Annotated in this window: 108 protein-coding genes (2 of these 108 only partly in view); 57 read left to right on the top strand and 51 right to left on the bottom strand. The window is 63.7% G+C overall.

All coding sequences use genetic code 11. The annotated features are described in order from the left end of the window. From RTP54_RS01385 to RTP54_RS01400, 4 genes are all read left to right on the top strand, one after another. Positions 1–412, top strand: partial view of a sn-glycerol-3-phosphate import ATP-binding protein UgpC gene (locus tag RTP54_RS01385; protein ID WP_312360330.1) — the final stretch only. The gene continues 704 nt to the left of window position 1, outside the view; 412 of the gene's 1,116 nt are visible here — the last part of the coding sequence; its start codon lies beyond the left edge, outside the window; its stop codon occupies positions 410–412. After that, on the top strand, positions 409–1,401 hold the full coding sequence (locus RTP54_RS01390; RefSeq protein WP_312360331.1) for an endonuclease/exonuclease/phosphatase family protein: 993 nt from the start codon (positions 409–411) through the stop codon (positions 1,399–1,401). Before RTP54_RS01385 ends, RTP54_RS01390 begins: the two co-directional genes overlap by 4 nt. 166 nt (positions 1,402–1,567) lie before the next feature. Continuing rightward, positions 1,568–2,515 (top strand): glutathione synthase, encoded by a 948-nt coding sequence (gene gshB / locus RTP54_RS01395; protein ID WP_112809161.1) that lies wholly within the window; start codon positions 1,568–1,570, stop codon positions 2,513–2,515. Positions 2,516–2,689: 174 nt separating this feature from the next. Continuing rightward, positions 2,690–4,222 carry a YifB family Mg chelatase-like AAA ATPase gene (locus RTP54_RS01400; RefSeq protein WP_312360333.1) on the top strand — a complete coding sequence of 511 codons (1,533 nt, stop codon included), beginning with the start codon at positions 2,690–2,692 and terminating at the stop codon, positions 4,220–4,222. A 235-nt stretch (positions 4,223–4,457) separates the two neighbouring features. Here RTP54_RS01400 and cysK read toward each other — a convergent pair whose 3' ends face one another. Together cysK and RTP54_RS01410 are read right to left on the bottom strand one after the other, a co-directional pair. Next, positions 4,458–5,426, bottom strand: a complete 969-nt coding sequence (cysK, locus tag RTP54_RS01405; protein ID WP_112816470.1) for a cysteine synthase A — start codon at positions 5,424–5,426, stop codon at positions 4,458–4,460. 137 nt (positions 5,427–5,563) lie between these two features. Further along, positions 5,564–6,181, bottom strand: coding sequence for a LysE family translocator (locus RTP54_RS01410; RefSeq protein ID WP_312360336.1), 618 nt, complete (start codon positions 6,179–6,181; stop codon positions 5,564–5,566). 164 nt (positions 6,182–6,345) lie between these two features. On the opposite strand from RTP54_RS01410, the gene RTP54_RS01415 reads away from it, so the two are divergent. Then, entirely contained in the window at positions 6,346–6,978 is a 633-nt protein-coding gene (locus RTP54_RS01415) for a LysE family translocator (RefSeq protein WP_112816472.1), read from the top strand. Positions 6,979–7,002: 24 nt separating this feature from the next. On the opposite strand, the gene RTP54_RS01420 is transcribed toward RTP54_RS01415, so the two are convergent. Beyond that, positions 7,003–7,308: an NIPSNAP family protein gene (locus RTP54_RS01420; protein ID WP_112809156.1), complete on the bottom strand. Its 306-nt coding sequence runs from the start codon at positions 7,306–7,308 to the stop codon at positions 7,003–7,005. Then, a complete protein-coding gene (locus tag RTP54_RS01425; RefSeq protein ID WP_312360340.1) occupies positions 7,305–8,219 on the bottom strand; it encodes a DMT family transporter in 915 nt (304 codons plus the stop codon). The genes RTP54_RS01420 and RTP54_RS01425 overlap by 4 nt, the downstream gene beginning before the upstream one ends. Before the next feature lie 133 nt (positions 8,220–8,352). Here RTP54_RS01425 and RTP54_RS01430 point away from each other — a divergent pair, with 133 nt between their 5' ends. Then, positions 8,353–8,790, top strand: a complete 438-nt coding sequence (locus RTP54_RS01430; RefSeq protein ID WP_112816623.1) for an Lrp/AsnC family transcriptional regulator — start codon at positions 8,353–8,355, stop codon at positions 8,788–8,790. Between the two features lie 36 nt (positions 8,791–8,826). Here RTP54_RS01430 and dut read toward each other — a convergent pair whose 3' ends face one another. Then, complete coding sequence (dut, locus tag RTP54_RS01435) at positions 8,827–9,300, bottom strand: dUTP diphosphatase (RefSeq protein ID WP_112809154.1); 474 nt, start codon at positions 9,298–9,300, stop codon at positions 8,827–8,829. Between the two features lie 90 nt (positions 9,301–9,390). Here dut and RTP54_RS01440 point away from each other — a divergent pair, with 90 nt between their 5' ends. Then, positions 9,391–10,974 (top strand): peptide chain release factor 3, encoded by a 1,584-nt coding sequence (locus RTP54_RS01440; protein WP_112809153.1) that lies wholly within the window; start codon positions 9,391–9,393, stop codon positions 10,972–10,974. A 61-nt stretch (positions 10,975–11,035) separates the two neighbouring features. Here RTP54_RS01440 and RTP54_RS01445 read toward each other — a convergent pair whose 3' ends face one another. The 4 genes from RTP54_RS01445 to RTP54_RS01460 all read right to left on the bottom strand — a co-directional run bounded on the left by RTP54_RS01445 (position 11,036) and on the right by RTP54_RS01460 (position 14,049). Beyond that, entirely contained in the window at positions 11,036–11,392 is a 357-nt protein-coding gene (locus RTP54_RS01445) for a hypothetical protein (protein WP_312360346.1), read from the bottom strand. Between the two features lie 126 nt (positions 11,393–11,518). Then, entirely contained in the window at positions 11,519–12,247 is a 729-nt protein-coding gene (locus RTP54_RS01450; RefSeq protein WP_312360347.1) for a B3/4 domain-containing protein, read from the bottom strand. 36 nt (positions 12,248–12,283) lie between these two features. Next, positions 12,284–13,186 (bottom strand): DMT family transporter, encoded by a 903-nt coding sequence (locus RTP54_RS01455; protein WP_112809150.1) that lies wholly within the window; start codon positions 13,184–13,186, stop codon positions 12,284–12,286. A gap of 83 nt (positions 13,187–13,269) precedes the next feature. Further along, on the bottom strand, positions 13,270–14,049 hold the full coding sequence (locus tag RTP54_RS01460; RefSeq protein ID WP_312363123.1) for an AraC family transcriptional regulator: 780 nt from the start codon (positions 14,047–14,049) through the stop codon (positions 13,270–13,272). Between the two features lie 242 nt (positions 14,050–14,291). Here RTP54_RS01460 and RTP54_RS01465 point away from each other — a divergent pair, with 242 nt between their 5' ends. Then, on the top strand, positions 14,292–14,996 hold the full coding sequence (locus RTP54_RS01465) for a DUF2268 domain-containing putative Zn-dependent protease (protein ID WP_312360348.1): 705 nt from the start codon (positions 14,292–14,294) through the stop codon (positions 14,994–14,996). 6 nt (positions 14,997–15,002) lie between these two features. Here the strand turns inward: RTP54_RS01465 and RTP54_RS01470 are convergent, their stop codons facing one another. The 7 genes from RTP54_RS01470 to RTP54_RS01500 all read right to left on the bottom strand — a co-directional run bounded on the left by RTP54_RS01470 (position 15,003) and on the right by RTP54_RS01500 (position 23,622). Beyond that, complete coding sequence (locus RTP54_RS01470) at positions 15,003–15,407, bottom strand: GFA family protein (RefSeq protein ID WP_112809147.1); 405 nt, start codon at positions 15,405–15,407, stop codon at positions 15,003–15,005. 80 nt (positions 15,408–15,487) lie between these two features. Next, positions 15,488–16,288, bottom strand: coding sequence for a 5-deoxy-glucuronate isomerase (gene iolB, locus RTP54_RS01475; RefSeq protein WP_312360351.1), 801 nt, complete (start codon positions 16,286–16,288; stop codon positions 15,488–15,490). A 232-nt stretch (positions 16,289–16,520) separates the two neighbouring features. After that, positions 16,521–17,423, bottom strand: a complete 903-nt coding sequence (gene iolE / locus RTP54_RS01480; RefSeq protein ID WP_312360353.1) for a myo-inosose-2 dehydratase — start codon at positions 17,421–17,423, stop codon at positions 16,521–16,523. Positions 17,424–17,516: 93 nt separating this feature from the next. Beyond that, entirely contained in the window at positions 17,517–19,370 is a 1,854-nt protein-coding gene (gene iolD, locus RTP54_RS01485) for a 3D-(3,5/4)-trihydroxycyclohexane-1,2-dione acylhydrolase (decyclizing) (protein WP_312360356.1), read from the bottom strand. Positions 19,371–19,460: 90 nt separating this feature from the next. Further along, complete coding sequence (gene iolC / locus RTP54_RS01490) at positions 19,461–21,398, bottom strand: bifunctional 5-dehydro-2-deoxygluconokinase/5-dehydro-2-deoxyphosphogluconate aldolase (protein WP_312360359.1); 1,938 nt, start codon at positions 21,396–21,398, stop codon at positions 19,461–19,463. Positions 21,399–21,513: 115 nt separating this feature from the next. Further along, positions 21,514–22,377: a MurR/RpiR family transcriptional regulator gene (locus RTP54_RS01495; RefSeq protein ID WP_112809142.1), complete on the bottom strand. Its 864-nt coding sequence runs from the start codon at positions 22,375–22,377 to the stop codon at positions 21,514–21,516. A 114-nt stretch (positions 22,378–22,491) separates the two neighbouring features. Continuing rightward, complete coding sequence (locus tag RTP54_RS01500) at positions 22,492–23,622, bottom strand: Gfo/Idh/MocA family oxidoreductase (RefSeq protein ID WP_312360365.1); 1,131 nt, start codon at positions 23,620–23,622, stop codon at positions 22,492–22,494. A gap of 280 nt (positions 23,623–23,902) precedes the next feature. Here RTP54_RS01500 and RTP54_RS01505 point away from each other — a divergent pair, with 280 nt between their 5' ends. After that, positions 23,903–24,709, top strand: coding sequence for a class II glutamine amidotransferase (locus tag RTP54_RS01505; protein WP_312360368.1), 807 nt, complete (start codon positions 23,903–23,905; stop codon positions 24,707–24,709). 246 nt (positions 24,710–24,955) lie between these two features. Here the strand turns inward: RTP54_RS01505 and coaBC are convergent, their stop codons facing one another. Continuing rightward, the gene (coaBC, locus tag RTP54_RS01510) at positions 24,956–26,176 is read right to left on the bottom strand and encodes a bifunctional phosphopantothenoylcysteine decarboxylase/phosphopantothenate--cysteine ligase CoaBC (RefSeq protein ID WP_312363125.1); all 1,221 of its coding nucleotides are present in this window, start codon (positions 26,174–26,176) and stop codon (positions 24,956–24,958) included. 390 nt (positions 26,177–26,566) lie between these two features. On the opposite strand from coaBC, the gene RTP54_RS01515 reads away from it, so the two are divergent. The 3 genes from RTP54_RS01515 to RTP54_RS01525 all read left to right on the top strand — a co-directional run bounded on the left by RTP54_RS01515 (position 26,567) and on the right by RTP54_RS01525 (position 28,869). Then, positions 26,567–26,761, top strand: coding sequence for a hypothetical protein (locus RTP54_RS01515; protein WP_162704279.1), 195 nt, complete (start codon positions 26,567–26,569; stop codon positions 26,759–26,761). A 160-nt stretch (positions 26,762–26,921) separates the two neighbouring features. Beyond that, positions 26,922–27,044, top strand: a complete 123-nt coding sequence (locus RTP54_RS01520; RefSeq protein WP_312360371.1) for a hypothetical protein — start codon at positions 26,922–26,924, stop codon at positions 27,042–27,044. 220 nt (positions 27,045–27,264) lie between these two features. After that, positions 27,265–28,869, top strand: coding sequence for an ABC-F family ATP-binding cassette domain-containing protein (locus tag RTP54_RS01525; RefSeq protein ID WP_312360373.1), 1,605 nt, complete (start codon positions 27,265–27,267; stop codon positions 28,867–28,869). Positions 28,870–28,884: 15 nt separating this feature from the next. On the opposite strand, the gene RTP54_RS01530 is transcribed toward RTP54_RS01525, so the two are convergent. The 9 genes from RTP54_RS01530 to ubiE form a co-directional block, all read right to left on the bottom strand. Then, positions 28,885–29,787, bottom strand: coding sequence for a cation diffusion facilitator family transporter (locus RTP54_RS01530; protein ID WP_112816485.1), 903 nt, complete (start codon positions 29,785–29,787; stop codon positions 28,885–28,887). A 200-nt stretch (positions 29,788–29,987) separates the two neighbouring features. After that, complete coding sequence (locus RTP54_RS01535) at positions 29,988–31,256, bottom strand: MFS transporter (protein ID WP_312360377.1); 1,269 nt, start codon at positions 31,254–31,256, stop codon at positions 29,988–29,990. 162 nt (positions 31,257–31,418) lie between these two features. Further along, positions 31,419–31,889, bottom strand: coding sequence for a nucleoside deaminase (locus RTP54_RS01540; protein ID WP_112809135.1), 471 nt, complete (start codon positions 31,887–31,889; stop codon positions 31,419–31,421). Positions 31,890–31,903: 14 nt separating this feature from the next. Continuing rightward, positions 31,904–32,497: an ankyrin repeat domain-containing protein gene (locus tag RTP54_RS01545; protein WP_312363127.1), complete on the bottom strand. Its 594-nt coding sequence runs from the start codon at positions 32,495–32,497 to the stop codon at positions 31,904–31,906. Between the two features lie 253 nt (positions 32,498–32,750). Beyond that, positions 32,751–33,530, bottom strand: a complete 780-nt coding sequence (locus RTP54_RS01550; RefSeq protein ID WP_112809134.1) for an SDR family oxidoreductase — start codon at positions 33,528–33,530, stop codon at positions 32,751–32,753. 176 nt (positions 33,531–33,706) lie between these two features. Beyond that, the gene (locus RTP54_RS01555) at positions 33,707–33,964 is read right to left on the bottom strand and encodes a hypothetical protein (RefSeq protein WP_112816489.1); all 258 of its coding nucleotides are present in this window, start codon (positions 33,962–33,964) and stop codon (positions 33,707–33,709) included. 162 nt (positions 33,965–34,126) lie between these two features. Next, the gene (locus RTP54_RS01560) at positions 34,127–34,636 is read right to left on the bottom strand and encodes a GNAT family N-acetyltransferase (protein WP_312360383.1); all 510 of its coding nucleotides are present in this window, start codon (positions 34,634–34,636) and stop codon (positions 34,127–34,129) included. 261 nt (positions 34,637–34,897) lie between these two features. After that, a complete protein-coding gene (gene ubiB, locus RTP54_RS01565) occupies positions 34,898–36,472 on the bottom strand; it encodes a 2-polyprenylphenol 6-hydroxylase (protein ID WP_312360386.1) in 1,575 nt (524 codons plus the stop codon). 4 nt (positions 36,473–36,476) lie between these two features. Then, the gene (gene ubiE, locus RTP54_RS01570) at positions 36,477–37,253 is read right to left on the bottom strand and encodes a bifunctional demethylmenaquinone methyltransferase/2-methoxy-6-polyprenyl-1,4-benzoquinol methylase UbiE (RefSeq protein WP_112816492.1); all 777 of its coding nucleotides are present in this window, start codon (positions 37,251–37,253) and stop codon (positions 36,477–36,479) included. Positions 37,254–37,450: 197 nt separating this feature from the next. Here ubiE and mutM point away from each other — a divergent pair, with 197 nt between their 5' ends. The 4 genes from mutM to dnaA all read left to right on the top strand — a co-directional run bounded on the left by mutM (position 37,451) and on the right by dnaA (position 42,115). Beyond that, positions 37,451–38,341 carry a bifunctional DNA-formamidopyrimidine glycosylase/DNA-(apurinic or apyrimidinic site) lyase gene (mutM, locus tag RTP54_RS01575; protein ID WP_312360389.1) on the top strand — a complete coding sequence of 297 codons (891 nt, stop codon included), beginning with the start codon at positions 37,451–37,453 and terminating at the stop codon, positions 38,339–38,341. Between the two features lie 55 nt (positions 38,342–38,396). Continuing rightward, a complete protein-coding gene (locus tag RTP54_RS01580; protein ID WP_112809128.1) occupies positions 38,397–39,170 on the top strand; it encodes an enoyl-CoA hydratase in 774 nt (257 codons plus the stop codon). 192 nt (positions 39,171–39,362) lie between these two features. Then, on the top strand, positions 39,363–39,629 hold the full coding sequence (rpsT, locus tag RTP54_RS01585; protein WP_053248916.1) for a 30S ribosomal protein S20: 267 nt from the start codon (positions 39,363–39,365) through the stop codon (positions 39,627–39,629). Positions 39,630–40,669: 1,040 nt separating this feature from the next. After that, positions 40,670–42,115, top strand: a complete 1,446-nt coding sequence (dnaA, locus tag RTP54_RS01590) for a chromosomal replication initiator protein DnaA (protein ID WP_409517085.1) — start codon at positions 40,670–40,672, stop codon at positions 42,113–42,115. A gap of 162 nt (positions 42,116–42,277) precedes the next feature. Here the strand turns inward: dnaA and gcvA are convergent, their stop codons facing one another. Further along, complete coding sequence (gene gcvA / locus RTP54_RS01595) at positions 42,278–43,204, bottom strand: transcriptional regulator GcvA (RefSeq protein ID WP_312360404.1); 927 nt, start codon at positions 43,202–43,204, stop codon at positions 42,278–42,280. A gap of 134 nt (positions 43,205–43,338) precedes the next feature. Between gcvA and RTP54_RS01600 the strand changes: the two genes are divergently transcribed. The 8 genes from RTP54_RS01600 (at position 43,339) to RTP54_RS01635 (ending at position 49,129) form a co-directional block, all read left to right on the top strand. Further along, positions 43,339–44,292, top strand: a complete 954-nt coding sequence (locus tag RTP54_RS01600; RefSeq protein WP_312360406.1) for a DMT family transporter — start codon at positions 43,339–43,341, stop codon at positions 44,290–44,292. 148 nt (positions 44,293–44,440) lie between these two features. Further along, positions 44,441–44,815 (top strand): YciI family protein, encoded by a 375-nt coding sequence (locus RTP54_RS01605; RefSeq protein WP_112809125.1) that lies wholly within the window; start codon positions 44,441–44,443, stop codon positions 44,813–44,815. Next, positions 44,812–46,086, top strand: a complete 1,275-nt coding sequence (locus tag RTP54_RS01610; protein ID WP_312360411.1) for an RNA polymerase sigma factor — start codon at positions 44,812–44,814, stop codon at positions 46,084–46,086. The genes RTP54_RS01605 and RTP54_RS01610 overlap by 4 nt, the downstream gene beginning before the upstream one ends. Before the next feature lie 73 nt (positions 46,087–46,159). Continuing rightward, positions 46,160–46,642, top strand: coding sequence for an SRPBCC family protein (locus tag RTP54_RS01615; protein WP_312360413.1), 483 nt, complete (start codon positions 46,160–46,162; stop codon positions 46,640–46,642). A gap of 59 nt (positions 46,643–46,701) precedes the next feature. Beyond that, a complete protein-coding gene (locus RTP54_RS01620; RefSeq protein ID WP_312360415.1) occupies positions 46,702–47,568 on the top strand; it encodes a nuclear transport factor 2 family protein in 867 nt (288 codons plus the stop codon). A 40-nt stretch (positions 47,569–47,608) separates the two neighbouring features. Next, positions 47,609–48,028, top strand: a complete 420-nt coding sequence (locus tag RTP54_RS01625) for a DoxX family protein (RefSeq protein WP_312360416.1) — start codon at positions 47,609–47,611, stop codon at positions 48,026–48,028. Between the two features lie 10 nt (positions 48,029–48,038). Then, positions 48,039–48,407 carry a DUF1801 domain-containing protein gene (locus RTP54_RS01630; protein ID WP_312360418.1) on the top strand — a complete coding sequence of 123 codons (369 nt, stop codon included), beginning with the start codon at positions 48,039–48,041 and terminating at the stop codon, positions 48,405–48,407. Positions 48,408–48,514: 107 nt separating this feature from the next. Beyond that, positions 48,515–49,129, top strand: coding sequence for a glutathione S-transferase (locus RTP54_RS01635; RefSeq protein WP_312360421.1), 615 nt, complete (start codon positions 48,515–48,517; stop codon positions 49,127–49,129). Between the two features lie 48 nt (positions 49,130–49,177). Here RTP54_RS01635 and hemW read toward each other — a convergent pair whose 3' ends face one another. The 4 genes from hemW to rph are packed head-to-tail and all read right to left on the bottom strand — an operon-like array spanning position 49,178 to position 52,213. Then, complete coding sequence (gene hemW, locus RTP54_RS01640) at positions 49,178–50,359, bottom strand: radical SAM family heme chaperone HemW (protein WP_162703492.1); 1,182 nt, start codon at positions 50,357–50,359, stop codon at positions 49,178–49,180. A gap of 11 nt (positions 50,360–50,370) precedes the next feature. Next, complete coding sequence (rdgB, locus tag RTP54_RS01645; protein ID WP_112809120.1) at positions 50,371–51,015, bottom strand: RdgB/HAM1 family non-canonical purine NTP pyrophosphatase; 645 nt, start codon at positions 51,013–51,015, stop codon at positions 50,371–50,373. A gap of 41 nt (positions 51,016–51,056) precedes the next feature. Beyond that, positions 51,057–51,476 carry a VOC family protein gene (locus tag RTP54_RS01650; protein ID WP_312360428.1) on the bottom strand — a complete coding sequence of 140 codons (420 nt, stop codon included), beginning with the start codon at positions 51,474–51,476 and terminating at the stop codon, positions 51,057–51,059. A 17-nt stretch (positions 51,477–51,493) separates the two neighbouring features. After that, positions 51,494–52,213 (bottom strand): ribonuclease PH, encoded by a 720-nt coding sequence (rph, locus tag RTP54_RS01655; RefSeq protein WP_112809118.1) that lies wholly within the window; start codon positions 52,211–52,213, stop codon positions 51,494–51,496. A gap of 160 nt (positions 52,214–52,373) precedes the next feature. Between rph and hrcA the strand changes: the two genes are divergently transcribed. Both hrcA and grpE read left to right on the top strand, forming a co-directional pair. Beyond that, positions 52,374–53,453 (top strand): heat-inducible transcriptional repressor HrcA, encoded by a 1,080-nt coding sequence (hrcA, locus tag RTP54_RS01660; RefSeq protein ID WP_112809117.1) that lies wholly within the window; start codon positions 52,374–52,376, stop codon positions 53,451–53,453. A gap of 164 nt (positions 53,454–53,617) precedes the next feature. Then, on the top strand, positions 53,618–54,229 hold the full coding sequence (gene grpE / locus RTP54_RS01665; protein ID WP_112809116.1) for a nucleotide exchange factor GrpE: 612 nt from the start codon (positions 53,618–53,620) through the stop codon (positions 54,227–54,229). Between the two features lie 86 nt (positions 54,230–54,315). Here grpE and RTP54_RS01670 read toward each other — a convergent pair whose 3' ends face one another. Beyond that, positions 54,316–55,551: a D-arabinono-1,4-lactone oxidase gene (locus RTP54_RS01670; RefSeq protein ID WP_312360431.1), complete on the bottom strand. Its 1,236-nt coding sequence runs from the start codon at positions 55,549–55,551 to the stop codon at positions 54,316–54,318. A gap of 14 nt (positions 55,552–55,565) precedes the next feature. Beyond that, on the bottom strand, positions 55,566–56,333 hold the full coding sequence (locus RTP54_RS01675) for an SDR family NAD(P)-dependent oxidoreductase (protein WP_312360434.1): 768 nt from the start codon (positions 56,331–56,333) through the stop codon (positions 55,566–55,568). A gap of 170 nt (positions 56,334–56,503) precedes the next feature. Between RTP54_RS01675 and RTP54_RS01680 the strand changes: the two genes are divergently transcribed. Continuing rightward, entirely contained in the window at positions 56,504–57,277 is a 774-nt protein-coding gene (locus RTP54_RS01680) for a LuxR C-terminal-related transcriptional regulator (RefSeq protein WP_312360435.1), read from the top strand. Between the two features lie 19 nt (positions 57,278–57,296). Here the strand turns inward: RTP54_RS01680 and ptsN are convergent, their stop codons facing one another. The 6 genes from ptsN to lptC form a co-directional block, all read right to left on the bottom strand. Continuing rightward, positions 57,297–57,761 (bottom strand): PTS IIA-like nitrogen regulatory protein PtsN, encoded by a 465-nt coding sequence (gene ptsN / locus RTP54_RS01685; RefSeq protein WP_112809112.1) that lies wholly within the window; start codon positions 57,759–57,761, stop codon positions 57,297–57,299. 173 nt (positions 57,762–57,934) lie between these two features. Then, the gene (gene hpf / locus RTP54_RS01690; protein WP_077503001.1) at positions 57,935–58,504 is read right to left on the bottom strand and encodes a ribosome hibernation-promoting factor, HPF/YfiA family; all 570 of its coding nucleotides are present in this window, start codon (positions 58,502–58,504) and stop codon (positions 57,935–57,937) included. 285 nt (positions 58,505–58,789) lie between these two features. Continuing rightward, complete coding sequence (gene rpoN / locus RTP54_RS01695; protein ID WP_312360437.1) at positions 58,790–60,343, bottom strand: RNA polymerase factor sigma-54; 1,554 nt, start codon at positions 60,341–60,343, stop codon at positions 58,790–58,792. Between the two features lie 142 nt (positions 60,344–60,485). Continuing rightward, positions 60,486–61,259, bottom strand: a complete 774-nt coding sequence (lptB, locus tag RTP54_RS01700) for an LPS export ABC transporter ATP-binding protein (RefSeq protein WP_162703528.1) — start codon at positions 61,257–61,259, stop codon at positions 60,486–60,488. Between the two features lie 58 nt (positions 61,260–61,317). Continuing rightward, positions 61,318–61,875: an LptA/OstA family protein gene (locus RTP54_RS01705; protein ID WP_312360439.1), complete on the bottom strand. Its 558-nt coding sequence runs from the start codon at positions 61,873–61,875 to the stop codon at positions 61,318–61,320. Positions 61,876–61,889: 14 nt separating this feature from the next. Next, positions 61,890–62,558: an LPS export ABC transporter periplasmic protein LptC gene (gene lptC / locus RTP54_RS01710; protein ID WP_112816505.1), complete on the bottom strand. Its 669-nt coding sequence runs from the start codon at positions 62,556–62,558 to the stop codon at positions 61,890–61,892. Between the two features lie 261 nt (positions 62,559–62,819). Here lptC and sppA point away from each other — a divergent pair, with 261 nt between their 5' ends. The 3 genes from sppA (at position 62,820) to RTP54_RS01725 (ending at position 64,638) form a co-directional block, all read left to right on the top strand. Beyond that, positions 62,820–63,779: a signal peptide peptidase SppA gene (gene sppA / locus RTP54_RS01715; protein ID WP_112809107.1), complete on the top strand. Its 960-nt coding sequence runs from the start codon at positions 62,820–62,822 to the stop codon at positions 63,777–63,779. 129 nt (positions 63,780–63,908) lie between these two features. Next, entirely contained in the window at positions 63,909–64,211 is a 303-nt protein-coding gene (locus tag RTP54_RS01720) for an integration host factor subunit beta (protein WP_112809106.1), read from the top strand. 82 nt (positions 64,212–64,293) lie between these two features. Beyond that, the gene (locus tag RTP54_RS01725) at positions 64,294–64,638 is read left to right on the top strand and encodes a LapA family protein (RefSeq protein ID WP_112809105.1); all 345 of its coding nucleotides are present in this window, start codon (positions 64,294–64,296) and stop codon (positions 64,636–64,638) included. 21 nt (positions 64,639–64,659) lie between these two features. On the opposite strand, the gene RTP54_RS01730 is transcribed toward RTP54_RS01725, so the two are convergent. Continuing rightward, a complete protein-coding gene (locus tag RTP54_RS01730; protein ID WP_112809104.1) occupies positions 64,660–65,118 on the bottom strand; it encodes an SRPBCC family protein in 459 nt (152 codons plus the stop codon). A gap of 314 nt (positions 65,119–65,432) precedes the next feature. On the opposite strand from RTP54_RS01730, the gene RTP54_RS01735 reads away from it, so the two are divergent. From RTP54_RS01735 to RTP54_RS01755, 5 genes are all read left to right on the top strand, one after another. Continuing rightward, the gene (locus RTP54_RS01735; RefSeq protein ID WP_112809103.1) at positions 65,433–66,584 is read left to right on the top strand and encodes a class I SAM-dependent rRNA methyltransferase; all 1,152 of its coding nucleotides are present in this window, start codon (positions 65,433–65,435) and stop codon (positions 66,582–66,584) included. Further along, positions 66,584–67,444 carry an RNA methyltransferase gene (locus RTP54_RS01740; protein ID WP_312360452.1) on the top strand — a complete coding sequence of 287 codons (861 nt, stop codon included), beginning with the start codon at positions 66,584–66,586 and terminating at the stop codon, positions 67,442–67,444. The genes RTP54_RS01735 and RTP54_RS01740 overlap by 1 nt, the downstream gene beginning before the upstream one ends. Continuing rightward, the gene (gene lspA / locus RTP54_RS01745) at positions 67,441–67,932 is read left to right on the top strand and encodes a signal peptidase II (protein ID WP_112809101.1); all 492 of its coding nucleotides are present in this window, start codon (positions 67,441–67,443) and stop codon (positions 67,930–67,932) included. The genes RTP54_RS01740 and lspA overlap by 4 nt, the downstream gene beginning before the upstream one ends. 55 nt (positions 67,933–67,987) lie before the next feature. Further along, positions 67,988–70,255, top strand: coding sequence for a hybrid sensor histidine kinase/response regulator (locus tag RTP54_RS01750; protein WP_409517086.1), 2,268 nt, complete (start codon positions 67,988–67,990; stop codon positions 70,253–70,255). Positions 70,256–70,377: 122 nt separating this feature from the next. Then, positions 70,378–71,268: a GNAT family N-acetyltransferase gene (locus RTP54_RS01755; RefSeq protein WP_112809471.1), complete on the top strand. Its 891-nt coding sequence runs from the start codon at positions 70,378–70,380 to the stop codon at positions 71,266–71,268. Between the two features lie 348 nt (positions 71,269–71,616). Here the strand turns inward: RTP54_RS01755 and RTP54_RS01760 are convergent, their stop codons facing one another. Next, positions 71,617–73,902, bottom strand: a complete 2,286-nt coding sequence (locus tag RTP54_RS01760; protein WP_112809099.1) for an NADP-dependent malic enzyme — start codon at positions 73,900–73,902, stop codon at positions 71,617–71,619. Positions 73,903–74,005: 103 nt separating this feature from the next. On the opposite strand from RTP54_RS01760, the gene mutS reads away from it, so the two are divergent. The 17 genes from mutS (at position 74,006) to trmB (ending at position 94,869) form a co-directional block, all read left to right on the top strand. Then, positions 74,006–76,750 (top strand): DNA mismatch repair protein MutS, encoded by a 2,745-nt coding sequence (gene mutS, locus RTP54_RS01765; RefSeq protein ID WP_312360456.1) that lies wholly within the window; start codon positions 74,006–74,008, stop codon positions 76,748–76,750. A gap of 202 nt (positions 76,751–76,952) precedes the next feature. Then, positions 76,953–79,796, top strand: a complete 2,844-nt coding sequence (locus tag RTP54_RS01770) for a [protein-PII] uridylyltransferase (RefSeq protein WP_312360459.1) — start codon at positions 76,953–76,955, stop codon at positions 79,794–79,796. After that, a complete protein-coding gene (murJ, locus tag RTP54_RS01775; protein ID WP_112809096.1) occupies positions 79,793–81,397 on the top strand; it encodes a murein biosynthesis integral membrane protein MurJ in 1,605 nt (534 codons plus the stop codon). The genes RTP54_RS01770 and murJ overlap by 4 nt, the downstream gene beginning before the upstream one ends. 155 nt (positions 81,398–81,552) lie before the next feature. After that, on the top strand, positions 81,553–82,617 hold the full coding sequence (gene trpS / locus RTP54_RS01780) for a tryptophan--tRNA ligase (RefSeq protein ID WP_312360463.1): 1,065 nt from the start codon (positions 81,553–81,555) through the stop codon (positions 82,615–82,617). A gap of 52 nt (positions 82,618–82,669) precedes the next feature. Further along, on the top strand, positions 82,670–83,161 hold the full coding sequence (locus RTP54_RS01785) for a universal stress protein (protein ID WP_112809094.1): 492 nt from the start codon (positions 82,670–82,672) through the stop codon (positions 83,159–83,161). Positions 83,162–83,267: 106 nt separating this feature from the next. Continuing rightward, the gene (locus RTP54_RS01790; RefSeq protein WP_112809093.1) at positions 83,268–83,834 is read left to right on the top strand and encodes a NifU family protein; all 567 of its coding nucleotides are present in this window, start codon (positions 83,268–83,270) and stop codon (positions 83,832–83,834) included. Positions 83,835–83,955: 121 nt separating this feature from the next. After that, entirely contained in the window at positions 83,956–84,615 is a 660-nt protein-coding gene (gene tsaB / locus RTP54_RS01795) for a tRNA (adenosine(37)-N6)-threonylcarbamoyltransferase complex dimerization subunit type 1 TsaB (RefSeq protein ID WP_312360467.1), read from the top strand. Positions 84,616–84,621: 6 nt separating this feature from the next. Continuing rightward, complete coding sequence (locus RTP54_RS01800) at positions 84,622–85,119, top strand: GNAT family N-acetyltransferase (protein WP_112809091.1); 498 nt, start codon at positions 84,622–84,624, stop codon at positions 85,117–85,119. Between the two features lie 93 nt (positions 85,120–85,212). Then, complete coding sequence (locus RTP54_RS01805; RefSeq protein ID WP_312360469.1) at positions 85,213–86,121, top strand: lysophospholipid acyltransferase family protein; 909 nt, start codon at positions 85,213–85,215, stop codon at positions 86,119–86,121. After that, a complete protein-coding gene (miaB, locus tag RTP54_RS01810; protein ID WP_312360471.1) occupies positions 86,078–87,475 on the top strand; it encodes a tRNA (N6-isopentenyl adenosine(37)-C2)-methylthiotransferase MiaB in 1,398 nt (465 codons plus the stop codon). Before RTP54_RS01805 ends, miaB begins: the two co-directional genes overlap by 44 nt. A gap of 27 nt (positions 87,476–87,502) precedes the next feature. Next, entirely contained in the window at positions 87,503–88,561 is a 1,059-nt protein-coding gene (locus RTP54_RS01815) for a PhoH family protein (protein ID WP_112809088.1), read from the top strand. 14 nt (positions 88,562–88,575) lie between these two features. Then, on the top strand, positions 88,576–89,082 hold the full coding sequence (ybeY, locus tag RTP54_RS01820) for an rRNA maturation RNase YbeY (protein WP_312360474.1): 507 nt from the start codon (positions 88,576–88,578) through the stop codon (positions 89,080–89,082). A 12-nt stretch (positions 89,083–89,094) separates the two neighbouring features. Continuing rightward, positions 89,095–90,255 (top strand): hemolysin family protein, encoded by a 1,161-nt coding sequence (locus RTP54_RS01825; protein WP_112816516.1) that lies wholly within the window; start codon positions 89,095–89,097, stop codon positions 90,253–90,255. Between the two features lie 219 nt (positions 90,256–90,474). After that, a complete protein-coding gene (gene lnt, locus RTP54_RS01830) occupies positions 90,475–92,070 on the top strand; it encodes an apolipoprotein N-acyltransferase (RefSeq protein WP_312360477.1) in 1,596 nt (531 codons plus the stop codon). Between the two features lie 149 nt (positions 92,071–92,219). Further along, on the top strand, positions 92,220–92,636 hold the full coding sequence (locus RTP54_RS01835; RefSeq protein WP_112809084.1) for a helix-turn-helix domain-containing protein: 417 nt from the start codon (positions 92,220–92,222) through the stop codon (positions 92,634–92,636). Between the two features lie 196 nt (positions 92,637–92,832). Then, positions 92,833–94,071: a methionine adenosyltransferase gene (gene metK / locus RTP54_RS01840; protein WP_112809083.1), complete on the top strand. Its 1,239-nt coding sequence runs from the start codon at positions 92,833–92,835 to the stop codon at positions 94,069–94,071. A 99-nt stretch (positions 94,072–94,170) separates the two neighbouring features. Continuing rightward, the gene (gene trmB, locus RTP54_RS01845) at positions 94,171–94,869 is read left to right on the top strand and encodes a tRNA (guanosine(46)-N7)-methyltransferase TrmB (RefSeq protein WP_312360480.1); all 699 of its coding nucleotides are present in this window, start codon (positions 94,171–94,173) and stop codon (positions 94,867–94,869) included. Between the two features lie 299 nt (positions 94,870–95,168). Here the strand turns inward: trmB and RTP54_RS01850 are convergent, their stop codons facing one another. Continuing rightward, positions 95,169–95,426 (bottom strand): DUF1150 family protein, encoded by a 258-nt coding sequence (locus RTP54_RS01850; RefSeq protein WP_112809081.1) that lies wholly within the window; start codon positions 95,424–95,426, stop codon positions 95,169–95,171. Positions 95,427–95,473: 47 nt separating this feature from the next. After that, positions 95,474–95,905 (bottom strand): Hsp20 family protein, encoded by a 432-nt coding sequence (locus RTP54_RS01855; protein ID WP_112809080.1) that lies wholly within the window; start codon positions 95,903–95,905, stop codon positions 95,474–95,476. A 159-nt stretch (positions 95,906–96,064) separates the two neighbouring features. Here RTP54_RS01855 and RTP54_RS01860 point away from each other — a divergent pair, with 159 nt between their 5' ends. After that, complete coding sequence (locus RTP54_RS01860; protein WP_112816519.1) at positions 96,065–97,009, top strand: nucleoside hydrolase; 945 nt, start codon at positions 96,065–96,067, stop codon at positions 97,007–97,009. A 69-nt stretch (positions 97,010–97,078) separates the two neighbouring features. On the opposite strand, the gene RTP54_RS01865 is transcribed toward RTP54_RS01860, so the two are convergent. From RTP54_RS01865 to RTP54_RS01875, 3 genes are all read right to left on the bottom strand, one after another. Beyond that, complete coding sequence (locus RTP54_RS01865) at positions 97,079–99,475, bottom strand: methyl-accepting chemotaxis protein (protein ID WP_312360486.1); 2,397 nt, start codon at positions 99,473–99,475, stop codon at positions 97,079–97,081. Between the two features lie 474 nt (positions 99,476–99,949). After that, the gene (locus RTP54_RS01870; protein WP_112816521.1) at positions 99,950–100,849 is read right to left on the bottom strand and encodes a ribokinase; all 900 of its coding nucleotides are present in this window, start codon (positions 100,847–100,849) and stop codon (positions 99,950–99,952) included. A 52-nt stretch (positions 100,850–100,901) separates the two neighbouring features. Continuing rightward, a complete protein-coding gene (locus RTP54_RS01875; RefSeq protein ID WP_312360491.1) occupies positions 100,902–102,095 on the bottom strand; it encodes a DNA recombination protein RmuC in 1,194 nt (397 codons plus the stop codon). Positions 102,096–102,246: 151 nt separating this feature from the next. Between RTP54_RS01875 and def the strand changes: the two genes are divergently transcribed. From def to truA, 3 genes are all read left to right on the top strand, one after another. Beyond that, the gene (def, locus tag RTP54_RS01880) at positions 102,247–102,771 is read left to right on the top strand and encodes a peptide deformylase (protein WP_112816523.1); all 525 of its coding nucleotides are present in this window, start codon (positions 102,247–102,249) and stop codon (positions 102,769–102,771) included. A gap of 105 nt (positions 102,772–102,876) precedes the next feature. Next, on the top strand, positions 102,877–103,812 hold the full coding sequence (gene fmt / locus RTP54_RS01885) for a methionyl-tRNA formyltransferase (RefSeq protein WP_112832769.1): 936 nt from the start codon (positions 102,877–102,879) through the stop codon (positions 103,810–103,812). Beyond that, entirely contained in the window at positions 103,812–104,555 is a 744-nt protein-coding gene (truA, locus tag RTP54_RS01890; RefSeq protein WP_312360497.1) for a tRNA pseudouridine(38-40) synthase TruA, read from the top strand. The genes fmt and truA overlap by 1 nt, the downstream gene beginning before the upstream one ends. Positions 104,556–104,598: 43 nt before the next feature. Here truA and RTP54_RS01895 read toward each other — a convergent pair whose 3' ends face one another. The 5 genes from RTP54_RS01895 to RTP54_RS01915 all read right to left on the bottom strand — a co-directional run bounded on the left by RTP54_RS01895 (position 104,599) and on the right by RTP54_RS01915 (position 111,998). After that, positions 104,599–105,195 (bottom strand): hypothetical protein, encoded by a 597-nt coding sequence (locus RTP54_RS01895; protein ID WP_112809072.1) that lies wholly within the window; start codon positions 105,193–105,195, stop codon positions 104,599–104,601. Next, positions 105,182–106,375 carry a succinyl-diaminopimelate desuccinylase gene (gene dapE, locus RTP54_RS01900; RefSeq protein WP_312360501.1) on the bottom strand — a complete coding sequence of 398 codons (1,194 nt, stop codon included), beginning with the start codon at positions 106,373–106,375 and terminating at the stop codon, positions 105,182–105,184. The genes RTP54_RS01895 and dapE overlap by 14 nt, the downstream gene beginning before the upstream one ends. 183 nt (positions 106,376–106,558) lie before the next feature. Beyond that, on the bottom strand, positions 106,559–109,744 hold the full coding sequence (locus tag RTP54_RS01905; RefSeq protein WP_112816528.1) for an efflux RND transporter permease subunit: 3,186 nt from the start codon (positions 109,742–109,744) through the stop codon (positions 106,559–106,561). Between the two features lie 140 nt (positions 109,745–109,884). After that, positions 109,885–111,090: an efflux RND transporter periplasmic adaptor subunit gene (locus RTP54_RS01910; protein ID WP_312360504.1), complete on the bottom strand. Its 1,206-nt coding sequence runs from the start codon at positions 111,088–111,090 to the stop codon at positions 109,885–109,887. Positions 111,091–111,173: 83 nt separating this feature from the next. Then, positions 111,174–111,998, bottom strand: a complete 825-nt coding sequence (locus RTP54_RS01915; RefSeq protein ID WP_312363130.1) for an alpha/beta hydrolase — start codon at positions 111,996–111,998, stop codon at positions 111,174–111,176. A 140-nt stretch (positions 111,999–112,138) separates the two neighbouring features. Here RTP54_RS01915 and RTP54_RS01920 point away from each other — a divergent pair, with 140 nt between their 5' ends. Continuing rightward, positions 112,139–113,035 carry the 5' portion of a LysR family transcriptional regulator gene (locus tag RTP54_RS01920; RefSeq protein WP_112809067.1) on the top strand. The gene runs 15 nt beyond the window's last position, so only the first 897 of its 912 coding nucleotides appear in the window; the start codon lies at positions 112,139–112,141; the stop codon falls past the right edge of the window.

The raw sequence follows: 113,035 nt of genomic DNA on the forward strand, positions 1-113,035 counted from the left end.
CGGCTCGCCCGCCATGAACCTGATCAAGGGCAAGATCGAAGGCGCTCGCCTTTCTATCGGCAGCTACAGGATCGAACTCGGCGATCGCGCCCCGGTCGAGGGCCCGGTGACCGTCGGCCTGCGCGCCGAGGATCTGAAAATCGCCGGCGTCGGCGAGGATGCGATGCTGTTCCAGGTCGACTATGTCGAGGAACTTGGCGCACAACGTCTCGTCCATGGGACCATCGAGGATCAGGCGCTGACGGTGGCGCTGTCTCCTGAAATTCCGCTTTCCGGCGATCTTGCCGTGACGATCGCGACCGACCGCCTGCATTTCTTCGCGCCGGAAACCGGCAAGCGACTGGAGCGCGGCACCTCATTCACCAATAGTGGCGAAAGCGCACGTTCCCTCAGCCTGGAGCCGGCATTGTGATCGAAGAGACTGTCAGCCAGCTTGCCGTGCCGTCGCAGGAAACCCGCGCCGGTTTCACCACCATCGAGCGCTCGATCGCCGCCCATGACGCCGTGATGGCGGCACTGGCCGAGATGAACAGCATCGAGATCGGTGGCGCCCCATCATCGAGCGCGCCGCTCGCCTTCCCGTTCACCGTCGCTGCCTGGAACCTGGAACGCTGCCTGTTTGCACCCGAGAGTGCTGCTCATCTGGCGGCAACGGCAGCACCGGTCGTACTGCTGTCGGAAATGGACGATGGCATGGCCCGCACCGGCCAGCGCCACCCGACGGCCGAGGTCGCAGCCGCACTAGGGATGCAGTACGCCTATGGTGTCGAGTTCATCGAGCTTGGCCTCGGCTCCGACACGGAGCTCGAATTCTGCAAGGACGACTTCAACGCGAAAGGCTTTCACGGCAATGCGCTGATGGCCGCGGTGCCGCTCGGCCGGCCATTCATACTGCGCCTCTGGGGCGAGCGGCTCTGGTTCATGGACGGCGGCGACCAGCCACGCGTCGGCGAACGCTTCGCCATCGGCGCGGTGATCGAGACCGAAGCTGGCCCCTTTGTTGCCGTCTCCACCCATCTCGAAAGTGCCACCACGGCGCCCTATCGCGAACGGCAGGTCAGGGAATTGATCGACACTCTGGATGAGGCATTCCCCGGTTTGCCTGTCCTGATCGGCGGCGATCTCAACACCGGCAATCATGCCGGTGGCGATTTCGAGGCCGAAGGGCTGTTTGCCATGAGTGCGGCGCGTGGCTTCAGCCGTCATGGCGGGCCGCTTGCGGAAATGACCACCCGTCCCAGCCTGATCACGCGTTGGCCGGAGCGGGCGATGAAGCTCGACTGGTTCCTGTCGCGCGGCTTGAAGATCGGCGAAAGCCGGATCATTTCGTCGCTCGATCCGACGGGCCGTCCGCTGTCGGACCATCATCTCATCACCTGCCTCGTCGAGGGCTTCGAGTAGCCTTGCCTAAGGCGGGTCCGCATTCTACATGTTGCGGGCTCTTTTAGAGCGGGCCGAAGCAAGCCGCGTGCGAGCTTTTGCGCGGGCCCCGCTCTAAGCTATTAGAATCGATCAAGATCCCGGACGCGTCGACTGCGCGTCATCGGGATCCAGCGGGGACGGGAAGATGGCGAAAATCATCAATGTCGGGGTCCAGATGGACCATGTGTCGGGCATCAATATCGCGGGCGATTCCACCTTCGCGATGAGCCTCGAGGCTCAGACCCGCGGCTACCGGCTCTTCCACTACACCCCCGAAAAGCTCTCCTTGCGCGACGGCAAGGTCATCGCGACCGCACAGCAGATGACGCTGCGCGACGTCAAGGGTGATCACTTCACGCTTGGCGAGCCGGAACGGCTCGACCTTTCGACCATGGACGTGATCCTTCTGCGCCAGGATCCGCCCTTCGACATGGCTTATATCACCTCAACGCATCTGCTTGAGCGCCTGCATCCGAAGACGCTTGTCGTCAATGATCCCGCCTGGGTGCGCAACTCGCCGGAAAAGATCTTCGTCACCGAATTCGCCGATCTGATGCCGAAGACGCTGATCACCCGCGATGCCGCCGAGATCGCACGCTTCCGCGAAGAGATGGGCGACATCATCCTGAAGCCGCTTTACGGCAATGGCGGCGCCGGTGTGTTCCACTCGGCTCGCGACGACCGCAACATGTCCTCGCTCTTGGAAATGTTCGGCCAGATGTTCCGCGAACCCTTCATCGCGCAGGAATACCTGCCGGCAGTGCGCAAGGGCGACAAGCGCATCCTGCTCGTCGACGGCGAGCCGGTCGGCGCCATCAACCGCGTGCCGGCCGAACACGACGCCCGCTCCAACATGCATGCCGGCGGCCGGCCCGAGCCGACCGAACTGACGGCGCGCGAAAAGGAAATCTGCGCCCGCATCGCCCCGGCGCTGAGGGAGCGCGGCTTCCTCTTCGTCGGCATCGACGTCATCGGCGACTACATGACCGAGATCAACGTGACGTCACCGACCGGCATCCGCGAAGTCAAGAAGTTCGGCGGCGCCGACGTCGCGAGCCTGCTGTGGGATGCGATCGAGCGCAAGCGCGCCTGATACCGACCGCCCAAGACCGCGTTGCCGTCGCAAATCGCCGCCATCCGAGGCTGGTGGCGATCGGCGAGATGTTCTGTCATTGTTCTTGTTTTTGTGCGCATTCCGTGCAAGATTTTCCGCTGCGACCGGTAGGGTTGCGGCGGCGCGGCGGCCGCCCTTGTCGAAGAGGCGGTCATGGTTGCACGCGTCAGTACGGTGGCATTCCAGGGAATTGAAGGTGTTCCGGTCGACGTTCAGGTAATGGTCGCGCCCGGCCGGGTCGGCATGCAGATCGTCGGCCTGCCCGACAAGGCCGTCGCCGAAAGCCGCGAGCGCGTGCAGGCAGCGCTTCACGCGTCAGGTCTGGCGCTACCGGCCAAGAAAGTTACGGTCAATCTCGCGCCTGCCGATCTGCCGAAGGAAGGCAGCCATTTCGATCTGGCGATCGCGCTCGGGCTGATGGCCGCACTCGGCGCCATCCCCGGCGATGCGCTTGCCGGCTATGTGGTGATCGGCGAGCTCAATCTCGATGGCACCGTCGCAGCCGTCGCCGGCGCGCTACCGGCGGCGATCGGCGCCAATGCGCTGGGCAAGGGGTTGATCTGCCCGGCCGAAAGCGGACCGGAGGCGGCATGGGCCGGCGCCGAGATCGATATTCTCGCACCCCGCAGCCTGATCGCCATCGCCAACCATTTCCGCGGCACGCAGGTGCTCTCGCGGCCGGAACCGGCCATTCGTGCCGGTGCCGTCGACCTGCCCGACCTGGCCGATATCAAGGGACAGGAGAGCGCCAAGCGGGCGCTCGAAGTGGCCGCCGCCGGCAACCACAATCTCCTGATGATCGGCCCGCCCGGTTCGGGCAAGTCGATGCTGGCCTCGCGCCTGCCGTCGATCCTGCCGCCGTTGACGCCGGCCGAACTGCTCGAAGTCTCGATGATCCACTCGATTGCCGGGCAATTGCCGGGCGGAAAACTGTCTGACCGGCGACCGTTCCGCACGCCGCACCATTCCGCCACCATGGCGGCGATGATCGGCGGCGGTCTGCGCGCCAGGCCCGGTGAGGCGTCGCTTGCCCACAACGGCGTGCTGTTTCTCGACGAGTTTCCCGAGTTCACGCCGCAGGTGCTCGATGCGTTGCGCCAACCGCTGGAGACGGCCGAGTGCATCATTGCCCGCGCCAATCACCGGGTCAGCTATCCCGCGGCAATCCAGCTGGTGGCGGCAATGAACCCGTGCCGGTGCGGCATGGCCGGCGAGCCCGGCCGGTCATGCGCGCGCGGCCCGCGCTGCATGAGCGACTATCAGGCGCGCATCTCCGGTCCGCTGATGGACCGGATCGATCTGCGCATCGACGTGCCCGCCGTCAGCGCCGCTGACCTGATCCGGCCTATGGCGGCCGAGGCAAGCGCTGCCGTTGCCAAACGCGTCGCCCGCGCCCGTGCGCTGCAGATCGATCGGTTCGCGGCGCTCGGCAGCCGCGGAGCCACCAGCAACGCCCGCTGCTCGACGGCGATGATCGAGCGCATCGCCGCGCCCGATGCTGCCGGACTGCAGCTACTGCGCGATGCGGCCGAGAAGCTGAAGTTTTCAGCGCGCGGCTATCACCGCGTGTTGAAGGTCGCGCGCACGCTTGCCGATCTCGAGGGGGTGGCGACAGTCGGCCGGCTGCACCTCGCCGAAGCGATTTCCTACCGGCTTGCCGGCGAGCGCCTGCAGGCGGCGGCTTGAGGCATTGCCCGGAAACGTGCGGCGCGGTCCTCCGTCAGGACATGCGGAAAGGCAAAGACTGCGAGCGTTTCGGTGTTTGCGTCTAAATCGGAGATGCCCTGCCGATCGTTACACGGTCTGTGACTGCGGGGAGGCATGCCAGCGCCTTTGCTTTCCACGCGGTTGCCCGCCGTTCGGCTTCAGGCAGCGAAAAAAAGGGCGACCAGGCGCCCTTTCGTTCGATATCGTCAAAGGCTTACGCGCCAAGACCGTCGAAGAGAACCGTCGAAAGATAGCGCTCGGCAAAGGACGGAATGATAACGACGATCGTCTTGCCGGCGTTTTCCTCGCGCTGGCCGATCTCGATGGCGGCGGTGAGCGCCGCGCCTGAGGAAATGCCGACGGGAACGCCTTCGAGCCTTGCGACCAGCCGCGCGATCTCGACGGCTTCGGCGCTGTTGACGGTGACGACCTCGTCATAGACGCCGGTGTCGAGGATGGCGGGCGCAAAGCCGGCGCCGATGCCCTGGATCTTGTGCGGACCGGGGTTTCCGCCCGACAGAACCGGCGACTCCTCCGGCTCCACCGCGATCACCTTGATCGACGGCTTGCGCGCCTTCAACACCTGGCCAGCGCCGGTGATGGTGCCGCCCGTGCCGATGCCCGAGACGAAGATGTCCACCGCACCGTCGGTGTCGTTCCAGATCTCCTCGGCCGTTGTCCTGCGGTGGATCTCCGGATTGGCCGGGTTTTCGAACTGCTGCGGGATGATCGCGTCGGGCAGGGTCTCGACCAGTTCCTGTGCCTTGGCGATCGCGCCCTTCATGCCCTTGGCGCCCTCGGTCAGCACCAGTTCGGCACCGAGCAGCGCCAGCATCTTGCGACGCTCGACCGACATTGTCTCCGGCATGGTCAGGATCAGCTTGTAGCCCTTGGCGGCGGCGACGAAGGCGAGCGCGATGCCGGTGTTGCCCGAGGTCGGCTCGACCAGCGTGGTGCGCCCGGGCACGATCTTGCCCTGTGCTTCCAGGCTTTCGATCATGGCGACGCCGATGCGGTCCTTGACCGAGGCGATCGGGTTGAAGAATTCGAGCTTGGCGAGCAGGTTGGCCTTCACGCCCTTTTCTCTGGCAAGCTTGTCGAGCCGGACGATCGGCGTGTCGCCGATCGTTTCCGTGATCGAGGAATAGACGCGGCCGCGGCCGGGCTTGCGCGTGTCAGGCATGGGTTTCTCCCTTGGGTTTGACCTGTTTGGTTGTGACAATAGGGTCAATGCCCGTTCTATTCCAGAACGGTAACCGCGACGCGACGATCCGCCGGAGGAAAAAACAGCGACTTAAGTCGCCGCCGGGGAATGTTATTTCAGGCGGCGCGGGTCGCGATATAGGCGGCGGTGCCGGCGAGCACCCCTGCGGCGACGCGGTTGAGCGCCTGCAACGCCTTCGGCTGCTTGAGCAGGGTGCGGGCACGCGCGGCGAGCATGATATAGGGCAGAAGCACGGTCAGGAGCACCAGGAAGGTCGCGATCAGCAGCAGGCCGTACTCGCTCGGTCCGATGGCAGCGATGTCGACCAGCGTCGGCACCAGCGCCACGTAAAACAGCATGGTCTTAGGATTGCCCAGGGTGACGAGCAGCCCGGAGAGGAACGACATCGAGACGCTTTTCGAGGTTTGCGCCTTGATATCCTGCGGCAACAGGCCGGAAGTCCAGAGCTTCCAGGCGATATAGCCGAGATAAAGCACGCCGGCGAACTTGACGAACAGGAAGACGGTGGTGAAGGTCTGGGCAATCAGCGTCAGCCCGAGCACGACGGCGGTCAGATAGACCATGTCGCCGACGATCAGGCCTAGCCCCATGAAGAAGGTCTCGCGAAATCCCGAGCCCAGCGCCCGCGCCACCAGCGCCGTCACGCCTGGGCCGGGGATGATGGCTGCGATGAACAGGGCGCCGCTATAGGCGAGAAGGGCTGCAAGCGTCATGATCGTTCCTCCGACACCGTTCTTAGCGCAAAGTGTCGAAAAGGAAAATCCGGATCGTCTCGGCCGCCAAACTCGCGGTTAAATTGCACGGATGACAATTTCGCCATTGCAAGGCTTTTGAAGAAGCGTACAGCTTTACCGGACACGCAAAAGAGGCGCCTCTCATGCCTGAGCTCCAGAACCTTATCGCCTTTGCTCTGATCGCGCTCGGCATGGTGCTGACGCCGGGGCCGAACATGATCTACCTGATCTCCCGTTCGATCAGCCAGGGACCGGTGGCGGGCTTGATCTCACTTGGTGGAGTCGCACTCGGTTTCGTGGTGTACATGGTCTCGGCGGCGCTCGGCATCACCGCTTTGCTCATTGCGGTGCCTTTCGCCTATGACGCCTTGCGCCTGGCGGGCGTGGCCTATCTCGTCTACCTCGCCTGGCAGGCGGTCCGGCCCGGCGGGCGCTCGCCTTTCCAGGTCAAGAGCCTACCGAAGGACGGGCCGCGCAAGCTGTTCCTGATGGGTTTTCTGACGAACCTTTTGAACCCGAAGGTCGCGGTGCTCTATCTCTCGCTGTTGCCTCAGTTTATCCGTCCCGAGGCCGGAGATGTGCTGTCGCAGTCGATGATCCTGGGCTCGATCCAGATCGCCATCAGCATCACGGTCAATGCGATGATTGCGCTTGGCGCAAGCTCGATCGCCGGGTTCCTCGCCGGACGTCCCCTGCTGATGTTGGTACAGCGCTGGGCCATGGGCACGGCACTGTTCGGCTTCGCCGTCAACATGGCCGCCGAAGCGCGTCGATAGCGCGCGCTTCGGGGACAGGACCTTCTAGTCGAACACCGGCCGCATGAAGCTGCGTTCGTAGCTGACGATGCAGCGCGTCTTTTCCGCGAAGGCGAAGGCCTCCAGGCACTCCGGATCTCTCGCCATTTTCTCGCGGTAGATCTCGTACTCGGCCAGGCTCGGAAAGGTGAACAGCGCCAGCGCGATGTTGTTGGCGCCCTCATGCGGCATGAAATAGCCGTGATGGGTGCCGCCCAGGCGGTTGACCAGCGGGATCCAGAGCTTGGCGTAGTGTTCGAACTCGGCCAGCTTGTAGGGGTCGATAACGTATTTCAGGTAACAGGTGATCATGCGGTTCTCCCTTCGCCTCTGCGCTTGATAGGCGAGGGCAGGCGAAGTTTCCAGCCGAGATTCATACCGGCTGCAGCCAGGAGAATGGCGATCGATCCGACGATCTGGATCGGCTGCAGCGCATGGCCGAAGGCTATGCGATCGACGACGATGGCGGCGATCGGATAGATGAACGACAGGGCCCCCGCCATATGCGTCGGCAGCCGCTGGATGGCGCCATAGAGCAGCACATACATGATGCCGGTATGGATGACGCCGACCGCAATCAGGATCGACCATTGTCCTGTACCCGAAGGCATGGGAGCGCCAAGGGCCATCGGCGCCAGCATCAGCGTGCCGGTCACCACCTGGATCAGTGCGATCAGGTGTGGCGGCGTTCCCTTGAGCAGCTTCGTCAAAAGTGCCGCGATCGCGTAGAAGAAGGCGGCCCCCACCGAGAGCGCGATACCGACGAGGTAATCCTGCGGCGCGAAATTGCCGCCGGGCTTGGCCGAAATGATCGCCAGCATGCCGGCAAAGGAGATCGACAGCCAGAAGATCTTGGTGGCAGTGATTTTCTCGCCGAGGAACAGGGCGCCGAGCCCGAGCAGCATGAACGGCTGGGTGTTGTAGACCATCGTGGCGATTGAGATCGAGGCGTGCGAATAGGCGGCAAACAGCAACAGCCAGTTGACGACGATGGCGATGCCGCCGGCGACCGAGAACATGACGACCCGCCGGGTGAAATGGCGCCGATCGAGAAGGCCGAGCGCGGCGGCGATCGCCACCAGCGTCACCGCGCCGAAGACGCAGCGCCAGAAGACGACGCTCGTCACCGGCTGGCCCGACATCAGCACGAACCAGCCGATCGTACCCGATATCAGCATCGCCGCCGTCATTTCGGCGCTGCCTCTTTTAATGTCTGCGCCCATGGCGATCACTCCTCGATTGATGCGCCAAGTTTAATTGGCATCGATGGCGGTTTATATGGATGATCGCAGGCATCTGGGCTATTTTACCTAATCGAAGAAGATGGTTTCGATCTTTTGGCTTACGAGGTTGCTGATGCTCGATGAACTCGATCGCCGCATTCTGGATATCCTGGCGGCAAACGCACGCGTGTCGCTGAAGGAGTTGGCGCAGGAGGCGGGGCTATCTTCGCCCAGTGCCTCCGAGCGCTTGCGCAAGCTGGAAGAGCGCGGCGTGCTCGACGGTTTCACCATCGCCCTCAACCCGGTGAACCTCGGTTATCCGCTGCAGGCGATCATTCGCGTCCGGCCAATGCCGGGCATGCTGCATATCGTCGAGAAGCTGATCCAGGCAACGCCGCAGATCGTCGAATGCGACAAGGTCACCGGCGACGACTGCTTTATCGCCAGGCTGTTCGTGCGGGACATGGCGGAGCTCGATACGCTGCTCGACCGCATCGCCGAGAAGGCCCAGACCAACACGTCGATCGTCAAGTCGACGCCGGTCAAACGGCGTTTGCCCCCGCTTGGTTGACGAAAAACCGTTTCAGGCTGTTCCTGGACGTGCGTCTCAGACGCCGGTGGAGCCGAAGCCGCCGGCGCCGCGTGTCGTTTCGCTGGCGTTGTCGGCCTCGCGCACGCTTACCTGGGTCACCGGGGCGATCACCATCTGCGCGATGCGCATGCCGCGCTCGATGACGAAATCCGCGTCGCCGAGATTGACCAGCAGCACCTTGACTTCGCCGCGGTAGTCGCTGTCGATCGTGCCCGGGGTGTTGAGGCAGGTGATGCCGTTCTTGAAGGCAAGGCCCGAACGCGGACGGATCTGCGCTTCGTAGCCGGCGGGGATCTCGAAAATGAAGCCGGTCGGCACCAGCGCCCGCTGTCCCGGTGCAAGCGTCATCGGCTCGCCTGCGGCAACGGCGGCGCGCAGGTCCATGCCGGCGGCACCCTCGGTCTCGTAGGCCGGCAGGTCCAATGCCTCGGCATGCGGCAGGCGGATGAGGGTCAAGGCGGGTTTGGTCTGGGATGTGTGCATGGTCATCACATCATAAGCCGGGCGCTGGCAATGTCGGTCAATTGCATAATGAGGGCCGAGCCTGTAAAGACGCGGCAACTCACAGGATTCTAAGATATGGCCGAAAGTCTCGCCGAGGCGGTATCCCGCCGCCGCACATTTGCGATCATCGCCCACCCGGACGCGGGTAAGACCACGCTCACCGAAAAGCTGCTGCTGTTCGGCGGCGCGATCCAGCTCGCCGGCGAAGTCAAGGCGAAGAAGGATCGCATCCAGACCCGTTCGGACTGGATGAAGATCGAGCGCGAGCGCGGCATCTCGGTCGTCACCTCGGTGATGACCTTCGAATATGGCGGCAACGTCTTCAACATTCTCGACACGCCCGGTCACGAAGACTTCGCCGACGACACCTATCGCACGCTGACGGCGGTCGATGCCGCGGTCATGGTCATCGATGCCGCCAAGGGTATCGAGCCGCGCACGCTGAAGCTGTTCGAAGTCTGCCGCATGCGCGACATTCCGATCATCACCTTCATCAACAAGATGGACCGCGAGAGCCGCGATCCCTTCGAGATCCTCGACGAGGTCGAAGAAAAGCTGGCACTCGACTGCGCGCCGGTCACCTGGCCGATCGGTCGCTCCAAGACCTTCTGCGGCTCCTATCACCTGGCCGACAACACCGTGCGTGGTTCCGACACGCAGGAAGTGCTGACGAAGGTCAATGGCCCCGAGATGGCCGCGCACCGCCTGCCGGAAAACGAGCGCGATGCCTTCATCGAGGAGACGTCGCTGGCGATCGAGGCCTGCAAGCCGTTCGACAAGAAGGCGTTTCTCGAAGGCCACCTGACGCCGGTGTTCTTCGGCTCGGCGCTGCGCAACTACGGTGTGCGCGACCTCATCAACGCGCTCGGCGAGATCGCCCCGCCGCCGCGCGACCAGGTCGCCGATACGCGCACTGTGCACGCGACCGACGACAAGATGACGGCCTTCGTCTTCAAGATCCAGGCGAACATGGACCCGAACCACCGCGACCGCATCGCCTTTGCCCGCGTCTGCTCAGGCAAGCTCGAGCGTGGCATGAAGGCGCGGCTTGCGCGCACCGGCAAGCAGCTGGGCCTGAGCGCCCCGCAATTCTTCTTTGCCTCCCAGCGCCAGCTGGCGGACACTGCCTATGCCGGCGATGTCGTCGGCATCCCGAACCACGGCACCCTGCGCATCGGCGACACGCTGACCGAGGGCGAGCATCTCGTCTTCCAGGGCGTGCCGAACTTCTCGCCGGAAATCCTGCGCCGCGTGCGGCTGGAAGATGCGATGAAGGCGAAGAAGCTCAAGGAAGCGCTGCAGCAGATGGCCGAAGAGGGCGTCGTGCAGTTGTTCTCGCCGGAAGACGGCTCGCCGGCGATCGTCGGTGTCGTCGGCGCGCTGCAGCTCGACGTTCTGAAGGAACGCCTGCAGGGTGAATACGGCCTGCCGGTCTCCTTCGAAATGTCGCGCTTCTCCGTCTGCCGCTGGATTTCGTCCGACCAGCCCGCCGAACTCGACAAGTTCGTCACCGCCCGTCGCGGCGATATCGCCCGCGACCTCGACGGCGATCCGGTGTTCCTGGCGCAGGACAGCTTCTCGCTGCGCTACGAAGCCGAGCGTTATCCGGCGATCAAGATGGTCGCGATCAAGGAATATCACGTCGCCAAGGCGGCGTGATAAGGCGGCGTGATCAGGCGCGATGCCAGCCGGGGGGACCCGTCGGCTGGCTCCTGGCTCCTCAGAGCGTCGACATGCGCAGCGCCAGGACCAGCTGCGTGATCCTGAGCGTCACGAAAGCGTAGATCGCCAGAAGCAGGATCTGAAGCACCAGGTGCCGGCGAACCTTCGACAGCCGGTATAGACCGTCAAACAGATTGAGCAGAAACAGCCCGATGCCGATGGCCGACACGATGTAGCCGGCCAGGGCCGTGTTTGGCAGCCCCTTGATGTGGAGGCTTCGGCCGTTCTCGACCGCATGCATGCCGGCGGCGATCACCAGCGTTGCCATGACCAGATTGCGCACATGGCGAAAGATCTCTTCAAGCCCGCCATTGTCGAACAGCATCCGTCGCGCCAGGCCGAATTTTGATTGCATGCCATCCCTCATCGATGAGCCGTGTCTTGCTACAAGTCCCCCATGAACTGAAACCGGAGCCGATTTATGGCCGGAGGAAACAGGCCGGCCGGAAGCAGCGCAACCGGATGTCGGCTTGCCCTGACGTCAAAGTCTTTCGGCATGGGACGCTTTCGCGTCGGCGACGATGGCAAAACGCGGTGATGTCGGGCTCAGCAGCGCCGAAGTCGGCCGGATATCAAAGGCAGAGCCGATGGCTTGCTCCAATGCAGCCATGAGTTCGGCAATGTCGGCCGTTGCGGTTTCGTGCAGCGCCTCGGCGACGACGAGGGCCGACGTGGTCTGGGGGCGGATCGCCGAGTGGCCGCTTTGCCGATTGGTCCATCGGCGCGCATGGGCGCGGCCTTTGGCGTCGCGAAAGATCACTTCGCCCGGTTCAGGATGTTCGGTTTCGCCGGAGAAGGTTTCGTACAACTCATCCCCTCTGGCGCGGGTCACTTCGAGATCACCAGAGACGCGGGAAAGGTCGAAGACGGCAATGGGGATGGCAAAGGCGAGCGACACCGCGTTGCAGAGGTCGATCAGCGGATGGATCGAGGGAAGGTCGCCTTCCTTGCGGAACCGGCGCAACAGCGCTTCCGAAGCGCAGCGATACTGCGTCGGCTTCAGTCCCATCCTGCCGAAGGTCCGGCGCCAAGCCTGGATTTCGACGAGTTCGCCTTCGGGGTGCGTTGCAAGGGCGGTGCTGGCGATGGCCTGAAACCGGGCGACGGCGTCGGCGACGGAAACGTTGCTGCGTACGCCCTCGACGTGGAGCGCGCCGGCCGCAAGCTCGGGAAAATCGCGCCAGATGCTGTCTGAATGCTGGAAATGCATGGAATGCCTCGAAGTTGATGGAGGAAGATGAAGGCGTCAGCTCCGCGTCTGGCCGGCAGCCTTCAGCCGCAAATGCGGCACGGCAAGACTGAGGACGGCGACAAGCACGCAGCCGATGCCGGCGAGCTGGTTGACGCTCACGGGTTCGCCGAGAAGAACGAATGCGAATAGTACCGCTGAAACCGGTGCAAGTGCTGTGAAGACCGAGGCTTCCGTTCCGCTGACCTTGGCGGAACCGGCATACCAGAGGATGAAACCGGCAACGGTCGGGACCAGCGCGTAGTAGAGCACGGCTGCCAGCGACTGCACCGTGACGTCCTGCATCGAAGAGGCTTCGAAGAGAGCGGGCACGAAGGCGACGCCAACGCCCATCCCGGCCATGATCGTCGAGAGCGCCAGCGGTGCTATCGGTGTGCGGATGCGCTTGTTGATCAGGATGAACAGCCCTTCGCAAAACACCGCTGCGAAGACGAGCGTTATGCCGAGGGTCGAATGCTCAGCACCGTCGTCGGGCCGCAGCACGATGGTCAGAACGCCGGCCGCCGCCAGCCCGATGGCGATCAGGGTCGAGCGGCTGGGCCGCTCGCCGAGCAAAAGGATGGCGATGCCGGCCGAGACCACAGGAAGCGTGCCGATGACGACGCCGGCATCGGTCGCCGAACTGTAGCGCAATCCGGCAATCAGCAGCGTGGTGTAGCCGACGCTGCCGGCGCCTGCCTGCAGGATCAGGATCAGCCACGCGCGCCGCTCGAGCCGAGGCCAAGCCGTTCGCGTCAGTCGCATCAGCGCGAGGAACAGCGGGAAGGCGACGGCGAAGCGCAAGGCCGTCGCGATGAATGGCGGCAGGCCGGCGGCGATCAGCTTGCTGGCGATCACGGTGCTGCCGACCATGACCATCGCCAGTGCCAGATAGAGGTATCCCTGAAATCGTTCCGTCATGCGGCCACTCCTGCGTTGGCGCGCAAGTGATCTCATTCGGGTCTACAGGTCTTGAACGGAATTGCAGGCGGCAGGTTATCAGGTCACTGGAAGGATTGCGCATAGGCGCCGGGCGAGAGGCCGTATTTGCGCGCGAAGATCCGCGTCATGTGGCTCTGGTCGGCAAAACCGCCTTCGGCGGCCGCCTCGGCCAGCGGCATGCCGCGGGCGATCAAACGCCGCACCATGTCGATGCGGCGCTGGACGATATAGGCATGCGGCGTCAGCCCGAAGCTCTTGGCGAACCCGCGCACCACCTGAAACCGGCTGAGGTCTGCCACTTCGGCAAGGTCGGCGAGGGCGATGGCGGCGGCCGGATCGTCGTCGATCAGGCTTTGCGCCCGGGCGATCGCCGCCGGCACGGGCTCGGCCTGTCCTTGCCCGTCATTCGTGCGCATTGCATCGGCCAGCAGCGAAAGCAGGCATTCCTCGCCGAGCATTTCCGTCCGGTCGCAATCCTTGGTCGTCGTCACCACGCCGAAGAGTGCCTGGAAATGTCTCGATGTGCGCGCGTCATGAAAGACGGGGGCCGTGAATTCGGCGGCCCGCGTCCTGCTCTGGCTGATGTCCTCCATGGCGTCTGCAATCACGATCGGGTCGAAATAGAGCATGCGCCAGGACCGACCGGCATCGCCGATCGGCATGCCGTCATGGACCTCGCCGGGATTGACCGTGATCATGTCGCCCGCACCCGCTTCGACCATGCCGCGACCGCTCAGCGACTTCTGGGCGCCCTGGTGGATCAGTCCGATGCCGAACTGCTCGTGCGTGTGGCGGTCAAAACTGTGCCCCGATGCGGCCTCGACCGCCTCGACGCCGTCAATTGCGGCTGGGAAAAATCGTGAACCGGCCCTTCGCCATAACCCTGCCTGTCGTCTGTTTCTCCTCTGTCATACAATGACGGCGGCGTTCCGGCCATGGGGGCAGACCTTTAACAGTCTGCCACACCACTGTGCGACAAAGGGCGCACGCATGGGGCGGCGCTTTCTCCTCTCCGGCGTTGCAATCGCCGGCCGCATGCTTAAGGTCCGGCGTCGAAAGACGATGACGACCGGAGTATTGCCGAATGCTGGACCTGCGCCTTCACTTCCTCGAAGCCGACGGATCCCTTGCACCCTGGCGCGAGCGGATCGCCGCCGACATCAGGTCGACGGCGGAGCGCGTCGGCGGCAGCGTTTCGGCATCCGACAGGGCGGCGCCGGTCGATGTCCTGGTGGAGTGCCGGCCGGGCGAGACGATCCCGGAGCTCGGAATGTCCGGCTCCTGCTACCGCCGCGGCCTGGTAACGGTGACCCTCGATCCGGACAATCCCAATTTCGAAGCGAGCCTTGCAGCCGGCGAACTGCGCAAGACGCTCACGCACGAACTACACCATTCCTTCCGCCACGCGACATGCGGTTACGGTTTCAGGCTGGGAGAAGTTCTCGTCACCGAGGGCCTGGCCGACGCCTTCGACGCGGAGATCAATGGCGGCGACGGCAATCCGTGGAACCATGCCATCACCGGCGAGCAATGGCTGGCGGTGGTGGAGCGGGCGGAACTGGAGCTCTGGGCCGACGGCTACAATCACAGCGCCTGGTTTTTCGGCTGGAGCGGCCAAGGCAATCCGCTGCCACGCTGGGCCGGCTACTCGATCGGCTATCACCTCGTCAAGGCCTACCTCGCGGTCAACCCGGAAAGCCGCCCGTCACAGATGACGTCGACCCCGGCGCCGGAGGTCATCGGTCGCGCCTGGGCGCATCTCAAAGCCAGGATATCGGCGACCGGCTGACAGGGTTCAGTCCCGGTCGTGCCCAGGCAACGTCTCGATGTCGTGGATCCAGGGCAGGGCGGACGAGCGCCAGATCTGCGCCTTCGGCGCCAGCGCGCGGCGCTGGTTGATGGTGCCGAGGCGAATGCCGACCTCTTCGGCATCGGCGTCCGTGCCGGTGGTGTAAACCGGAGAGCCGCAGTTCGGGCAGAAGAACTGAAGGCGCTTGCGGCCGTTCTGCGCCGTCTTGACGTAAAGCTTGGGCTCGCCGCCGGTCAGATGGAAATTTTCGCGCGCCGTGCCCGCCGTCACCCGGTAGGCCGATCCGGTCAGTTGCTGGCAATCGGTGCAATGGCAGATCGCCACGTCGTCCGGATCGATCTCGGCCTCATAGGTCACGAAACCGCAATGGCATTGTCCGTCGATCCGCATGGCACCGCCTCCCTGAAAGGCGGTAATCTAGAGCGCAGGCGCGCGCCCGTCCATCGCGCCTGGGCACCGACGCGTTCCGGCTAGACGCCGGTAAACAGCCACTCGTGTTCCCGGGCGTTGTGGAATTTCCAAACCCGCTTCGGCCCCGCCATGACGTTCAGGTAGTAGACGTCGTAGCCGTGCACGGCGGCGACCGGGTGGTATCCCCTCGGGACCAGCGTCACGTCGCCGTCTTCCACCGCCATGGTTTCGTCGAGCGAACGGTCGTCGGTGTAGACGCGCTGCATGGCAAAGCCCTGCGGCGGGTTCAGGCGATGATAATAGGTCTCTTCCAGATAGCTTTCGGCCGGCAGGTCGTCCTGGTCATGCTTGTGCGGCGGGTAGGACGAGGTGTGCCCGCCCGGCGTGATCACCTCGACGACCAGCAGCGACTGGGCGGAGCTGTCATCCTCGGGCATGATGTTGGTGACGTAGCGGGTGTTGGTGCCCTTGCCGCGGGTCATCTGCGGGTGCGTGCCCGGTCTGATCACCTTGGCCTTGAAACCCTCGCCGCCGGGCGCCGAGCAGATCGCAAGATCGAGATCGGTCGTGGCCTCGACCTGCCAGCGGCTGCCCGTCGGCACGTAGACGGCATAGGGCTGTCCTTCGAACGGCGTCATGCGTTCGCCAAGCTCGCCGAAATCCTCGCTGTCGACCGAAACCTTAGCCTTGCCGGATACCAGCACAAGGCAGATCTCCTTTTCGCCGGCCTCGGCCCCTGCCATCTCGCCCGGCTTCAACCGGTTGAGCGCAAAGCCGACATAGGTCCAGCCGGCACTTTCCGGGGTGACGTTCTGCATCAGGCCCGACTTGGCCTTCGGTTTGACGAGCAGCTTGGACATGGGACGGTCTCCTGACTTTTTCCTTGGCGGTCGCGCTCGCGGCCTGCCCCTCACCCTAGCCCTCTCCCCGCAGGCGGGGAGAGGGGATTGTCGAATTTGCCGCATGCTCTCTACCCAGGTCGCGAGTGACCCGAGAATTAGCGGCATATGCCTTCTCCCGCGAGCGGGGAGAAGGTGGCGGCAGCCGGATGAGGGGCGATCCCTGCAAAGCTTGCAGCCGGAGGAGCGGCGGTTACGCCCGGTCCAAGCCCGCTTCCTTGGCAAACGCCTTCAGCGACTTCAGCCCCAGCGACTGATACTCGAAGGGGTTGCGCACGGCCGAGTCCTGTTCGGCCTCGATCACCAGCCAGCCATCGTAATTGTGCTCGGCGGCGATTTTCAGCACGGGAGCGAAATCGACGCCGCCTTCGCTGTCGCCGGGAACGGTGAAGACACCGCGGCGCACGCCTTCAAGGAACGAAAGCCCTTCGCCTTCGACGACCTTGCGCACTGCCGTGCGCACGTTCTTGCAATGGATGTGGCGGACGCGGTGCATGTACTTCTTCGCGACCTCGGCCGGGTCGGACCCGCCGAACCACGCATGGCCGGTGTCGAGCAGCAGCTTGGTCGCCGGACCGGTGTTCTGCATCAGGAGGTCGATTTCCTCGCCTGTCTGGACGATCGTGCCCATGTGGTGGTGATAGACGAGATCGATGCCCTGGTCGGCGCAATACTGAGCGATTGCTTCGAGATCGGCGCCGAATTTTTTCCACTGGTCCGCCGGCAGCACCGGCTTGTCGTTGGCCACCGATTTCGTGTCGTCGCCATGGATAGCGTTCGAGGTCTCGCAGACGATCGCCACCTTGCAGCCGTTGTACTTGAGCAAGTCGAGATGCGGCTGGATCGCCTTCTTCTCGGCTTCGACATCATGGGTAAGCAGGTTGGTCGAGTGCCAGCCGGAGACGAAGACCAGATCGTAGGCGGCGAGCTTTGCCTTCAGCGCTTCCGGGTCGGAAGGCATCTTGTGGCCCTTCTCGATGCCGTCGAAGCCGATCTTCTGGCAATCGGTGAGGCAATCCTCGAGCGTCAGATGCGCGCCGATCGAATGATCGTCGTCGTTGCTCCAGGCGATCGGGTTGGTTCCGTAGCGGATCATGTTTCTTCACTTTCTGATGCCATCCGCAACCATGCGGACAATGGACGTGGAAAAGCGCCTGCGATGGGGTCGCAGGCGCCTGATTGTTTGTTCTCAGCCGAAGCGTTGCGACGCGAGAGCCTTCTCGTAGCCCTTGCGGGCCGCGTTGACCTCGGCGCGCTCGGACACCTCGGGAACCGCCACATCCCACCAGTGGCCGCCTGCGTCGGTGGTAACAAGCGGGTCGGTGTCGATGACGATGACGGTGGTGCGGGCTTCGCCGGCCGTTTCCTTCAGAGCCGATTCCAGCTCCGATATAGAGCCGACCTTGCGCGTCAGCGCACCCATCGCGCCGGCATGGGCGGCGAAATCGATCTGAGGCAGTTCGACATGGTGCGTATCGGCGAGCAGGTTGTTGAAGTTGGCGCCGCCGGTCGCCATCTGCAGCCGGTTGATGCAGCCGTAGCCGGCATTGTCGAGCAACACGATGGTGATCTTGGCGCCGAGCATGATCGACGAGGCGATCTCGGAGTTCAGCATCATGTAGCTGCCGTCGCCGACCATGACGATGACGTCGCTGTCGGGTCGGGCGAGCTTGGTGCCGAGACCGCCGGCGACCTCATAACCCATGGTCGAGAAGCCGTATTCCATGTGGTAACCCCCAGGCGTTTCCGCCTGCCAGAGCTTGTGCAGCTCGCCGGGCAGGCCGCCCGCCGCGCAGACAAGCACGGTGTCCGCGCTACCGCGGGCGCGCTGGACGGCGCCGATCACCTGTGCATCCGACGGCAGCGCCGCATTGGTGGTCGCCGTCGCCTTGTCGGCGGCCTTCAGCCACTCGGTCTTTCCGGCTTTCGCCTTGTCGGTCCAGGCGGTGTCGACCTTGTGGTTGCCGAGCCCGGCGGAAATGCGCTCGAGACCGACGCGCGCGTCGGCCACCAGCGGCAGCCCCTCATGCTTGGCGGCATCGAACGGCTGAACATTGAGGCCGACGATCTTCAGACCCTCGTTCTTGAACAGGGCCCAGGAGCCGGTGGTGAAGTCCTGCAGCCGCGAGCCGACGGCGAGCACGACGTCGGCCGCCTCCGCCAGCTGGTTGGAGGCTGACGTGCCGGTGACGCCGACCGAGCCCATGTTGAGTGGATGGCTGTGCGGCAGCGAGGACTTGCCGGCCTGGGTCTCGACGACGGGAACGCCGTGCTTTTCTGCAAAGGCCGCAAGCGCCTTGCTGGCTTCCGAATAGAGCACGCCACCGCCGGCGATGATGACAGGGCTTTTCGCCGCCTTCAGCGCTGCGATCGCCGCTGCCAGCTCGTCGGCATCGGGCTCGATGCGGCGCGACGACCAGACTTTTTCGTCGAAGAAGGCTTCCGGATAATCATAGGCTTCAGCCTGCACGTCCTGGCAGAGCGAGAGCGTCACCGGGCCGCAATCGGCCGGATCCGTCAGCACCTGCATGGCACGGCGCAGCGCCGGGATGATCTGCTCCGGCCGGGTGATGCGGTCGAAATAGCGCGAAACCGGACGGAAGCAATCATTGGCCGAGATCGTGCCGTCGGCAAAACCTTCCACCTGCTGCAGCACCGGATCGGGCCGGCGATTGGCAAAGACGTCTCCGGGCAGGAACAGGACCGGCAGGCGGTTGACGTGGGCAAGGGCCGCCGAGGTCACCATGTTGAGCGCGCCGGGACCGATCGAGGTGGTGCAGGCCATGAAGCGGCGGCGGAAGCTTGCCTTGGCAAAGGCGATCGCGGCATTGGCCATGCCCTGCTCGTTCTGGGCGCGGTAGGTCGGCAGCGCGTCCTTGATGCCGTGCAGCGCCTCGCCGACGCCGGCGACGTTGCCGTGGCCGAAGATGGCGAAGACACCGCCGAAGATCGGCACCTTGTTGCCGTCGATGACGGTCATCTGGCGGGTCAGGAACCGCGCCACGGCCTGTGCCATGGTCAGGCGCACGGTCTTCTGGCTCATATTCTGTTTCCTCCTCGTGGCGAAATCATCCCGTTTCGCCCACTCGCATCGTTTGCTGGACGGGGGCCGGTGTGAAAACCAGCCCCGATCCTATGCCGCCTTCGTTTCACCCAGCTGCAGCCAGAGATCGACCAGCGCCTTGAATTTTCCGGCCATGTCGGCGATCGCCTGTTCGTCGGTCATGGCGCCGCCGAGCCAGGCCTTGCTGGCATCGGCAAAGATCGTGCGACCGACCGCAAAACCCTTGACCGTCTTCGACGTCCGGGCGGCCGCAAAGCCGTCCTTCAGCGCCTCGTAGGGCGCTTCGAGGCCGAGCAGCACCACGCCGCGGCAGAGCGGGTCGCGCTTTTCGATGACCGCATCGATCGCCGCCCAGGCGTTCCGGCTGGCCTGCGGCTCGAGCTTCCACCAGTCGGGCTTGAGGCCGGCATCGTAGAGTTCGTTGAGCGCGCGCGGAATGGTCTGGTCGTCGAGCTTGCCGTGCTTGCCGGCGATGATCTCGATCAGGATTTCGCGGCCGACCTTGCGCGCCGCCTCGAAGGCCGAGCGGAGTTTGGCAACCTGCGTCGCCTTCATCTCGGCCGGATCATCAGGATGGTAGAAGGATAGCACCTTGATGCAGTGATCGACCGGCCAGTCGATCAGGCGGCTGCCGAGATCCTGGCTGAATTCGAACTGCAGCGGCCGCGAGCCCGGAAGCTCGATCGGCTTGCCGATCCAGAAGTCGCGGTGGGCGCCGGCGGCATAAAGCGCGTCGCGACCGTATTTGTCGTCGATCAGCATGCCGAAGCCGGAGCGGCCGGCAGCCACCTGCGCTGCGGCCTTGACCGCCAGCACCTTGAAGGCGGGGATGCGGGCGAGCAGTTCGGGATTGCCGGCGGCGGCATCTTCGAGCTGGCTGCGATGGTCGATCGCCAGCGCCATCAACAGCGGGATCTCGCGCCGGCGGGTGGTTGCCCAATGCACGTGGTTGATCGCCTCGTCCTTGCGCAGCGCCCGTTCCTTGCTGCCGTTCTCCAGGAAGAATTGCAGCTCGGTCCAGGTCGGGATCTCCGGCGCGCAGAGCAGGCGGGAGACGGCAAAGGCGCCGCAGGCATTCGCCCAGGTGGCCGAGGTCGCATGTGGTTCTTGTCTCAGCCAGCCGCGCAGGAAGCCGGACATGAAGGCGTCGCCGGCGCCGAGTACGTTGTAGACCTCGATCGGAAAGCCCTTGCCGATGATGCCGTCCTCGAGATCGTCGGAAATCGGGCCGTCATAGACGATGCAGCCCATGGGCCCGCGCTTCAGGACGATCGTCGCCGTGGAAAGGGAGCGGATCGTCTTCAGCGCCTGCAAGAGGTCGCTTTCACCCGATGCGATCAGCACCTCTTCCTCGGTGCCGACGATCAGGTCGCAATCGGCAAGCACGGTCTTGAGGTGGGCCGAGACACGGTCGGAGGCGATGTAGCGGTTCTCGCCGGCGTCGTGGCCGGCAAGGCCCCAGAGGTTCGGGCGGTAGTCGATGTCGAAGACGATCTTGGCGCCGTTCTCCTTGGCAAGGCGCATCGCCTTGCGCTGCGCCGCATCGGTGTTGGGCTTGGAGAAGTGCGTGCCGGAAACAAGGATCGCCCTTGCCGAGCGGATGAAGTCCTCGGAAACGTCGTCTTCGCACAGCGCGTTATCGGCGCAATTGTCGCGGTAGAACAGCAGCGGGAAGGACTTGTCGTTCTCGACGGCGAGGATGGCAAGCGCCGTCAGGCGCTCAGGATCGGTGACGATGCCGCGGGTTTCGACGCCTTCGCGGGTCAGCTGCTCGCGGATGAAGCGGCCCATTTGCTCATTGCCGACGCGGGTGAGAAGCGCCGACTTGAGGCCGAGGCGCGCGGTGCCGACCGAGATGTTGCAGGGGCAGCCGCCAACCGATTTGGCAAAGCTCGAAACGTCCTCCAGCCGGGTGCCGATCTGCTGGCCATAAAGGTCGACCGAGGCCCGGCCTATGGTGATGAGGTCGAGCGGCTTTGCTCCCTGTGACGAAACGTTCTGGCTCACTGCTTCCTCCCCGCGGACGCCTTTGCGGCCCCGACCATTCTCGTTCTGTGGGTGATGCAGGTATGAAACATAAATTCCGGCGTTTCGTCAATATAGAATTTTCATTCTATCCGTTCTATTCCGCCCGGGCCTCTTCCTGGAGGCGATGGCGCTTTTCGGCAATGGCCACCGTCAGCGCCATGGCAAAGGCCATGCTGGCGGAAAGCGAGCGGAAGCCGGCATGATCCGCCTCGACAAGTTCGAACCAGACCTTCGAGGATTCGGCGAGCGGCGAGAAGGCAGAGTCGGTCAACGACACCACCGGCACCTTGCGCTCGGCGAGCAACCGCGCCTGAGTGGCGCTTTCGGAGGCGTAGGGGGAAAAGCTGACCGCAAAGGCCGCGTCGTTCTTGCCGGCCATTGCAAGCATGTCGTCGTCGATGCCGGCGGCGGTGCCGACCAGTTGATACTTCACCTTCAGCTTGCCGAAGGCATAGGCCATGTAACTGGAGATCGGATAGGAGCGGCGCTTGGCGATCAGGTAGACCGTCTCGGCCTTGGCGAGGATATCGACCGCGCGCTCGAAGGCTTCCGGATCGACTGATGTGGCGATGTTGTCGAGCGAGCGGTGGGCGGCAGCGACGAAACCGTTGAAGATCGAGCCGCTCTCGAGCTTGCTGTGCTCGTTTTCGCTGAGCGCCTTCAGTCGGTCTTCGTAGCCGGGCGTGCGTTCGCGCAGGCGGGCGCGGAAGATCAACTGCAGGCTGGAAAAACCCTCGAAGCCGAAATGCTGGGCGAAGCGCACCAGCGTCGACGGCTGGACGTCGGCCGAAGTGGCGATGCTGGCGGCCGTGCCGAAGGCAATCTCGTCGGGATTGTCGAGCGAATAGGCGGCCACCTGCTTCAGCCGTTTTGGCAGCTGCGCCTTTCGCTCCAGAATGACCGCCTTCAGCGCTTCGAAATCCTGCGGGACCTCCGTCGTCGTGTCAGGCGTTGCCATTCTTGTCCGTCTCCCGTCTGCGCGGTGTTGCGTTGTGACCTCACCCTAATCGATTGGCGATCCATGGCATAGAACAGGCGTTCCATTTTTGTCGTCTTTTCCGTTTCGGCTTTCTCAGCCGATCTGCACCCATTCATTGGTTTTTGCCGACTGGTAGGTCGCAGACAGCACCTTCTGGACTTCGTATCCTTCGCGGAAGTCGGTCGAGGGCGATTTTCCCTTGGCGATCGCGTCCAGGAATTCGTTGACCTCGATCGCCTTCAGGTCGTTGAAGCCGATCTGATGCCCGGGAGCGACGCAGAAGGCGCCATAGGGCGGGTGCTCAGGGCCGGCCCAGATGGTGCGGAAACCGCGGGTGCGAACGTCGTCGCCGGTCTTGTAGAGGCGGATCTCGTTCAAACGTTCCTGGGTGAAGACGATGCTGCCCTTGGAGCCGTAGATCTCGAAATCGTGCTGCATCTTGCGGCCGGTGGCGATCCAGTTCGCCTCGAAGCTGCCGGTGGCACCATTTTCGAAGCGCACGAAGGCACGAGTAATGTCGTCGACCTCGACGGCGCGCATTTCGGCGGAACCGGCAGAGACGGGGCGCTCGGGGATCTGGATGATGGTTTCGGCCAATACCGATTTGATCGGTCCGACCAGGTGGCGCATGGAGGCGATGATGTGGCTGCCGATATCGGCAAGCGCGCCGCCGCCGCTGGCCGGGTTGAGCCGCCAGCCCCACGGCACGGAGGCGTCCGCCATGAAATCCTCGGCATGCACGCCGCGCATGGAGCGGATCTCGCCGATCTCGCCGCTTTCGATGATGTCCTTGGCAAGGAAGATCAGCGGGTTCTTCAGGTAGTTGAAGCCGACCTGGGTGACGACGCCGGCTTTCTCGGCGGCAGCGACCATTTCGGCGCAATCCGCAACCGTCGGCGCCAGCGGCTTTTCGCAATAGACATGCTTTCCATGGGCAATCGCCGCCAGCGCCATTTCCTTGTGCAAGAGGTTCGGCGTAGTGATGTCGATGATATCGATGTCGGGATCCGTCAAGAGTTCGCGCCAGTCGGCCGTCGCCTTGCGGAAGCCGAGCTGGCCGCGCGCCTTCTCGGCGCTTTCGACGGTCACGTCGGCAACCGACACCAGATCGAGCTCGAACGGCAGGTCGAACACCCGCGCCGCAACGGTGAAGCCAAGCGCATGCGCCTTGCCCATGAAGCCCGTGCCGATCAGGCCGACGCCCAGTTTCTTCTTGCTGCTCATGCCATTCCTCCGGGGCCTGCGGCCTGTATCGTGGTTCGAAATGAAATGAAATGTGCAGGATTTGTCAATATGGAATATTTGTTCGAAAATGCGATTGCGCTGCGGGAGAGGGCCGTTGGGGCGTGTTTCGATCGAAACAGCGTGGCTGGATCGTCAAAGATACTCTGCCATTGGACCCGGGATGAATTTGTTAACGCATTTTTACCATGTTTCGTCGGAACATCCGTCATGGTTAACGAATCGCATCCGTATGGGCGGGCGAAACCGGAGTGATGTCAGCATGTGCCGCTGGGCAGCCTATCGCGGGGAACCGCTTTATCTCGAGGAACTGGTGACCTCTCCGGCGCACTCGCTGATCGAGCAGTCCCATTGCGCCACGCGGGCCAAGACGGCGACCAATGGTGACGGTTTCGGCATCGCCTGGTATGGCGACCACCCCGAGCCCGGGCGCTACCGCGACATCCTTCCCGCCTGGTCCGACTGCAACCTGAAAAGCATCGCCCGCCAGATCCGCTCGCCGCTGTTCCTCGCCCACGTGCGCGCGTCGACCGGCGGCGGCACGCGCCGCGATAACTGTCACCCCTTCGTCTTCGGCCGCTGGTCGTTCATGCACAATGGCCAGATCGGCGACTTCGAGCATCTGCGCCGGCCGATGGAAAGCATGCTCGACAACGACCTCTATTCGGCCCGCACCGGCACGACGGATTCCGAGCTGTTGTTCCTGCTCGCCATGCAGTTCGGGCTCGACCGCGATCCGCTCGGCGCGATCGCCGAAGCGCTCGCCTTCGTCGAACAGCTGGCTTCGCATCTCGAGCGCCAGGTGCTGGTGCGGTTTACCGCCGCCTTTTCCGATGGCCACGACCTTTATGCCGTGCGCTACGCCTCCGACTGGAAGGCGCCGACGCTCTATGCAGCGCCGATGGGCCCGAGCGGCGGCTATTGTCTTGTGTCCGAACCGCTCAATGACGACGACGGCGCCTGGGTCGAGATCCCCGATGGCACAGCCGTGATCGTCGGCGAAAACGGCGTCGATGTGCGTCTGTTCTCGACGCAAGGCGCGCCGGTGCGGGCTTATCGTTCGGCCTGAGGCGTTTCTGAATCCCACCGCCGAGCAGTGACGGCCCCTTATCCGGCTGCCGCCACCTTCTCCCCGCAGGCGGGGAGAAGGGACATGCCGAACTCTCGCCGGGTCCATCAATCGACTGCGAACGCTTTGCTCGCGCAGGGCACGACCCCTCGCTCCGCCTGCGGAGTGAGGAGTAGTCCTCGGGTTGAACCCGAGGAGAGGGGCTCTTTGTGCCGGAAGGGTAAGGGCGCTACCTGAGCGGATGGATCAGCCCCGCTCTTTCCGCTCCAGTTCGGCCGCGATCAGCGCCGCCAGCTTGTCGGCGACGGCGTCCTTGTCCATGTCGGGCCAGTCGTCGTTGCCGGTGGCCGAGATGAGCTTCACCCGGTTGCGGTCGCCGCCCATGATGCCGGTTGCCGGCGAGACGTCGTTGGCGAGGATAAAGTCGGCGCCCTTGCGCTCGAGCTTGGAGCGGCCATTGTCGGCAACATTCTCCGTCTCGGCGGCAAAGCCGACCACGAGCTTCGGCCTGTCGGCGTGGTGGCCGACGGTCTTGAGGATATCCGGGTTTTCGGCAAGCTGCAGCGGCGGCGGCGCCTCGCCGGGTTTCTTCTTGATCTTGTTTCCGGCGGCACTCGCCACCCGCCAGTCGGCAACGGCCGCCACCATCACCGCGATATCGGCGGGAAGGGCTGATAGCACCGCATCACGCATCTCCTCGGCGCGCTCGACATGGATCACCTTGACACCAGATGGGTCGGGGATGGTCACCGGGCCGGAGACCAGCGTCACGTCGGCACCGAGTCTCGCAAGGGCGGCGGCAATCGCGTGGCCCTGCTTGCCGGAGGAGCGGTTGGCGATATAGCGCACCGGGTCGATCGGCTCATGCGTCGGCCCTGATGTAACGATTGCCGTGCGGCCGGCAAGCGGCTTCACGCCATCCGAAAGCAGGGTCTCGACCGCAGCCACGATCGTCAGCGGCTCGCTCATCCGTCCTTCGCCGGCCTCGCCGCTTTCCGCCATCTCGCCGGCTTCCGGGCCGATGAAACGGATGCCGTCGGCAGCAAGCGTCGCGCGGTTGCGCCTTGTCGCGGCATTGGCCCACATCTTCGGGTTCATCGCCGGCGCGACGAGCACCGGACGGTCGCTCGCAAGCAGGATCGTCGAGGCAAGGTCGTCGGCATGGCCGTTCGCCATCTTGGCCATCAGATCGGCGGTCGCGGGTGCGACGACGATCAGGTCGCATTCGCGCGCCAGCCGGATATGGCCGACATCCTGTTCATCCTCGCGCGAAAACAGGTCGAGATAGACGTGGGAGGCGGCAAGCGCGCCGACGGCAAGCGGGGTGACGAACTGCTGCGCGCCAGCGGTCATGACCGGGCGGACGCTGGCGCCGCGTTCGCGCAGGCGCCGGATCAGGTCAAGGCTCTTATAAGCCGCAATGCCGCCGGAGATGATCAGGAGAATGCGCTTGCCCGACAGTGTCATCGCGTCCCGGCCCTCGGGCCGCCTTCTTCCCGGCAGCTTGCCGGTCCATTCCTGTTGTTCGACGTATCCTTTCAACGGAATTTCCGTTGAGCAATACCGGTTGGTGGCGACCCTACTTGAGCGTTTCATCGCGCGCAATGCGTCGGGATGGGTGCCGCGATGATGACCATCGCCGCTGACGGGTGCCTCGATCGCGAACCGTTGTGCAGGCGTCCCGGTGTCTCGCCGATCACGAGGCGTTGATCGTGGTCTGTCGCCGAGAGGGCGTGCGCGCCTCGAATATCCCTTGGTATCTCGGCACCCAAGGCGCATAGTACTTTCATCATCGACCGATCGTACGGGCGTCGGTGGCTGAGAGATCTCGCGCTTTCGCCCCAACAGGAAGATCGCGTGATGTACGCCATCGACGGATTTCGCGGGCGGCCAATCCTTCCCAGCGAATTCTCGATGGTTGCCGATGTGTTTCGCGATGCCGTACGGGTGCGATATGCCGCGCTCGATCGCGAGGAGGCCGAGGCAATCCTGCTCGGGCTCGTGCATTTGCACCGGACGCTTGGCAAGAACACGCTGCCTTCCGTCCAGTAGGTGCTGGCGTCTGGACGCTCAGCCTCGATCTTGACGCTGCCGAATGCACGCAACGGCGGGAACGCGGCTGGCATCAACGCATTTACCAAATGACACGCAGGCGATCGCGTGGCCCTGGGCTGCAATGGCGCCAGGGCATTTCGACGCCAGGGAGAATGCCATGTTTCATACGTTCGCCACACAAATTCGCCGCTACGACTACACCCTCGCCGCCATCAAGATTTCGCTCGTCCTGTCGCTGCTGGTGATCGCGCTGATCACGCTGAAAGGCGTGCTGTGGTAGGCGCGGCAAGCCTTGTTCGATGTGCGCCTGCACTGCGCGCAGCCCACGCCCTTTCCCTTCGTTCCCTTTCACATTCGTCTGTTCCGAACGTCTCGCCTTGAAGAAAACACGATCGCTGCTATCTTTGAGCGCGATAGAAACGATCACAGGATACACGCATCGATGGATTTCCACCTGACAGCAAGGCCCATCTCTTTTGCCATCAGGGACATCCGTATCCATGCCTGTTTCGATTTCGCTCTCCCATCTCACCTGGTCCACGCCTGACGGCCGCAGCCTTTTCTCCGACCTGAACCTGACCTTCGACCCGGGGCGATCCGGTCTTGTCGGGCGAAATGGCGTCGGCAAAAGCACGCTGATGAAGCTGATTGCCGGGACGCTACGACCGCAGGCCGGCACCGTTTCTGTCGGCGGCAGCCTCGGCATGCTCAGCCAGACCGTGCAAGTCGCGCAACGGGAGACGGTCGCCGACCTCTTCGGCATTTCCGATGCGCTGGCGCTTCTTGGCCGTGCTGAAGACGGTACCGCCAGCATCGAGGACCTGTCGATCGCCGACTGGACGCTGGAAGCGCGGCTCGAAGCCGCTCTTGCCCGCCTCGGTCTTCAGGCTGCGGCCCACACGCCGCTATCGTCCTTTTCCGGCGGGCAGTTGACCCGCGCCAAGCTGGCGGCGCTCGTCTTTGCCGAGCCGGATGTCATCCTGCTCGACGAACCCACCAACAATCTCGATCGCGCCGGCCGCGCGGCTGTGATCGACATGATGGCCGATTGGCGTGGCGGCGCCATCGTCGTCAGCCACGACCGCGAGCTGTTGGAAACGATGGATGCGATCGTCGAACTGACGTCGCTCGGCGCAACCAGCTATGGCGGCAACTGGAGCCTTTATCGCGCGCGAAAGGCGATCGAGCTTGCCTCTGCCCGACATGATCTCGCCGATGCCGAACGACGCCTTGCCGAGGTCGAGCGCAAGACGCAGGAGATTGCCGAACGCAAGGCGCGCAAGGACAGTGCCGGGCGTCGCAAGCGCGCCAAGGGCGACGCGCCGCTTCTGTTGCTCGATGCCCGCAAGGAGCGGAGCGAAAAGACCGGCGGCGACCATGCGCGCCTTGCCGAACGGCGGCGCGAGCAGGCGCTCGGCGATCTCGCGACCGCGCGCGACCGCATCGAGATCCTGCAGCCGTTTTCGGTGCGGCTGCCCTCGACCGGGCTGCCGCCAGGCCGCGTCGTCCTGCAGGTCGATGGTGTCAGCGCCGGCTACGTCCCGGACCTTCCTGTGCTCGCGGGCCTGTCGCTGTCGATCTCGGGGCCGGAACGGGTGGCGATCACCGGCCGCAACGGTTCGGGCAAGACGACGTTCCTATCGCTGGTAACGGGCAGTCTTGCGCCCTGGTCCGGCCATGTGCGAGTCCTGACGGACTTCGCCATGCTCGATCAAAAAGTAAGCCTGCTTGATCCCGAAATGTCGATCCGCGACAATTTCCGGCGGCTCAACCCGCAAGCCGGCGAAAATGCCTGCCGTGCGGCGCTCGCACGCTTCATGTTCCGTGCCGACGCGGCGCTTCAGCATGTCGCGAGCCTCAGCGGCGGCCAGATGCTGCGAGCAGGACTTGCCTGCGTGCTCGGCGGCGATGATCCGCCGCCGCTCTTGATCCTCGACGAGCCGACCAACCATCTCGACATCGAATCCATCGAGACGGTGGAAGCGGGGCTGCGGGCCTTCGATGGCGCGCTCCTCGTCGTCAGCCATGACGAGGCCTTTCTGGAGGCGATCGGCATCACGCGCCGGATCGATCTGTCCGAAATTTCGCAGGCAGATCTCCGCTAGAGGTTGACGACGGTGTCACTCCGCCCATTTGACATCGCCGGTAAAGGCGATCGTCAGCCAGCGGTCGCGTCCGGCTTCGCCGATCTCAGCGCCGATCTCGGCGCGGATCGCATCGAGGCTTGCAAGCGTGTCGATACGGGTCTCGGCCGATCCGATCAGATAGATCTCGATCAGGCGGGCGCGGCCGACTTTGGCGACATAGGTGCGGTAATCGGCAAAGCCGTGACGGCTGGCGGCATTGCTGGCCGCCTCGCGCACCTTTTCGTCCAGCTCGGCCGGGGCGACGAGAAAGATCTCCTTCAAGGCGGCATAGACGGTCTTCAGCGGCAGCGGGATCAGGCAGAGCGTCAGCACCACCAGGATCGCCGGGTCGGCATAGGGTGTCCAGCTTTCATAGGCCGTGCCCTTCAGCAGCGCGGCCACGACGAAGGCGGCGAGCAGGGCTGCGGTGATCGTGCCCGACATCGCCCAGGCGCGCACGTCGAGTGCCAGGAATTCGGATCCGATCGTGCGGTTGGCCCGCCGCCCGTAGAAGAACATCACGATGCAGATGACAAGAACGACGGCGGCATAGGCGATCGCCCAGTCGAAGGCGAGTTCGCGACCGCCTGTCAGCAGCGAATCGACCGCGTTGATCAGAGCGTAGAAGGAAAGCGTGGCGAGCAGGCCGGCATTGAGCAAGAGCACCATCGGCTCGATATGCCAGAAGCCCATCTGGAAGCGGCTGCTCTCCCGGGGGATCAGCCGCGTCACACCCAGCGCCAGCAAGGTCATCGCCGCGTCGACGGCGGAAAACACCCCGTCGAACACGATTGAAACCGATCCGGACAACAGGCCGAAGAGCACACCCGTCGCACCGACCACGATGGTCGCAGCGATTGAGCGTTTGAGGACGGTCTGTTCGGTGGCGGCGGTCATGATCTTGTATTCACTCCTGTTTCGACGCGGTGCTTAGGCGGTGCCGGTGACGAAAAGGTGACGGTGATCACACAGAGAGCACGATGGTAACGTTTGTCGACAGGATGGAAAAGCGACCGAGCGCCCGCATGCGCTCACGCGAATGGTGTCACTGAACGTGATGTCAGTGCCTGCGTCAGGCCGCGTGCGTCGGCTCAGCGCTACGCCAGCTGACCGAGCCGCATGAGATCTCCGCCGATGGCGCCGCCATCGACCGTGTCGGCAGGGGCCGCTTGCGGGCGCGGCGGCGGCATCGAATGGCCGATCGCAAACAGCAGTGCGCTTGCCGCCGAAAGCAGCGCGAACAGGAGGAACATGCCGGCGCCACCGATGGCGCCGAGCGCAACTCCACCGATGAGCGGCCCGAGAAAATTGCCGAGCGAAGACAAGGAATGCGCGCCGAAATAGGTACCGCGGTTGCCGGCATCCGAGATACCGTCGACCAGCACGTATTCGGACGGCACGACGAGAACTTCGCCGATGGTGAAGAGGACCATCGAGGCAACCAGCATTTCCATGCCGGAAGAGGCTGCAAAGCCGATTTCCCCCAAAAGGAACAACAGGCAACCGAGCGAGAGCGCCGGCAGCGCGCCGATCCGCTCGATGACGAAACGGGCAGGCGTGCTGGCGATCAGCACGGTGGCGGCGTTGGTGGAAACGAGGAGCGCGAAGAGTGTGACGCCGTCTTCGAAGCCGGTGGTGAGATATTGCGACAGCGTGACGGACCATTGGCCGTGTACGGCCAGAAGCAGCGTGCCGCCGATCACGAAGAACACCAGACGGCGGTCACGCAGGGCGGAAACGAGCCCCCGCCAGCCACCGGCCGCCCGAGAGGTCGTCCCAGTTTCCGCAACCGGCCTGTTGCTGGCGTCCGGAACGGTGAAGAACAGCACGAGGCCGAAGGCGGCGTGCATCAGGCCGGCAATGACGAACAGCGTTGCATAGGCAGCCCCGATCCAGACGCCGATCAGGGGGCCGATTGCCCAGCCGGCATTGATGGCGAGGTAGCGCCAGGAAAACACCCGCAGGCGCAGATGCGCCGGTGCGGCATCGCTCATCAGGGCCCGCGACACCGGCTCGTAGACGGCGGCTGCAACGGCGGAGACGATGTGCGCCAGGGCAAAGGCGGCGATCGATTGCGCCAGGCCCAGGCCCGCGAGCGCCAGCCCGGCCATGCAAAGTGCTGCGGTCAGCAGGCCTTTTCGGCCGATACGGTCGGACAGCGTGCCGGCAAAGGGGCTGACGATGGCGCCAAGGAGCGGACCGACGCCGATCAAGGCGCCGATGCCGGCGGGGCTCAGCCCGAAATCCTTCTGCAGGCGGATGGCAAGGAACGTCAGGCTCATGCCCTTGGCGATCGTCACAACGCCGGAGCCTCCGATGAGAAGCAGCGCAATCAGGCGACCCGAACGTTCGGAATAGGCAGTCATTGCAGACACTCGCAGGCTGGCGTCGGTCGATGTTCGGTGACGAAGACCGGCGGCGGGAAAGGGTACTGGTCTGCGCGATTACACCCGTCGCGTGTGCGCGACAAGAGGTTGGGTGTGGAGCCATCAGTTGTCGCCGAGCGTCGATGCCATCACCCGGTACGGTCAGTCGTGCTTCATCCCTTGTTGCCATTCCGCATAAAGCGATGCCGCCTGCGTGTCGTCGACAGGCACGTGGCGGAAGCGCATGGCCTGCTCGTCCAAGGGTTTTGCCAGCTCGGCGTAAATTTTGGCCGTCGACAGGCCATAGGGCTCGGCGTCGGCATTCGAATGTGCGTAGGCGATCTCGGTGATGCCGGCCATGCGCATGGCGGCAAGGCACATCGGGCAGGGCTGGCCGCTGGCATAGATCGCCACACCGTCAAGCCGGGGAGAGCCGAGATGTTGTGCCGCCGTGCGGAGGGCATTCAATTCAGCATGCGATGTCGGATCCCCGGTCTCAAGCATGCGGTTGACGCCTTCGGCGATCACCTCGCCGTTGCGGACGGCCACCGCGCCGAAGGGGCGACCGCCCTTCTGGCCGTTGGCACGGGCAAGGGCGACGGCTTGGCGGAGAAACTGCTTTTCCTGGTCCATATCCCCTCCGGATTTCATTTGGCGCCGGCGGCGACGAGCAGTTTTTCGATGCTGCCATAGCCGCGCTGGCGGGCATGGGAAAGTGGGCTCACGCCCTCGCCGTCGACCAGGTTGACATTCGCGCCGGCGTCGATCAGCAACCGCACGATTTCCGTGTGCTTTTCACCGCCGGTACCGAGGATGACGGCTTCGATCAGCGCCGTCCAGCCGAGCCGGTTGACGTGATCGACATCGACGCCGGCTTCGATCAGCGTCTTCACGGTCTCGACGTGGCCACGTTCGGCCGCCGGGATCAGGGCGGTGCCGCCGTAACGATTGGTGCTTTTCAGGTTCGCGCCATGGGCCAGCGTCAGTTTCAGGATTTCGAGATGGCCGCGCGCGCCGGCATAGAGATAGGGACTGTCTTCGATCTTGTCCTTGGCGTTGACATCGGCGCCGGCTTCGATGAGCGCGCGCGCCGCGTCGATGTTGTTTTCATGCGTGGCGATGAGGAGTGCGGTGGCGCCGCTTGCATCGCGCGCCTCGAGCGTCGCTCCACGCTTGATCAGCCCAGTGAGTTCGGCGGCATCGCCGGCTCGGGCGGCGGCAATCATTTCCTGTTCAAGCATGGCGGCTCCGGCAGAGGCGGGAAGGAAGATCGAGGCGAAGAGGACCGCCCCGAGCAGCCACCCGGTCGATGGTGGTTTCATGGTTGTCATTCCAGTCCTATGGCCCGTTGTCGTGCCAGTCGTATGGTCATTCGGGCAAGCGTCGCCCGCCTGCAGGTTTACCGCATTAGCCCTCAAACCGGCATCAAAATGCGGTGAAGTTGACGCATGCGCGCCGGGCGCACACGCCAACAAAAGTCGAAACCGCGGACGTTCAGAGCATCGAGCGGCTGAGGCCACCGTCGACGGGCAGCGCCACGCCGGTGACGTAGGCTGCCGGCCGTCCGGCCAGGAACGCAGCCGCAGCGCCGAATTCCGCCGGTGTCCCATAGCGGCCGATCGGAATGTCCGCCTGGCTGCGGGCGGCAACCGTCGCGATATCGACGCCTTCGCTTTCGGCGTCCATGCGGTCGAAACTCAAGGTGCGGTCGGTCGCAAGCCGCCCCGGCAGCAGCATGTTGACGGTGACGCCATCGGCGGCGACCTCGCCGGCGAGCGTCTTCAGCCAGCCGGCAACGGCACTTCGAAGGGCGTTGGAGGCTGTCAGCCCCGGGATCGGTTCGCGGATGCTGGTCGAAGCGACGGCGATGATGCGGCCGAAGCCGCGCTCGCGCATGCCGGGCAGGACCCGGCCGGTGATGCGCATGCCAGCGAGCACCATGGTTTCGAACTGCGTGCGCCAGAAGTCCGGGTCGATCGCCGATGCCAGTGTCGGCGGCGGGCCGCCGCCATTGAGGACGAGAATGTCGATCGCGCCGAAATCGGCGGCCAGCCGGTCGAGCAGGGCATCGAGGCTCTCGGGACGGGAAAGGTCGAGGGCATATCCGCGGGCTGAGGGGCCGATCTCAGCGGCGACCTTTTCGGCGGATGCGCCGTCCCGGCCGGTCAGCGCCACGGCGACGCCTTCGGCCGTCAGCGCTTCGGCGATGCCGCGTCCAAGCCCCTTGCTGCCGCCAAGCACGAGCGCCTTCATGCCTTTGATGCCGAGATCCATATCCGTCTTCCTTCCCATGCGATTTAGAGTGTTGCTTTTGGAGCCCGGCAGCGATGCGGCGTCAATGGGGGAGTGAATGCCGAAGCCGTAATTCAGCCGCGGGATGACAGGGGCAGGCACGCAAAAAAGCCCGGTCGAAAACCGACCGGGCTTCGTGTCCCTCGCCCCCGTTGTGTCTAACGGCAAACGCGGATGCGCTCGTAATAGACGTTGCCATAGGCATCGTAGCGCCGGACCTTCTTGATGAAGCAATAGGGCCGGTACTCGTAATAGTCGCCGCCATAATAGCCGTCGACATAACCGATCCGGCCGCTCCAGCCTTGGCCGTAGGTGCCGTTGCTGAAGCCGATCGTCACGTCGCCGGCCTGCGATGGCGCAGCGAATGAAACGGCTGAGGTGAGGACGACGGCGGCTGCGATGATGATCTTGCGCATGGTGGTCTCTCCTGCGGGGATTGCTGGGATGGGCGCCCGTCATCCATGGGAAGAAGATCGCATGCGGCTGGAATATGCGCAGTTCCGAATGGAACATGGGCCGCGGGCGGCGGCAGACAGGACGGCTGCCGCCATAGGAAATCCCGTGCGGGCTCGGCCCAATCAGCCGCGAATGCGCGCCATCGCCAGGACGTCGGCCAGCACGCCATTGCGAAGCGCATAGGCCCGGTGCGTACCTTCGTGTTCGAAACCGGCCTTGCGATAAAGCGCGATCGCCGCCTCGTTGTCGGTAAAGACGGTGAGTTCGATGCGGCTGATGCCGAGCCAGTTGTCTGCGGCATCGATGAGTGCCGTCAAAAGCGCCTTGCCGATGCCTTCGCCGCGATGATTGTCGTCGACGCTGATGCCGAGGCCGGCCGAATGGTGCCGACGGCCGCTGCCGCGGTGGAGGCCCGCCATGCCGAGGATCCGGCCGTTGCGCTCGGCGACGATCACGGTGCTGTCATCCGACAGGCCCTCGAGCCATTTGCGGGTCTTCTCCGGTGTGTAATAGGGCAGTCTGAGTGTCCCGGAGCGGATGCCCGGCTGGCTCATCAGCGCGGCGATCGCTTCCCAGTCGACAACGCGCGCCGCTCGGATCGTCAGCGTCGGGGAGGGGGTTCCTTCGGTCATGGTTTCCTCTGTGGCTTCAAGGCTGCGAGGAAACAGGGCCACACCCTGCTCGCCTCGGCAGGGTTGGTCGGGGGACGGTCCGCTTAACGCAAATGGTCTCCCGCACACCCCTGGGCGTGCGTGCAAAGCACCATTGCGATCATCGAACGATTGTCCATGCCGGAACGATAACAATCGGCGATGGAATTGCAAGCCGCTTGGGCAATCCGCCTTCGGTCGTCGATCAGGTCGCCTGATGAAGATCAGGCCACCTGATGCCTGTCAGGTCACCTGCCAGGCGATGTAGATGAGCGTGGCGGCGATCAGCCAGAGGGCAATCCGGCCAGAGCGCGTGTGCCGGGCTTCGGCCTTGCCGATGGCATGCGCCGTCTCGGCATCGAAACGCAGGCCATTTTCGCTCATGGCCATGATGTCGCTCGAGAATTTTTCCGTGCGCGCGGCGATTTCCGGGGCAGCCTCGGCCAGACGGAGGGCGGCATGCAGGCCGTCGCGCAGGTCGGTGACGATGCGCTTCGGCCCGAGATTGTCGCGGATCCATTTGCCGACGACGGGCTCGGACGCCTTCCACATGTTGAAACGCGGATTGAGCGTGCGCGCGACGCCCTCGACGACCACCATGGTCTTCTGCAGCATGACGAGCTCGGGCCGCGTCTGCATGTCGAAGAGTTCGGTGACCTCGAAGAGCAGCGTCAGCAGCTTCGCCATCGAGATGGTCTCGGCCGGCTGGCCGTGGATCGGTTCGCCAATGGCGCGGATCGCCTGGGCGAAGCTGGCGGCATCGTGATGCGAGGGCACGTAGCCCGCCTCGAAATGCACGTCGGCGACGCGCTGATAGTCGCGGGTGATGAAGCCGAACAGGATCTCGGCGAGGAAGCGGCGCTCCTTCTTGCCGAGGCGGCCGACGATGCCCATGTCGACGGCGACGATATGGCCGGCATCGTCGACGAACAGGTTGCCCTGGTGCATGTCGGCGTGGAAGAAGCCGTCACGCAGCGTGTGGCGCAGGAACGACTGGATCAGCGTGTCGGCAAGCTCGTCGAGGTCGTGGCCGGCTGCCTTCAGCCCGTCGATATCGGACATCTTGACGCCGTCTATCCACTCCATGGTCACGACGTCGCGGCCGGTGCGTTCCCAGTCGACCTTCGGCACGCGAAAACCGGAATCGTCCTTGGTGTTCTCGCCGAGCTCGGAAAGCGCTGCCGCCTCCAGACGGAGATCCATTTCGATCTTGGTCGTCTGCTCCAGCGTCTTCGTCACTTCGACCGGCTTCAGTCGCCGCGTATGGGGCAGGAAACGCTCCTGCATATGGCTGACGAGATACATCGCCTCGATGTCGGAGGCGAAGCGCTGGCGCACGCCGGGGCGGATCACCTTGACGGCGACCTTGTCCGGCTGGCCGTCGCGCATCACGATCGCCGGATGAACCTGGGCAATCGAGGCGGCCGCCATCGGTTCGGAAAATTCAGCATAGAGGTCTTCGACCTTGCGCCCGAGCGAGCCCTCGATCGCGGCTTTCGCCTCGCTTTGCGGGAAGGTCGCCATCTGGTCCTGCAAGAGCGACAGGTCGGCTGCGAACTCCGCGCCGACGACATCGGGACGGGTTGCGAGAAACTGGCCGATCTTCACATAGGACGGGCCGAGGCGGGCAACCGCGCGCGACAGCCGGTCGCTGCGCTCTTCGCCGGGCACCTTGCGGCGGGCGAAGATCCCGGCTGCCTTCTGGGCGAAACGGGCAAAGGGCGGCAGGTGTTCGGCAGGCACCGCCGAGACGACACCCTCGCGCACGAGAACCCAGCCAATCCGCGCGAGGCGGACATATGCTCCAGCTGTGCTCATAAGATCAGATTTTCCAGCCGGAATGCAGCGCTGCGATGCCGCCGGTGTAATTGGTGAAGGAAACGCGGGCAAAACCGGCGTCCTTGATCATGGCGGCAAAATCGCGCTGGTTCGGGAACTTGCGGATCGATTCCACCAGATACTGGTAGGGCGCTTCGTCGCCGGTGATCAGCTTGCCGAATTTCGGGATCGCGTTGAACGACCAAGCGTCATAGAACCGGTCGAGCAGCGGCATCTCCACCTCGGAGAATTCGAGCACCAGCAGGCGTCCGCCCCGCTTCAGCACGCGATAGGCTTCCTTCAGCGCCACGTCGATGCGCGGCACGTTGCGGATGCCGAAGGCGATCGTATAGGCGTCGAAGGAATTGGCCTCGAACGGCAGTTCCTCGGCATTGGCCTCGACGAAATCGAGATTGGCCGACAGCTTCTTCTTTTCCGCGCGCTCCGCACCGACGGCCAGCATCGAGCCGTTGATGTCGAGAACCGTCGAATGTGCCTTGCGGTCGGAAGCTTCGATGATGCGGAAGGCGATGTCGCCGGTGCCGCCGGCAACGTCGAGCGTTCGGTAACCCTCGCGGCGCGGCGGGTTGAGTGCTGCGATCATCGCGTCTTTCCAGGCGCGGTGCAGGCCCGCCGACATCACGTCGTTCATGATGTCGTAGCGCTTGGCGACCTTGTGGAAGACGTCGTTGACGAGCGGCTGCTTTTCGCCCGAACCGACATTGCGGAAACCGAAGGAGGTTTCCATGCCGCCATTGGCCGATACCCGCTGATCCGTCATACGAAGAACTCCACCTGAACCAATTTTGCCGGCACCATAGCGAAATCACCCGGCCCGCGCTATCTCGGGGGCGGGGCCATGGCTGCGGCATAGCGCACCCCTATAGGATAAGTGGCCCGTCAAGGAAATGCCAACCGCCGGGCTAATGGTGGTTAAGAATGCCCCGCATAGGGTGGGCGAGAAAAAGGAGACGACGCATGCCGGAACTGCCGGAGGTCGAAACGGTAAAACGCGGCCTCGCCCCGACCATGGAAGGCGCGCTTCTCATCAACGCCGAACTGCGCCGGCCGGATCTTCGTTTTCCCTTCCCTGTCGATTTCTCCTCGATCGTCGCCGGACAGCGCATCGTCTCGCTGTCGCGCCGAGCAAAGTACCTGATGATCGATCTGGAGGCCGGCGACGTCATCATCGCCCATCTGGGCATGTCCGGCTCTTTTCGCATCGAGCAGGGGACGCTGCCGCAAACGCCGGGTGAGTTTCACCATCCGCGCGGCAAGGACGAGAAGCACGATCATGTGATCTTCCATCTCGACGGCGCGGCCGGCCCGGCCCGTGTCATCTATAACGACCCGCGCCGCTTCGGCTTCATGGATCTCGCCCGCCGCGAGACGGTCTCGGCCCACGCCTATCTGCGCGGGCTCGGCGAGGAGCCGACCGGCAACGCGCTCGATGCCGACTACCTTGCCGGCCGATTTGCCGGCAAGGCGCAGCCGCTGAAGGCAGCACTTCTCGACCAGAAGAACATTGCCGGCCTCGGCAACATCTATGTCTGCGAGGCGCTCTGGCGCTCCGGCCTGTCGCCGCTGAAGCCGGCCGGCGCGCTTGTCGACAAGCAAGGCCGGGCCGGCTCGGCGCTGCAGGGCCTGACCGTCGCCATCCGCGAGGTCATTGCGGATGCGATCGCCGCCGGCGGCTCCTCGCTCAAGGACCATATCCAGGCCGATGGATCGCTCGGCTATTTCCAGCATTCCTTTTCGGTCTACGACCGGGAAGGGGAGGCTTGCCGCACGCCGGGTTGCGGCGGTACGGTCGCCCGCATCGTGCAGGCGGGGCGCTCGACGTTCCATTGCCCGCGCTGCCAGAAATGAACATGAGGGTTCCGCCCGGGGCCTGAAGGCTGACACGAATTCGGAGGAGACGAGAATGAGTTACGAGACGCTGCTGGTCGAAACGCGCGGACGCGTGGGTCTGGTCACGCTCAATCGGCCGCAGGCGCTGAATGCGCTGAACTCGACGGTCATGCGCGAACTCGCCGCAGTGCTGAAGGCGTTCGATGCCGACAAGGCGATTGGCGCCGTCGTCGTCACCGGTTCGGAAAAGGCCTTTGCCGCTGGCGCCGACATCAAGGAGATGCAGACGCTGGACTTCGTCGAGAGTTATCTCGGCGATTTCATCGGCGGCTGGGATCAGGTGGCGGCGGCCCGCAAGCCGGTCATCGCCGCCGTTTCCGGCTATGCGCTCGGTGGCGGCTGCGAGCTTGCCATGATGTGCGACTTCATCATCGCCTCCGAGACGGCAAAATTCGGCCAACCGGAAATCACGCTCGGCGTCATCCCCGGCATGGGCGGCTCGCAACGCCTCACCCGGGCGGTCGGCAAGGCCAAGGCGATGGATCTGGTCCTGACCGGACGGATGATGGACGCGGCTGAGGCCGAACGCGCAGGACTCGTATCGCGTGTGGTCGCGCCGGAGAAATTGATCGAGGAGGCGCTCGCCGCCGCCGACAAGATCGCATCCTTCTCGCTGCCGGCGGTGATGATGGCCAAGGAGGCCGTCAATCGCTCGCTGGAGCTCACATTGGCCGAAGGTCTCAGGTTCGAGCGCCGGCTTTTCCATTCTCTGTTTGCGACGGAAGACCAGAAAGAAGGCATGGCCGCCTTCGCCGCCAAGCGCAAGGCGGAGTTCAAACACAGGTAGATCAGGGGTCGACGCGCAGTTTTCTCCAAATTGCGCGTTGACGAGGCGGCTGTTTCTCGTTATATGCCGCCCTCAGTTTGGAACGCCAAATCTGGGCTTTCCGATAATGCTCCCGAATTGCTTTGATGACAGGTCGCAGTGACCCGGCACGGCGAGGGCGGAGTTCATGTCAGTTTTCGAAGAGAGGCATCAATGGCCAATACAACTTCGGCGAAAAAGGCGACCCGCAAGATCGCACGCCGCACTGCAGTGAACAAAGCCCGTCGTTCGCGCGTCCGCAACTTCGTCCGCAAGGTCGAAGAAGCGATCGCAACCGGCGACCAGGCCGTCGCGGCCGCCGCTCTGAAGGCCGCTCAGCCCGAGCTGATGCGCGCTGCCACCAAGGGCGTGCTGCATTCCAACACCGCTTCGCGTAAGGTTTCGCGCCTTGCACAGCGCGTGAAGGCGCTTTCGGCCTAATCCGGCTAATAAAAATCTGTTAATTGAGAGCCCGGCCCTTGCGCCGGGCTTTTCCGATTCATACATCTGTCACAGCGATGGCTAACCTGCACGGGGTTTCTCGTGTCAATGCGATGACAGAGTTTCTCTTGTTATTTCAGTGGCTTACACGAGGTCCTTGCCAAAAGGATGTCTCCGGCTGGGGGCCTTCCGGGCCTATGATGAGTCAAGCGAATTTTTATTTTTTTTCTTTTTCGCCAGCTAATCAAAGAGCCGAAAAACAAAACCCTTGATTCAACAGGGATTCTTCCCGGACTCGGATTGCGGCAAGCAAATGGCAGCGGGAGAGTCAACGGGCAGCGCTTAAGGTTGCGTAAAAATCGCGATTGATCTTGCCCATCGATCCTGCCTAAATGCCCTCCACAGGGGACACGGACCATATCTGTAAAAGGAAGTGCAGAGGCCATTTCAACGAGATGGTTTCGGGCTTTCTGTTCCCTGTATCAGGGCGGCTCCACGTCGTTCAATCAGACATGTCGAGGACGAAAAACCGGATGGGTTGACCATTCCGGACGGGGACCTTTCGACTTCTGGTTGCCGGTGGTGACGCTTGTCGAAGTCGGGTGCAAGCGGTGCCTGACAAGAGACGAAATCCAACGCGCGACTGTCCGCTTCGTACGAGGGTGCGAGACAGTTGTCGACGAGGAGGAGGATCCGGCACGGTCCAGAGCGGACCGGGGGATTTGTTGACATTGAGGCGCGAGGGGACATCTGCCGGCCGTTGAGGTTTGGCGGATGCGCGTAGCGCGCAGCCGGTCGGGAGATGAGGAGCCCGGCGGGATTGCGACTGTGACGTTCGGTGAAGCGGGATGACCTCCATGAGGAAGCCGTGGCAACCGGACATACGAGATGGGGCCGGCAGAGATGACGGCGTCTGAACATAATCGGAAGGCGGCAAAATGCGGATGAATGTGGCGACGGCGGCGGGCGCGTTTCAAAAGGACGGCGGCGCGTTTCAGGCCGGGAGCAATCTATCTCAGGCGGCGGGGGACAAGCACGACATGAGGCACGACGCACTTTTCGAGCGGGTGAGTGCGCGTTTGAGAGCCCAGGTCGGTCCCGATGTCTTCGCCAGCTGGTTTGGGCGCCTGAAGCTCCATTCCGCATCCAAGAGCGTCGTGCGTCTCTCGGTGCCCACGACATTCCTGAAGTCCTGGATCAACAACCGTTATCTCGATCTCATCACCCAGATCTTCCAGCAGGAAGACGGCGAAATCCTGAAGGTGGAGATCCTGGTGCGCACCGCCACCCGTGGCGCCCGTCCGGCATCGCAGGAAGAAACGCTGCCGCAGGCAACTGAAACGGCTCCGGCAACGCCGGCTCGGCGCCCTGCAACGGCCCAGTCCGTCGCTTCGGTCGCAACGGCTGCTGTTGCCAGCGTCCAGCGTCCGACCCAGGCGCCGCTTTTCGGCTCGCCGCTCGATCAGCGCTACACCTTCGACAGCTTCGTCGAGGGCTCTTCCAACCGTGTCGCGCTTGCCGCCGCCCGCACCATCGCGGAAGCCGGCGCCGGCGCCGTGCGTTTCAACCCGCTGTTCATTCATTCGAGCGTCGGCCTCGGCAAGACCCACCTTCTGCAGGCGATCGCCATCCAGGCGCTGCAGAGCGCCAGGGCTCCGCGCGTCGTCTATCTGACGGCCGAATACTTCATGTGGCGCTTTGCCACCGCGATCCGCGACAACGACGCGCTGTCGCTGAAGGAATCGCTGCGCAACATCGACCTCCTCGTTATCGACGACATGCAGTTCCTGCAGGGCAAGTCGATCCAGCACGAATTCTGCCACCTCTTGAACATGCTGCTCGACTCGGCCAAGCAGGTCGTCGTTGCCGCCGACCGCGCTCCGTGGGAACTGGAATCGCTCGACAGCCGCGTTCGCTCGCGCCTTCAGGGCGGTGTCGCCATCGAAATGGACGGCCCGGATTACGACATGCGCCTGGAAATGCTGACGCGCCGTCTCGACACCGCGCGCCAGGACGATACCTCGCTCGATATCCCCGGCGATATTCTGAGCCACGTCGCACGCAACGTGACGGCGAGCGGCCGTGAACTCGAAGGCGCGTTCAACCAGTTGCTCTTCCGTCGGTCGTTCGAGCCGCAGCTGTCGATCGAACGGGTCGACGAACTGCTCGGACACCTCGTCAATGCCGGCGAGCCGCGCCGTGTCCGTATCGAAGACATTCAGCGCGTCGTTGCCAAGCATTACAACGTTTCGCGCCAGGAACTGGTTTCGAACCGCCGCACCCGCGTCATCGTCAAGCCGCGCCAGATCGCCATGTACCTGTCGAAGACGCTGACGCCGCGCTCCTTCCCGGAAATCGGCCGCCGCTTCGGTGGTCGCGACCACACGACGGTTCTGCATGCGGTGCGCAAGATCGAGGAACTGATCTCCGGCGATACCAAGCTCAGCCACGAGATCGAGCTTCTGAAGCGTCTGATCAACGAATAGTCGCTGCTATATCTGTTCTAAAGGCCCGGTTTTCCGGGCCTTTTTGCGTTGAGAGCGCCGCTGGAAGATATGCGGCCGCCTGTCCGCCAGGAAATGCGCAAGACAAGGAGCCCTGGCGCTTCTGCGGTTTCGTCCCAATCCAAGCCGCTCCAAGACGCAGCTCTAAGACATCACCTTCAACGATGGGCTTGCCGGATCGTCGAGAGATCGCGCGCGTGCTTGTTCCAGGATCCAGGCGCGGAAGGCGACAACCGACGGACGATCGAGTGCCGCCGGCGGGTAGACCAGGTGATAGGCAAGGCCGGTCATGACACCCTCCGGGAAGGGGGCGACGAGCACGCCGTCCGCAACTTCTCGCGCAACCAGCGACAGGCGCACCAGGGCGACGCCGTCGCCCGCCTTGGCCGCATCAATGGCGCCGTTGCTGTTGAGGAAGACCGGTCCACGCGCCGCGTCTACGCCCTCGGCTCCGGCGGCATCGAGCCAGAGCCGCCAGTCCTGGCGGTGCACGTCATGGAGCAGCGAATGATGGGCGAGGTCGCCCGGGGTGTCGAGGGGCTGTTTCCGTCTGAGCGCGGGATGGATGACCGGCACCGGGTCGTCGTCGATCAGGCGCTCGCTGGCAAGGCCTTCGTAACGACCGAGCCCGTGCCTGATGGCGACGTCGACGCCGTCGCTGCGAAAATCCGTGAGCCGGTTCGAGGTGCTGATGCGGACGTCGACGCCGGGCATGACCTGCTCGAACAATCCGATGCGAGGCACCAGCCATTGGGCGGCGAAGGTCGGCGTGCAGCTTACGGTCAGCATCGGCGCACGTTTGCGTGCCAACAGTTCCTCGGTTGCCTCCCGCATCAGGCGGAAGGCCCGCCGCAACGTTGCGAAATAGCTGGCGCCATCCTCCGTCAAGACCAGTTGCCGCGGTCGCCGCTCGAAGAGCGTCACGCCAAGCGTCTGCTCGAGTTCCCTGACCTGCAGGCTGACGGCGCCGGGCGTGACGTTGAGTTCGCGCGCGGCGTTGGTCACGCTGAGATGGCGGGCTGTCGCTTCGAAAGCGCGAAGCGAGGCGAGGGAGGGTAGCTGTGTCGACATGGTTTAGTAAAACTCAATCATGTGCCGAAAAATGATCGTTTGTCGTTTCGCTAATATCCGGAGAATATTGAGGTGTTGTCAAGGATGTCAAATCCAGACGGTTGAGTTCAGCAAATAGATGTGAGGGTTCGACGATGGTGCAGCCGGTTCAGGCCAAGGTCATGGGCGCCCGGGAATGGGGCATGTTGATCACGTTGTCGCTTCTGTGGGGCGGCTCGTTCTTCTTCGTCGGTGTCGCGGTCAAGGCGCTGCCGCCTTTCACCATCGTCGCGTTGCGGGTGCTGCTTGCGGCCGCGGCACTGCTCGCCTTCCTGCGCGTCACCGGACGCTCCATGCCGCGCGACCCGCGCATCTGGCTTGCCTTCTTCGGCATGGGCCTGCTAAACAACCTGATCCCGTTTTCGCTGATCGTCTGGGGCCAGACCCACATCGCCAGCGGCCTTGCTTCGATCCTCAATGCCACCACGCCGCTTTTCGGCGTCGTCGTCGCCCATTTGCTGACGGACGACGAAAAACTGACCGCTAACAAGCTCACCGGCGTGTTGGTCGGCTTTCTCGGCGTGGCGGTGATGATCGGACCGGCAGCGCTCGGCGGCCTCGGCTCGAACGTGCTGGCGCAATTCGCGGTGCTGGGGGCTGCCCTTTCCTATGCCTTTGCCGGCGTCTTTGCCCGCCGTTTCAAGTGGATGGGGGTTGCGCCCATCGTGACGGCGACCGGGCAGGTCAGCGCATCGAGCATCATGCTGGTGCCCGTAGCGCTTCTCGTCGATCGACCATGGACCCTGGTCGCTCCGGGCATCGAGGTCTGGGCCGCGATTGTCGGCATCGCCCTGATCTCGACCGCGCTTGCCTATGTGCTGTTCTTCCGCATCCTTGAGACGGCAGGCGTTACCAACCTGATGCTGGTGACGTTCCTGATCCCGGTGAGCGCGATCCTGCTCGGCGCCCTGTTTCTGGGAGAAAGCCTGGAGACGAAGCACCTCCTCGGCATGGCGCTGATCGCCGCCGGCCTTGCCGCCATCGATGGCCGGCTCTTCCGGCGCAAGGTCGCGATCGCGCCCGATCCCGCCGGCAGCGGGAAGATCTGAAATCGGCGTTTTTTTGAAGATCGCGGCGGTGCGCAGGCACACGCCGCGATCTTCCTGTTTGAACCCGCGGTTGCGGCTATTTTTTTTGTCGATGCTGTCGACTATCTCTAACCCAGATCGTCCTTGTGACAGGAGCAGGAGAGTTCCAATGCTTTACGCCGTGTTTTGCTACAACCAGGAAGACGTGACCGCCAATTGGTCGAAGGAAGAGGACGACAAGGTCATGCGCGACCTGGCAGCCGTGCAGCGCAAATACGGCGATGCCGGCCGGCTCGGGCCGGTGGCGCGCCTGCTGCCGACCACGGCGGCAACGACGCTGCGCCACAGCCCGAGCGAAACTGTCGTCATCGATGGTCCGTTCGCCGAAACGAAGGAACAACTTCTCGGTTTCTACGTCGTCGATTGCGCGTCGCTCGACGAGGCCCTCGACTTTGCCCGCGAACTTAGTGCGGCCAATCCGGCCACCGGCTCCTATGAAATTCGTCCCCTTGCCATCTACAAGCCAAGTGAGCTTACTTCATGACAGACACGACCTGGATCGACCTCGCACTTGTTTCCGCTCGGCCGCAGGCAATGGGCGCGCTTCTGCGCTATTTCCGCAATCTGGATACGGCAGAGGAAGCATTCCAGGAGGCCTGTATCCGGGCATTGAAGGCGTGGCCGAAGAGTGGTCCGCCGCGTGACCCCGCCGCCTGGTTGATCTTCGTCGGCCGCAACAGCGGTATCGACAAGGTGCGCCGGCAGTCGCGCGAAACCGTGCTGCCGCCGGAGGAATTGCTGTCCGATCTGGAAGACCAGGAAAGCGATCTCGCCGATCGGCTGGATGGCTCGCATTATCGCGACGACATCCTCAAGCTGTTGTTTGTCTGCAGCAATCCTGTTCTTCCGGCAACCCAGCAGATCGCGCTGGCGCTGCGCATCGTCTCCGGCCTCTCGGTCAAGCAGATCGCCCGCGCCTTCCTCGTCGGCGAAGCGGCGATGGAGCAGCGCATCACCCGGGCCAAGGCCCGTGTCGCTGCCGCCGGCATCGAATTCGAAACGCCTGACGCGGCCGATCGGGCGGAGCGGCTGGCTGCTGTCGCGACCATGATCTACCTCGTCTTCAACGAGGGCTATTCGGCGATGAACGGGCCGGAGAGCGTGTCGGCCGATCTCTGCGAGGAGGCGATAAGGCTTGCGCGTCTGCTGCTGCGGCTGTTTCCCTCCGAGCCCGAGATGATGGGGCTGACGGCGTTGCTCTTGCTGCAGCATTCGCGATCGCGCGCGCGCTTCGATGCCGATGGCGGCATCATCCTGCTCGACGACCAGGATCGCAGCCTCTGGAAGAAGCCGCTGATCGTCGAGGCACTGGCGATGATCGACAAGGCGGTGCGCCATCGCCAGCCGGGCCCCTACCAGATCCAGGCGGCAATCGCCGCGCTGCATGCGCGCGCCACGCGCCCGCAGGAAACCAACTGGGAGGAGATCGACCTGCTCTACCAGGCGTTGGAGAGACTGCAACCGTCACCGGTGATCACGCTCAACCGCGCCGTCGCCGTATCGAAGCGGGATGGGCCGGAGGCGGCGCTGGCTCTGATCGAACCGCTCGCCGAAAAGCTCGCCGGCTATTTTTACTTCCACGGGTTGAAGGGCGCGTTGCTGAAGCAGGCGGGCCAGGTCCGCGAGGCGCGCATCGCCTTCGACCGGGCGATCGCCCTTGCCACCAACGCCGCCGAGGCGTCCCACATCCGCATGCAGCTCGATCACCTGTGCAAGGATGAGTGCGAAAAAGACCTGGCTGAAGAAAAACGATAAAAATCTGTCGGCGGCTGTCGGAACCGCGCTTGTTGCTTCGTCCTTGCAATGAACACGCTGACGGAGAAGCAGAATGACCGATGTCACCGACATCAAGGCCGCCGACGATCGGGAACTGCTCATCACCCGCCTGATCGATGCGCCGCGTGAACTCGTCTATCGCTGCTGGACCGACGGCGAACTGCTGAAGACGTGGTTCACACCGTCTCCCAGTACGATGCCTGAGGCAAGGCGCGATGTTCGCGCCGGTGGCGCCGTCCGCGTCGTCATGCGCTCGCCCGAGGGCGCGGACCATCCCAGCCTCGGCGTCTTTCTTGAAGTGGTGCCGAACGAGAGACTGGTCTTCACCGATGCCTTCACCGGCACCGGCGCGCCGTCGGACACGCGGTTCATGGTCGTGACAGTCACCTTCGAGGATGTCGGCACGAAGACCCGCTACACGGCGCGTGTCCGCCAGTGGTCCATCGAAGATCGGGAGGTCCACGAAACCATGGGCTTTCACGAGGGCTGGGGCCAATGCGCTGCCCAGATCGAAACGGCACCCAGGCAAGTTTGAAAATCCACCGCGCGAGGCCGTTCCCTCGCGCCGACCAGCATAGGGAAAGGAGACCCTCCATGACCGTGATCGACAACAAGAGTGCTGCCGTCGCCGAAATCCGTGCGGTGATCGAAGATTGGGCCGATGCCCTGCGACAGAAGGATGCGAAACGCGTTGTCGCGCATGGCGCGCCCGATTGCGTGGTCTTTTCGCTCGCGCCGCCGCTGAAGAGTTCCGATGCAGGTGAAGCCGGGCTCGAACAGTGGTTCTCCAGCTGGCGCGGACCGCTCGGCTACCGCCTCGAGGATCTGGACATATCGGCCGGCGGCGACGTCGCTTTCGTCTCGATGCTGACCGAACTCTCCGGCGAGAAGGTCGATGCCGGCAAGATCTCGGTCTGGTTCCGCCAGACCCTCGGTCTGAAGCGTCTGCCCGCCGGCTGGAAGATCGCGCACCAGCACGAGTCCGTACCGTTCTACATGGATGGCAGCTTCAAGGCGGCCGTCGATCTCAATCCGGCCTCCACGATCGACTGGCAGGCGGAGGCGCAACCGCCGATGCCGGGCCCGATCGCCTATCTCTGCGTCGAGGATGCGGCTGCGAGCGCCGATTTCTACACGCGGGCCTTCGCCGCCACCGATGTCGGACGCAAGCTCGCCGATGACGGCAAGCGGCTGATCCATTGCCACCTGACGATCAACAACGGCGCCTTGATGCTCAACGACCCGTTCCCGGAACACGGAATGCCCTATGCGGAACCGCAGGGCGTCGTGCTGCATCTGGTGGTTGACGACGCGCAATTCTGGTGGGATCGGGCGGTGGCCGCCGGCGCCGAAGTGACGATGCCGCTTGCCGTCGCCTTCTGGGGTGATCTCTATGGCCAGCTGCGCGATCCCTTCGGCATCCGCTGGGGGATTGTCGGGCCGGCGAAGAAGACAGACTGAAAACGAATTGCGACAACGGGAAACGAGGAGATCTCCCCGAATGAACACTGCGCTTGTGATGCCGGCCTCGACCGGAAAGATGGTGATCCTCGGCCGCGTGCTGAGCGGTCTTGTCGTTGCCTTCCTGGCTTTCGATGGCGCCATCAAGCTCGTGCCGCTGGATGTGGTGACCGAGACGCTGTCGGTGCTCGGCTATCCCGCCGATGTGGGCCTTGCCCGTCTTCTCGGCGTGCTCACGCTTCTATGCGCCTTGCTCTACGCGATCCCGAGAACGTCGGTGCTCGGCGCCATCCTGCTGACCGGCTATCTCGGTGGCGCCATGGCGACCCATCTGCGCGCCGACAGCCCGCTCTTCACCCATATTCTGTTCGGCTTCTATCTCGGCGTCATCGCCTGGGCCGGCCTGTGGCTGCGCGATCGTCGCGTGCGTGCGCTGATCCCGTTCAAGAACGAGGCTTGAGGGCAACAAGATGAGCAAGACGGTCAACGACTACATCTCCGGCCTCACCGGCACGCCCGCCGATGTCGCCAAGGCCTTGCACGGCGCCATTCTCGCCGCTGGTGGCACGAAGGACAGCGTAAAATGGGGCCATGCGATCTACGAGGCCGGCGGTCCGGTCTGCCTCATCAAGGCAGCCAAGGATCATGTGACGCTCGGTTTCTGGCGTGGCGCCGACATGCTCGATCTCGATCCGCGCATGGCCAAGGGCGGCGGCAAGGGCGACATGGCCTTCATCAAGGTGAAGGCGCTGGGCGAGGTCGACCAGGTGCAGGTGGCCCGGCTCGTCGCCAGGGGCATCGCTCTCAACGTGGAAAAAGGCGATCCGTTCAAATCGTGAACGACGAAACAAACTTGCGAAAGGCGCTCTGAAACAGAGCGCCTTTCTCTTGTTCGATGCAATACATCTTCGCGGGATCGACGAATTCACAACGCTCGCGAGGCACCATGATCCTCTATTACCAGACCCATTCCCCTTTCGCCCGCAAGGCACTCGTCTTCGCCCATGAGGTCGGCATCGCCGGGCGGTTGCAGGTCATCCATCACGAGACCAGCCCGACGCTGCGCAACGAACAGGTCCATGCCGAAAACCCGCTGGGCAAGGTGCCGGTCCTGCTGCGGTCCGATGGTGAAGCAATCTTCGATTCCGACGTCATTTGCGCCTATTTCGATACGCTGCATGAGGGCCGCAGGCTGATCCCGGAAGAAGGCGAGGCACGTTGGCGCGCCTTGAGATTGCAGGCGGTTGCGCAAGGCCTGGCGCAGGCGGGCATCGGGCTTCGCTGGGAAACCGATCGCCGCCCCGAAGGCCTGCGCTATCGCGCGCTCGCCGACGGCTACACCGAAAAGGTCGAGCAGACCTATGACTGGCTGGAGCAGACGCTCGACGCCGACGTGCCGCTCGATATCGGCCACATCGCGCTTGTCACCACCCTGTCCTGGATGGCTTTCCGCAACCTGCCGTCGTTCCGGGACCGGGCCAAGCTGAGCGCATGGTTCGACGCATTCGAGCAGCGTCCGTCGATGCGCGCGACGCCACTTTCCGGCGAGACCCACGATTGACGGCTGGTTCGTCCGGGCGTTGAGCCCGGGCTTGCGCCGGCTGTTGCGTCAGCAGGCGAGGTCGGCGACGACGGCGTCGAGGATCAGCATGCCGGAGGGCGTGCAGCGCAGCCGCGAATTGCCGAGCCGTTCGATGAAGCCGTGGTCGATCAGGAACTGTTCGCGCTCCGGATCGGGGTCGCGACCGGACAGCGTCTGCCAGCGGGCGAGGTCGACGCCTTCTTTCAGCCGAAGCCCCATCAGCAGCAATTCGTCCGATTGCGCCTCGAGATCGAGCACTTCGCGCTCGACCATGCCGTGGCCGTAGGTTTCGACGAGGCGCAGCCATTCTTCCGGCTTGCGCTCCGTCGCCGTCGCCACCTTGGCGCCGCCAACGTTCAGGCGGCCATGGGCGCCGGGGCCGATGCCGGCGTAGTCGCCATAGCGCCAATAGGTAAGGTTGTGCCGGCTTTCGGCCCCCGGGCGGGCGTGGTTGGACACCTCGTAGGCCGGCATGCCGATCGAGGCGGTGATGTCCTGCGTCGCCTCGTAAAGGACCGCCGACTGCTCTCCATCCGGAACGATCAGCTTGCCGGCCTTGTGCAGGCCGAAGAAGGGCGTGCCCTCCTCGATCGTCAGCTGGTAGAGCGACAGGTGGTCGACGGCGTAGGAGACGGCCTCCTTGAGCTCGCGCTCCCATTCCTCGACGGTCTGTTTCGGGCGGGCATAGATCAGGTCGAAGGACATGCGGGGGAAGATCTCGCGCGCGAGCCGGATCGCCTTCAGCGCGTCCTCGACATTGTGCAGCCGTCCGAGGAATTTCAGGTCCCGGTCGTTCAGCGCCTGGACGCCGAGCGAGACGCGGTTGACGCCCGCGGCGCGATAGCCGTGGAAGCGCGTCGCCTCGACGCTCGACGGGTTGGCCTCCATGGTAATCTCGATGCCATCGGGCACGTGCCATTCGCGGGCGATGCCCGAGAGGATGGCGTCGACCGTTGCCGGATCCATCAGCGACGGCGTGCCGCCGCCCATGAAGATGCTGGTAACGGTGCGTGGACCGGAAAGCTGGCGCGCCTCGGCCATTTCCTTGAGGAAGGCGGCGACGAAGCGCGGCTGGTCGACCGGCTGGTGGCGCACATGGCTGTTGAAGTCGCAATAGGGGCATTTGGCCGCGCAGAACGGCCAGTGCACATAGATCCCGAAGCCGGGATCCATGCCGTCACCGATCGCAGATAGCGTGGCCGTGTGCATCGTTGCGTCTCTCATGCGCCGAGGCAGGTTTCGGCGAAGATCTTGAAGGCGCGGGCGCGGTGCGACAGCGCTTCTGCGTCGCCCGGCTTCCAGCCGTGCTTCTCGTCCGCACTCATTTCGCCGAATGTGGTGTCGTAGCCGAGCGGCTGGAAGACCGGATCGTAGCCAAAACCCTGCTCACCGCGCGGCGGCCACACGACATGGCCCTCGACTTCGCCGCGGAACAGTTCGACATGGCCGTCCGGCCAGGCAAGGCACAGCACCGAGACGAAGCGGGCGGTGCGCCTGTCATGCGCGCTTGCACCCTTGTCCTGAAGCGCGTCTTCGACCTTCTGCATCGCCATGGCGAAGTCGCGGCTGCCGTCCTCTCGTTCGGCCCAATTGGCGGTGTAGACGCCGGGCGCGCCGTCGAGCGCGTCGATCGCAAGGCCGGAATCGTCCGACAAGGCCGGCAGGCCCGACGCCCTGGCCGAGGCAAGCGCCTTGATCGTGGCATTCTCTTCGAACGTCGTTCCGGTTTCATCCGGCTCGACGAAGTTGAGGTCGGCCGCCGACTTGGCCTCGAAGCCGAGCGGGCCGATCAGGTCGCGGATCTCGCGGATCTTGCCGGCATTGTGGCTGGCGACGATGAGCGTCTTGTCATCCAGTGTGCGCATGATGTGTCGTCTCTTAAAAGATGCGGCGCTCGGGCCGCGGTTCATTCGATGGACCAGAGGCCCGGTTCCGCGCATTCGAGGCTGTTGCCGGCCGGATCGCGGAAATAGAAGGAGCGCGCGCCGCTTGGCCAGACCAGATCGGCCTCGATCGCAACGCCTGCCGTTTCAAGCTTCGCCTTCCAGGCGTCGAGCGCCTCGCGGGCGACGCGGAAGCACATGTGGCCCTGGCCGGCGGTCCCGTGCGGCGGCACCGGCAGGGCGGCGCCCGGCTGAGGCGGCTCGACCGTCTCCGCCGGATTGAAAATCAGGAGAACGCTTTGGCCGCAGCGGAAGAAGACATGCCGGTTGCCGGCACGCGTGATCTTCTTGAGCCCGAGCACGCCGCCGTAGAAGGCCTCGGCGCCATCGAGATCCGGCGCGTAGAGCGCAGTCTCGAGAATGCCTTCCAGCGCCGGAGCCATCGTTTGCGTCCTTTGTCTCAGCCAGCAATCGCCTGCTTCTGCAGGGCGACCAGTTCGGCAATGCCGGTCTTTGCAAGGCCGAGCAGGCCTGCGAATTCTTCTTCCGAGAACGGCTTGCCCTCGGCCGTACCCTGGATCTCGACGATGCCACCCGTTCCGGTCATGACGAAATTCGCGTCGGTCTCGGCAGCCGAATCCTCGAGATAATCGAGGTCGATGATCGACTGGTTGGCGAAGATGCCGCAAGAGATGGCGGCGACATGATCCTTCAGGACCTTCTCGACCTTCACCATGTTGCGGGCTTCCATCCACTTCAGGCAGTCGTGCAGGGCCACCCAGGCGCCGGTGATCGAGGCCGTGCGCGTGCCGCCATCGGCCTGGATGACGTCGCAGTCGATCGAGATCTGGCGTTCGCCCAGCGCCGGCAGGTCGACGACGGCGCGCAGCGACCGGCCGATCAGGCGCTGGATCTCCTGCGTGCGGCCGCTCTGCTTGCCGCTCGAGGCTTCGCGGCGCATGCGCTCGCCGGTGGCGCGCGGCAGCATGCCGTACTCGGCCGTCACCCAGCCCTTGCCGCCGTTGCGAAGCCAGGCCGGAACCTTTTCCTCAAGGCTGGCGGTGCACAAGACGTGCGTGTCGCCGAACCGCACCAGACAGGAGCCTTCCGCGTGCTTGGAGAAATTGCGCTCGAACGAAACCTTGCGCATTTGGTCGATTTTTCTGCCGGATGGCCGCATCATCTAACTCCTGATCGTATCTGCTGAGCCTTCTAGAGCATGGCAGAGGTAAAGGGAACCGGTGGATAGCGGGCGATCGGGGCGATTTTTCCCTTTTGCCATCGGGCGTCGGCATTACTATATTTCCGGCGGCAGGATTGGCCTGCGAACTTGGAGCGACATGGTACTGCGCAATCCCGGAGTGAGCGATATCGCGGCGGCGCTGGACGAGCGTTCCGGTGAAATCTTCCGTCGCATCGTCGAAACCTATTTGAACAACGGCGAGCCCCTCGGCTCCCGCAACCTGTCACGTCTGCTGCCGATGTCGCTGTCGCCGGCGTCCGTGCGCAACGTGATGAGCGATCTGGAAGATCTGGGGCTCATCTATTCGCCGCATGTGAGTGCCGGGCGCCTGCCGACGCAGACGGGCCTGCGCTTCTTCGTCGATGCCTTCATGCAGGTCGGCAATCTGTCGCCTGAGGATCGCGCCTCGATCGACCGGCATGTTCGGCGCACCGACCATGCCCAGCCCGTCGATACGCTTTTGACGGAAGCCAGCCAGATGCTGTCGGGCATGTCGCGCGGCGCCGGCCTCGTCATCACCGCCAAGAACGATCCGGTGCTCAAGCATGTCGAGTTCATCCGGCTCGCGCCCGCCAAGGCGCTGGCGGTGCTCGTCGGCGAGCACGACCAGGTCGAAAACCGCATCATCGAACTGCCGGCCGGCGTCACGAGTTCGCAGCTGACGGAGGCGGCGAATTTCCTCAACGCCCATCTCGCCGGCCAGACGATCGGGGAGGTGCGCTCGCAGCTCGAAACGGTCAAACAGACCGTGCGCGGCGAACTCGATGCCCTGTCCCAGGATCTGGTCGAGCGCGGGCTCGCGATCTGGTCGGGTAGCGAAGGCGACGAAAAGCCGGCGCGACTGATCGTTCGCGGCCGCGCCAATCTGCTCGAGGGTCTCGACGGGACCGAGGATATCGACCGCCTGCGCATGCTCTTCGACGACCTGGAAAAGAAGGACAGCCTGATCGAGCTGCTCGATCTCGCCGAAAGCGGCCCGGGGGTCAGGATCTTCATCGGCTCGGAGAACAAGTTGTTTTCATTGTCGGGTTCGTCGCTGATCGTCGCGCCCTATCGCGACAGCGAGGACCGGATCGTCGGCGCCGTCGGCGTCATCGGCCCGACGCGGCTCAACTATTCGCGCATCGTGCCGATGGTCGATTATACCGCGCAGTTGATGTCGCGGCTTTCGCGGTGAGACGGCGCATTTGGCCATCGACAGCATTGAACCCTTGATTTTTCGGCCCTAAACCTCGATATCGGCATCAAATCCAGTCACTGGGCATTTTTACGCCATGCGGCCATCGTTCCGCGCGGGCGTGAAATGCGGAAGACAAGACAGACGATACACCGGAGAACGTCATGACCGACGAAACAAACAAGCACGGACACGAAGCTGCCGCCAACGACGAGGCAGACAACGCGACGCCCGAGGTTGTGGAAGCAGCGCCGGTTGCCGAACCCGATCCGCTCGAGCTTGCCCGGGCCGAGAACAACGACCTGCGCGACAAGTACCTGCGCCTTGCCGCCGAGATGGACAACTTGCGCCGCCGCACCGAGCGTGACGTCAAGGATGCAAAGTCCTATTCGGTTGCAGGCTTTGCCCGCGACATGCTGGCCGTCTCCGACAATCTGCGCCGTGCGCTCGATGCCATCCCGGCCGAAGCCAAGGAAGCCGGTGAGACGGGTCTCAACGCCCTGATCGAAGGCGTCGAGATGACCGAGCGCGCCATGCTGTCGGCGCTGGAGCGCCATGGCGTGAAGAAGCTGGAGCCGGAAGGCCAGAAGTTCGACCCGAACTTCCACCAGGCGATGTTCGAGATCCCGAACGCCGACGTGCCGAACAACACGGTGCTGCAGGTCGTCCAGGCCGGTTACACCATCGGCGATCGCGTCCTGCGCCCGGCCATGGTCGGCGTGTCCAAGGGCGGCCCGAAGGTGGTTGCTGGCGAAGGCGACAGCCCGGCCGCCTGAGCCGTAGCCTGATCTGTTTGAACGCCGCGCATCCCAAGGGACGCGCGGCGTTTTCATTTTCGGCGTTGCGTCGACGAAGGACGGCTTCAGCCGAACAGCTGCCGCAGATGGTCGTTGAGGAAGCGTCCCTCCGGATCGACCTTTGCCCGCAAGGCCCGGAAGTCGCCGGCCCTGGGATAGAGCGCGGTCACGTCCTCGGCGCCGAGGAAATGCAGCTTGCCCCAGTGCGGCCGCGAGCCGTATTGGCGGAGAATTGTATCGACATCGCGAAGATACTCCCAGTAATCCGTGCCCGGCTCGCCCGACACCGAAAGCGTGATCGAATCCTGCTCGAAGAACGGGCTGATCCAGCCGCTGTCGCCGGCGGTGAAGCGGTATTCGATCGGGTAGATGCAGGTCGGGTGCTTTTCCAGCATCAGCTTGCGCACCGCTTTGACCGCTTCCTTGCCGTTTGCGACAGGCACCGCATATTCGAGCTCGTGGAAATTTGGCACATATTCGATCGGATAGATCTCCGAGGAGTAGGCGATCTTCTCGAATCCGTCTTCCATCGGCGGCCGGTCGGTGATGTCGATCACCTTCATTTCGCAGACGTCTGAGGTCCTGTCCGTCGTCGACACCGATGCGGTATCCGGCAGGCAGTAGCAGTGGCGGCTTTCCGGTACCGGGCACCAGAAGAAGCCGAAGTGCCGATGCTTGGCGGCGAGCTCGTCGTGCTGTTCGATCATCTCGTCGAAGGTGCAGCGCCAAAGCTTCTCATGCAGGTTGTAGCTGTCCATTGCCTGCAGGGTGATCTCGGAGATCACGCCGAGCATGCCGACCGAAACGCGCGCCGCGTCCAGGAGGTCCGGCGTCGTCTCGTCGACGACGAGGATGCTGCCATCGGGCTCGATCAGCCGCATGCCGACGATCTGCGAGGCCATGTTGCCGAGCGTGGCCCCGGTGCCATGGGTGCCGGTGGTGAGCGCGCCTGCAAGCGCCTGGCTGTCGATGTCGCCCTGGTTGATCAGCGAGAGGCCGCTCGACTTCAGGACCTTGCCGAGCTGGTTGATCGTCGTGCCGGCCCTCACGGCGACGCGTTTGCGCGCCTGGTCGATGTTGACGACGCCCTGCATGCCCGACAGCGTCAGCTGCAGCCCACTCGTCAGCGCGACCGGCGTGAAGGAATGACCGGATCCGGCGCAGCGGACGTTGAGCCCCTGCGACGTCGCCTCGCGGACCATCTCGGCGAGCTCTGCCTCTTTCTCGGGCGCCCCCCGGTAGCGAACGATGCATGATTGGTTTCCGACCCAGTTGCGCCAGTGGCCACCTGCCTGAAGCATGTCTATCCCCTCCCTCAGACCGCTGTGAAGCAATTGTCGACGAACAGATGCGTGCCGTTGACGAAGCTTGCCTCGTCGCTGGCGAGAAACAGCGCGGCGTTCGCCACTTCCTTCGGATCGCACATGCGGCCCTGCTGGGCGGCGATCGCGGCTTCCGAGACGTCGACGCCGTATTTGCTGAGGCCGACCAGCTCGCGCTTGCCGTGGTCGGTGGCGATGAAGCCGGGGCAGACGGCGTTGCAGCGGATGCCGCGGTCGCGGAATTCCACGGCAATGGCGCGCGCGAACATGTGGCAGGCCCCCTTGGTGGTGTCGTAGAGAACCTCCATCGGCGTTGCTGCCACGGCCGAGATCGATGAGGTGCACACGATGCTGCCGCCGCCGGCCGCCAGCATGCCCGGAAGCACCGCCTTGGTCATCAGGAACATGCTGCGTACGTTGACGGCCATCAGCCGGTCCCATTCGTCCTCTTCGGTTTCGAGGAACGGCCCGACCGCCAGGATGCCAGCGTGGTTGAAGAGGACGGTGATGGCGCCGAAGTCCGCCTCGACCGCCTTGACGGCCGAGCTCACCTCGGAAGAAACCGAGACGTCTGCCGGTGCGAACACCGCCTCGCCGCCGTTTGCACGGATGGCGGCGGCCACCTCTTCGCCCTTGCTGCGCGGCAGGTCGACGATGCCGACCTTCGCTCCCTCGCGCGCAAAGAGTTCGGATGCGGCCAGCCCGCAACCGCCGGCACCACCACTGATCAAAGCCACTTTTCCCGAGAGCCTGCCTGTCATCCGATCCCCCTTGCGCTTGGGCGCCGCGCCTTGGCCGGGCGGCGTTCTCCATCCCTCATCGCTCGGATTATTGTTGACGAAGCGGGGGCTGTCGATATCCCATGGGGGATATGCGGGAAGGGGAGAGTTCGACGCGGATGCTGGCTCGGGAATCGGCCGATATATCGGCCATGATCGGATTGATCGGAACGCAGGATTTCGGCAGCGCGCTCGATCGCATGCTGCGCTCGGTCGCCGGTTTCGACCTCTCGGTCGCCTTCGCCTATCCCTATGACAAGAGGCCGATCGTTCTGCATGACGGCTATACCGCCAAGGTTTCGGCGAGCGCACTGTCGGCCTATCTCGGCGGCGCCTATCTGCTCGACCCGTTCTATGTCGCCTGCTGCGGCGGCCAGCCGCCGGGGCTCTGGCGCATGCGCGAACTGGCGCCCGACCAGTTCTTCCGGTCTGATTTTTCAGGCTCGGCCGAGGTGCATCCTTGCATCTCGATGGAAAGCGGCGTGCTTGTCGAGGAGATCGGCTTCGTTATTCCGCTCGAGGATGGCGTCCAGGCCACCTATTCGCTGATGCGCGGGCTGGGCGGCGTGCCGTTCAGCGACGAGGAACTGCTGTGCCTGAAGATCTACGAGCCGATCGTGAGGGAGGCCGTGCGCTCGAACTGGCGCCAGCAAAGCCATGCGGTCGCGGCAACGCCAAGGGATGACGACGCGATCGAGACCGCGTTCGACAGCCTGTGTGCCGATCGCCTGACCCGGCAACAGCGCAACATCGTCCGGCTGATCCTGCGGGGACACAGCAACCTGTCGATCGGCAAGACAATGTCCATCGCCGAAGGAACCGTCCGAATCCACCGCAAGAACATCTATCGCCGGCTCGGTATTTCGAGCGAGGGCGCGCTGTTTCGGATTTTCATTGATCATTTGAACCGGCGTCAGCTCTACTGACGGCCGGTCCAAGGCCGCTTCAGGCGGCGTGCGAGGTCGTGTCCTCGTTGAGCAGCGTATAGATTGCGCTGGCGGAATCGCTCGACCGGATCTTGGCGACCATGTCGTGGTCGCGCAGCACGCGGGCGATGCGCGACAAAGCCTTCAGATGGTCGGCACCGGCGCCTTCGGGAGCCAGCAGCAGAAACACGAGGTCGACAGGCTGGTCGTCGAGGGCCTCGAAATCCACCGGCGTATCCAGGCGGGCAAAAATCCCGACGATCGACGGCAGGTTGTTGAGCTTGCCGTGCGGGATGGCAATGCCGTTGCCGACCCCGGTGGAGCCCAGCCGTTCACGCTGCAGGATGACATCGAAGACTTCGCGTTCCGGGAGCCCGGTGATCTTTGCCGCTTTGGCCGCCAATTCCTGAAGAAGCTGCTTTTTCGAGTTGGCCCTCATGGCCGGGATGATCGCATTTTGGTGCAGTAAGCCTGCCAATGCCATTCTTTTATCCTCGTTCGCCGGTTAGAGCCGGACAACATCATCACAAATGCGTCGCAATGGCTCTAACCATCTTTGTCTTGGCAGGGTCCATGCACAGAAAAGACATATTTCCCGGCCTGCCCGCTTGATCCAAGTGGAAGGAGCGCCGGCAGGCCGGCACTCCCTTTTTCCACTCATCCCTTGATATTGGCAGCGTCAATCCAGCCAATATTTCCGTCGTTGCGTCTGTAGACGATATTCAGTTCTGCCTTGCCTGGAGTGCGGAACATGAGCACGGGTTCGTCCGTCATGTCGAGCGCCATCACGGCGCTGGCGACAGACATCGTCCTCAATTGTTTCGAGCTTTCGGCGACGATCGTCGGTGCGTAATCCTCGGGGACTTCGTCATCCTCGAACGGCACCGAGTCCATCACTGTGTATGCCACCTCGGTACCTTGACCATTACCGTTGTGGTGGTCCTTGAGCTTGCGCTTGTAGCGACGAAGGCGCTTTTCGATGCGCTCCGACGCTGCGTCAAAGGCAGCCTGGGGGTCATTGGCCTGTCCACTCGCCTGCATAACCACGCCCGTATCGAGATGAAGCTTGCAGTCGGCGCTGAAGCGCGGTCCAGACTTTTCCACAGTGACCTGGCTTGAATATCCTCCGTCGAAATATTTGGTAACGGCCTGCTCGATCTGGTCGCCGATGCGGGCGCGGAACGAATCGCCGATTTCCATCTGTTTACCGGATACACGCACACTCATGGAGTTTCCTCTCTATTTCGTGATTTGCGTAGCCAGTCTATTCCAAGCGCTCCCGTCATCCAAGCCTTTCACGCTTGCGGGAGCCTCTGTGTCGCACCTACCGGTCGCACCGGCCGGCCGAGGAAGACCGTGTCCTCGGCAATTGCGGCGGGCTCATATCCCCTGCGTCGCGGAGAGTCAATCGAAGGTCGCAAAAAAGTTAACGGACCTTAACTTTACGGCTGCGTTTTCCGGCGCTTTTTCCTTCGCAGGTCGTGATCGCCGAGCCGGTTGGCGCGAGCGCCATCAGGCGCCGGATGCCTTGGCGAGTGCCCGCTTCTCGCGGCGTCGCTGGACGGAGGAGGGGAGGTTCATCGCCTCGCGATACTTCGCCACCGTGCGCCGCGCGATATCGATCCCGGCCCTCTTCAGGCTGTCGACGATATCGTCGTCGGAAAGCACGGCGTCGGCACGCTCTTCATGGATCATGGCGCGGATGCGGTGGCGCACGGTCTCGGCCGAATGGCTGTCGCCGCCCTCGGCCGAGCCGATCGAGACGGTGAAGAAATACTTGAGTTCGAACAGTCCGCGCGGCGTCAGCATGTACTTGTTCGAGGTGACGCGGCTGACGGTCGACTCGTGCATCTTGATCGCGTCGGCCACCGTCTTCAGGTTCAGCGGCCGCAGGTGACCGACGCCGTGAACCAGGAAGGCATCCTGCTGGCGAACGATCTCGGTTGCGACCTTCATGATCGTCCTTGCACGCTGATCGAGGCTTCGGGTCAGCCAATTGGCGGTCTGCAGGCATTCGTTGAGGAAGATCTGGTCGGCGCTGTTCTTGCTCGTGCCGCGTGACACCGTGTTGAAATAGGCCTGATTGACGAGCACACGCGGCAGGGCGTCCGGATTGAGCTCGATGAGCCAGCTCCCGTCCGGTGCCGCCCTGACGACGATATCGGGCACGATCGCCTCGCTGACGCTGGTCTCGAAGCTCGTGGCCGGCTTCGGGTCGAGCTTGCGGATCTCGGCGAGCATGTCGATCAGGTCTTCCTCGTCGACCCCGCAGATCTTCTTCAGGCTGGCGAAATCGCGCCGGGCCAGCAGTTCGAGATTGGCGACGAGCGCCTCCATCGCCGGATCGAGCCGATCGCGAAGGCGAAGCTGGATGGCGAGACATTCGCTGAGCGTGCGGGCAAAGACCCCCGGCGGATCGAACTGCTGCAGGGTGAGAAGAACGCGCGTGACGTCGGCGGGAGGCGCGCCGAGCCGCTCGGCAACCTCGCCGAGATCGGCCTGCAGGTAGCCTGCCTCGTCCAGCTGGTCGATCAGGTGCTGCGCGATCAGCCGGTCGGAGGCAGACGTCAACGCAAAGGGCAGTTGCTCCAGAAGCGTTTCGCGCAGGCTCTTGGCGCCAGCGACGAAGTCGTCGAAATCGTAGTCGCCGCCTTCGCCACTGCCGGGCATCGATTTCCACTGGCCGAGCAACTCGGGCGCGTCGGCGCGCTGCGGCGCCGCGTCGTCCTGATAGACATTGCCGAAGTCGGCATCGAGTTGCTCGCCGAGCCGCTCGCCGTCCGTCGCCGTGGCATTGTCGTAGAGATCGCGCTGGCCGGGTGCCTCGTCCGCCCCGCCTGCGTCCTCGCCGGATGCGGGCTCTCCCCGGCTGCCGTGCTCGGAACTGATGCCGAAATCCTCGTCATTGCCGTGAAGCTCGAGCAGCGGGTTCTTTTCGACTTCCTGTGCGATGAACTGGTTGAGTTCCAGATGCGTCATCTGCAGCAGCTGAATCGATTGCATCAGCTGCGGGGTCATGACCAGCGACTGTGACTGGCGCAGATGAAGGCTGGCCGACAATGCCATGCGGACGTCAAACTCCCGACGAAATCTCCGCCGGTCGGCCAATGGCGGGCCGGCTTTTTCACTTGGCCCAAAAATTGCTTATTGGAGGGGTTTGGTCAAGCGCGACCGCGGGGCGAGATGTCGGATTCGCCCGCGGATCGCGTCAAAGGCTGAAATTGTCGCCGAGATAGAGCCGGCGAACGTCCGGATTGGTGACGATATCGTTGGCGCGGCCGTGGGTCAGCACTTCGCCGGCATGGATAATGTAGGCCCGGTCGATCAGGCCGAGCGTCTCGCGCACATTGTGGTCGGTGATGAGCACGCCGATGCCGCGCGACGTCAGATGGCGCACCAGCGCCTGGATGTCGGCAACGGAAATCGGATCGACGCCCGCAAACGGCTCGTCGAGCAGCATGAAGGTCGGGTCGGTCGCCAGCGCGCGGGCAATTTCGAGCCGGCGCCGCTCGCCCCCGGAAAGTGCTATGGCCGGCGACTTGCGCAGATGGGAGATGTTGAACTCCCCGAGCAGGTCGTTGAGCTTGCTTTCGCGCCGCTCCAGGTTCTTGTCGTGCACCTCGAGCACGGCGCGGATGTTGTCTTCCACCGTCAGGCCGCGAAAGATCGAGGCCTCCTGTGGCAGGTAACCGACGCCGAGACGGGCACGGCGATACATCGGCATCGTCGTGACGTCGTTGCCGTTGATCTCGATCGAGCCTTCGTCGACCGGCACCAGGCCGGTGATCATGTAGAAGCAGGTGGTCTTGCCGGCGCCGTTCGGCCCGAGAAGGCCAACGGCCTCCCCGCGTCGAACCACCAGTGACACGCCATTGACGACGCGCCGCTCGCGATAGGCCTTGGTCAGGCCGCGGGCGATCAGCGTACCGTCGTACCGCGCCTTGTCGACCGCATGGCCGGCTGGGGCGGGTGTGGCCGCCAACGGCTTGCGGACGCGCTTGCGCTTGTGAAGGAAGGGGAGTTGCACGAGCGGGTCTACGTCAGTTCTTCTTCTGCGACTTCGGGTCGAGCTGAATCTGCACCCGACCGCCACAGGCCTCGAGTTGCGCTTCGCCCGTGTTCATCTGCACATTCAACTGGCAGCCGACGAAGACGTTCTTGCCTTCCGACAGCACGACCTTGTCGCCCTTCAGCACGAAGGTCTGCTTGGTCATGTCGAATTCGCCGCTGTCGGCAGTTGCCTGCTGGGTGCCGGAGCTCAGGAATACGCGCTGGCTGACTTCGATGCGGTCGATGTCGGCGTCGCCGCTCGAGACCGATCCGGCGCCGGACTTGTAGAACACGGTCATGCTGCCCGCCTGGAGCGTCGTCGTGCCCTGTAGCACCTTGACGTTGCCGGTGAAGATCGCCTTGCTCTCCGGATCCTTGATCTCAAGCTTGTCGCTTTCGATCTGGATCGGCTGGTCGTTGGAGAGTTCGAGGCCCTTCATCTTGCTCGATGTGGCCTGGGCTGATGCGCCCGAAACAATCATCAATGCGCCGATGCCGGCAACGGCCAGGCTGGCTGAAATCCTGAAAAAAGTAGCGGCTAGCGACATGGATGCACCAGATCCTAATTCGTGTTCTTGCGTATGGCCGTGGGTTCGAGAGTGACCCGCACCATGCCCTCAAATGTTACTATGCGTCCCTTATCCGTCATTCGCAGCCGCTGCGCAATGATCGAACCGCCCTTCATGCTGATCGCAATCGGTTGTTTCGTTTCCATTTCGCCGGCATTGATGTCCAGATAGGCCGACTGGAAGTCGGCGTTGACGCCATTATTCATGGTAATCGTGAACGGGGCGTTCATATCGAGCGTATTGGCACCACGGTCATAGATGCCGTTGGTCGCATCGACGGTGGCGATCAGCTTGTCGTTCACGGGCATTTCGGCATGGATGGTCTGCAGCGTGATGATATCGGGATTGGCGATATCCTGCAGCGCGCGTTGCGCCTTCATCGAATAGCTGATGCCCTGCTTGTTGCGCCCGGCAATCGCCGGGTTCTGCATGACGATCTTGCCATCTTCGATCGTTGCGCTGTCGAGCTGCAGATCGACCGGCATGAAGGCGCGCACGAAGGAAATGGCGGCGAAGATCACAGCGATGATGCCGGCGACCACAGGCAGGATGATCTTCAGGCGTTTGACGCGCGCCGAATGCCGCGCGGCGAGCGCGTAAGCGTCCGACGAGCTCGAACCCGTATCGGCAAAAAAGCCGGGGGCTGGCGCATGATCTAGCATGAGAAGGCCTGTTGGTTCCGTTGCTCGCGCGTGGTCTCGCGACAAGCGCATTTTACATACATTCGTGTAAGTCGTCGCAAATATGGATATTTTTAGCCGCCGCACAATGGCGCGGCGAAAAACTTCGTGAAGACAGGAAAACGGCGGGCACGGCTTTTAACCGGGACCGACCGCGTCTATTGAATATGCCACCTGCCGCGCAGATAGCATGTTCCTTCGGAAACTGACAGAAGCTGCGCCAACAAATTCGGAGAAACCGACATGGATGAACTTGCCATCGCCGATCGCCGCAGCCTGCGCCGGAAATTGAGCTTCTGGCGCTGGATCGTCGCCGGCCTCATCGCTCTGGTGGCCTTGGCGATGTTTTCATGGTCGGGCCTGGGCGAAAACGCGGGGCGCGGCCGCGATCATGTCGCCCGCGTGACGATCTCCGGCCTGATCCAGGATGACCGTGAGTTGCTGGAAAGGCTTCAGCGGATCGAGGACAACGCCTCGGTCAAGGCGCTGGTGGTCACCATTTCGTCGCCCGGCGGCACCACCTACGGCGGCGAGGTCATCTACAAGGCGATCCGCAAGGTTGCCGCCAAGAAGCCCGTGGTTTCCGATATCCGTACGCTTGCCGCCTCTGCCGGCTACATGATCGCGCTTGCCGGCGATACGATCGTCGCCGGCGAAAGCTCGATCACCGGCTCGATCGGCGTCATCTTCCAGTACCCTCAGGTCAAGGAGCTCATGGACAAGCTCGGCGTCTCGCTGGAATCGATCAAGTCGAGGCCGTTGAAGGCGGAGCCGTCACCCTTCCATCCCGCGAGCGACGAAGCCAAGGCGATGATCCAGGCGATGATCGACGACAGCTATGGCTGGTTTGTCGACCTGGTGGCGGACCGCCGCAAGCTGCCGCGCGACGAGGCTCTGCTGCTTGCCGACGGGCGCATTTTCACCGGCCGCCAGGCGCTCGGCCTGAAGCTCGTCGACAAGCTCGGCGGCGATGATGAAATCCGCGCCTTCCTGGCCGAAAAGAAGGTGTCGAAGGACCTGCCTGTGGTTGATTGGGAAGCGCCGCACAAGACGTTGCCATTCGGCCTGGGCTCGGCGGTGTCGGAATGGGTCAAGATGTTGGGATATGACGCTTTTCCGGCGATGAAGGGCCTCGAAAAAATCGGGGGTGACAAGTTGTTTCTTGACGGTCTTGTTTCGGTTTGGCAGGTTGATGCTCCATGAGGATGGCAGCATATGCCCAGCCTGATCCGTGACATGGCCGCTTGCGCCAGCCAAGCACCGGCCATATTCTTGCGGTAATCACAGTGCAGGCCGAAAAAGCAAAACAAACAAGAATTTAAGGGGGCGACAGTGATCAAGTCAGAACTGGTGCAGATTGTTGCAGCTCGCAATCCGCATCTCTACCACCGTGACGTCGAAAACATCGTCAACGCGGTGCTCGATGAGATCACAGATGCGCTGGCTGCCGGAAACCGTGTCGAGCTGCGGGGTTTCGGTGCATTCTCGGTCAAGAACCGGCCGTCGCGCTCCGGTCGCAACCCGCGCACCGGCGATTCCGTCTTCGTCGAGGAAAAGTGGGTTCCGTTCTTCAAGACCGGCAAGGAACTGCGCGAGCGCTTGAACCCGGGCATGAACGAGGACGATGAAGACTGATCATCCCGCCCGATCGTCATGACTCCGGATTGACCGTCGCGGACCGCGCGGGTGCGCCAATTCGGAAAAAAGGAGCGGCTGAATGCTCAAGAAACTGATCAACATCGTTGTGCTCATTCCGGTCGGCGTCATCCTGATCGTGCTCAGTGTCGCCAATCGTCAGAGCGTCACGCTCGCACTCAACCCATTCATGCCCGAAGACAGTGTGCTGTCCGTCAGTGCGCCGTTCTTCGTTTTCCTGCTTCTGGCCGTCGTAGTCGGCCTGATCCTGGGCGCCGCTGCCACCTGGTTCACCCAGGGCAAATACCGCCGGCGCGCCCGCAATGAGGCGAGCGAAGCCGCGAAATGGCATCGCGAGGCCGAAAAGCACCGCAGCCAGGCGGAAAAGCTGGCCACCCAGGCAACGCTCGCCGCCCCGCAAAACTGAGGGCCGGCGGCGCCCCGCCCGTCAGCTCGCCGCTTGCGCCGGGCCGCCGACCGCAACGACGAAATCACTGAAAAACTGCTGAGCCAGCTTCTTGGCGGTGGAATCGACGAGCCGCGAACCGAGCTGCGCCAGCTTGCCGCCGATCTGTGCCTTGACGTCGTAGCGCAGCACCGTTTCGGCGCCGTCGTCGACGAGCGTCACATCCGCGCCACCCTTGGCAAAGCCGGCGATACCGCCCTTGCCCTCTCCGGAGATCGTGTAGCTTTCCGGCGGGTTGAGGTTTGAAAGCGTGACATCGCCGCTGAAGGTCGCTGAAACCGGGCCGATCTTGATCTTGACGACGGCGGAAAGTTCGGTCGGTGATTTCATCTCGATCGACTGACAGCCCGGGATGCATCGCTTCAGGATTTCGGGGTCGTTGAGGCCGCGCCACACGGCGTCGCGCGGTGCCAGGATGCGTTCTTCGCCGGTCATGTCCATGCGGTTTCCTCCCGTTGACGGTGTCGCGCATCGGCAGGGATGCGCTAGGGGTCATGTAATCCCTTGAATTCACTTTACAATGTTTCTGAACGCTTGATGTCGGCCGATGCGTCGTTGCAAATCTCGCTCCCGCCACGATCTTGGCAAATCGGAAACGGCTTTGCCAAGAGCGGGAGCGGTGCTATTTGCACCGATAGAACACGCCTTGCCTCGTAATTCGGGGTGCGGCGGCATACCTCATGGCGCCGGCCCGTCTGCATCCGATATTCGGGAGGGTAGCGCCTCGTGACAAAACAAAGCCCAGGGATCTCAGCGTGAAGGAAAAGGACCGGCGGTCGAAGAATGCCTCCGTGACGACGGCGAAGGGCCGCGGTGCAGAGGCGCGTGGCGGTGCACGCCAGGAAAAGAAGCGTCCGCCATTTGCCAAGGCCGGCGAGTTCAAGGAGCGCGCGGCAGCGCAGGCCACGGTGAAAGCCGCCGAACCGCGCGAGCGGCCATCGCGCACGCAGCCCGAAAACGAGGCGCCTGCGCGCGTCATTGCGCGGCGCACTGGCGACAAGCCCGGCGAGCAGATCCCGCTCATTCTCGAAACATCGGGTGTTTCCGGCTACCATCTGATCGATAGCGGCGCCGGTGAAAAGCTCGAGCAGTACGGGCCTTACCGCATCGTGCGGCCGGAAGCGCAGGCGCTGTGGCCGCGAACCCTGCCCGACAGCGTCTGGGAAAACGCGGATGCGATCTTCACCGGCGACACCGACGAAGACGGCATGGGCCGCTGGCGCTTTCCTGGCGCGGTTCTTGGCGAAACCTGGCCGATGCAGCTTCTGGGCACCGAGTTCCACGGCCGTTTCACCTCCTTCCGCCATGTCGGCGTCTTTCCCGAGCAGCTCGCCCATTGGAGCTGGGTGAAAGACCAGGTCGAGGCGTCGCGCCGTCCGCTCAAGGTTCTAAACCTCTTCGGCTATACCGGCGTCGCCTCGCTGATCGCCGCAAAAGCCGGTGCCGAGGTCACCCATGTCGACGCCTCGAAGAAGGCGATCGGCTGGGCCCGGGAAAACCAGGCGCTGGCGCGTGCGGAAAAGCTGCCGATCCGCTGGATCTGCGACGACGCGATGAAGTTCATCCAGCGCGAGGAACGTCGCGGCAGCCGCTACGATATTATCCTGACCGATCCGCCGAAGTTCGGGCGCGGCCCGAACGGCGAGGTCTGGCAGCTGTTCGACCATCTGGCGGCGATGCTCGACATCTGCCGCGAAATCCTGTCGCCCGAGGCCCGCGGTCTGGTGCTGACGGCCTACTCGATCCGCGCCAGCTTCTACTCGATCCATGAATTGATGCGCGAGACGATGCGCGGGCGTGGTGGTCGGGTCGAATCCGGTGAACTCATCATCCGCGAAGGCGGGCTCGACGGCCGCGAGCCGGGACGGGCGCTTTCGACCTCTCTCTTCAGCCGCTGGGTGCCGTAATGAGCAATGACAGAAGCGAACACGGCGCGGGCCGTGTCGGGCAGGTGAAGGAAGTCACCAGCCTCACCAATCCGATCATCAAGGACATCAAGCTGCTGGCGCAGAAGAAGCACCGCGACGAGACGCGGTCCTTCATGGCCGAAGGCCTGAAGCTGGTGATCGATGCGCTCGATCTCGGCTGGAAGATCAAGACGCTGATCTATGCCAAGGCGGCCAAGGGCAAGCCACATGTGGAACAAGTGGCGGCAAAGACCTTCGCCCGCGGCGGGCTCGTGCTCGAAGTCAGCGAGAAGGTGCTCGCGACGATCACCCGGCGCGACAATCCGCAGATGGTCGTCGGCATCTTCGAGCAGCGCTACCGGGCGCTGAAGGAAATCCGCCCCGAGCTCGGCGAGACCTACGTGGCGCTCGACCGGGTTCGCGATCCCGGCAATCTCGGCACGATCATCCGCACGGCCGACGCGGCCGGTGCCTCAGGCATCATTCTCATCGGAGAAACGACCGATCCCTTCTCGCTCGAAACCGTGCGGGCGACCATGGGTTCGGTCTTCGCCATGCCGGTGGTGCGCGCCAGCGCCGACGATTTCGTCAAATGGCAGAGGCAGGCAGGGGTGAAGGTCGTGGCGACCCATCTCGCCGGTTCGGTCGACTACCGCACCATCGACTACAAATCGAAGCCCGTCGTGCTGCTGATGGGCAACGAGCAGGCCGGCCTTCCTGAGGAGCTCGCCCGCGAGGCAGGCGCGCTTGCCCGCATTCCGCAGGCCGGCCGCGCCGATTCCCTCAATCTGGCGATCGCCACCGGCATCATGCTGTTTGAGGCGCGACGCCATCTCCTGGCGCTGGATGCCCGCGCATGAGCGAAAAGCAGGTGTTGTTTTCAAGGCCGCTGCCGATCGCGATCTTCATCGCGCTGGCGCTCGCCGCCGACCAGTTGATCAAGTATCTGGTCGAGGCCTATCTGCCGTTCAATGAAGCGGTTCCGGTCATGCCGATGCTGGCGCTCTACCGGACCTACAACTACGGCGTCGCCTTCTCGATGCTGTCGGGCATGGAAGGCTGGTTCATCGTCGGCATGCGTCTGATCGTCGTTGCCTTCGTCTTGTGGCTGTGGCGGCGCACGCCGAAGGACCGGTTCTTCGCGCATCTCGGCTATGCCCTGATCATCGCCGGTGCGCTTGGAAACCTGGTCGACCGGCTGATCTTCGGCTACGTCATCGACTACATCCTGTTTTACACGCAGACATGGTCGTTCGCGGTGTTCAATCTTGCCGACACGTTCATCAGCATCGGCGCCGGCGCGATCATTCTCGACGAGCTTCTGCAGTCAAAAAAGGCCAAAGCTTAAGATTTTATCGAAGCGCTGAAGCCATTTCGAACGCTTGGCGTGTTAGCCGGATGGCATGAGTGAGCCGTCACGATTGCTAGAGCAGATCGAATCCGGGTTCGGTGCGCAAGCCCGAAGCGGCGGCGCGTTGCCCGTCGGCGGCGCGACCGACGGCACTGGTACGATGGGCAAGTCCGCCACATCGGGGTTTGCGCTTCGCCGTCTTTCGCTGGCATCTCTCGGCGTCATCGCCTCCGGTCTGGTGCTGGCAATGGGCATCGCCGCCGGTCTCTATCTGTTTTCCGCAGCGGTCGCGGCGGCGGGTCTTGCGGGCGTGCTTCTGCTGGTTGCCGATGGCATCAGGGCTGCCGACAGTGACGGGCGGGGCGCAGAAACAAGGCGGGACGGCGACTGGGATCGCCAGGAAACCTCGGCACTGCTTGCGACCATCCATGATGCACTCGGCGATATCGCGATCACGCGGGGAATGGACGGTAAGATCGTTCATGCCAACGCCGCGTTTCATCGGGCCTGCGGCCTCGACGATGCGCGCGGACTGACCTGCGCCGCCATCGGGCTGAGTTTCGAGCCGAAGATCGAGCCCAATCACTACCTCGTGCGCACAGCCGCTCCGGAAGGCTTGCGCCTCTACGATTGGCACGACGTCATTGCAAGGGATCCGGCCAGCGGCCGGCTGATGCGCCACAGCATCGCGCGCGACGTGACCGAGGAGGCCCGCGCGGCGCGTGAACGCGAAGACGCCCGCCGCCGCGCCGAAGAGGCAAGCCAGGCAAAGTCGCGGCTGCTCGCAACCGTCAGCCACGAGATCCGCACGCCGCTGTCCGGCATCCTCGGCATGAGCCACCTGCTCGGCCAGACCCGGCTGTCGAGCGAACAGAAAAACTATCTGGCCGGCATGCAGCAGTCCGGCCATGCGCTGGTGCAGCTCGTCGAGGATCTGATCGACTTCTCGTCGCTGTCTGCCGGCCGTTTCCAGTTCCGGCCATCGCGCCAGGATCCGCGCAGCGTCATCGAAAGCGTCGTCGAGATGCTGTCCAATCGCGCCCACGAAAAGGGCATCGAGATCGGTGCGACCGTGACCGCGGACGTGCCGGCGCTGATGGAGTTTGATGCGGCGCGGCTGCGCCAGGTGCTGTTCAACGTCATAGGCAACGCGGTCAAGTTCACCGAGGTCGGGGGAGTGTTCGTTAGCGCCGATATCGTCGAGGATTGCGTTCGCATCCTGATCGACGACACCGGCCCGGGCATGTCGGGCGACGAGTTGAAGCGCATCTTCGACGAGTTCGAGCAGGCCGGCAGCGACGAGCAGCGTGCCAAGGGCACCGGTCTCGGCCTGGCGATCTCGCGTCGGATCATGCAGGCCTGCGGTGGCAGCCTCACGGCTTCGAGCGCGCCCGGACGCGGCAGCCGCTTCGAGATCCGCCTGCCGCTTGCCGAAGTCGAGCGGGTAACGGCGGATCGGCGCCAGCGGCTCGCCCGCTCGCATGTGCTGGTGATGGCGCCGGACGGACCTGCGTCCGCAGCACTCTCGGCCACCATCGCCACGCTTGGCGGTCGCTGCCATCGGGCAACGACGCTGGCGGCAGCCCAGAACGTCTTTTCCGACGTGTTCGCAGGCGGCGCGCCGTTGACGGACATCATCGTCGACCATCGCCACGCCGGCCAGTTCAGGCAGCTTCTGGCGTTGCAGCCGGCCGTTGCCCGCCTTGACCTGCGCCGCACCTACCTGATCAATCCGGAGGAGCGCAACAACCATCCGGTCGACCAGATGGACGGCTACGAGGCCTGGCTCATCCGCCCCTTGCGCGAGAAGTCGCTGGTCGAGGTGCTGCTCGGTCGGCTGAAGGGCATTGAAAAGCGCGACGCCATCAACGACAACCGGCCGATCCTTCGCGAGGAACCGACGATTGCGCCCGTCAGGGCGAGCCCGCGCGGCATCCTCTTGGCGGAAGACGATCCCGTCAACGCGCTGATCGTGCGCACCGTCCTGCAGCGCGCGGGACAGGCGGTCCAGGTGGTCACCGATTTCGTCGCTGTCGATCGCGTTCTTTCGGGTGGCGGCCCTGGTGTCGAGGCGATGCCGGCGTTGCTCGTCACCGATCTCAATATGCCCGGCGGCGACGGATTTTCGATGTTGAAGCGCCTGCGCGAGAGGGAGGCGATGCAATCCGACCGGCGCCTTCCGGTGATCGTGCTGACATCGGACGCACGGCTGGAGGTCAAGGATAGGCTCATCGAGGCCGGCGCCGACGCCGTACTGCCGAAACCCGCGGATCCGCAACGGCTGATGGCGGAAATAGGGCGCCTTGTCGAGTTACGGTAACCGCCGAAGTCGTAACGGTATCGGCGCATCGAAGCGGGGGTTGTGCGCCGTTTTCATGTCACTATGTTGTTGCAGAAACGTGGTCTAAGCCCGGCAGATACGAATGATTCGGGATGACGCGGATGACGATCGAGCTTCTGGATTCGACGAGCGTGGTAGACACTTCTCAGGCTTGCGTCGGCAAGACAATGACCGCCCCGGCGACCGACGTTCTCGGCCGAATAGCCAATCTTGAGACCCGGCTTGCGCGCAACGCATCTGAGATCGATGCGGCGCAGGCCGTGCGCTACAAGGTCTTTGTCGAGGAGATGAAGGCGCAGGTCGGCCCCGAGCTCGACCGTCGCAAGCGCGACGTCGACAGCTGGGATGCTGTCTGCGATCACTTGCTGGTTCTCGACACGGCCATCGAGGGCGACCCGGAAGATCAGATCGTCGGCACCTATCGCCTTTTGCGCCAGGATGTGGCCGAGCGGGCGGGTGGCTTCTACTCCGCTTCGGAGTTCGATGTCGGAGCCCTGGTCTCGCGCCATCCCAAAAAGCGCTTCATGGAGCTTGGTCGCTCCTGCGTGCTGCCCGAGTATCGCACCAAGCGCACGGTGGAACTGCTCTGGCAGGGCAACTGGGCCTACGCGCTGCGATACGGTGTCGATGCCATGTTCGGTTGCGGCTCGTTTCCGGGCACCATTCCGGCCGAACATGCGCTGGCGCTGTCCTTCCTGCATCACAATATCCGTGTGCGCGACGAATGGGTCGTCGGCGCTCGGCCGGAACTGCACCGGACCATGGATATGATGCCGGTCGAGGCCATCAATCCGAAGAAGGCGCTGGCCGCCTTGCCGCCATTGATCAAGGGCTACATGCGTCTGGGGGCCATGGTCGGGGACGGCGCTGTCGTCGACCACGCATTCCGCACCACCGATGTGTTGATCGTCCTGCCGATCAGCAACATCTCCGGCCGTTACCTGAATTACTACGGCGCCGACGCCGGGCGCTTTGCGACTTCGGTATCCTGACAGCCAGCTGACGTAATTAACCAGATATTAAGGATGGCTTTGACTTCTTCGCCTGAAAGAGGGAATAGTCATGTCAAGCACTGTTTCAGTTTTATCACGAAATAATAAAATAAATAACGGAGAGAACCGCCAGCTTCATTTGAGATTGGCGTATATTTCGCTCTATCTCCATATTATTTCATCGCACAGGAAGTAAGTCTTCCATTATGTATTGAGCTCGACGCCTTTCCCAGGGCTGTCGAGCTCTTCTTTTTTGCGGAAAGCTCGCGCTGTATCTGTTTCAGTTTGACACACCCTGTTCATCTGCTGAACAGGGTGTGCCAGAACGGGACGCTTCCGCCGGCGAGATCAAACGCCGGCGTTATAGGCGGCGATTGCCGCCATGTTGACGATGTCGGAATCCTTCGCCGACATCGAAACGATCTGCACCGATTTGTCGAAGCCGACGAGCAGGGGGCCGATGACGGTCGAGCCGCCGAGTTCCTGCAGCATCTTGGTCGAGATCGAAGCCGAGTGGAACGCCGGCATCACCAGCACGTTGGCCGTGCCCGAAAGGCGGCAGAACGGATACTGTTCCATCACCTTCGGATTGAGCGCTACGTCTGCGGCCATCTCGCCGTCATATTCGAAGTCGACGCGGCGCTTGTCGAGAATGTTGACAGCCTCGCGCACCCGCTCCGAGCGCTCGCCCGAGGGGTGGCCGAAGGTCGAATAGGCGAGCATGGCGACGCGCGGCACGTAGCCGAGGCGCTTGGCAAGGCCGGCGGCTTCCTCGGCGATGTCGGCGAGTTCCTCCGACGACGGCATGTCGTGCACGGCGGTGTCGGCGACGAGCACGGTGCGGCCGCGGCAGAGCGCGATCGACACGCCGATCACCCGGTGCCCGGGCTTCGGGTCGATGCAGCGGCGCACGTCTTCGAGCGCCGTCGAGTAGTTGCGGGTAATGCCCGTGACCATGCCGTCCGCATCGCCGAGTGCCACCATGCAGGCGGCAAAGTGGTTGCGGTCGTTGTTGATCAGGCGCTGGGCATCGCGGAACAGGTATCCCTTTCGCTGCAGCCGCGCATAGAGATAGTCGGTATAGGCGCCGACCCGCTTTGACACCCGGGCATTGACGATCTGGATCCCGGGGCGATCGAGATCGATGCCCTCGCGCTCCGCCGTCTCGCGCATGCGGTCTTCGCGGCCGAGCAGGATCGCCGTGCCGAGCTGCTGGTTGGCATAGGCGATCGCCGAACGCATGACCTGCACCTCTTCACCTTCGGCAAAGACGATGCGCTTGGGCTGGCGCCGAACGCGCTCGTAGATGCGCTGCAGCGTCGAGGCGATCGGGTCGCGGCGGGCGGAAAGCTGGCGCCCGTAGGCTTCGAGGTCGGTGATCGGCTTGCGCGCGACGCCCGATTCCATCGCCGCCTTGGCCACAGCCATCGGGATCGCCGAGATCAGCCTGGGGTCGAACGGAACCGGGATGATGTACTGCGCGCCGAAGCGCGGGCGGTTGCCCTGGTAGGCGGCGGCCACGTCATCCGGCACGTCTTCCTTGGCGAGGCTTGCGAGCGCCTCTGCCGCCGCGATCTTCATCGCATCGTTGATCGTCGAGGCGCGCACGTCGAGCGCGCCGCGGAAGATATAGGGGAAGCCGAGCACGTTGTTGACCTGGTTCGGATAGTCCGAACGGCCGGTGGCCACGATCGCGTCGTCGCGGATGCGGGCGACTTCCTCCGGCGTGATTTCCGGATCCGGGTTGGCCATGGCGAAGATGATCGGCCGCGGTGCCATCGAGCGGACCATGTCTTCCGACAGCGCCCCCTTGGCCGAAAGGCCGAAGACCACGTCTGCGCCTTCGAGCGCTTCGGCAAGCGTGCGCCGGTCGGTCTTGACCGCATGCGCCGACTTCCACTGGTTCATGCCTTCCGTGCGGCCCTGGAAGATCACGCCCTTGGTGTCGCAGAGGATGACGTTGTCGGGGTTGAAGCCCATCGCCTTGATCAGCTCGATGCAGGCGATGGCCGCAGCCCCCGCGCCGTTGCAGACGAGCTTGGTGGTCTTGAAGTCGCGGCCGGTGAGCGTCAGCGCGTTGATGAGGCCGGCGGCGGCGATGATCGCGGTGCCGTGCTGGTCGTCGTGGAACACCGGAATGTCCATGACCTCGCGCAGCTTCTGCTCGATGATGAAACAGTCCGGCGCCTTGATGTCCTCGAGGTTGATGCCGCCGAAGGACGGTCCGAGGAAGCGCACGCAATTGATGAACTCGTCGACATTCTCGGTATCGACTTCAAGGTCGATGGAATCGACGTCGGCGAAGCGCTTGAACAGCACCGCCTTGCCTTCCATGACCGGCTTGGAGGCAAGCGCCCCGAGATTGCCGAGGCCGAGGATGGCCGTGCCGTTGGAAATGACCGCGACCATGTTGCCGCGAGTGGTGTAGTCATAGGCCGTGGAAGGGTCCTCGGCGATCGCCTTGACCGGGACGGCAACGCCGGGCGAGTAGGCCAGCGACAGGTCGCGCTGCGTGGCCATGGCCTTGGTGGGGGAAATCTCCAGCTTTCCGGGACGACCCTGCGAGTGAAAATCGAGCGCTTCCTGCGCGGTGACGCTCGTCATTGTGCGATCGGTCTTGTCGTTGGCCGGCATGTTTCCTCTATCCTCCTGTGGGCGACCCTGTCGGGGCGCCTCTTTATGGTTGTCGTCTATATTTGCTTGGCGATAGTGTGCCATCTCTTTTTTCGGAACAATCATGAATTTCGTGACAGACTATTCGACCCGCGCGGGGGAGGTTTTATCCGTAGCCGAGTTGGCGAGCGAGGAAAGCCGTTCCACTGCGACGCCGATGATGGAACAGTTTATCGAGATCAAGGCGAACAACCCGGATTCGCTTCTGTTCTACCGCATGGGCGACTTTTACGAGCTGTTCTTCCAGGACGCAGTCGACGCGTCGAAGGCGCTCGGCATCACCTTGACGAAACGCGGTCAGCACATGGGGCAGGAAATCCCGATGTGCGGGGTTCCCGTGCATGCGGCTGACGATTATCTGCAGAAGCTGATCGGTCTCGGCTTTCGCGTCGCAGTCTGCGAGCAGGTCGAGGATCCGGCCGAAGCCAAGAAGAGGGGCGGAAAATCCGTCGTGCGCCGCGACGTCGTCCGGCTGGTGACGCCGGGAACGATCACCGAAGAGAAGCTGCTTTCGCCGTCGGAGACCAACTACCTGATGGCGCTCGCGCGCATCAAGAGCGGTTCGGAACCGGCCTACGCGCTCGCCTGGATCGATATCTCGACCGGCGTCTTCCGGCTCGCCGAAACGGCCGAGAGCCGGCTGCTCGCCGACATCCTGCGCATCGAGCCGCGCGAACTGATCCTTGCCGATACGGTCTTCCACGACCCGGAATTGCGCGCCGTCTTCGACGTGCTCGGCCGGGTGGCAGTGCCGCAGCCGGCGGTGCTTTTCGACAGCGCGACGGCCGAGGGCCGCATCGCCCGTTACTTCGGCGTCAAGACGCTCGACGGTTTCGGCAGTTTCTCGCGCGCCGAAATGGCGGCGGCATCCGCTGCCATCTCCTATGTCGAAAAGACCCAGTTTGCCGAACGTCCGGCCCTTGGCACCCCCGAGCGCGAGAGCGCTGCCTCGACGCTGTTCATCGACCCGGCCACGCGCGCCAACTTGGAACTGGTCAAGACACTGTCGGGCGCTCGCGAAGGCACGCTGCTGAAGGCGCTCGACCGGACGGTGACGAGCGGCGGCGCGCGGCTGCTGGCCGAGCGGCTGATGTCGCCGCTGACCGATCCCGATCGCATCAACCAGCGGCTGGACTCGATCGAGATCCTGGCTGGGCAGCCGTCCTTTGCCGGGGACCTGCGCGACACGCTGCGGCGCGCCCCGGATATGCCGCGCGCCCTGTCGCGGCTGGCGCTCGGCCGCGGCGGCCCGCGCGATCTCGGTGCGATCCTGGCCGGCCTCAGGGCCGCGGAAACGATCTCGCGCCTGCTGGCAGCGGGCAATCTTTCGCCTGAACTCATCGAGGCCCGCGCGGCGATCGACGCCTTGCCGACATCCGTCCGCGACCACCTCGATGCGATGCTTGCCGACGAACTGCCGCTGCTCAAGCGCGACGGCGGTTTTCTGCGCGAAGGGGCCAATGCCGACCTCGACGAAGTCAGGGGGTTGCGCGACCAGTCCCGTCGCGTCATCGCCGGGCTGCAGCTGCAATATTCCGAAGAGACCGGCATCAAGTCGCTGAAGATCAAGCACAACAATGTGCTCGGATATTTCATCGAGGTGACGCAGGGCAATGCCGGCTCCATGACCGACACCGACGAAGGCCGCGCCCGGTTCATCCACCGCCAGACCATGGCGAACGCCATGCGCTTCACCACCACTGCACTTGCCGAACTCGAGAGCAAGATCGCCAATGCCGCCGATCGGGCGCTGACGATCGAGCTTGCCGCCTTCGACGCCATGACTTCAGACGTCGTTTCAGCGGCAGAGGTCATCAAGGCGGCGGCGCTGGCGCTAGCGACCGTCGATGTATCGGCGGGCCTTGCGATCCTTGCCGAAGAGCAGAACTATGCCCGTCCGGTCGTCGATCACACGCGCATGTTTGCCATCGAAGGCGGCCGCCATCCCGTCGTCGAGCAGGCGCTGAAGCGCCAGGCGGCCAATGCCTTCGTCGCCAATGGCTGCGACCTGTCGCCACCTTCGGGTGAAGAAGGTGGGGCGATCTGGCTTCTGACCGGTCCGAACATGGGCGGTAAGTCGACGTTCCTCCGACAGAACGCGCTGATCGCCATCATGGCGCAGATGGGCACCTTCGTGCCCGCGACAAGCGCCCATATCGGCATCGTCGACCGGCTGTTTTCGCGCGTCGGCGCCTCGGACGATCTTGCTCGCGGCCGCTCGACCTTCATGGTCGAGATGGTCGAGACGGCGGCGATCCTCAACCAGGCGACCGATCGCTCGCTCGTTATCCTCGACGAGATCGGTCGTGGCACCGCCACCTTCGACGGCCTGTCGATCGCCTGGGCGTCGGTCGAGCATCTGCACGAGGCCAATCGTTGCCGCGGCCTGTTTGCGACCCACTTCCACGAACTGACCGTGCTGTCGGAAAAGCTCGGCCGACTGTCGAACGCGACCATGCGCGTCAAGGAGTGGCACGGCGACGTGATCTTCCTGCATGAGGTCGGGCCGGGTGCTGCCGATCGCTCCTATGGTATCCAGGTCGCCCGTCTCGCCGGCCTGCCGGCCTCTGTGGTCTCCCGGGCCAAGGACGTGCTCGCCAAGCTCGAGGACGCCGACCGCAAGAACCCGGCAAGCCAGCTGATCGACGATCTGCCGCTGTTCCAGGTGGCGATCCGCCGCGAAGAGGCCAAGCCCGCCGGCAACTCCCGGGTTGACGAGGCGCTGAAGGCGCTCAACCCCGACGACATGACCCCGCGCGAAGCGCTCGATGCGCTCTACGCCCTGAAGAAGGAACTGAGCGCCCGTTGACGGCCCTTCCGTTTTTGCTGTGCATGCGTCGGTGAAAAAGGCTATACAGCGCCGCGCGCCTTGAAAGGGCGCGGCGATGAGCCGGTAGTAATTCGAAATGCTGCACGGTCCCGGTTCGGCCTTGATCGGATGGGAGCCTGCAGGAGCGCTGTTCAGGCAGCGGACCACGCAACCAGTCGGACAGGGCGCCCCTCGGCACTTCATGGGCAGACACGAAACTTCCTTTCCCGAAATTCTCGATGTCGCAGCGCTTCGGGCGAAATGCGACTTCATCGCCTCGGCGCATGCCGAGCAGCGCGAGCCGATGCGCCAGGCGCTGCTGGCCGCCTTCAAGCAGGCCAATGTCGCCGGCCGCGCCAAGGCGCGCGAACTGTTTGCCGGCGACGGCGGCGGCATTCTCTGCGCCGAGCGTATCTCCTGGCTCCAGGACCAGCTGATCACGGTGCTGCATGATTTCGTGCTCAACGAGATCTTTGACGCGGCCAACGCGCCGCCGGCAAGCCGCATCGCGGTCGCGGCCGTCGGTGGCTACGGCCGCGGCACGCTGGCGCCGGGCTCCGACATCGACCTGCTCTTCCTGCTGCCGGTGAAGAAGGCCGTCTGGGCGGAGCCGGCGATCGAGTTCATGCTCTACATCCTGTGGGATCTCGGCTTCAAGGTCGGCCATGCCACGCGCACGATCGAGGACTGCATCAGGCTCTCGCGCGCCGACATGACCATTCGCACCGCGATCCTAGAGACCCGCTATATCTGCGGCTCCGAAATGCTGGCGGCCGAACTCGAAACGCGCTTCGACCACGAGATCGTACGCAACACCGGCCCGGATTTCATCGCCGCCAAGCTCGCCGAGCGCGACGAGCGCCACCGCAAGGCGGGCGACACGCGCTATCTGGTCGAGCCCAACGTCAAGGAAGGCAAGGGTGGGCTTCGCGACCTGCATACGCTGTTCTGGATCGCCAAGTATTTCTACCGGGTCAAGGATTCCGCCGACCTGATCAAGCTCGGCGTTCTCTCGCGAACCGAATACAAGCTGTTCCAGAAGGCGGAGGACTTTCTCTGGGCGGTGCGCTGCCACATGCATTTCCTGACCGGCAAGGCCGAGGAACGGCTGTCCTTCGACATCCAGCGCGAGATTGCCGAGGCGCTCGGCTATCACGACCATCCCGGCCTTTCGGCCGTCGAGCGCTTCATGAAACACTACTTCCTGGTGGCGAAGGACGTCGGCGACCTCACCCGCATCTTCTGTGCAGCACTTGAGGATCAGCAGGCCAAGGATGCACCGGGTATCTCCGGCATCATCGGCCGCTTTACCCATCGCAGCCGCAAGATCGCCGGCACGCTCGATTTCGTCGACGACGGCGGGCGCATCGCGCTTTCGAGCCCTGACGTCTTCAAGCGCGACCCCGTCAATCTGCTGCGCTTCTTCCACATCGCCGATATCAACAATCTCGAGTTCCATCCGGCCGCGCTTCGGCAGGTGACGCGCTCGCTGGGTCTCATCAAGCCGCAACTGCGCGAGAACGAAGAGGCAAACAGGTTATTCCTGTCGATCCTGACCTCGCGCCGCAAGCCGGAACTTATTCTTCGCCGCATGAACGAAGCGGGCGTTCTCGGCCGCTTCATTCCGGACTTCGGCAAGATTGTCTCGATGATGCAGTTCAACATGTACCACCACTATACGGTGGACGAGCATCTGCTGCGCGCGGTCGACGTTCTCTCGCGCATCGAGCGCGGCATCGAGGAAGATGCCCATCCGCTGGTCGCCAAGCTGATGCCGGGGATCGAGGACCGCGAGGTGCTCTATGTCGCAGTGCTCCTGCACGACATCGCCAAGGGCCGGCCGGAGGATCATTCGGTTGCCGGCGCCAAGGTGGCGCGCCGGCTCTGCCCGCGTTTTGGCCTGACGCCGAAGCAGACCGAGCTTGTCGCCTGGCTGATCGACGAGCATCTGACGATGTCGATGGTCGCCCAGACCCGCGATCTCAATGACCGCAAGACCATCGTCGACTTCGCCGAGCGGGTGCAGTCGCTCGACCGGCTGAAGATGCTGTTGATCCTCACCGTCTGCGACATCCGCGCCGTCGGGCCGGGCGTCTGGAATGGCTGGAAGGGGCAATTGCTCCGCACGCTCTACTATGAAACCGAACTGCTGCTTTCGGGCGGCTTCTCCGAGCTGTCGCGCAAGGAGCGCGCGGCCCATGCGGCGACGATGCTGAGCGACGCCCTGACCGACTGGCAGGAAAGCGAGCGCGAGGCCTATGTGCGGCTGCACTACCAGCCCTACCTCCTGACCGTGCCGCTCGAGGACCAGATCCGCCACGCCCGCTTCATCCGCGAGGCCGATGCCGCCGGAAAGGCGCTGTCGACCATGGTGCGCACGCACCAGTTCCATGCGATCACCGAAATCACCGTGCTTTCGCCCGACCATCCGCGACTTCTGACCGTGATCGCCGGCGCCTGCGCGGCGGCCGGCGCCAACATCGTCGATGCGCAGATCTTCACGACGTCGGACGGCCGGGCGCTCGATACCATCCTCGTCAACCGCGAGTTTCCCGTCGACGGCGACGAGACGCGCCGGGCGGCCAGCATCGGCAAGCTGATCGAGGACGTGCTGTCCGGGCGCAAGCGCCTGCCGGAGGTGATCGCCAGCCGAACCAAGGTCAAGAAGCGCAACAAGGCCTTTACCGTGACCCCCGAGGTGACGATCAGCAACACGCTGTCGAACAAGTTCACGGTCATCGAGGTCGAGTGCCTCGACCGCCCCGGCCTGCTGTCGGAGATCACCGCGGTGCTCTCGGACCTTTCACTCGACATCGCCTCGGCGCACATCACGACTTTCGGCGAGAAGGTCATCGACACCTTCTACATCACCGATCTCGTCGGCCAGAAGGTTACCAGTGAAAACCGCCAGATGAACATCGCCGCCCGCCTGAAAGCCGTCATGGCCGATGAGGCCGACGAGGTTCGAGACCGGATGCCGTCCGGCATCATCGCGCCCGCGACGGGCACGTCCTCCGCTCAAAGAACGACAAAAGCCGAAACATGAGTCTGGTCAAGAAATTTGCAACCGTCGGCGGCGCCACGCTCGGCAGCCGTCTGTTCGGCTTCATCCGCGAAACCTTCATGGCAGCTGCCCTTGGCACCGGCCCGGTCGCCGATGCCTTCAATACCGCCTTCCGTCTGCCCAACACCTTCCGCCGGCTCTTTGCCGAAGGCGCCTTCAACTCGGCCTTCGTGCCGCTTTTCGCCAAGGAGATCGAGGCGAACGGCATGGAAGGGGCGCGGCGCTTTTCGGAAGAAGTGTTCGGCGTCCTCTTCACCGTCCTTCTGTTCCTGACGATCGCGATGGAACTGGCGATGCCCTTCATCGTCAGCAACCTGATTGCGCCAGGCTTTGCCGACGATCCGGCAAAGCTCGGCAACACCGTCATCTTCGCGACGATCATGTTCCCCTATCTCGCCTGCATGTCGCTCGCCGCGATGATGGCGGGCATGCTGAATTCGCTGCATCGCTATTTCGCCGCGGCGATCGCGCCGGTGTTCCTCAACATCATTCTCATCGGTGTGCTCGGTTATGCCTGGTACAGCGGCCAGGACCCGATTGCCGTCGGCTATAGCCTCTCCTGGGGTGTGATGGCGGCGGGTCTCGTGCAACTGGCGATCGTCTGGATCGCGGTGCGTGATGCCGGCATCAAGATCGGCCTGCGCCGGCCGCGGCTGACGGCCAATGTCCGCCGGTTGCTGGTCTTGGCCCTGCCGGCCGCGATCACCGGCGGCATCACCCAGATCAACCTCCTGATCAACACCAACATCGCCTCCGCGCAGGCGGGTGCTGTCTCCTCGCTCGTCTATGCCGATCGCATCTATCAGCTGCCGCTCGGGGTCGTCGGCATCGCGGTCGCAACAGTACTTCTGCCGGAGCTCGCCCGCGCGCTGCGTTCCGGCAACCTCAACGAGGCGTCGAACCTGCAGAACCGCTCGGTCGAGTTCACGCTGTTTCTGACGTTGCCGGCGGCGGCAGCGCTGCTCGTCATGTCCGAGCCGATTGTCCGGCTCCTGTTCGAGCGCGGCGAGTTTCATGCCTCGTCGACCGTGGTCGTCGGCCATATCCTGGCGATCTACGGCCTCGGTCTGCCGGCCTTCGTGCTGATCAAGGCGTTCATCCCCGGCTTCTTTGCCCGCGAGGACACGCGCACGCCGATGATCTTTGCCGGTATCTCCGTGGCGGTGAACGTGTCGCTGGCGTTGACGCTGTTCCCGCGACTGGGCGCGAGCGGCATCGCCACGGCGGAAATCGTCGCCGGCTGGGTCAATGCCGTCCTGCTTTTCGGCATGCTCGTCTGGCGCGGCCACTGGGGCCGCGACATTCCGCTCCTCACCCGCATTCCCCGTCTCGTCATCGCAGCCGCCGGCATGGCGGTGGCCCTGCACTTTGCGCTGCAGTGGCTTTCCTACGAAGTGTCGTCGGCAGCGCCGCTGATCGTGCGTGCGACTACGCTCTGCGGCCTGGTCGCCGTCGCCATGGTGATCTATTTCGCCATCGCCTTCGGCATTGGCGGCGCCAATCTCGGCATGATCCGCCGCAACATGAAGCGCAAGGCGAAGGCCAAGGCAGATCCTGAACCGACGCCGAACCCGGACGCCTGACAAGCCTGACGATCAAGTGGCGATGCCGACACCGATCGGCGTCGCCAACCGGCTTTGGGCCCACTTGATTGCACCGCGTCCGACGTGCATAAGCCATGCCGTTAGCAACATGGGCCATAGGCCCTGGGGCCCTCCACCAGCCTATTGAGGACGACATGAACGAATTCAAGCCGCTCGTATTTTCCGGCGTGCAGCCGACGGGCAACCTCCATCTCGGCAATTATCTCGGTGCGATCCGCAAGTTCGTGGCGCTGCAGGAAAACAACGACTGCATCTACTGCGTCGTCGATCTGCATTCGATCACGGCCCAGCTCGTGCACGAGGACCTGAAGGGGCAGATCCGCTCGATCGCCGCCGCCTTCATCGCCTCCGGCATCGACCCGGAAAAGCACATCGTCTTCAACCAGTCGGCCGTGCCGCAGCATGCGGAACTGGCCTGGATCTTCAACTGCGTCGCCCGCATCGGCTGGATGAACCGGATGACCCAGTTCAAGGACAAGGCCGGCAAGGATCGCGAGAACGCCTCGCTCGGCCTGCTCGCCTATCCGAGCCTGATGGCAGCCGACATCCTCGTCTATCGCGCCACCCACGTCCCGGTCGGCGACGACCAGAAGCAGCACCTCGAGCTGACGCGCGACATTGCCCAGAAATTCAACATCGACTTCATGGAGCATATCCGCGCGCGCGGCTACGGCGTCGACATGGTTGTCGGCGAAGAGCCGGTGCATGCGTATTTCCCGCCGGTGGAGCCTCTGATCGGTGGTGCAACGCCGCGCGTCATGTCGCTGCGCGACGGCACGAAGAAGATGTCGAAGTCGGATCCGTCCGATCTGTCGCGCGTCAACTTGATGGACGATGCCGAAACGATCTCAAAGAAGATCCGCAAGGCCAAGACCGACCCGGACGCGTTGCCGAGCGAACTCGACGGCCTCAAGGGCCGGCCCGAGGCGGACAACCTCGTCGGCATCTATGCTGCCCTTTCCGACAAGACCAAGGAACAGGTACTGGGCGAATTCGGCGGTCAGCAGTTCTCGGTGTTCAAGCCGGCTCTGGTGGATCTGGCGGTCGAGGTGCTGGCACCGATCACCGGCGAGATGCGCCGGCTGATGGGCGACACCGCCCATATCGACGCGATCCTGCGCGATGGTGGTGAGCGGGCGCGGGCACGGGCGGAAAAGACGATGCACGAGGTTCGCGATATCATCGGATTTCTGCAGTAAAAGGCGAAAATGAGACCTTGCGGCGGATAATCTGGAATGTAATGTTCGCCGCATGGTCTCGACCCGACTCTCACGACTTGAAGGTCACCGCCGCAAATTCATGGCGGTGATCGACGATACCCCGGAATGCGGCCGCGCCGTGCACTATGCTGGCATGCGCGCCAAGAATTCCAATGGCGGTCTCGTCCTGCTCTATATCATCGCCGACGGTGACTTCCAGCAATGGCTGGGGGTCGAGGAAATCATGCGCGCCGAAGCCCGCGAAGAGGCTGAAGCGACCCTCGCCAAGGTGGCGCAGGCCGTGCGCGAGCGCATCGGGATCGAGCCCGAAATCGTCATTCGCGAGGGAGCGGCGACCGAGCAGATCCACGCGGCGATCGAAGAGGATCGCGATATCGCCATCCTCGTGCTGGCCGCCGGCTCGGCAAAGGAAGGCCCCGGTCCGCTGGTGTCGTCGATCGCCGGCAAGGCGGCAGCCTTCCCGATCCCGGTGACGGTCATCCCGGATCTCCTGACCGACGAGGAAATCGACGCGCTCAGCTGAGCTGCGTCCCTTTGCGCTCTTGCGAGGGCGCGACGAAGACCTTATATTCTTTTGAACTATTCTAAAGAGCCGGTTGAGAACCGATCCCGGCGAGACGGAGAGAAACATGTTCATCCAGACCGAAGCCACGCCGAACCCGGCCACGCTCAAGTTCCTGCCGGGCAAGGTCGTGCTGGAAAGCGGCACGGCCGAATTCCGCGACGAGGAAGAAGCCCGCGCCGGTTCGCCGCTTGCCGCACGGCTGTTTTCGATCCCCGGCGTCAGCGGCGTCTATTTCGGCTACGATTTCATCACCGTCAGCAAGGAAGGGCAGGAGTGGCAGCACCTGAAGCCCGCCATCCTCGGCTCGATCATGGAACACTTCATGTCCGGTGCGCCGATCATGGCCGGCGCCGGCCGCGCCGAGCAGCTGGATGAAGAAGACGAGTTCTTCGAGCCCGGCGACGAGACGATCGTCGCGACCATCAAGGAACTGCTGGAAACCCGGGTGCGCCCGGCCGTGGCACAGGACGGTGGCGACATCACCTTCCGCGGCTTCAAGGACGGCACCGTGTTCCTGAACATGAAGGGTGCCTGCTCGGGTTGCCCATCGTCGACCGCGACCCTGAAGCATGGCGTGCAGAACCTGCTGCGCCACTTCGTGCCCGAGGTGGAAGCGGTCGAAGCCGTCTGATATCGCGATGGCAAGCGGCTCCGGCCTTTTCGGGCGAGCCGCTTTCTGTATCGAGTAAGCGTAACCGCGATGCCATCAGGGCCTCGCGGTTTTGGTGCGTCTGGAAATCGCTGTAACTGACATGATCGTACTTGCCATCGACACATCCGGGTCCGGCTGTTCCGCTGCCGTCTATGACAGCGGCACGAACACAATTCTCGGTCAGTCCGGAGCCGATATCGGCCGCGGCCACGCCGAAAGGCTGATGGAATTCGTCGACACGGCGCTCGCCGCTGCCGATCGCCCGATCGGCGCGATCGATCGCATCGCTGTCACCATCGGGCCGGGCTCCTTTACCGGCATCCGCGTCGGTGTCGCGACTGCACGCGGTCTGGCGCTTGCGCTCGGCAAGCCGGCGGTCGGTGTTTCATCGCTGCACGTGATCGCCGAGGAAGCCCGAACGGCGAGACCGGGCAGGGCCGTTCTCGCGGCAATCGACGCCAAACGCGACGAACTCTACGTCCAGGCATTCGATGCGGCGGGCGAGGCGGTCGCCGAGCCGGAAGCTTTGTCGCTCACCGACGCCCGCACCCGCTTTGCCGGTTTTGACGGAAGCGTTGCCGGCTCGGGCGGCGAGCTTCTTGGCGTGGGAACGCCGATAGGCGCGGCTGATCTCGTCGATATCGCCGTCGTCGCGCGGCTCGGTGCCGCCGCGGATCCAGCCTCGGCCAAGCCGAAGCCACTCTATCTAAGGGGGCCCGACGCAAAGCCGCAAACGGGCTTTGCCGTAGCCCGAGCCTAGACCCCGATGAGCTTCACCGACTATTTCACCCGCCGCGCCGAATTCGACATCTTCCCGCTGGAGGAGCCGGATCTGGCCGCCGCCGCCGGCCTGCATCGCCAGCGTTTCGCGTCTCCCTGGAGTGATGGCGAAATCCACGCGCTTCTCGTCCAGGACACGGTGTTCGGCTTTGTCGCCCGCCAGACCAACGGTTCGCTCCGTCCCGCCTTCGGCGGCTTCGTGCTGTCACGGGCTGTGGCCGGTGAGGCCGAAATCCTGACGATCGGCGTCGATCCGCGCTACGCCCGGTCCGGCCTCGGCTGGCGGCTGATGCAGGCGGCGATGCGTGAGGCCTCGGTCAAGGGATCGGAGACGCTTTTCCTCGAAGTGGACGAGACTAATCAGGCCGCGATCGGCCTTTACCGCAAGCTCGGCTTCCTCAAGGTCGGCGAACGCCGCGCCTATTATCAGGACAAGGCCGGACAGCGCACCGCCGCGCTTGTCATGCGGCTCGATCTTCGCTAGTGCCAACCGGACCGGTCTGGCACGTATCGGACGAGCCAGGCCTTCGCACAACCATGCGGAGTGGCGCGTGAACGGCGCAGGAAATCCTTTTCGATGATCAACTGGCTGCGGATCGCGCTGTTTGCGCTGGTGCTGGCGCTGGTCTCGCTCGTGCTGATGCCGATCCAGATCGTCTGCCTCTGGCTGAACCTGAGGCTGCGCCGCTTGCTGCCGCGCTATTGGCACCGCATGGCCTGCTATCTGCTCGGCATCAAGGTGCGGGTGCACGGAATGCCGGGCCGTCGCCGGCCCCTGCTGCTCTGCTCCAATCACGCGTCCTGGAAAGACATCCTCGTCCTGTCGTCGGTGGCCGACGTCGTCTTCGTCGCCAAGTCCGAGGTCAAGGAGTGGCCCGTCTTCGGCCCGCTGGCGCGGCTGCAGGCGTCGATCTTCGTCGTGCGTGAGCAGAAACGCGCGACCGGCAAGCAGGTGAGCGAGATTGGCCAGCGGCTGGCGGACGGCGAGATCGTCGTGCTCTTCCCGGAAGGCACGACCTCCGACGGCAACCGCCTGCTCGAGATCAAGACGTCTCTGTTCGGCGCTGCCGCGTCCGCCGTGCCGCATTCGCCGACGGGCATGGTTCACGTCCAGCCGGTGGCAATCTCCTATACCGGCATCCACGGCATGCCGATGGGACGTTTCAACCGGCCGATCGCCGCCTGGCCGGGCGATACCGGCCTTGTCCCGCATCTGCTTGGCATCCTGCGCGAAGGGGCAATCGAGGTGGATGTCGATTTCGGCGAGGCTATCGACTACGACCATCACACAAACCGCAAGGAAGTCAGCCGCGTCATCGAGCAGCGCATTCGCTCGATGCTGTCGGACCGCCTGCGCGGACGGGCTTCAGACCGCCAGCGCCGCGGACGAACGGCCGGCGAAAAAACTTCAAATCCAGCCCGCTTTGCACTAAAGAACCGGCATGACCCAGGAAACAGCTCTTCTGACGACGCCCGCAACGGGTGACGAACGCACGCCGGCCCGCAAGGTCTTCGTGAAAACCTATGGCTGTCAGATGAACGTCTACGACAGCGACCGCATGTCTGACGCGTTGACGCGCGACGGCTATGTGTCGACCGACGTGCTGGAAGATGCCGACTTCGTTCTGCTCAACACCTGTCATATTCGCGAAAAGGCGGCGGAAAAGGTCTATTCCGAGCTTGGCCGCCTGCGCGATCTGAAGAAGGCCAAGGCGCTCGAAGGTCGCGAGATGATGATCGGCGTTGCCGGCTGCGTCGCGCAGGCCGAGGGCAACGAGATCCTGCGCCGGGCGCCGGCCGTCGATCTCGTCATCGGGCCGACCACCTATCACCGGCTGCCGGAAGCCCTGAAGCGTGCCCGCAACGGCGAGCGCGTGGTCGAGACCGATTACGCCGTCGAGGACAAGTTCGAGCATCTGCCGGCACCCGACAAGGCCAAGACACGGGCGCGCGGCGTCACGGCCTTCCTGACGGTGCAGGAGGGCTGCGACAAGTTCTGCACCTTCTGCGTCGTCCCCTATACGCGTGGATCGGAAGTTTCCCGCCCGGTCGCGCAGATCCTCTCGGAGGCCAGGAAGCTGGTCGAGGCCGGCGTGCGCGAAATCACGCTGCTCGGCCAGAACGTCAACGCCTGGCATGGGCTCGGCCCGGATGGCCGCGAATGGGGCCTTGGCGATCTCCTGCAGTGTCTTGGCGACATCGAGGGGCTGGCGCGGCTGCGCTACACCACCAGCCATCCGCGTGACATGGACGACAGCCTGATCGAGGCGCATCGCTCGATGCCGAAGCTGATGCCCTATCTGCACCTGCCCGTCCAGGCCGGCTCCGACCGCATTCTCAAGGCGATGAACCGGCGGCATACTGCCGCCGAATATCTTGCGCTCATCGAACGCATCCGCGCGGTGCAGCCCGACCTCGCTTTGTCGGGCGATTTCATCGTCGGTTTCCCCGGCGAGACCGACGAAGACTTCGAAGACACCATCCGGCTCATCGAAGCCGTGGGTTATGCACAGGCATTTTCGTTCAAGTATTCGACCCGTCCCGGCACGCCCGGCGCCGACCTTCCCGATCAGGTGCCGGAGGACGTAAAAGCCAAACGCCTGGAAAGATTGCAGGCTTTGCTGTTTTCGCAGCAGCGCGCCTTTGCCGAAGCCTGTGTCGGGCGCGAAATCGACCTGCTTTTGGAGAAGCCCGGCCGCATGCCTGGGCAGCTCGTCGGCCGATCGCCCTGGCTTCAGCCTGTGAATGTTGATGCAAAAGCATCGCAAATCGGTGACATTATCAAGGTGCGAATCATCAAGGCCGGAAACAACAGTCTGTTTGCCGAGATGATCGGGTAAGGACCGGAAACGAGGAGCCTGAACCGCTTGAACGGACACGAACTGATCTCTTCATCATCGCGCCAGTCGAAAACAACTGCGACAGACGCCAATCACTTCGTGCTCACATTTGAGAACAACCGGTTCGCCAGCGAACTCTTCGGGCAGTTCGACCAGAATCTGAAGCTTCTCGAAGAACGGCTGAAGATCGAGGCGCATCCGCGCGGCAATTCCGTTGCGATCTCGGGCGATGTCGTCACCACCAACCAGGCCCGTCGTGCCCTCGATTTCCTCTATGGACGGTTGCAGAGCGGCGGCTCGATCGATACGTCGGATGTGGAAGGCGCGATCCGGATGGCGGTCGCAGCCGATGATCAGCTACAATTGCCGACCATGGAGAAAAAAGCCAAATTGACGATGGCGCAGATTTCAACGCGCAAGAAGACGATCGTCGCCCGCACGCCGACGCAGGATGCCTATATCCGCGCGCTGGAGCGCTCCGAACTCGTCTTCGGCGTCGGTCCGGCCGGTACCGGCAAGACCTATCTCGCGGTTGCCCACGCAGCCCAGCTCCTGGAGCGTGGCGCCGTCGACCGTATCGTGCTCTCCCGTCCGGCCGTCGAAGCCGGCGAACGCCTCGGCTTCCTGCCGGGCGACATGAAGGAGAAGGTCGATCCCTATCTGCGACCACTCTACGATGCGCTCTATGACATGATGCCGGGCGACAAGGTCGAGCGTGCCATCACGGCAGGCGTGATCGAAATCGCGCCGCTTGCCTTCATGCGCGGCCGCACCCTTGCCAATGCAGCCGTCATCCTCGACGAGGCTCAGAACACCACATCGATGCAGATGAAGATGTTTTTGACCCGCCTCGGCGAAAACGGCCGGATGATCGTGACGGGCGACCCGAGCCAGGTCGACCTGCCGCGCGGCGTCAAGTCGGGACTGGTCGAGGCCTTGCAGATCCTGCGCGGCGTCGAGGGCGTTTCGGAAATCCGTTTCAAGGACGTCGATGTCGTGCGCCATCCGATGGTGGCGCGCATCGTCAGGGCCTACGAGGCCCAGACGGCCGTGCACGACGAAAGCGAGCAGGGCGACCGCCGATAGCGGTCGCCGACAACATGACCGCATTGGATATCCAGATCAGCGTCGAAGAGGGCAATTGGCCCGACGAAGACACGCTTCTCGCCTTTTCGTCGCCGGTGCTCGAGGCTGCGGCCGCCTTCCTGAAGGCGGAAGAACGCCAGCCGTTTCCGAAGGTGGCGCCCGAGCTGTCGCTGGTCTTTACCGACGACGCCTCCATTCGCACGATCAACGCGGAGTGGCGCAGCCAGGACAAGCCGACAAACGTTCTGTCCTTTCCCGCCTTCCCGCTGACGCCCGGCAAGATGCCGGGACCGATGCTGGGCGACATCATCGTTGCGCGCGAGACGCTGGAACGCGAAGCGGTGGATCTGGAAAAGACGTTCGACGCGCACCTGACGCATCTTCTCGTGCATGGATTCCTGCATCTTTTCGGTTATGATCATATGGTAGATGATGAAGCCGAAAGAATGGAAAGCCTGGAGACTCGCATTTTAGCGCGTCTTGGCTTATCTGATCCCTACGGGGACCGATCCCCGGATTAACAGTTTGGACCAATGAGCGACTTTAAAACACAGCCCGTCGCAATGGCGACCGAGGAGGCAGACGCCTCCGGAGAGGCAGAGGCGGGCAGTAGTAGCACCGCCACTCGACAAGAGGGCACCAAGACCACATCGTCCTTCTGGAGCCGGGCCGCGCGCATCTTGCGTGGCGCCAATCCTTCGAGCCTGCGAGAGGACCTTGCCGACGCACTGCTGACGGACGCCGACAGCAACACGGCATTTTCGCCCGAAGAGCGGGCGATGCTCAACAACATCCTGCGCTTCCGCGAAGTGCGCGTCGAAGATGTGATGGTTCCGCGTGCCGATATCGAGGCCGTCGACCAGAGCATCACCATCGGCGAGCTGATGGTGATCTTCGAGGAGTCCGGCCGCTCGCGCATGCCGGTCTATAACGAAGGCCTCGACGATCCGCGTGGCATGGTGCACATCCGCGACCTGCTCGCCTATGTCACCAAGCAGGCCCGCAACCGCCGCCGCAACGGCAAGGCAGCCGCTGTGACCGCAACGCCTGCGGCCGAAAAAGCCCCGAGGTCGCCGAAGGCGACGTTCGACCTGTCACGCGTCGATCTCGGAAAATCTCTGGAAGAGGCCGGCATCATTCGCCAGCTCCTGTTCGTGCCGCCGTCGATGCTGGCCTCGGACCTGATGCAGCGCATGCAGGCAGCCCGCATCCAGATGGCGCTGGTCATCGACGAGTATGGCGGCACCGATGGCCTCGTTTCGCTCGAAGACATCGTCGAGATGGTCGTCGGCGATATCGAGGACGAGCACGATGACGACGAGGTGATGTTTGCCAAGACGTCCGAGGATGTCTTCGTTGCCGACGCCCGTGTCGAACTGGAAGAGATCGCCGAGGCGATCGGCTCCGACTTCGACGTGCGCGAGCAGCTCGAGGATGTCGATACGCTCGGTGGCCTGATCTTCGCGTCGCTCGGCCGGATTCCGGTGCGGGGCGAGGTGGTACAGGCACTGCCGGGCTTCGAATTCCAGATTCTCGACGCCGATCCGCGCCGCGTCAAGCGAGTGCGCATCATGCGCAAGCGCCCGCCGGCCCGCCGCCGGCCCGTGCGTCCCGAAAGCGAACTGGGGCAGGAGCAGACGCCTTCAGGGCGTGGCAACGGCACCGAGCCGCATCAGGCCGCCGGAGAGCCATAACCTTTCCACACACCGCATCCTCGGCGAGGCGCAATCCGCGTTCCTCGCCGAGACCGGCTGCCGATCGGTGATCGGCAGCTCTTCCTTGCGCGTCAAATTCGCCGCCGATGGCTCTAAAGGGGACAAGCGGCGACTTTTTTGGAACACTGCCGGCAACTGATTCGGTTGTTCTTCCCGCGCAGCGTCCGTCTTTCGCGGCCTGCGCCAACAGGAGGCTGCATGGAAAGACTGGCTGGCAGGATCATGCTTCTGTCGGGTGCCCCCCGGCTGTTTCTCGCCTTCGTCGCGGGGCTGCTGGCTGTTCTGACACAGCCGCCATTTGGCATTTTCGCCGCCGCCTTCGTCTCCTTTCCCGTTCTCGTGTGGCTCCTCGATGGCGCGACCGGTCACCCGGACGGCGGTGCAATCCGGCGGCTGCTGCCGTCTGTTGCCATCGGCTGGGCTTTCGGCTTCGGTTATTTCCTCGGTAGCCTCTGGTGGCTCGGCAACGCGCTGCTGGTGGAGGCGGACAGTTTTGCCTGGGCGTTGCCGCTGGCGGTCGTCGGCCTTCCGGCGTTCATTGCCCTGTTCTATGCACTGGCGACGCTGATTGCCCGCATCCTCTGGTCGGATGGCGTCGGCCGGATCGCAGCACTGGCATTGGGCTTCGGCCTTGCCGAATGGCTGCGCTCGTTCATTTTCACCGGCTTTCCCTGGAACGCGATCGGCTATGCGGCGATGCCCATGCCGTTGATGATGCAGTCCGCCAGCGTCCTCAATCTTTCGACCATCAACATGCTGGCGGTTTTCGTCTTTGCCGCACCTGCCTTGATCGCGACCGGCAAGGGCAGCCGGCTTGGGCTCAGCGTCGCGGTCGCGCTGTGTGTCGCCCATATCGGCTTCGGGTTCTACCGGCTTGCCCTGCCGGCGCCCACGGCGCCGGAACAGCCGCTCGCAATCCGGCTCGTGCAGCCGGTGATCGATCAGGCAAAGAAGCTCGACGACAACGAGCGTGGCACCATCTTCGAAGAGCACCTGGCCTTGACCGCCGCGCCGACGGAGCCCGGCGCCCGCAAGCCCGATATCGTCGTCTGGCCGGAAACTTCGATCCCGTTCATCCTTACCGACAGTCCCGATGCGCTCGCGCGCATCGCCGACGTGCTCGACGACGGACAGATCCTCATTGCCGGCGCGGTGCGGGCCGAGGACGCAGGCACCGGCCTGCCGCCACGCTATTACAACTCGATCTACATGATCGACGGACAGGGGCAGATCATCGGCGCTGCCGACAAGGTGCATCTCGTGCCCTTCGGTGAATATTTGCCGTTCGAGGACCTGTTGTCGTCCTGGGGACTGAGTTCGGTCGCCGCTGCCATGCCGGGAGGATTTTCGGCGGCCAAGAGCCGCTCCTCGCTGACGCTGCCCACGGGGCGCAGGTTTTACCCGCTCATTTGTTATGAAGCGATCTTTCCAGACGAGATCGGGGCCGGCGCGCTGGGTGCCGATGCATTGCTCAACATCACCAATGATGCCTGGTTCGGAGACACGCCCGGACCGCGCCAGCACTTCCATCAGGCACAGTTGCGTGCAGTGGAAACTGGCGCACCACTTATTCGTGCAGCCAATAATGGTATATCAGCGATTGTTGATGCACGTGGGGTTTTAGTGGTAGGATTGGCCTACAATTATAGGGGAGTGGTCGACGCAATTCTGCCAGGTACGATGAAAACGCCCTTGAACGAGACGATACGAAGTCGCGTTTTTTGGTTGTGTGCAATGTTACTTCTGCTGGTTGCAGTCTTCTCGCGTGTTAGTTTTAATATTAGGAAGAATTGACCTAAAACCCCTAAAATTGCATAGTGGTCCGGACCATCGGTTTGTGCTGGGGAGGCTCTTTTGTCGCCACTGCGCTGCGGTAGCAGCGGTGTGCGGTGTCCTCACGCAAAGTCCGTGGATGAACGAAACAGCGTGTTAGGAACGCAAATATGATCGAAAATAAGAAGAAGCCGAACCCGATCGACATTCATGTCGGTAGCCGGATTCGTCTTCGCCGCACGATGCTTGGCATGAGCCAGGAAAAGCTGGGCGAAAGCCTGGGGATTACCTTCCAGCAGATCCAGAAATATGAGAAGGGAACGAACCGCGTCGGTGCCAGCCGGTTGCAGAACATTTCCGGCATCCTGAATGTCCCGGTCTCCTTCTTCTTCGAGGATGCTCCCGGCGAAAACACCAGCGCCTCGGGCATGGCTGAAGCCTCCAGCTCGAACTACGTCGTCGATTTTCTGTCCTCCTCCGAGGGTCTTCAGCTCAACCGCGCATTCGTCAAGATTGGCGATCCCAAGGTGCGCCGCAAGCTGGTTGATCTCGTAAAGGCGCTGGCTGCGGAAGCAGAAAGCGAATAGTTCCCGACCTTCGGGATTACAAAAACAAAGCGGCCTTCAGTGCCGCTTTTTTCTTGCCCGCGGTTTCCCTCCGACATCGGAAGTGATTGGCGCCGATGTTGATATAAAGATATATTTATGTCGTTGTTCGCTTGTTTTTCGGTCGCAAAACCACTAACACGATGCCAGCGCTTATCTTCTTGAGGGGAATTCCCGCATGCGTTCAAACTACCTGTTCACCAGTGAATCCGTAGCCGAAGGTCACCCGGACAAAGTCTGTGACCGTATCTCCGACGAGATCGTCGATCTGGTTTACCGCGAAGCGGCCAAGACCGGCGTCGACCCCTGGGGTGTCCGCATTGCTTGCGAAACGCTGGCGACGACGAACCGCGTCGTGATTGCCGGCGAGGTCCGTCTGCCGCCGAGCCTTCTGAAGAAGGACAAGAACGGCAACGACGTCATCAACCCCTCGAAGTTCAAGTCGGCCGCCCGCAAGGCGATCCGCGACATCGGTTATGAACAGGACGGTTTCCACTGGAAGACGGCGAAGATCGACGTCCTCCTGCACTTCCAGTCCGCGCATATCGCTCAGGGCGTCGACAACGCTGCCGACAAGCAGGGTGAGGAAGGCGCAGGCGACCAGGGCATCATGTTCGGTTACGCCTGCCGCGAGACCTCGGAGCTGATGCCGGCGCCGCTTTACTACTCGCATCGCATCCTGCATCTGCTCGCTGCTGCCCGTAAGAAGGGCGACGGCGAAGTCGCCAAGCTCGGCCCGGACGCCAAGAGCCAGGTCACCGTTCGCTACGTCGACGGCAAGCCGGCGGAAGTCGTCTCGATCGTCCTGTCCACCCAGCATCTCGACGAGAGCTGGGATTCGGCCAAGGTTCGCGCCGTCGTCGAGCCCTACATCCGCGAAGCGCTCGACGATCTGAAGATCGCCAGCGACTGCAGCTGGTACATCAACCCGACGGGCAAGTTCGTCATCGGTGGCCCTGATGGCGATGCCGGCCTGACCGGCCGCAAGATCATCGTCGACACCTATGGTGGCGCAGCACCGCATGGCGGCGGCGCCTTCTCCGGCAAGGACACGACCAAGGTCGACCGTTCGGCTGCCTACGCCGCCCGCTACCTCGCCAAGAACGTTGTTGCCGCCGGCCTTTCCGACCGTTGCACGATCCAGCTGTCCTACGCCATCGGCGTTGCCCAGCCGCTTTCGGTCTATGTCGACCTGCACGGCACCGGCAAGGTTTCCGAAGACCAGGTGGAAAGCGCGATCCGCAAGACGATGGACCTGTCGCCGACCGGCATCCGCCGCCACCTCGACCTCAACAAGCCGATCTATGCCAAGACCTCCGCCTATGGCCACTTTGGCCGCAAGGCCGGCCGTGACGGCTCGTTCTCCTGGGAAAAGCTTGACCTGGTCAAGCCGCTCAAGGAAGCGATCGGGGCTTGACGCCTTGACATTTGCCGGACACAGAACGTCCGGCCGCTAAAGCATCAGGCGGATATCCCGAAAAGGGGTGTCCGCCTTGCTCGTTTAAGGAAGATTGTCATGACTGAACCGCGCCGCAGCCGCGCCACGGAAGCCTTCTTCGGACGCCGCAAGGGCAAGCCCTTGCGCGAGCGCCAGGCGGCCCATCTCGAAACCATCCTGCCGAAGCTTAAGCTCGATCTCGGTGCGAGCGCGCCGGAAGACCTGAAGCAGCTCTTTCCCGAGCCCGTCGATCGCATCCGTCTGGAGATCGGCTTCGGCGGCGGCGAACACCTGATCCACCGCGCGGCCGAGAACCCATCGACCGGCTTCATCGGCGTCGAGCCCTTCGTCAATTCCATGGCCAAGCTGATCGGCCAGATCGAGGAGAAGGGCGTCTCCAACATCCGTCTCTACAACGACGACGCAACGCAGGTTCTCGACTGGATGCCGGCCGCCTGCGTCGACCAGATCGACCTGCTCTATCCGGATCCGTGGCCGAAGCGCAAGCACTGGAAGCGCCGGTTCGTTTCCGCAATCAATCTCGACCGCTTCGCACGCGTGCTGAAGCCGGGCGGTATCTTCTGCTTTGCCTCCGATATCGACACCTATGTCAACTGGACGCTGCTGCACTGCCGCGACCATGCCGCTTTCGAATGGACGGCTGAAGAGGCGTCGGACTGGTTGACGCCCTACGAGGGCTGGCCGAGCACGCGCTACGAGGCCAAGGCCCGCCGGGAAGGGCGAAGCTCCGCCTATCTGACCTTCCGCCGCGTTTAGGGCGCGGCGCTGGAGTGCGCGGCACTCTTGCCCATACGGCATGCGGGGGAAGCGGCGACGCAAAGTTGCCGTGGGCTGATTTGATCGAGCGCGACGCGCTTCAGGCTCTTGCCAATCGAATAGCAATGAGGAGCGCCAAATCGTTCTGGCTGGGCAATTCCTGACGGATTGCCGCTTCGTCTTTATTCCGGAAGTCTGCCCGTAAGGACCTGTTCGAAACGTGGCGCCGCAACTGCTTGCGCGTCAGGTTTGACGCGCGGTCACAGGGCACCGGTGGCGTGGTTCGCCACGACTTGCGATCAATGCAGGCTGACGGTCTTCAGATCGTCTTCTGCGGCCTTGTAGAAGGTGCTGGAACGGTTGTCGGTCAGAAGGATCGGGGTGCCGTCCGCACCGAACAGGGCCCAGAGATCGATGCCCGGTCCCATTTCCGGTGCTTCCGGGAAGCAGCGGGAAACCTCTTCGGACCGCATCTTTCTGATATAGCCGACTTCGCCCTCTCCCAGATGAGCGAGGTCGTTCATGGACAATGACGAGGTGATGGCTTTCAGTCCCATGGTGGTACTCCGTGGTCGCCGGCCAGGGGAAAATCCCGCCGGTTATCCTACTCTGGGACTGAAATGTTAATTTTCTTTACCATACGCACCGGTTCCGGACGAACGAGGTCGACCGACAGCAGGCCGTTGCGCAGTTCGGCACCCAGCACCTTCATGCCGTCAGCCAGAACGAAAGTGCGCTGAAACTGCCGGGCGGCAATGCCGCGATGCAGATAGTCGCGATCGCCGGTGTCGACCTGGCGGCCGCGAATGACGAGCTGATTTTCTTCCGTCGTGACGTCGAGATCCTCTTCGGAAAAGCCGGCGACCGCGAGTGTGATGCGCAAACGCTCAGGCGCATCGGCCGAATCGTCGCCGCGCACGCGTTCTATATTGTAGGGCGGGTAGCCGTCATTTCCCTTGGCGATACGCTCGAGGGTCTTTTCCATCGTGTCGAAACCCAGCAGTAGCGGGCTCGTGAAAGGCGTAATTCTGCTCATTCCCAAGTCCTTGTAAGATCAAGCGACCATTATGCGGACCTGCCAAGCAGCATCCCTCCCTCAATATGGTAGCTGTGCGCAATGAGCGCAAGCCGCTTGCCTCCGGCGTGCACGCAAATCATAGTCCGCAGCGCGAGAATCCCAAGGAGGAACACAAGCGTGCCTGCGCCGAGAAAAATAATCATAGACACCGATCCCGGGCAGGACGATGCCGCCGCCATCATGCTCGCCTTCGGCAGCCCGGAAGAAATCGACCTGCTGGGGATCACCACCGTTGCCGGCAACGTCCCGCTGGCGATGACCGCGCGCAACGCCCGCATCATCTGCGAATTGTGTGGCAGGACCGACGTCAAGGTCTATCCCGGCGCCGACCGGCCGATTGCCCGGCCGCTCGTCACCGCCGAGCATGTGCATGGCAAGACCGGCCTCGACGGCCCTGCGCTCGACGAGCCGAAGATGGCGCTTCAAGCCCAGCATGGCGTCGACTTCATCATCGAGACGCTGCGGGCCGAGGCTTCGGGTACGGTGACGCTCTGCACGCTCGGTCCGTTGACCAATGTGGCGCTCGCGCTGCAGAAGGCGCCCGATATCGCGCCGAAGGTGCGCGAACTGGTGATGATGGGCGGTGGTTTCTTCGAGGGCGGCAACATCACGCCGGCCGCCGAATTCAACATCTATGTCGACCCGGAAGCCGCAGACGTCGTCTTCCGCTCGGGCATTCCGATCGTCATGATGCCGCTCGACGTCACCCACCGCGTGCTGACGCACAAGGCGCGCGTGGCCAAGATCCGCGACATCGGCAGTGCGCCGGCGATCGCCATGGCGGAAATGCTGGAGTTCTTCGAGCGTTTCGACATCGAGAAATACGGCACCGATGGCGGCCCGCTGCACGATCCGACCGTGATCGCCTACCTGCTGCGTCCGGAGCTGTTCACCGGCCGCGACTGCAACGTCGAGATCGAGGTCCAGTCGCCGCTGACGACGGGCATGACCGTGGTCGACTGGTGGCAGGTGACCGGTCGCAAGCACAATGCCAAGGTCATGCGCCATATCGACGACCAGGGCTTCTTCGATCTCCTGACCGAGCGGCTGGCCCGCATCTGATCGGCAAGGCCATCAGGCAAAAAGAAACGGCGCCCCGAGAGGCGCCGTTTTTCGTTCATGGACTGTCGATCAGAACTCTTCCCAATTGTCCTGGGCAAGCGCGTTGGCGCCAGAGGTCTGCGTCAGCACGCGCTGTGTCGATGGCGTGTAGCCGGCGCGTGCAGGGCTTGGGGCCGGACCGGCGTCGCGGGCAGGGGCCGGAGCGGCGCGCTCTGCCGTGCGCATGCGCTGGGCGGTACCGCGCAGCATCTCTGCCGAGTTCGGCTGGGTCGCCGTTCCCGGGCGCTGTGCTACACGGAAGCGGGCGACCAGCGTGCTGAGCGAACGGGCTTCTTCGTTCAGCGCCATGCCGGCAGCCGTTGTCTCTTCCACCATCGCGGCGTTCTGCTGCGTCACCTGGTCCATCTGGTTGACGGCCGAGTTGATTTCCTTGAGGCCGACGGCCTGTTCGGATGCAGAGCTCGAGATCTGGCGGATGAGGCCGTTGATCTGCACGACCTGGTCTGCGATCTTTTCGAGCGCGCCACCGGCCCGACCGACGAGGTCGACGCCTTCGCGGACCTGTCCGGCGGAGGTGTTGATCAGCGTCTTGATCTCCTTGGCGGCATTGGCCGAGCGCTGTGCGAGCTCGCGCACTTCCTGGGCGACAACGGCAAAGCCCTTGCCTGCGTCACCGGCACGGGCCGCCTCGACGCCGGCGTTGAGCGCCAGGAGGTTGGTCTGGAAGGCGATCTCGTCGATCACGCCGATGATGCGGCTGACCTCGTGCGACGACTGCTCGATGCCCTTCATCGCGGCGATCGCCTTCTGCACCACTTCGCCGGACTGCCCGGCGTCGCTGCTGGCCACGTCCACCGACCTGGCGGCGACCTTGGCGTTTTCGGCGCTGGCATTGACCTGCGAGGTCAGCTCGTCGAGGGCTGCCGCCGTCTCTTCAAGGCTTGCCGCCTGCTGTTCGGTGCGGTGTGACAGATCGTTGGCGGCGCTGCTGATCTCGCTGGTGCCGTTGCCGATGTTGACGACGGAGTGGTTGACGGTGCGGATGGTCTCTTCGAGACTGTCCATCGTTGCGTTGAAGTCGCGCTTCAACTGGGCATATTCGCCCGGGAAGTCGTCGGTGATGCGGAAGGCGAGATCGCCCGAGGAAAGATGCGACAGGCCCTTGCCGAGGCGCGCGACGATGTCGCGCTGAAGCGCACTGGAGGAGGCACGCTCTGTCTCGGAGCGGCTGCGCTCATGCTCGGCCTGCTCGCGTTCGTGGCGGGCTTCACCTTCCAGCCGCTTGGTGTCGGCCAGCTGGTGGCGGAAACCTTCGAGTGCCTTTGCCACCTCGCCCGTCTCGTCGGAGCGATCCTGGCCGTTGATCGAATTGGTGTAGTCGCCGTTGCTGAGGCTCTTGACGTCCTTGACGAGGCCCGCAAGCGGCGTCTGCACGAAGCCGCGAACGGCGAAGTAGAGGCCGAGAAGCACGGCGCCGAGCACGACGAGGCCGCCGATGATCATCATGTAGGTCTGGTCGCGGACCGGTGCGTTGATCGCCGTGCGCGGCACGTCGACGAGCACGACCCAGCTGGTGTTCACGCCCGAGACGGCGAAGGGATAGACGACGCGGTCGAACGGCTCGTTACCGTCATAGGAGAGGTTCTTGATGACGCCTGCCGTGCCGGACGCCAGCGCCTTCTTGACGATCTCGTTGCCTTCGCCGTCATAGTCTTTCAGCAAGAGGTCGGGGATCGGGGCGACCAGCCACTTGCCGGACTGCGACAGCAGGTAGACGCGGCCGGTCTCGAATGGCTTCAGCTTCGACAGACCGTCGGCGAGCGAGGCGAGCGAGATGTCGACGCCGGAGACGCCGATCAGCTTGCCGTTGGACATGACCGGATAGGCGATCGAGCTCATCGCGGTCGGGACGTCGGTGTCCTGCGCGGTGTAGGGCGGCGTGATCGCGCCCTTGCCGCTCTTTGCCGCGAGGCTGTACCATTCCGCATTGTAGTCCGCGCCGAAGGTGGAGAACTGGATTTCGTTGTTGCGGTTCTTCGACCAGTAAGGGGCGAAGATGCCCTCCTTGTTGGCACCCAGTTCCTTGTTGTTGACCACCTCTTCCTTGCGGCCGTCGAAGGCCTTGGGCTCTTCGGCAAACCAGCTGCCGAAGGCAGACGGGTTCTGCTCGAGATTGGCCCTGAGGATGTTGATCACGCCGGGGCGTTCCATCGACTTTTCCGCGTGGGCGCGGCCGAGGATGCCGGCCATCGAGCGCGAGGCGCTTGCAAGCTCACCGATGTCGCCGGCGATATCGGACGCGATGGCTTTCGCCTCGCCGCTTGCCTGGTCGAGCACCAGCGTTTCGACGCGATCCTGTGTCTGGGAGATGAGAACGAAGTTGGAGGCGAGCATCACGAGCGCGATCGTGCCGCCTGTCACCGCGATCAGCTTTGTCGCCAGCGATTTGGCTTGGAACTTGAACATGAAATCCTCACGAGCTGGGAGGTCCGCAGGCCAGGACCTGCGGCGAACGCATTTCACAATGTGGGTGAAACTCCATCATGGAGCGCCAGATGCCGACCGGCATAGTGGAGGCCGCCATCCCTTCGGAACCGGCTTTCTCAGGGTCTTGAATAGACGAGCAAATCTTAAGATAGGGCCAACGCGACGGCTAATTCATGCCGCGCTCATTGAGAATTTGCGCACGGAGTTTTACCTCCGCGACATGGGCTGTCCGGATTGCGAAAAGGCCGATAATGCTTTGGTTTGAAGTGCTTGCGCCGGTTCGCGACGCGCTTTCTGCACCTGCGTGCCGCAGGTCTGGATGCGGCGTTCCTATGCCGTGCGAAACAGTTTCCTGACGCCGCGGGGTAATGGCGATCGCCCGTGTTTGCAGAGCCGTTCCTGACGTCCGGTCGGCGAGGGATCGCCGCCGCACGTCAGGATCGAAGTTTGTCCTCAGATGCGTGGCTCCACTTCCGAGGAAAGCGGGATCGAGGGCTGGGCGCCGCGCTTGAGGCATGCAAGCGAGCCTGCAACGGCGGCCCGTCGCAGCGCATCCGGGAAGGCGAGCTTCTCGTCGAGGCTTGCAGCAAGGTAGCCGCAGAAGGTATCGCCGGCGCCGACGGTATCGACCGGATCGATCTTCAGGCCGCGGGCGCGATGGATCTCGCCCTCGTGCACGGCAACGACGCCTTCGGCGCCCAGCGTGACGATAACCGTATGGCCGGTTTCGGCATGCAGTTTCTTCATCGCCTCTTCGCGTTCGGCGCTTTCGATGCCGGTCTTGCCGGCGAGAAGCTCGAATTCCGTCTCGTTGGCGATGACGATATCGGCCAAGCGGCCGAGACGGGCGGCGTCCGGTGTCAGGGGGGCGATGTTGATGACCGAGCGAACGCCCTTGCGCCGCGCTTCCGCAAGCGCCTTTTCCACCGATGCGGCCGGTATTTCGAGCTGCAGCATGAGGGTGTCGCCCGCGTGCATGCCGTCGACGGCGGCAACGGCGTCGGCCTCGTTTACGGTGGCATTGGCGCTGGCAACGACGACGATGACGTTCTCGCCATCACCGCCGACGAGGATATGGGCGGTGCCCGTCGGCTCATCCACGGTCTTGGTCAATGTCAGGTCGGCGCCGGCTTCCTTCAGCAGTTCGAGCGCGCCATCGGCAAAGCTGTCCGAGCCGACGGCGCCGGCCATGTGGACGATGGCGCCGGCCCGCCGGGCGGCGAGCGCCTGGTTGGCGCCCTTGCCACCGGCAGCCGTCGAAAAGCCCGAGCCGGCAACGGTTTCACCCGGCTTCGGCAGGCGCGCGGTCGTGGCGATCAGGTCCATGTTGATAGACCCAAAAACAGTGATCATGTGAGGATGTCCCGTCGATTTGCTGATTTTGGCCGGAGAGTGCCCGAGACCGTCAGTCTTCGTCAACCACCCTGAGGCGCAATTGCCCGACACGATTGTCGACGGCCTGGCGCGGTTCGGCGTCTGGCCGCGCCGCACCTTCCGCCTCCAGTTCCAGCGCTTCGATCTTGGCGCCGCGGCGCGAAAGCTTGCCTGAGGAGATGAGGATCTCTTCGACGTCCTTCTGGCTCATGGCGAAATGGCCCTGCAATTTGCGCACCCTCTCGTCGAGGCGCGCTAGGTCCTCCATCAGCCGCACCACTTCACCCTGGATGAGATGGGCCTGCTCGCGCATGCGGGCATCCCTGAGGATCGACTGGATCACCTGGATCGACAAAAGCAGCAACGACGGCGAGACGATGACGATCCGCTGGCGGTGTGCCTTCTGGACGATCGCCTCGAAATGCTCGTGGATCTCCGCGAAGATCGATTCGGAGGGGACGAAGAGAAATGCCGTTTCCTGCGTCTCGCCGGGGATCAGGTATTTGCCGGCGATATCGCGGACATGCACCTCCATGTCGCGGCGAAAGAGCTGCGCCATCTGCTGGCGGCGCTCCGGCGTCGCCGCGTCGCGCATGCCGTTCCAGGCTTCCAGCGGAAACTTTGCATCGATCACCAGCGGCGGCTGGTCGTTCGGCATGCGGATGGTGCAATCGGGGCGGGCGCCGTTCGACAGCGTCGTCTGGAAGGCGAAGGCACCCATCGGCAGGCCGTCGGCGACGATCGTCTCCATGCGCGACTGCCCGAATGCGCCGCGCGTCTGCTTGTTCGACAGGATGGCCTGCAACCCGGCCATGTCCTTTGCCAGCGACTGGATGTTGTTCTGCGCGGTGTCGATCACCGCCAGGCGCTCCTGCAATCGCCGCAGGTTCTCATGCGTCGCCTTCGTCTGCTCGCTGATCGAGGCGCCGATCCGGTGCGTCATGCCGTCGATCCGCTGGCTCAGCGTCTGGTTCAGTTCCGCCTGGCGGCTGCCGAAGACGTCGGCCATCGCCGCGATACGGCCCTGCATTTCGGTTTGCGCCGAAAGAAGCATGGCCATCTGCTCGTGGCGCTCGTCGTCGCCGGCCCGACGCCGCCGCGAAAGCGACATCAGGACCAGACCCACCGCCAGCACCGCGAGCAGCATGCCGAGATGGGCGACGGTCATCGGGACGGTGCCGACGAAGAAAACCGGTTGGTCGAATGAAATGGGCGCAGGTTCCATGCAGCAAACCTAACAGATTCTCTTTTGAAGGCCAGATCAAAACAAGAACATTCGCCGCGTGGGGTTAACGGCAATCGACATTGCCGGGATGCCCGTGGCGTGCGTGCCAATTTTCTTGCGCCCGCAAGGAAAGATCGGTTATGGGAGCATTATGACGATCAAGCCACTCATCATCCTTCCCGATCCCGTCCTGCGCCAGGTCTCGACCCCGATCGAAACCATCGACGCCGACATCCGTCGCCTGGCCGACGACATGCTCGAAACCATGTACGATGCCCCCGGCATCGGCCTTGCCGCCATCCAGATCGGCGTGGCGAAGCGGATGCTGGTGCTCGACGTCTCCAAGGAAGGCGACGAGAAGACACCGCATGTCTTCATCAATCCGGAGATCGTGGCGTCGTCCGACGATTTCTCCGTCTATGAGGAAGGCTGCCTCTCCATTCCGGACTATTATGCCGAGGTGGAGCGCCCGGCCGAGGTAACCGTCAAGCATCTCGATCGCGACGGCAAGGAACAGATCGTCAAGGCCGATGGCCTGCTTGCGACCTGCCTGCAGCACGAAATCGACCACCTGAACGGCGTGCTGTTCATCGACCACATCTCCAAGCTCAAGCGCGACATGGTGATCCGTCGGTTCACCAAGGCCGCCAAGACCCGCGGCGCAAAGGCGATCTGATCCCCCAACAGGGCGCCCGCCGGGCGCTTTGTCGTCGAAGGGCTTGATTTGAGGCGCGGAAACCCGTTTGAAGGGGCCTGATTTCAAACGGCCGGAGTATCCGCCTTGTCGCTTCGCATCATCTTCATGGGAACGCCGGAGTTTTCCGTGCCGACGCTCGCTGCACTTGCCGGCGCCGGCCACCAGATCGTCGCCGTCTATACCCAGCCGCCGCGGCCCGGTGGCCGTCGGGGGCTCGACCTGCAGAAGTCGCCGGTGCATCAGGCGGCCGAGCTGCTCGGCATTCCCGTGCTGACACCCGTCAACTTCAAGGACGAAGCCGACCGCCAGACCTTTCGCGAATTCGACGCGGATGTCGCCGTCGTCGTTGCCTATGGCCTGCTGCTGCCCGAGGCGATCCTGACGGGAACGCGGCTTGGTTGCTACAACGGCCACGCTTCGCTCTTGCCGCGCTGGCGCGGTGCGGCACCGATCCAGCGCGCCATCATGGCCGGCGACCATGAGACCGGCATGATGGTGATGAAGATGGACAAGGGGCTCGACACCGGCCCGGTGGCGCTCACCAAGGCGGTGCAGATCGGCGAGACGATGACGGCGGGTGAACTGCACGACAAGCTGATGCAGGTCGGCGCCAGCCTGATGAAGGAAGCGATCGGCAAGCTCGAGGCCGACGATCTGCCGCTGACCGAGCAGGCGGAAGAAGGCGTCGTTTACGCCCAGAAGATCAGCAAGGCCGAGACCCGCATCGATTTCAGCAAGAGCGCACGCCAAGTGCATGACCACATTCGCGGTCTGTCGCCCTTTCCGGGCGCCTGGTTCGAGCTGGAGATCGCCGGCAAGCCGGAGCGCGTCAAGGTTCTGAACTCCGAGCGCGTGGCGGGCGAAGGGCCCGCCGGCACCGTTATCGACGACAGCCTGACAATTGCCTGCGGCGAGGGTGCAGTGCGGCCGACGCGGCTTCAGCGCGCCGGCGGCAAGGCGCTTGGGCTTGCCGACTTCCTGCGCGGCACGCCCATCGCCACCGGCACGAGGGTCGGCTGATGCCGCGCTTCCGACTGACCGTTGAATATGACGGCTCCAACTATGTCGGCTGGCAGCGGCAGGACAACGGCGCCTCAGTCCAGGGTGCGATCGAAAAGGCGATCCTGTCGCTGACCGGCGAAACGGTGTCGATCCGTGGCGCCGGGCGCACCGATTCCGGCGTCCACGCCGTTGGCCAGGTGGCGCATGCAGACCTGACGCGCCAATGGAAGCCGCACACGCTGCGCAATGCGCTGAACGCGCATCTCGGCATGGCGGGCGAGGGCGTTTCGATCCTTGAGGCCGAAGAGGTCACCGACGCCTTCGATGCGCGGTTTTCGGCGCTGCGCCGCCACTATCTCTACCGTATCCTTTGCCGGCCGTCGCGGCTGGCGCTCGAGGCGAACCGCGCCTGGTGGGTGACGAAGCCGCTCGATCACGAGGCGATGCACGAGGGCGCGCAGCGGCTCGTCGGCCATCACGACTTCACCACCTTCCGCTCCGTCCATTGCCAGGCGACAAGCCCCGTGCGCACGCTCGACCGGCTGGATGTGACCCGCACCGGAAGCCTGATCGAAATCCGTGCCACCGCCCAGAGCTTCCTGCACAATCAGATCCGCTCCTTCGCGGGCTCGCTGAAGCTGGTCGGGGAAGGCAAATGGACGCCGTACGACCTGCAGGCGGCGCTCGAGGCGCGCGACCGCAAGGCCTGCGGCCCGGTGGCGCCGCCCGAAGGGCTGTACTTCATGCAGGTCGATTATTGAGGCACGGACAACCTTCGTTCCGTTGGCCCCCAGTCGGGTGATTTCACGTCGGCATGAGGCCAAGGACGCCCAGCAGAAGCCGGCCGACCATGAACGAAGGCAACAGGAAAAGCGCCGTCAGTGTCGAGGCGAGCAGGGTCTGATTGCCGGTCACCAAACGCAGAAGCCGGAAGAGGATCGTGACGTTGGCGATGAGCAGGGTGAGTTCGAGCAAGCCCGTCACGCCCTCGCTTCCTGGAATAGTGAGGCGGATCGCCGCCGGTACTGCCAGAGCGTAGGAAAAGGGAACCGCCAGCCAGTTGGTGGTGACGACGACCGGGATGACCGCGCCGGCAAAGCCGAGCGGGCGCGCCAGCATGAAGATCAGCACCAGCGGCAGCAGCCAGCTGGCGATGTCGACGATCAGGAGCTTGAGGATGAAGCTGAAGCCGACGGTTGTGCCAGACGGCATCGCCGAGAGGTAATAGAGCCGCCAGGACGCCCAGGTGACGGCGATGGCCGGCAGGCACCAGAGCATCGCCGCAAACGAGCGCCAGAGCCCGCTCTCGCTGAAGTCGAGCCAGCGAAATCCTTCGCCATTGCCCTGGATCAGCAGCCAGAGGCCCTTGATATAGGACAGAACCTCCTCAAGCAGCGGCATGGCCGAACCAGCTGGAGATGAAGGTTTCATAGATCTGCGTCAGCGTTTCGAGATCGGCAACGGCGACGCGCTCGTCGACCATGTGCATGGTCTGGCCGACCAGGCCGAACTCGACGACGGGGCAAAAGTCCTTGATGAACCGCGCGTCCGAGGTGCCGCCGGTGGTCGAAAGCTTCGGCTGTTTTCCGGTCACCGCTTCCACGGCGCCAGATAGCGATGAGATCAGCGCATTGTTGCGCGTCAGGAACACGTGGCTTGGCCGCTCGTTCCAGGTGAGCTCGTAGCGCACCGGCTCGCGGCCCCTTCGCAAGGCGCCGTCCGCAGCGGCGCGCTCGAGGCGGGCGATGATCTCCGCCATCAGGCTTTCGGCTGTCCAGCTGTCGTTGAAACGGATGTTGAAGGCAGCGCTCGCCTTTGCCGGGATGACGTTGACGGCGCCGTTGCCGACGTCGATCGTCGTCACCTCGAGGTTCGACGGCTGGAAGTTTTCCGTGCCGGCGTCGAAGGGCGGGTCCATCAGCGCCTGGGTCAATTGCAGGATGCCGCGCACCGGGCTGTCGGCCAGATGCGGATAGGCCGCGTGACCCTGGACGCCGTTGACGGTGATCCGGCCGGACAGCGACCCGCGGCGGCCGATCTTGATCATGTCGCCGAGCCGGTCGGGATTGGTCGGTTCGCCGACAAGGCAGGCATCCCAGCGCTCGCCCCTGGCGGCGGCCCAGTCGAGAAGCTTGGTCGTGCCGTTGATGGCAGGACCTTCCTCGTCGCCGGTGATCAGGAAGGAAACCGAGCCCTTTGGCGGCCCATTCTTTTCGATGTGGCGGGCAATCGCTGCGACGAAGCAGGCGATGCCGCCCTTCATGTCGACCGCGCCGCGGCCATACATCTCGCCGCCGGCGACGTCGGCCGAGAAGGGGCCGTGGGTCCACGCGCTTTCGTCGCCGACCGGCACCACGTCGGTATGGCCGGCAAACATCAGGTGCGGGCCGTCATCGCCGAGCCGGGCATAGAGGTTCTCGATATCGGGTGTGCCGGCCTCCGTCGCCATGACGCGGTCGACGGCAAAGCCGAGCGGCGCCAGCATGGCTTCGAGCGCTGAGAGCGCGCCGCCTTCGGCAGGGGTAACGGAAGGGCAACGGATGAGGGTGGCGAGATTGGCGATCGGATCAGTCGAGGTCATGTAGCGATATGCCGTCTGCGTGGCGCTGAGGCCAATGGGATTGAGCGTGCTGGTTTATCCGATCGTCGCGCGGCTGTCACGCGAGATGCAATACGGCGCTGCACCGGGGGCGGAGGTGCAGCGCCGCAGTGTCAGCGGGCCGGGATGGGGCCGGCCCGCATGAACCGTGGAAGGTCGAAGGTCCTATTCTGCGGGTGCCAGATGCGGTGCTTCGATATGGGCGCCGGCGTGCTTCAAGGGCCGCTCGCCGGTAAGCTTGCGGATAAGCACGTAGAACACCGGCGTCATGAAGATGCCGAAGGCAGTGACGCCGATCATGCCGGCAAACACCGCGACCCCCATGGCCGAGCGCATTTCCGCACCGGCACCGGTGGAGATCACCAGGGGCACGACGCCCATGATGAAGGCCATCGACGTCATCAGGATCGGCCGCAGGCGCAGCCGGCTCGCCTCGATCGCCGCCTGGACGGCGGTGCTGCCGGACAGTTCCAGTTCGCGGGCGAACTCGACGATCAGGATGGCGTTCTTGGCCGATAGTCCGACGAGCACGATCAGCCCGATCTGGGTGAAGACGTTGTTGTCGCCTCCCGTCAGCCAGACGCCGGCAAGGGCCGCCATGATGCCCATCGGCACGATCAGGATGATCGCGATCGGCAGGGTCAGGCTCTCATACTGGGCGGCCAGCACCAGATAGACCAGCAGCAGCGCCAGCGGGAAGACGAGCATGCCCGAATTGCCGGCAAGGATCTGCTGGTAGGTCAGGTCGGTCCACTCGAACGCGATGCCCGGCGGCAGCGTTTCGGCGGCGATCCGCTCGATGGCGGCCTGGGCCTGGCCCGAGGAGAAGCCCGGTGCCGGACCGCCGTTGATATCGGCCGACAGGAAGCCGTTGTAGCGGATTGCCCGCTCGGCGCCGACCGTCTGCTCGACCTTCAGGAGTGCCGACAACGGGATCATCTCGCCCGATTGCGAACGCACCTTCAGCTTGCCGATATCGTCGGCATGGCTGCGGTAGTTGGCGTCCGCCTGGACGCGAACGCTGTAGGTGCGGCCGAAGGCGTTGAAGTCGTTGACGTAGAGCGAACCCAGATAGATCTGCAGCGTCTCGAACACGTCGGTCACCTCGACGCCGAGCTGGCGCGCCTTGACGCGATCGAGGTCGGCATAGAGCTGCGGCACGTTGATCTGGAAGCTGGAGTAGATGCCGGCAAGCTCCGGCGTCTGGTAGGCCTTGGCAAGGAACGCCTTGGTCGCCTCGTCGAGCGCCTGGTAGCCGAGGCCGTTCTTGTCCTCGATCTGCAGCTTGAAGCCGCCGGTGGTGCCGAGGCCCTGGACGGGCGGCGGCGGGAACATGGCGATGAAGGCATCCTGGATCGCGCCATATTCCTGGTTCAGCTGCATGGCGATCGCGCCGCCGGAAAGTTCGGGCGTGGTGCGCTCCTCGAACGGCTTCAGCGCCACGAAGACGATGCCGGAGTTCGACGAGTTGGTGAAGCCGTTGATCGACAGGCCCGGGAAGGCGATAGCGTTTTCGACGCCCGGATGCTTGAGGGCGATGTCGCTCATGCGGCGGATGACGTCTTCCGAGCGGTCGAGCGTGGCTGCGTCAGGCAATTGCGCAAAACCGATCAGGTATTGCTTGTCCTGCGCCGGCACGAAGCCGCCGGGAACCGCCCGGAACAGCACGAAGGTGACGCCGAGCATCATGACATAGACGACCATGATCAGCGACTTGCGCGACAGGATCCGGCCGACGCCGCGGCCATAGGCTTCCGAGCTGCGGCCGAAGAAGCGGTTGAAGCCGCGGAAGAACCAGCCGAACACCTTGTCCATGGCGCGGGTCAGCCAGTCCTTCGGCGCGTGGTGGTCGCGAAGGAGAAGGGCTGCGAGTGCCGGGGAAAGCGTCAACGAGTTGATGGCGGAAATCACCGTCGAGATCGCGATGGTCAGCGCGAACTGGCGGTAGAACTGCCCGGTCAGGCCGGTGATGAAGGCGAGCGGCACGAACACGGCAACCAACACCAGCGCAATCGCGATGATCGGTCCCGACACTTCCTGCATCGCGCGGTAGGTCGCCTGAACAGGCGACAGGCCCTGCTCGATGTTGCGCTCGACGTTTTCGACCACGACGATGGCGTCGTCGACGACGATGCCGATCGCCAGCACCAGGCCGAAGAGGCTGAGCGCGTTGATCGAGAAGCCGAACACGTACATCACCGCGAAGGTGCCGACGATCGAGACGGGAACGGCCACGAGCGGGATGATCGAGGCGCGCCAGGTCTGCAGGAAGACGATGACGACGATGACGACGAGCGCGATCGCTTCGAGCAGCGTGTGAATGACGGACTCGATCGAGGCGCGCACGAACTGGGTGGTATCGTAGACGATCTCGTAATCGACGCCTTCTGGCATGGTCAGCTTCAGCTCGGCCATCGCCTTGTGGACATTTTCCGAGATCTGGATCGCGTTCGAGCCCGGCGCCTGGAAGACACCCATGCCGACCGCGGCCTTGTTGTCGAGCAGCGAGCGCAGCGAGTAGTCGGCAGCGCCCATTTCGACGCGGGCGACGTCACCGAGGCGGGTGACCTCGCCACCGGTACCTGACTTGACGACGATGTCGGCAAAATCCTCAGGCGTCTGCAGGCGGCCCTGCGCGTTGACGGACAGCTGCAGGTCGAGACCGGGCACCGATGGCGATGCCCCGATGACGCCGGCTGCCGCCTGAACGTTCTGCGCCCGGATGGCGTTGGCGATATCGCTGGCCGCAAGGCCGCGCTCGGCGGCTTTCTGCGGGTCGATCCAGACGCGCATCGAATAGTCGCCGCCACCGAAGATCTGCACCTGGCCGACGCCCTCGATCCGGGCGAGCCGATCCTTGACGTTGAGAACGCCATAGTTGCGCAGATAGTTGATGTCGTACTGGCCGTTGGGTGACAGCAGGTGCACGACCAGCGTCAGGTCCGGCGAGCTCTTGACGGTGGTGACGCCGAGACGGCGCACTTCCTCCGGCAGGCGCGGCTCCGCCTGCGCGACCCGGTTCTGGATCAGCTGTTGGGCCTGGTCCGGGTCGGTGCCGAGTTCGAAGGTAACGGTCAGCGTCATCAGGCCGTCGGCGGTCGCCTGGCTCTGCATGTAAAGCATGCCTTCGACGCCGTTGACCTGTTCTTCCAGCGGTGTTGCGACGGTTTCGGCGATGACCGCCGGGTTGGCGCCCGGGTATTGAGCGCGCACGACGATCTGCGGCGGTACGACTTCGGGATATTCGGAGATCGGCAGACCGGTCATGCCGATCAGGCCGCCCACGAAAATCAGGACCGATAGAACGCCCGCGAAGACCGGGCGGTCGACGAAGAAGCGTGAGAAATTCATTGACGTATCCCCCTTGGGACGAGTTCAGGCAAACCTTGAGCGGTCGCGGCAAGACCTCTCGCCACGTGTCGGGATTTGCAGAGTGATGTCGGGGCGGCCGATCCCGCGTCAGTGATGGCCGACGCGGGTGCCGTCATGTCTTATTTGGTGGCGATCGACGCCGTCGTTTCTTCCACCTGCTGCGGTGCCACGAGCACGCCCGGGCGCACCCGCTGCAGGCCGTTGACCACGATGTTCTCGCCGGTCTTCAGGCCGCTTTCGACGATGCGCAGCCCGTCGGAATTCGGGCCAAGCGTCACCTGGCGGTATTCGACCTTGTTGTCGGCGCCGACGACGAAGACGAACTTCTTGTCCTGGTCGGAGCCGATGGCGCGATCGCTGATGACGAGCTTTTCTTCCGGCTCCGGTTCGCCGATGCGAATGCGCACGAACTGGCCCGGGATCAGCCGCCCGTCGGCATTTTCAAGCGCTGCGCGAACGCGGATCGTGCCGGTCGCCGCATCCACCTCGTTGTTGATGAGCTGGATATGGCCCGAGATCGGCGTGCCTTCGTCGGCAGCCGTGCCGACCTGCACCGGGATGCGTTCGATGGCGCTGCCGCCGGCGGACGCCTGGAGCCGGGCGAGGGCTGTCGTCACCACCTCTTCGCTGGCGCTGAAGCTGGCATAGATCGGGTCGATCGAGACCAGCGTCGTCAAGACCGGCGAGGCCGAACCGGCGGCAACGAGGTTGCCAGCCGTCACTTCCAATCGGCCGACGCGGCCGGAGATCGGTGCCCTGACTTCGGTGTATTGAAGATCAAGCTCGGCGGTGCGTAACGCCGCCTTGGCGGAGCGCACGCTTGCCTGCGCCTCGTCGAAGGCGCTGAGGCGCTGGTCGACGCCGCTTTGCGGGATCGCGCTGGTGGTGACCAGCTTGCGCCCACGGTCAAGCTCTGTCCTGGCAAGGGCGACGCGCGCCTCGGCCGCAGAGACCTGCGCCGCTGCCCGGTCGACGGCGGCCGCATAGGGCTCGGGGTCGATGGTGAGCAGCAGGTCACCCTTCTTCACCAGCGCGCCTTCGCGGAAGTGGCTTTCCAGAATGGCGCCGCCGACCCGGGGACGAATCTCGACCCGTTCGATCGCTTCGAGCCGCCCGGAAAAATCTTCCCAGGTGGTGATGCGGCGCGACTGGGCCCTGGCCACCGAAACCGGAACGGCCGGCGGCGCTGCCGCTGCCGTTTCGGTTGCGGCATCCGCTTCGAAATGCTGCGGAAGGCCGAGAAGGACGGCCGCTCCGCCAGCGGTAGACAATAGGATACTCAGGCCGGCGCCCCAAAGGGCCCGACGGGTCACTGTCGATGTCATTTTTCTCTCCTTGCCGGTTGGGAGCCGGCGCTTTTGCTGTTGTCGTCAGAAAGGGGGAAGGCCCATCGCCTTGTCGTCCCTTGCTAACGCACCGTCATTTCCGTCGGCTTTGCCCCCGCCTGTTGAAAGAAGCGGGAAAAGATGCCGGTAATCGTTTCCTCCTGGGCGGCCCAGGTTTCGGCATTCACGGTATTCTGCGGTATCCACCCGGCACGGCCGGGGAGAATATGGGACTGAACGCTGACGCCCGCCTGGCGAAGCCGGTCCGCATAGGCCGCGGTCTCGTCGCGCATCGGGCATTCCTCGCTGGTGAGGATCAGCGCGGGCACCAGGCCGGCGAGCCGCGTGCAATGTGCAGGCGCCGCGTAGGGGTGCGTGAAGCCGCCGCATTCGCCGAGGTAGCGCTGCCAGCCCTCGGCGATCGATTGCGCGGAGGTCTCGGGACAGTATTTGCGAAACGATGCGGTCGCCAGGCACGGATCGAGCATCGGCGACAACAGGATCTGGCCCTTGAGGTCGGTGAGGAACTGGTCGCGGGCCATCAGCGCCACGCCGGCCGCGATGTTGCCGCCGGCCTCTTCTCCGGCGATGAACAGCATCGACTTCTTGTGCGCGAACTGCGGGCAGCGCGCGCGCATCGAGGACAGCATCGAATAGGTGACGTCGAGCGCCGCCGGAAAGGGATTGAGGCAGGCGGAAGAATATTCCGGCGAGATCACGACGGCGCCGGCTGCTGCAAGCGCCTTGGCCACCCGCTCGCCGGCGGCAATCGAGCTGCCGACGAAGGAGCCACCGTGCAGGTGCAGTACGACCGGCGGCGGATTGAGCAGCGTCTCGCCAGTATAGACGCGTGCCGGGCACGAGCCTTGGCCCGTCTGCATCGTCTCCAGTTTGAAGCGTTCACCCATCTCTCTTGCCTTTGCCACGGGGTCATCCCACATGAGGCGACAACCCGCCATGATGGGAGAATAACATTGTCTTCTGTCTGGAATAGTCAGTTCAATCCGACTACACTATTCATTATCTCGAACAATCACGGCTATTGAAAATGGACCAGCTCACGGCCATGCGCGCATTTCTCCGCGTCGTCGAAACCGGCAATTTCACACGAGCTTCCGCTTCGCTCAATATGCCGAAGGCAACAGTCACCAATCTCATCCAGGGATTGGAGGCGCATCTGCGCACCAAGCTGCTCAACCGCACCACCCGGCGGGTTATCGTCACGCCCGACGGTGCGCTTTACTACGAGCGTGCCGCCCGGCTCGTCACCGATCTCGATGAACTCGACGGCAGCCTTTCGAGCGCCCAGACCCTGCCGAAGGGGCGGCTACGGGTGGAGATGGCCAGCGCCATTGCCAACCTCGTCATCATCCCGGCGCTGCCGGAGTTCCACAAGCGCTACCCCGACATCCAGATCGATCTCGGCGTTTCCGACCGCACCGTCGACTATGTTGCGGAGAATGTCGACTGCGCCATCCGCGTCGGCGCGCTCACCGACCAGTCGCTGATTGCCCGCCGCATCTCCGACATGAGCTTCATCGCCTGCGCCGCACCAGATTATCTCGATCGCTGCTCGACGCCGCAACACCCCTCCGACCTTTCGAAGAATTGCTACGTCGTCGGCTATTTCCGTCCACAGACCGGCCAGCAGATGCCGTTCTATTTCAAGCGCGGTGCGGAAGAGATCGAGGTCCATGGCCGCTATGCGGTGGCCGCCAACGAATCGACCACCTATCTGGCTGCCGCCCGCGCCGGCCTCGGCGTTATTCAGGCGCCGCGTTTCATGGTGCGCGAAGACCTCAAGACTGGCGCCATGCGTCCGGTGCTCACGGACTGGCAGATCGACCCGATGCCGATCTATCTGGTCTATCCGCCCAACCGGCACCTGAGCAGCCGTCTGCGCGTCTTTGCCGACTGGGTGGTGAAAGTCGTCGCCCAGTCGCAG

The sequence above is a fragment of the Ensifer sp. genome, from assembly GCF_031989085.1.
Lineage (GTDB): Bacteria > Pseudomonadota > Alphaproteobacteria > Rhizobiales > Rhizobiaceae > Ensifer.

Bases quoted from the DNA above. Each gene is read 5' to 3' on its own strand.
- gshB (WP_112809161.1), top strand. From the start codon at position 1,568: ATGGCGAAAATCATCAATGTCGGGGTCCAGATGGACCATGTGTCGGGC.
- RTP54_RS01400 (WP_312360333.1), top strand. From the start codon at position 2,690: ATGGTTGCACGCGTCAGTACGGTGGCATTCCAGGGAATTGAAGGTGTT.
- cysK (WP_112816470.1), bottom strand. From the start codon at position 5,426: ATGCCTGACACGCGCAAGCCCGGCCGCGGCCGCGTCTATTCCTCGATC.
- RTP54_RS01410 (WP_312360336.1), bottom strand. From the start codon at position 6,181: ATGACGCTTGCAGCCCTTCTCGCCTATAGCGGCGCCCTGTTCATCGCA.
- RTP54_RS01415 (WP_112816472.1), top strand. From the start codon at position 6,346: ATGCCTGAGCTCCAGAACCTTATCGCCTTTGCTCTGATCGCGCTCGGC.
- RTP54_RS01420 (WP_112809156.1), bottom strand. From the start codon at position 7,308: ATGATCACCTGTTACCTGAAATACGTTATCGACCCCTACAAGCTGGCC.
- RTP54_RS01425 (WP_312360340.1), bottom strand. From the start codon at position 8,219: ATGGGCGCAGACATTAAAAGAGGCAGCGCCGAAATGACGGCGGCGATG.
- RTP54_RS01430 (WP_112816623.1), top strand. From the start codon at position 8,353: ATGCTCGATGAACTCGATCGCCGCATTCTGGATATCCTGGCGGCAAAC.
- dut (WP_112809154.1), bottom strand. From the start codon at position 9,300: ATGACCATGCACACATCCCAGACCAAACCCGCCTTGACCCTCATCCGC.
- RTP54_RS01440 (WP_112809153.1), top strand. From the start codon at position 9,391: ATGGCCGAAAGTCTCGCCGAGGCGGTATCCCGCCGCCGCACATTTGCG.
- RTP54_RS01445 (WP_312360346.1), bottom strand. From the start codon at position 11,392: ATGCAATCAAAATTCGGCCTGGCGCGACGGATGCTGTTCGACAATGGC.
- RTP54_RS01450 (WP_312360347.1), bottom strand. From the start codon at position 12,247: ATGCATTTCCAGCATTCAGACAGCATCTGGCGCGATTTTCCCGAGCTT.
- RTP54_RS01455 (WP_112809150.1), bottom strand. From the start codon at position 13,186: ATGACGGAACGATTTCAGGGATACCTCTATCTGGCACTGGCGATGGTC.
- RTP54_RS01465 (WP_312360348.1), top strand. From the start codon at position 14,292: ATGCTGGACCTGCGCCTTCACTTCCTCGAAGCCGACGGATCCCTTGCA.
- RTP54_RS01470 (WP_112809147.1), bottom strand. From the start codon at position 15,407: ATGCGGATCGACGGACAATGCCATTGCGGTTTCGTGACCTATGAGGCC.
- iolB (WP_312360351.1), bottom strand. From the start codon at position 16,288: ATGTCCAAGCTGCTCGTCAAACCGAAGGCCAAGTCGGGCCTGATGCAG.
- iolE (WP_312360353.1), bottom strand. From the start codon at position 17,423: ATGATCCGCTACGGAACCAACCCGATCGCCTGGAGCAACGACGACGAT.
- iolD (WP_312360356.1), bottom strand. From the start codon at position 19,370: ATGAGCCAGAAGACCGTGCGCCTGACCATGGCACAGGCCGTGGCGCGG.
- RTP54_RS01495 (WP_112809142.1), bottom strand. From the start codon at position 22,377: ATGGCAACGCCTGACACGACGACGGAGGTCCCGCAGGATTTCGAAGCG.
- RTP54_RS01500 (WP_312360365.1), bottom strand. From the start codon at position 23,622: ATGAGCAGCAAGAAGAAACTGGGCGTCGGCCTGATCGGCACGGGCTTC.
- RTP54_RS01505 (WP_312360368.1), top strand. From the start codon at position 23,903: ATGTGCCGCTGGGCAGCCTATCGCGGGGAACCGCTTTATCTCGAGGAA.
- coaBC (WP_312363125.1), bottom strand. From the start codon at position 26,176: ATGACACTGTCGGGCAAGCGCATTCTCCTGATCATCTCCGGCGGCATT.
- RTP54_RS01520 (WP_312360371.1), top strand. From the start codon at position 26,922: ATGTTTCATACGTTCGCCACACAAATTCGCCGCTACGACTACACCCTC.
- RTP54_RS01525 (WP_312360373.1), top strand. From the start codon at position 27,265: ATGCCTGTTTCGATTTCGCTCTCCCATCTCACCTGGTCCACGCCTGAC.
- RTP54_RS01530 (WP_112816485.1), bottom strand. From the start codon at position 29,787: ATGACCGCCGCCACCGAACAGACCGTCCTCAAACGCTCAATCGCTGCG.
- RTP54_RS01535 (WP_312360377.1), bottom strand. From the start codon at position 31,256: ATGACTGCCTATTCCGAACGTTCGGGTCGCCTGATTGCGCTGCTTCTC.
- RTP54_RS01540 (WP_112809135.1), bottom strand. From the start codon at position 31,889: ATGGACCAGGAAAAGCAGTTTCTCCGCCAAGCCGTCGCCCTTGCCCGT.
- RTP54_RS01545 (WP_312363127.1), bottom strand. From the start codon at position 32,497: ATGCTTGAACAGGAAATGATTGCCGCCGCCCGAGCCGGCGATGCCGCC.
- RTP54_RS01550 (WP_112809134.1), bottom strand. From the start codon at position 33,530: ATGGATCTCGGCATCAAAGGCATGAAGGCGCTCGTGCTTGGCGGCAGC.
- RTP54_RS01555 (WP_112816489.1), bottom strand. From the start codon at position 33,964: ATGCGCAAGATCATCATCGCAGCCGCCGTCGTCCTCACCTCAGCCGTT.
- RTP54_RS01560 (WP_312360383.1), bottom strand. From the start codon at position 34,636: ATGACCGAAGGAACCCCCTCCCCGACGCTGACGATCCGAGCGGCGCGC.
- ubiB (WP_312360386.1), bottom strand. From the start codon at position 36,472: ATGAGCACAGCTGGAGCATATGTCCGCCTCGCGCGGATTGGCTGGGTT.
- ubiE (WP_112816492.1), bottom strand. From the start codon at position 37,253: ATGACGGATCAGCGGGTATCGGCCAATGGCGGCATGGAAACCTCCTTC.
- mutM (WP_312360389.1), top strand. From the start codon at position 37,451: ATGCCGGAACTGCCGGAGGTCGAAACGGTAAAACGCGGCCTCGCCCCG.
- RTP54_RS01580 (WP_112809128.1), top strand. From the start codon at position 38,397: ATGAGTTACGAGACGCTGCTGGTCGAAACGCGCGGACGCGTGGGTCTG.
- rpsT (WP_053248916.1), top strand. From the start codon at position 39,363: ATGGCCAATACAACTTCGGCGAAAAAGGCGACCCGCAAGATCGCACGC.
- dnaA (WP_409517085.1), top strand. From the start codon at position 40,670: ATGAGGCACGACGCACTTTTCGAGCGGGTGAGTGCGCGTTTGAGAGCC.
- gcvA (WP_312360404.1), bottom strand. From the start codon at position 43,204: ATGTCGACACAGCTACCCTCCCTCGCCTCGCTTCGCGCTTTCGAAGCG.
- RTP54_RS01600 (WP_312360406.1), top strand. From the start codon at position 43,339: ATGGTGCAGCCGGTTCAGGCCAAGGTCATGGGCGCCCGGGAATGGGGC.
- RTP54_RS01605 (WP_112809125.1), top strand. From the start codon at position 44,441: ATGCTTTACGCCGTGTTTTGCTACAACCAGGAAGACGTGACCGCCAAT.
- RTP54_RS01610 (WP_312360411.1), top strand. From the start codon at position 44,812: ATGACAGACACGACCTGGATCGACCTCGCACTTGTTTCCGCTCGGCCG.
- RTP54_RS01615 (WP_312360413.1), top strand. From the start codon at position 46,160: ATGACCGATGTCACCGACATCAAGGCCGCCGACGATCGGGAACTGCTC.
- RTP54_RS01620 (WP_312360415.1), top strand. From the start codon at position 46,702: ATGACCGTGATCGACAACAAGAGTGCTGCCGTCGCCGAAATCCGTGCG.
- RTP54_RS01625 (WP_312360416.1), top strand. From the start codon at position 47,609: ATGAACACTGCGCTTGTGATGCCGGCCTCGACCGGAAAGATGGTGATC.
- RTP54_RS01630 (WP_312360418.1), top strand. From the start codon at position 48,039: ATGAGCAAGACGGTCAACGACTACATCTCCGGCCTCACCGGCACGCCC.
- RTP54_RS01635 (WP_312360421.1), top strand. From the start codon at position 48,515: ATGATCCTCTATTACCAGACCCATTCCCCTTTCGCCCGCAAGGCACTC.
- hemW (WP_162703492.1), bottom strand. From the start codon at position 50,359: ATGCACACGGCCACGCTATCTGCGATCGGTGACGGCATGGATCCCGGC.
- rdgB (WP_112809120.1), bottom strand. From the start codon at position 51,015: ATGCGCACACTGGATGACAAGACGCTCATCGTCGCCAGCCACAATGCC.
- RTP54_RS01650 (WP_312360428.1), bottom strand. From the start codon at position 51,476: ATGGCTCCGGCGCTGGAAGGCATTCTCGAGACTGCGCTCTACGCGCCG.
- rph (WP_112809118.1), bottom strand. From the start codon at position 52,213: ATGCGGCCATCCGGCAGAAAAATCGACCAAATGCGCAAGGTTTCGTTC.
- hrcA (WP_112809117.1), top strand. From the start codon at position 52,374: ATGGTACTGCGCAATCCCGGAGTGAGCGATATCGCGGCGGCGCTGGAC.
- grpE (WP_112809116.1), top strand. From the start codon at position 53,618: ATGACCGACGAAACAAACAAGCACGGACACGAAGCTGCCGCCAACGAC.
- RTP54_RS01670 (WP_312360431.1), bottom strand. From the start codon at position 55,551: ATGCTTCAGGCAGGTGGCCACTGGCGCAACTGGGTCGGAAACCAATCA.
- RTP54_RS01675 (WP_312360434.1), bottom strand. From the start codon at position 56,333: ATGACAGGCAGGCTCTCGGGAAAAGTGGCTTTGATCAGTGGTGGTGCC.
- RTP54_RS01680 (WP_312360435.1), top strand. From the start codon at position 56,504: ATGATCGGATTGATCGGAACGCAGGATTTCGGCAGCGCGCTCGATCGC.
- ptsN (WP_112809112.1), bottom strand. From the start codon at position 57,761: ATGGCATTGGCAGGCTTACTGCACCAAAATGCGATCATCCCGGCCATG.
- hpf (WP_077503001.1), bottom strand. From the start codon at position 58,504: ATGAGTGTGCGTGTATCCGGTAAACAGATGGAAATCGGCGATTCGTTC.
- rpoN (WP_312360437.1), bottom strand. From the start codon at position 60,343: ATGGCATTGTCGGCCAGCCTTCATCTGCGCCAGTCACAGTCGCTGGTC.
- RTP54_RS01705 (WP_312360439.1), bottom strand. From the start codon at position 61,875: ATGTCGCTAGCCGCTACTTTTTTCAGGATTTCAGCCAGCCTGGCCGTT.
- lptC (WP_112816505.1), bottom strand. From the start codon at position 62,558: ATGCTAGATCATGCGCCAGCCCCCGGCTTTTTTGCCGATACGGGTTCG.
- sppA (WP_112809107.1), top strand. From the start codon at position 62,820: ATGGATGAACTTGCCATCGCCGATCGCCGCAGCCTGCGCCGGAAATTG.
- RTP54_RS01725 (WP_112809105.1), top strand. From the start codon at position 64,294: ATGCTCAAGAAACTGATCAACATCGTTGTGCTCATTCCGGTCGGCGTC.
- RTP54_RS01730 (WP_112809104.1), bottom strand. From the start codon at position 65,118: ATGGACATGACCGGCGAAGAACGCATCCTGGCACCGCGCGACGCCGTG.
- RTP54_RS01740 (WP_312360452.1), top strand. From the start codon at position 66,584: ATGAGCAATGACAGAAGCGAACACGGCGCGGGCCGTGTCGGGCAGGTG.
- lspA (WP_112809101.1), top strand. From the start codon at position 67,441: ATGAGCGAAAAGCAGGTGTTGTTTTCAAGGCCGCTGCCGATCGCGATC.
- RTP54_RS01750 (WP_409517086.1), top strand. From the start codon at position 67,988: ATGAGTGAGCCGTCACGATTGCTAGAGCAGATCGAATCCGGGTTCGGT.
- RTP54_RS01755 (WP_112809471.1), top strand. From the start codon at position 70,378: ATGACGATCGAGCTTCTGGATTCGACGAGCGTGGTAGACACTTCTCAG.
- RTP54_RS01760 (WP_112809099.1), bottom strand. From the start codon at position 73,902: ATGCCGGCCAACGACAAGACCGATCGCACAATGACGAGCGTCACCGCG.
- mutS (WP_312360456.1), top strand. From the start codon at position 74,006: ATGAATTTCGTGACAGACTATTCGACCCGCGCGGGGGAGGTTTTATCC.
- RTP54_RS01770 (WP_312360459.1), top strand. From the start codon at position 76,953: ATGGGCAGACACGAAACTTCCTTTCCCGAAATTCTCGATGTCGCAGCG.
- murJ (WP_112809096.1), top strand. From the start codon at position 79,793: ATGAGTCTGGTCAAGAAATTTGCAACCGTCGGCGGCGCCACGCTCGGC.
- trpS (WP_312360463.1), top strand. From the start codon at position 81,553: ATGAACGAATTCAAGCCGCTCGTATTTTCCGGCGTGCAGCCGACGGGC.
- RTP54_RS01785 (WP_112809094.1), top strand. From the start codon at position 82,670: ATGGTCTCGACCCGACTCTCACGACTTGAAGGTCACCGCCGCAAATTC.
- RTP54_RS01790 (WP_112809093.1), top strand. From the start codon at position 83,268: ATGTTCATCCAGACCGAAGCCACGCCGAACCCGGCCACGCTCAAGTTC.
- tsaB (WP_312360467.1), top strand. From the start codon at position 83,956: ATGATCGTACTTGCCATCGACACATCCGGGTCCGGCTGTTCCGCTGCC.
- RTP54_RS01800 (WP_112809091.1), top strand. From the start codon at position 84,622: ATGAGCTTCACCGACTATTTCACCCGCCGCGCCGAATTCGACATCTTC.
- RTP54_RS01805 (WP_312360469.1), top strand. From the start codon at position 85,213: ATGATCAACTGGCTGCGGATCGCGCTGTTTGCGCTGGTGCTGGCGCTG.
- miaB (WP_312360471.1), top strand. From the start codon at position 86,078: ATGACCCAGGAAACAGCTCTTCTGACGACGCCCGCAACGGGTGACGAA.
- ybeY (WP_312360474.1), top strand. From the start codon at position 88,576: ATGACCGCATTGGATATCCAGATCAGCGTCGAAGAGGGCAATTGGCCC.
- RTP54_RS01825 (WP_112816516.1), top strand. From the start codon at position 89,095: ATGAGCGACTTTAAAACACAGCCCGTCGCAATGGCGACCGAGGAGGCA.
- lnt (WP_312360477.1), top strand. From the start codon at position 90,475: ATGGAAAGACTGGCTGGCAGGATCATGCTTCTGTCGGGTGCCCCCCGG.
- RTP54_RS01835 (WP_112809084.1), top strand. From the start codon at position 92,220: ATGATCGAAAATAAGAAGAAGCCGAACCCGATCGACATTCATGTCGGT.
- metK (WP_112809083.1), top strand. From the start codon at position 92,833: ATGCGTTCAAACTACCTGTTCACCAGTGAATCCGTAGCCGAAGGTCAC.
- trmB (WP_312360480.1), top strand. From the start codon at position 94,171: ATGACTGAACCGCGCCGCAGCCGCGCCACGGAAGCCTTCTTCGGACGC.
- RTP54_RS01850 (WP_112809081.1), bottom strand. From the start codon at position 95,426: ATGGGACTGAAAGCCATCACCTCGTCATTGTCCATGAACGACCTCGCT.
- RTP54_RS01855 (WP_112809080.1), bottom strand. From the start codon at position 95,905: ATGAGCAGAATTACGCCTTTCACGAGCCCGCTACTGCTGGGTTTCGAC.
- RTP54_RS01865 (WP_312360486.1), bottom strand. From the start codon at position 99,475: ATGTTCAAGTTCCAAGCCAAATCGCTGGCGACAAAGCTGATCGCGGTG.
- RTP54_RS01870 (WP_112816521.1), bottom strand. From the start codon at position 100,849: ATGATCACTGTTTTTGGGTCTATCAACATGGACCTGATCGCCACGACC.
- RTP54_RS01875 (WP_312360491.1), bottom strand. From the start codon at position 102,095: ATGGAACCTGCGCCCATTTCATTCGACCAACCGGTTTTCTTCGTCGGC.
- def (WP_112816523.1), top strand. From the start codon at position 102,247: ATGACGATCAAGCCACTCATCATCCTTCCCGATCCCGTCCTGCGCCAG.
- truA (WP_312360497.1), top strand. From the start codon at position 103,812: ATGCCGCGCTTCCGACTGACCGTTGAATATGACGGCTCCAACTATGTC.
- RTP54_RS01895 (WP_112809072.1), bottom strand. From the start codon at position 105,195: ATGCCGCTGCTTGAGGAGGTTCTGTCCTATATCAAGGGCCTCTGGCTG.
- dapE (WP_312360501.1), bottom strand. From the start codon at position 106,375: ATGACCTCGACTGATCCGATCGCCAATCTCGCCACCCTCATCCGTTGC.
- RTP54_RS01905 (WP_112816528.1), bottom strand. From the start codon at position 109,744: ATGAATTTCTCACGCTTCTTCGTCGACCGCCCGGTCTTCGCGGGCGTT.
- RTP54_RS01910 (WP_312360504.1), bottom strand. From the start codon at position 111,090: ATGACATCGACAGTGACCCGTCGGGCCCTTTGGGGCGCCGGCCTGAGT.
- RTP54_RS01915 (WP_312363130.1), bottom strand. From the start codon at position 111,998: ATGGGTGAACGCTTCAAACTGGAGACGATGCAGACGGGCCAAGGCTCG.